This window comes from Mucilaginibacter sp. P2_A4 (assembly GCF_056405015.1).
The window spans coordinates 1-115,343 of sequence record NZ_JBFUCX010000009.1; the positions used below are offsets into that span (position 1 = coordinate 1).

84 protein-coding genes and 2 tRNA genes (1 of these 86 running past the window's edge) are annotated in these 115,343 nt (G+C 41.3%); 20 read left to right on the forward strand and 66 right to left on the reverse strand.

Annotation, left to right across the window (positions count from 1 at the left end; translation table 11 throughout):
- Positions 1–177 precede the first annotated feature (177 nt).
- The 19 genes from AC1DYB_RS16850 to AC1DYB_RS16940 form a co-directional block, all read right to left on the reverse strand.
- Positions 178–2,643, reverse strand: coding sequence for an ABC transporter permease (locus tag AC1DYB_RS16850; protein ID WP_477436639.1), 2,466 nt, complete (start codon positions 2,641–2,643; stop codon positions 178–180).
- Positions 2,644–2,719: 76 nt separating this feature from the next.
- Positions 2,720–5,188 carry an ABC transporter permease gene (locus AC1DYB_RS16855; RefSeq protein WP_477436641.1) on the reverse strand — a complete coding sequence of 823 codons (2,469 nt, stop codon included), beginning with the start codon at positions 5,186–5,188 and terminating at the stop codon, positions 2,720–2,722.
- A gap of 77 nt (positions 5,189–5,265) precedes the next feature.
- Positions 5,266–7,695, reverse strand: coding sequence for an ABC transporter permease (locus AC1DYB_RS16860; protein ID WP_477436643.1), 2,430 nt, complete (start codon positions 7,693–7,695; stop codon positions 5,266–5,268).
- Positions 7,696–7,803: 108 nt separating this feature from the next.
- Entirely contained in the window at positions 7,804–10,233 is a 2,430-nt protein-coding gene (locus tag AC1DYB_RS16865; protein ID WP_477436645.1) for an ABC transporter permease, read from the reverse strand.
- 280 nt (positions 10,234–10,513) lie between these two features.
- Positions 10,514–11,542 (reverse strand): DUF4097 family beta strand repeat-containing protein, encoded by a 1,029-nt coding sequence (locus tag AC1DYB_RS16870; RefSeq protein WP_477436647.1) that lies wholly within the window; start codon positions 11,540–11,542, stop codon positions 10,514–10,516.
- Positions 11,543–11,623: 81 nt separating this feature from the next.
- Positions 11,624–14,017 carry an ABC transporter permease gene (locus AC1DYB_RS16875; RefSeq protein ID WP_477436649.1) on the reverse strand — a complete coding sequence of 798 codons (2,394 nt, stop codon included), beginning with the start codon at positions 14,015–14,017 and terminating at the stop codon, positions 11,624–11,626.
- 124 nt (positions 14,018–14,141) lie between these two features.
- Positions 14,142–16,523: an ABC transporter permease gene (locus tag AC1DYB_RS16880; protein WP_477436651.1), complete on the reverse strand. Its 2,382-nt coding sequence runs from the start codon at positions 16,521–16,523 to the stop codon at positions 14,142–14,144.
- Positions 16,524–16,644: 121 nt separating this feature from the next.
- Positions 16,645–19,020 (reverse strand): ABC transporter permease, encoded by a 2,376-nt coding sequence (locus AC1DYB_RS16885; RefSeq protein ID WP_477436653.1) that lies wholly within the window; start codon positions 19,018–19,020, stop codon positions 16,645–16,647.
- A gap of 143 nt (positions 19,021–19,163) precedes the next feature.
- Positions 19,164–21,590, reverse strand: coding sequence for an ABC transporter permease (locus tag AC1DYB_RS16890; protein ID WP_477436655.1), 2,427 nt, complete (start codon positions 21,588–21,590; stop codon positions 19,164–19,166).
- A 110-nt stretch (positions 21,591–21,700) separates the two neighbouring features.
- Entirely contained in the window at positions 21,701–24,112 is a 2,412-nt protein-coding gene (locus tag AC1DYB_RS16895) for an ABC transporter permease (protein ID WP_477436657.1), read from the reverse strand.
- A gap of 129 nt (positions 24,113–24,241) precedes the next feature.
- Positions 24,242–26,632: an ABC transporter permease gene (locus AC1DYB_RS16900; protein WP_477436659.1), complete on the reverse strand. Its 2,391-nt coding sequence runs from the start codon at positions 26,630–26,632 to the stop codon at positions 24,242–24,244.
- Between the two features lie 407 nt (positions 26,633–27,039).
- On the reverse strand, positions 27,040–29,409 hold the full coding sequence (locus AC1DYB_RS16905; RefSeq protein WP_477436661.1) for an ABC transporter permease: 2,370 nt from the start codon (positions 29,407–29,409) through the stop codon (positions 27,040–27,042).
- Positions 29,410–29,468: 59 nt separating this feature from the next.
- On the reverse strand, positions 29,469–31,856 hold the full coding sequence (locus AC1DYB_RS16910; protein WP_477436663.1) for an ABC transporter permease: 2,388 nt from the start codon (positions 31,854–31,856) through the stop codon (positions 29,469–29,471).
- Between the two features lie 96 nt (positions 31,857–31,952).
- Entirely contained in the window at positions 31,953–34,382 is a 2,430-nt protein-coding gene (locus AC1DYB_RS16915; RefSeq protein ID WP_477436665.1) for an ABC transporter permease, read from the reverse strand.
- Positions 34,383–34,441: 59 nt separating this feature from the next.
- The gene (locus AC1DYB_RS16920; protein ID WP_477436667.1) at positions 34,442–36,826 is read right to left on the reverse strand and encodes an ABC transporter permease; all 2,385 of its coding nucleotides are present in this window, start codon (positions 36,824–36,826) and stop codon (positions 34,442–34,444) included.
- Positions 36,827–36,928: 102 nt separating this feature from the next.
- Positions 36,929–39,307: an ABC transporter permease gene (locus AC1DYB_RS16925; RefSeq protein WP_477436669.1), complete on the reverse strand. Its 2,379-nt coding sequence runs from the start codon at positions 39,305–39,307 to the stop codon at positions 36,929–36,931.
- Between the two features lie 141 nt (positions 39,308–39,448).
- A complete protein-coding gene (locus AC1DYB_RS16930; RefSeq protein WP_477436671.1) occupies positions 39,449–41,803 on the reverse strand; it encodes an ABC transporter permease in 2,355 nt (784 codons plus the stop codon).
- A 250-nt stretch (positions 41,804–42,053) separates the two neighbouring features.
- Positions 42,054–42,731 (reverse strand): ABC transporter ATP-binding protein, encoded by a 678-nt coding sequence (locus AC1DYB_RS16935; RefSeq protein WP_477436673.1) that lies wholly within the window; start codon positions 42,729–42,731, stop codon positions 42,054–42,056.
- A 143-nt stretch (positions 42,732–42,874) separates the two neighbouring features.
- Positions 42,875–44,128, reverse strand: a complete 1,254-nt coding sequence (locus AC1DYB_RS16940) for an efflux RND transporter periplasmic adaptor subunit (RefSeq protein WP_477400005.1) — start codon at positions 44,126–44,128, stop codon at positions 42,875–42,877.
- Positions 44,129–44,562: 434 nt separating this feature from the next.
- On the opposite strand from AC1DYB_RS16940, the gene AC1DYB_RS16945 reads away from it, so the two are divergent.
- The 5 genes from AC1DYB_RS16945 to AC1DYB_RS16965 all read left to right on the forward strand — a co-directional run bounded on the left by AC1DYB_RS16945 (position 44,563) and on the right by AC1DYB_RS16965 (position 50,514).
- Positions 44,563–45,921: a sigma-54-dependent transcriptional regulator gene (locus AC1DYB_RS16945; RefSeq protein WP_477436675.1), complete on the forward strand. Its 1,359-nt coding sequence runs from the start codon at positions 44,563–44,565 to the stop codon at positions 45,919–45,921.
- The gene (locus tag AC1DYB_RS16950) at positions 45,911–47,260 is read left to right on the forward strand and encodes a sensor histidine kinase (protein WP_477398826.1); all 1,350 of its coding nucleotides are present in this window, start codon (positions 45,911–45,913) and stop codon (positions 47,258–47,260) included. Before AC1DYB_RS16945 ends, AC1DYB_RS16950 begins: the two co-directional genes overlap by 11 nt.
- A gap of 60 nt (positions 47,261–47,320) precedes the next feature.
- On the forward strand, positions 47,321–47,848 hold the full coding sequence (locus tag AC1DYB_RS16955; RefSeq protein WP_477436677.1) for an NADPH-dependent FMN reductase: 528 nt from the start codon (positions 47,321–47,323) through the stop codon (positions 47,846–47,848).
- Positions 47,849–47,979: 131 nt separating this feature from the next.
- Positions 47,980–49,863 carry a molecular chaperone HtpG gene (gene htpG / locus AC1DYB_RS16960; protein ID WP_477436679.1) on the forward strand — a complete coding sequence of 628 codons (1,884 nt, stop codon included), beginning with the start codon at positions 47,980–47,982 and terminating at the stop codon, positions 49,861–49,863.
- 126 nt (positions 49,864–49,989) lie between these two features.
- Positions 49,990–50,514, forward strand: a complete 525-nt coding sequence (locus AC1DYB_RS16965; RefSeq protein WP_477436681.1) for a DUF4251 domain-containing protein — start codon at positions 49,990–49,992, stop codon at positions 50,512–50,514.
- 52 nt (positions 50,515–50,566) lie between these two features.
- On the opposite strand, the gene eutC is transcribed toward AC1DYB_RS16965, so the two are convergent.
- The 25 genes from eutC to AC1DYB_RS17090 all read right to left on the reverse strand — a co-directional run bounded on the left by eutC (position 50,567) and on the right by AC1DYB_RS17090 (position 77,483).
- Positions 50,567–51,319, reverse strand: a complete 753-nt coding sequence (gene eutC, locus AC1DYB_RS16970) for an ethanolamine ammonia-lyase subunit EutC (RefSeq protein ID WP_477436683.1) — start codon at positions 51,317–51,319, stop codon at positions 50,567–50,569.
- Between the two features lie 45 nt (positions 51,320–51,364).
- Positions 51,365–52,741 (reverse strand): ethanolamine ammonia-lyase subunit EutB, encoded by a 1,377-nt coding sequence (locus AC1DYB_RS16975; RefSeq protein ID WP_477436685.1) that lies wholly within the window; start codon positions 52,739–52,741, stop codon positions 51,365–51,367.
- Positions 52,742–52,785: 44 nt separating this feature from the next.
- Entirely contained in the window at positions 52,786–54,132 is a 1,347-nt protein-coding gene (gene eat, locus AC1DYB_RS16980) for an ethanolamine permease (protein ID WP_477436687.1), read from the reverse strand.
- A gap of 176 nt (positions 54,133–54,308) precedes the next feature.
- Entirely contained in the window at positions 54,309–55,241 is a 933-nt protein-coding gene (locus tag AC1DYB_RS16985) for a sugar phosphate isomerase/epimerase family protein (protein ID WP_477436690.1), read from the reverse strand.
- A 199-nt stretch (positions 55,242–55,440) separates the two neighbouring features.
- A complete protein-coding gene (locus AC1DYB_RS16990; RefSeq protein ID WP_477436692.1) occupies positions 55,441–58,062 on the reverse strand; it encodes an MGH1-like glycoside hydrolase domain-containing protein in 2,622 nt (873 codons plus the stop codon).
- A 197-nt stretch (positions 58,063–58,259) separates the two neighbouring features.
- Positions 58,260–59,699 (reverse strand): NADH-quinone oxidoreductase subunit N, encoded by a 1,440-nt coding sequence (locus AC1DYB_RS16995; protein ID WP_477436694.1) that lies wholly within the window; start codon positions 59,697–59,699, stop codon positions 58,260–58,262.
- Between the two features lie 10 nt (positions 59,700–59,709).
- Entirely contained in the window at positions 59,710–61,263 is a 1,554-nt protein-coding gene (nuoM, locus tag AC1DYB_RS17000) for an NADH-quinone oxidoreductase subunit M (protein ID WP_477436696.1), read from the reverse strand.
- Positions 61,260–63,149, reverse strand: a complete 1,890-nt coding sequence (gene nuoL / locus AC1DYB_RS17005) for an NADH-quinone oxidoreductase subunit L (protein WP_477436698.1) — start codon at positions 63,147–63,149, stop codon at positions 61,260–61,262. Before nuoL ends, nuoM begins: the two co-directional genes overlap by 4 nt.
- A gap of 51 nt (positions 63,150–63,200) precedes the next feature.
- Positions 63,201–63,512 (reverse strand): NADH-quinone oxidoreductase subunit NuoK, encoded by a 312-nt coding sequence (nuoK, locus tag AC1DYB_RS17010; protein ID WP_477436700.1) that lies wholly within the window; start codon positions 63,510–63,512, stop codon positions 63,201–63,203.
- Entirely contained in the window at positions 63,509–64,039 is a 531-nt protein-coding gene (nuoJ, locus tag AC1DYB_RS17015; RefSeq protein ID WP_477436702.1) for an NADH-quinone oxidoreductase subunit J, read from the reverse strand. The genes nuoK and nuoJ overlap by 4 nt, the downstream gene beginning before the upstream one ends.
- Positions 64,040–64,041: 2 nt before the next feature.
- Complete coding sequence (gene nuoI, locus AC1DYB_RS17020; protein WP_477436704.1) at positions 64,042–64,557, reverse strand: NADH-quinone oxidoreductase subunit NuoI; 516 nt, start codon at positions 64,555–64,557, stop codon at positions 64,042–64,044.
- A gap of 94 nt (positions 64,558–64,651) precedes the next feature.
- Positions 64,652–65,611, reverse strand: a complete 960-nt coding sequence (gene nuoH / locus AC1DYB_RS17025; protein ID WP_477436706.1) for an NADH-quinone oxidoreductase subunit NuoH — start codon at positions 65,609–65,611, stop codon at positions 64,652–64,654.
- A complete protein-coding gene (gene nuoG, locus AC1DYB_RS17030; RefSeq protein ID WP_477436708.1) occupies positions 65,608–68,316 on the reverse strand; it encodes an NADH-quinone oxidoreductase subunit NuoG in 2,709 nt (902 codons plus the stop codon). The genes nuoH and nuoG overlap by 4 nt, the downstream gene beginning before the upstream one ends.
- 6 nt (positions 68,317–68,322) lie before the next feature.
- Complete coding sequence (gene nuoF, locus AC1DYB_RS17035) at positions 68,323–69,591, reverse strand: NADH-quinone oxidoreductase subunit NuoF (RefSeq protein ID WP_477436710.1); 1,269 nt, start codon at positions 69,589–69,591, stop codon at positions 68,323–68,325.
- A 4-nt stretch (positions 69,592–69,595) separates the two neighbouring features.
- Complete coding sequence (nuoE, locus tag AC1DYB_RS17040) at positions 69,596–70,060, reverse strand: NADH-quinone oxidoreductase subunit NuoE (RefSeq protein WP_477436712.1); 465 nt, start codon at positions 70,058–70,060, stop codon at positions 69,596–69,598.
- Positions 70,061–70,134: 74 nt separating this feature from the next.
- The gene (nuoC, locus tag AC1DYB_RS17045) at positions 70,135–71,883 is read right to left on the reverse strand and encodes an NADH-quinone oxidoreductase subunit C/D (protein ID WP_477436714.1); all 1,749 of its coding nucleotides are present in this window, start codon (positions 71,881–71,883) and stop codon (positions 70,135–70,137) included.
- A 67-nt stretch (positions 71,884–71,950) separates the two neighbouring features.
- On the reverse strand, positions 71,951–72,589 hold the full coding sequence (gene nuoB, locus AC1DYB_RS17050; protein ID WP_477436716.1) for an NADH-quinone oxidoreductase subunit NuoB: 639 nt from the start codon (positions 72,587–72,589) through the stop codon (positions 71,951–71,953).
- The gene (locus AC1DYB_RS17055; protein ID WP_477397041.1) at positions 72,586–73,020 is read right to left on the reverse strand and encodes an NADH-quinone oxidoreductase subunit A; all 435 of its coding nucleotides are present in this window, start codon (positions 73,018–73,020) and stop codon (positions 72,586–72,588) included. The genes nuoB and AC1DYB_RS17055 overlap by 4 nt, the downstream gene beginning before the upstream one ends.
- Positions 73,021–73,085: 65 nt before the next feature.
- Complete coding sequence (locus tag AC1DYB_RS17060; RefSeq protein ID WP_477436718.1) at positions 73,086–73,517, reverse strand: CBS domain-containing protein; 432 nt, start codon at positions 73,515–73,517, stop codon at positions 73,086–73,088.
- Positions 73,518–73,808: 291 nt separating this feature from the next.
- Positions 73,809–74,648, reverse strand: coding sequence for an SDR family NAD(P)-dependent oxidoreductase (locus tag AC1DYB_RS17065; protein WP_477436720.1), 840 nt, complete (start codon positions 74,646–74,648; stop codon positions 73,809–73,811).
- 96 nt (positions 74,649–74,744) lie between these two features.
- Positions 74,745–75,494 carry an MBL fold metallo-hydrolase gene (locus AC1DYB_RS17070; protein ID WP_477436722.1) on the reverse strand — a complete coding sequence of 250 codons (750 nt, stop codon included), beginning with the start codon at positions 75,492–75,494 and terminating at the stop codon, positions 74,745–74,747.
- 29 nt (positions 75,495–75,523) lie between these two features.
- Positions 75,524–75,976: a nuclear transport factor 2 family protein gene (locus AC1DYB_RS17075; RefSeq protein ID WP_477436724.1), complete on the reverse strand. Its 453-nt coding sequence runs from the start codon at positions 75,974–75,976 to the stop codon at positions 75,524–75,526.
- Between the two features lies 1 nt (position 75,977).
- Positions 75,978–76,712, reverse strand: a complete 735-nt coding sequence (locus AC1DYB_RS17080; RefSeq protein ID WP_477436726.1) for an SDR family NAD(P)-dependent oxidoreductase — start codon at positions 76,710–76,712, stop codon at positions 75,978–75,980.
- Positions 76,713–76,716: 4 nt separating this feature from the next.
- A complete protein-coding gene (locus AC1DYB_RS17085; protein WP_477436728.1) occupies positions 76,717–76,935 on the reverse strand; it encodes a tautomerase family protein in 219 nt (72 codons plus the stop codon).
- A gap of 29 nt (positions 76,936–76,964) precedes the next feature.
- Positions 76,965–77,483, reverse strand: coding sequence for a YceI family protein (locus AC1DYB_RS17090; RefSeq protein WP_477436730.1), 519 nt, complete (start codon positions 77,481–77,483; stop codon positions 76,965–76,967).
- 340 nt (positions 77,484–77,823) lie between these two features.
- On the opposite strand from AC1DYB_RS17090, the gene AC1DYB_RS17095 reads away from it, so the two are divergent.
- Complete coding sequence (locus AC1DYB_RS17095) at positions 77,824–78,675, forward strand: NAD(P)-dependent oxidoreductase (protein ID WP_477436732.1); 852 nt, start codon at positions 77,824–77,826, stop codon at positions 78,673–78,675.
- A 181-nt stretch (positions 78,676–78,856) separates the two neighbouring features.
- On the opposite strand, the gene AC1DYB_RS17100 is transcribed toward AC1DYB_RS17095, so the two are convergent.
- Positions 78,857–79,306: a hypothetical protein gene (locus AC1DYB_RS17100; RefSeq protein WP_477392999.1), complete on the reverse strand. Its 450-nt coding sequence runs from the start codon at positions 79,304–79,306 to the stop codon at positions 78,857–78,859.
- Positions 79,307–79,767: 461 nt separating this feature from the next.
- Between AC1DYB_RS17100 and AC1DYB_RS17105 the strand changes: the two genes are divergently transcribed.
- The 5 genes from AC1DYB_RS17105 (at position 79,768) to AC1DYB_RS17125 (ending at position 83,020) form a co-directional block, all read left to right on the forward strand.
- Positions 79,768–80,157 (forward strand): hypothetical protein, encoded by a 390-nt coding sequence (locus AC1DYB_RS17105; protein WP_477436734.1) that lies wholly within the window; start codon positions 79,768–79,770, stop codon positions 80,155–80,157.
- 205 nt (positions 80,158–80,362) lie between these two features.
- Positions 80,363–80,761 (forward strand): TolB-like translocation protein, encoded by a 399-nt coding sequence (locus AC1DYB_RS17110; RefSeq protein ID WP_477436736.1) that lies wholly within the window; start codon positions 80,363–80,365, stop codon positions 80,759–80,761.
- Between the two features lie 385 nt (positions 80,762–81,146).
- Complete coding sequence (locus AC1DYB_RS17115) at positions 81,147–81,710, forward strand: hypothetical protein (RefSeq protein WP_477436738.1); 564 nt, start codon at positions 81,147–81,149, stop codon at positions 81,708–81,710.
- A gap of 154 nt (positions 81,711–81,864) precedes the next feature.
- A complete protein-coding gene (locus tag AC1DYB_RS17120; RefSeq protein ID WP_477436982.1) occupies positions 81,865–82,107 on the forward strand; it encodes a DUF7677 family protein in 243 nt (80 codons plus the stop codon).
- An 839-nt stretch (positions 82,108–82,946) separates the two neighbouring features.
- Positions 82,947–83,020: transfer RNA gene (locus AC1DYB_RS17125), tRNA-Pro, on the forward strand.
- 266 nt (positions 83,021–83,286) lie between these two features.
- Here AC1DYB_RS17125 and AC1DYB_RS17130 read toward each other — a convergent pair.
- Positions 83,287–84,159: an ice-binding family protein gene (locus AC1DYB_RS17130; protein WP_477436740.1), complete on the reverse strand. Its 873-nt coding sequence runs from the start codon at positions 84,157–84,159 to the stop codon at positions 83,287–83,289.
- A gap of 673 nt (positions 84,160–84,832) precedes the next feature.
- Between AC1DYB_RS17130 and AC1DYB_RS17135 the strand changes: the two genes are divergently transcribed.
- Positions 84,833–85,240, forward strand: a complete 408-nt coding sequence (locus AC1DYB_RS17135; RefSeq protein WP_477436742.1) for an acyl-CoA thioesterase — start codon at positions 84,833–84,835, stop codon at positions 85,238–85,240.
- Positions 85,241–85,340: 100 nt separating this feature from the next.
- On the opposite strand, the gene AC1DYB_RS17140 is transcribed toward AC1DYB_RS17135, so the two are convergent.
- The 3 genes from AC1DYB_RS17140 to AC1DYB_RS17150 form a co-directional block, all read right to left on the reverse strand.
- Positions 85,341–86,459: a hypothetical protein gene (locus AC1DYB_RS17140; protein ID WP_477436744.1), complete on the reverse strand. Its 1,119-nt coding sequence runs from the start codon at positions 86,457–86,459 to the stop codon at positions 85,341–85,343.
- Positions 86,459–87,094, reverse strand: a complete 636-nt coding sequence (locus AC1DYB_RS17145) for an ABC transporter ATP-binding protein (protein ID WP_477436746.1) — start codon at positions 87,092–87,094, stop codon at positions 86,459–86,461. The genes AC1DYB_RS17140 and AC1DYB_RS17145 overlap by 1 nt, the downstream gene beginning before the upstream one ends.
- A 115-nt stretch (positions 87,095–87,209) precedes the next feature.
- A complete protein-coding gene (locus AC1DYB_RS17150) occupies positions 87,210–88,187 on the reverse strand; it encodes a D-alanine--D-alanine ligase (protein WP_477436748.1) in 978 nt (325 codons plus the stop codon).
- Positions 88,188–88,416: 229 nt separating this feature from the next.
- Between AC1DYB_RS17150 and AC1DYB_RS17155 the strand changes: the two genes are divergently transcribed.
- The 7 genes from AC1DYB_RS17155 (at position 88,417) to AC1DYB_RS17185 (ending at position 93,452) form a co-directional block, all read left to right on the forward strand.
- Positions 88,417–89,208 carry a PASTA domain-containing protein gene (locus tag AC1DYB_RS17155; RefSeq protein WP_477393011.1) on the forward strand — a complete coding sequence of 264 codons (792 nt, stop codon included), beginning with the start codon at positions 88,417–88,419 and terminating at the stop codon, positions 89,206–89,208.
- A complete protein-coding gene (locus tag AC1DYB_RS17160; RefSeq protein WP_477436750.1) occupies positions 89,189–89,494 on the forward strand; it encodes a rhodanese-like domain-containing protein in 306 nt (101 codons plus the stop codon). Before AC1DYB_RS17155 ends, AC1DYB_RS17160 begins: the two co-directional genes overlap by 20 nt.
- A gap of 22 nt (positions 89,495–89,516) precedes the next feature.
- Entirely contained in the window at positions 89,517–90,569 is a 1,053-nt protein-coding gene (mltG, locus tag AC1DYB_RS17165) for an endolytic transglycosylase MltG (protein ID WP_477436752.1), read from the forward strand.
- Complete coding sequence (locus AC1DYB_RS17170; protein ID WP_477393017.1) at positions 90,569–90,976, forward strand: acyl-CoA thioesterase; 408 nt, start codon at positions 90,569–90,571, stop codon at positions 90,974–90,976. The genes mltG and AC1DYB_RS17170 overlap by 1 nt, the downstream gene beginning before the upstream one ends.
- Before the next feature lie 10 nt (positions 90,977–90,986).
- Positions 90,987–91,967: a YihY/virulence factor BrkB family protein gene (locus AC1DYB_RS17175; protein ID WP_477436754.1), complete on the forward strand. Its 981-nt coding sequence runs from the start codon at positions 90,987–90,989 to the stop codon at positions 91,965–91,967.
- A gap of 99 nt (positions 91,968–92,066) precedes the next feature.
- Positions 92,067–92,153: transfer RNA gene (locus AC1DYB_RS17180), tRNA-Ser, on the forward strand.
- Positions 92,154–93,071: 918 nt separating this feature from the next.
- Positions 93,072–93,452, forward strand: a complete 381-nt coding sequence (locus AC1DYB_RS17185) for a YybH family protein (RefSeq protein WP_477436983.1) — start codon at positions 93,072–93,074, stop codon at positions 93,450–93,452.
- Positions 93,453–93,486: 34 nt separating this feature from the next.
- On the opposite strand, the gene AC1DYB_RS17190 is transcribed toward AC1DYB_RS17185, so the two are convergent.
- From AC1DYB_RS17190 to AC1DYB_RS17200, 3 genes are all read right to left on the reverse strand, one after another.
- Positions 93,487–95,643, reverse strand: coding sequence for a xanthine dehydrogenase family protein molybdopterin-binding subunit (locus tag AC1DYB_RS17190; RefSeq protein ID WP_477436756.1), 2,157 nt, complete (start codon positions 95,641–95,643; stop codon positions 93,487–93,489).
- Positions 95,644–95,660: 17 nt separating this feature from the next.
- Complete coding sequence (locus AC1DYB_RS17195; protein WP_477436758.1) at positions 95,661–96,368, reverse strand: carboxymuconolactone decarboxylase family protein; 708 nt, start codon at positions 96,366–96,368, stop codon at positions 95,661–95,663.
- An 86-nt stretch (positions 96,369–96,454) separates the two neighbouring features.
- On the reverse strand, positions 96,455–97,198 hold the full coding sequence (locus AC1DYB_RS17200; RefSeq protein WP_477436760.1) for an SDR family oxidoreductase: 744 nt from the start codon (positions 97,196–97,198) through the stop codon (positions 96,455–96,457).
- 173 nt (positions 97,199–97,371) lie between these two features.
- Here AC1DYB_RS17200 and AC1DYB_RS17205 point away from each other — a divergent pair, with 173 nt between their 5' ends.
- Positions 97,372–98,268: a helix-turn-helix domain-containing protein gene (locus tag AC1DYB_RS17205; RefSeq protein ID WP_477436762.1), complete on the forward strand. Its 897-nt coding sequence runs from the start codon at positions 97,372–97,374 to the stop codon at positions 98,266–98,268.
- A gap of 267 nt (positions 98,269–98,535) precedes the next feature.
- Here the strand turns inward: AC1DYB_RS17205 and AC1DYB_RS17210 are convergent, their stop codons facing one another.
- From AC1DYB_RS17210 to AC1DYB_RS17275, 14 genes are all read right to left on the reverse strand, one after another.
- Positions 98,536–100,989: an outer membrane beta-barrel protein gene (locus tag AC1DYB_RS17210; protein ID WP_477436764.1), complete on the reverse strand. Its 2,454-nt coding sequence runs from the start codon at positions 100,987–100,989 to the stop codon at positions 98,536–98,538.
- Positions 100,990–101,025: 36 nt separating this feature from the next.
- A complete protein-coding gene (locus tag AC1DYB_RS17215) occupies positions 101,026–101,412 on the reverse strand; it encodes a hypothetical protein (protein WP_477436766.1) in 387 nt (128 codons plus the stop codon).
- A gap of 130 nt (positions 101,413–101,542) precedes the next feature.
- Positions 101,543–101,968 carry a hypothetical protein gene (locus tag AC1DYB_RS17220; RefSeq protein ID WP_477436768.1) on the reverse strand — a complete coding sequence of 142 codons (426 nt, stop codon included), beginning with the start codon at positions 101,966–101,968 and terminating at the stop codon, positions 101,543–101,545.
- 67 nt (positions 101,969–102,035) lie between these two features.
- Entirely contained in the window at positions 102,036–102,476 is a 441-nt protein-coding gene (locus AC1DYB_RS17225) for an anti-sigma factor (RefSeq protein ID WP_477436770.1), read from the reverse strand.
- Complete coding sequence (locus tag AC1DYB_RS17230) at positions 102,473–103,087, reverse strand: RNA polymerase sigma factor (protein WP_477436772.1); 615 nt, start codon at positions 103,085–103,087, stop codon at positions 102,473–102,475. Before AC1DYB_RS17230 ends, AC1DYB_RS17225 begins: the two co-directional genes overlap by 4 nt.
- Before the next feature lie 148 nt (positions 103,088–103,235).
- A complete protein-coding gene (locus AC1DYB_RS17235; protein ID WP_477436774.1) occupies positions 103,236–104,117 on the reverse strand; it encodes an AraC family transcriptional regulator in 882 nt (293 codons plus the stop codon).
- A 14-nt stretch (positions 104,118–104,131) separates the two neighbouring features.
- The gene (locus AC1DYB_RS17240; RefSeq protein ID WP_477436776.1) at positions 104,132–104,800 is read right to left on the reverse strand and encodes a carbonic anhydrase; all 669 of its coding nucleotides are present in this window, start codon (positions 104,798–104,800) and stop codon (positions 104,132–104,134) included.
- A gap of 85 nt (positions 104,801–104,885) precedes the next feature.
- Positions 104,886–105,326, reverse strand: a complete 441-nt coding sequence (gene cynS, locus AC1DYB_RS17245) for a cyanase (RefSeq protein WP_477436778.1) — start codon at positions 105,324–105,326, stop codon at positions 104,886–104,888.
- A 294-nt stretch (positions 105,327–105,620) separates the two neighbouring features.
- Positions 105,621–105,815 carry a helix-turn-helix domain-containing protein gene (locus tag AC1DYB_RS17250; protein WP_477436984.1) on the reverse strand — a complete coding sequence of 65 codons (195 nt, stop codon included), beginning with the start codon at positions 105,813–105,815 and terminating at the stop codon, positions 105,621–105,623.
- A gap of 112 nt (positions 105,816–105,927) precedes the next feature.
- Positions 105,928–107,304, reverse strand: coding sequence for an alpha-amylase family glycosyl hydrolase (locus AC1DYB_RS17255; protein WP_477436780.1), 1,377 nt, complete (start codon positions 107,302–107,304; stop codon positions 105,928–105,930).
- Positions 107,305–107,349: 45 nt separating this feature from the next.
- Positions 107,350–109,803, reverse strand: coding sequence for a glycoside hydrolase family 31 protein (locus AC1DYB_RS17260; RefSeq protein WP_477436782.1), 2,454 nt, complete (start codon positions 109,801–109,803; stop codon positions 107,350–107,352).
- A gap of 178 nt (positions 109,804–109,981) precedes the next feature.
- Positions 109,982–111,070, reverse strand: coding sequence for a SusE domain-containing protein (locus AC1DYB_RS17265; protein ID WP_477436784.1), 1,089 nt, complete (start codon positions 111,068–111,070; stop codon positions 109,982–109,984).
- Positions 111,071–111,080: 10 nt separating this feature from the next.
- Entirely contained in the window at positions 111,081–112,562 is a 1,482-nt protein-coding gene (locus tag AC1DYB_RS17270) for a RagB/SusD family nutrient uptake outer membrane protein (RefSeq protein ID WP_477436786.1), read from the reverse strand.
- A gap of 7 nt (positions 112,563–112,569) precedes the next feature.
- On the reverse strand, positions 112,570–115,343 hold the 3' portion of the coding sequence (locus AC1DYB_RS17275; protein WP_477436788.1) for a SusC/RagA family TonB-linked outer membrane protein. It continues 187 nt past the right edge of the window; only the last 2,774 of its 2,961 coding nucleotides appear in the window; its start codon lies off the right edge, out of view; it ends in the stop codon at positions 112,570–112,572.

Sequence of the window (115,343 nt, forward strand, 5' to 3'; positions counted from 1 at the left end):
GGCTAAAGGCTAAAGGCTAAAGGCTAAAGGCTAAAGGCTAAAGGCTAAAGGCTAAAGGCTAAAGGCTAAAGGCTAAAGGCTAAAGGCTAAAAAAATAGCGATGGTTTTCACCATCGCTATTTTTTTAGTTAATTTCCAGAAAAGCTTTCTGCTTTAAGCCTTACGCTTTCTGCTTTTTTACTCACTCCTCAAACTCTTCACTGGATTAGCCACTGCCGCCTTTACTGTTTGAAAGCTTAGCGTAAACAGGGCGGTTAACAGCATACCCGCTCCACTAACAGCAAATATCCACCAGCTTATTGTTGTACGGTCGGCAAAATTTTCCATCCATTTATTCATGGCATACCAGGCAGCAGGCGTTACTATTACAAAAGCCAGTACAATCAATAATACCAGCTCGGTTGAAAGCAGTCTTACTATTTGAGCCACAGATGCACCGAGTACCTTACGTACCCCTATTTCCTTAGTACGCAGGCTGGTGGTATACATGGCCAAACCCAATAGACCTAAACAACTGATAAAGATTGATAGACCGGTTGCCCAGGTAAGTAATGTGGAGGTATGCTGTTCCTGGTCATAAAATTTGGCGATATCGGCGTCAAAAAAGTGATAATCAAAATCTTCTTCAGGGTATAATTGTTTCCAGGCAGTTTCTATGCTGCTGATGGCTTTCTTCCATTCATTTCCCCCTGCGGTTTGCGGTTTTAGGCCTATGTGAAAAGTACGGTTTCCAAACCTGTTCCCCGGTATCAAAATGCTTAGGGGCTTAATTGGAGAATGTAACGATCTCTGGTAAAAATCTGCAGCAACTCCAACAATTTCAATTTTATGGTTGTCGTAGTCCAGCATCTTACCGACGGCATCGGCGGGATTTTTAAAGCCTAATACCTTTGCATATGTATTATTAATAATAAGGGCTTTTGCCGAATCAGCCTGCCTGATATTGCGGCCGGCCAGCAACCTGATATGATAAACCGATATATAATTTTCGTCGGCATATTTTTGCTGAACATCCGTTTTTATTTCTTTCCTGCCGTCTTTGTAGGTAATCTCGGTGCTATTGGTATTGCCAGACGATGGCGCGGGGCCGCCAATGCTTATCATATCTACCTGTGGAATGCTTGCCAGTTTGTTTTTAAACACTTGTTTCAGGCCGTCGTGTTTATTCTTAAACGGAATGGTAATATTCACGATAGCATCTTTTTTAAAGCCGAGGTCTTTATGCAAAGCATAGTAAATTTGTTTGCTTACCAGTATAGTAGCCATGATAAAAAACTGTGCTATTATGAACTGCATAACCGTTAACGATTTACGCAACACGGCATTACGGGTTTTACTTGACCCCGACTGAGCTTGGTTTTTTAGCACTAGCACAGGCTTATAAGCGGATAGCACCAACGCCGGATAAAATCCGGAAAGTAAGGTTACTATAAAAGTAAGTGCAACCAGGAACAAAATTAAGTTGCTTTGGCGTATATAATCAATCGTTACCTCCTTTGGAATAAAATCTTTGAATAATTTAAGTATCACCGGAGCAAGACACATGGCTATAATTATCGCGAAAACAGTTACCAGGAAAGTTTCGCTTAAAAACTGACTGATAAGCTGACTACGGGTACTGCCCATGGTTTTGCGGATACCTATTTCCTTTGCCCGCTGTGAGGCCTGGGCTGTAGTAAGGTTTATAAAGTTGATACAACCCAGTACAAGTAAAAATGAGGCGATAACCAGCAGGCCATATAACGTAGTCTTGTTGGCAATACGCCCGTTATCAAAATTACTGTAGTCTTTGTTAAAATGCAGGTCATTTAATGGCTGCAGATGAAACAGTTGTTTATTCCCGGCATTCTCTTTCTTTGGTGGATCATGTTTTTTGAGCAACACATTCAATTGCTTCTCTACATTGGCAGCATTCGCGTTATCGGCAAGTTTAATAAATAATGACGATGCCGAAGTTGTGCTGCCCCACTCGGTTAATTGCATATTCCCCTTCAGATCGGCATTGCTGAGCCCGGTGCTGTATGATATAAAATTGCGAAAGTAAAAATCTGTGTTTTGTACAGGTGTTTGCACAATGCCTGTAACAGTTGTTTTAATAGTATCAAAAATTACAGTTTTACCGAGCACCTGATTATAGGGTATATTCGGGAAATAAATTTTAGCCTGGTCTGAAGTAATGACCAATTTAAACGGCTCATTTAATGCGGTTGAAGGAGAACCAGCTAACCAGTGGTATTTAAACAAATTGAAATAGCGGCCATCTGCAAGCACAGCATCACTCTGGTTTTTAAATTTAACAGGCGCATGAGCCCCGGGTTTCGGTACAAACACATCTGTTTGGTATAAAGCAAAAAATGGCACTACATCTTTTACACCAGTAACCTCCGATTTGACAGCACCCGGAAGCGGGCCTGTTACTCCGCTGTTATAACCCACTTCGCCAGAGAATGAATATTCAGTAACTACCCTGTATATCCTATCGCCATCCTGGTGAAACTTATCAAATGTAAAATCAAAATTGACAATAACATAAATTACCAATGCGGCACTGATGCCAATGGATAAACCCACAATGTTAATCAGCGTAAATAGCTTATGCCTCCCGAAATTACGGAACGCGATTTTGAAGTAGTTTTTTATCATGACTGAAAATTAAATTCTAAACTCTAAATCCTAAATTTTAAAAATCCTAAAACCCTGTAAATAACCAATGAGTAAATCACTCGCTTCTCAAACTTTTCGTCGGATTAGCTATAGCTGCTTTAACCGTTTGGAAGCTTGATGTAATCAATGCCGTTAACAGCATTCCCCCTCCGCTCAGCACAAAAATCCACCAACTGATATTGGTATGGTCGGCAAAACTTTCCATCCATTTGTTCATGGCATACCAGGCCAATGGGGTAACCAGCACAAAGGCCAGTGCTATAAGCATTACTAACTCGGTTGATAGCAGGGTAACAATTTGCGAAACGGTGGCACCTAATACCTTACGTACACCTATCTCTTTAGTACGCTGATTGGTATTATGAATGGCTAAACCCAATAACCCAAGACAGCTGATAAATATAGATAATACTGTTGCCCAGCTTAATAAGGTAGAGGTGTGTTGCTCCTGATCATAAAACTTAGCTATGCTTTCATCAAAAAAGCGATACTCAAAATCGTCCTCGGGATAAATTTCCTTCCAGGATGCCTCCATTGCCGAAATAGCTTTTTTCCAGTCACCGCCACTGGCAGATTGTGGTTTTAGCGCGATATGAAATGTACCATTGTTGTAATGATTGTTCTCTGTTAAAATAGCTATAGGCTTAATGGGAGCATGTAAGGATTCTGCATGAAAATCGGCCACAACGCCTACAATCTGCATTTTTTTATCTCCATTAAAATTATCAATGTATTTACCTACTGCATTATGCGGATCTTTAAACCCGATGAGTTTAGCATAGGTATTGTTGATAACAAAGGCTTTTGAGGTATCGCCCGGCTGCAGGTTACGTCCTGCTAATAATTTGATTTTGTAAACGTGGATATAGTTCTGGTCGCCATATTTTTCATTCAGTTCCATTTTAATTTCTTTTTTACCATCCCGGTAAGTTACCTCTGTAGAGTTGCCGTTATCTGACGATGGCGCGTCTTTACCCATACTAACCAATTCTACTTGCGGCAGTGCGTTTAATTTATTCAAAAACACCTGGTTACGGCTGGTAGTACGGTTTTTCCACGGAGAGTTTATTACAATAATGGCATCTTTTTTAAGTCCGAGATCTTTATGCAGCACATAATAAATCTGTTTACTCACCAATACCGTTGCCATGATGAAAAACTGGGCAATAACAAACTGTGTAACTGTTAATGATTTACGGAGCCAGGCATTACGGGTTTTGCTGCTATTGCTCGCAGCCTGATTTTTAAGCACTAACACAGGTTTATACCCCGATAACAAAACAGCCGGGTAAAAGCCTGATAAAACGCTTACTACAATAGTTAACAGTGAAAGAAAAACGATCAAATCAGGTTGGCCCAAAATATCCAGCTTTATCCCCTGGGGAATAAAATCTTTAAAGAGTTTTAGTATCATCGGGGCCAGCATGGTTGAAATGATTACTGCAAACAAGGTGATAAAGAATGTTTCACCTAAAAATTGAACAATCAGTTGTATCCGGCTGCTTCCCATTGTTTTACGGATCCCTATCTCCTTTGCCCTTTGTGCCGCTTGTGCCGTAGTCAAATTAACAAAATTGATACAGCCCAATAGCATCAAAAACAGTGCTATAGCCAGTAAGCCGTATAAGGTTGTTTTATTGGCTGTACGCCCATTATAAAATGTTCCGTAAAGCTCATTAAAGTGTACATCGTTTAGCTGTTGCAAAGCAAAACTGCGGGTATTGCCCTTGTTTGAGGGTGTTGGCGGATTATGTTTTTTTAGTACCTCGTTTAGCTGCTTTTCAACATGCGCAACTGTTGTATTTGGAGATAGTTTGATAAAAAGCTGCGAGGCCGGAGTTGTACCACCCCAATGTTCGGGCCTTAATTCGTTTTTTAACGCGTTGTTATTTACCGCCGACGAATAAGATATAAAATCTGAAGAAGCAAAGTCGGTATTGCCCTTTAATGGTTCAACAATACCTGTAACTGTTGTACTTAATGTATCGTACATCACTACACGCCCCAACATCTGGTTATAAGATAATTTAGGAAAGTATTTTTTTGCCTTATCTGTAGTAAGCACTACCTGGTTGGGCCCATTAAATGCTGTATTGGCTTTCCCAGCAAGCCACGTATAGTTAAAAAGTTCAAAATAGCGTTCATCGGCCAATACAACGTTATTCTGGAGCTTGAATTTAACCGGAGTTCCTGATTTTGCAGCTATAAGCACATTAGGCTGATACAAGCTGAAAAATGGGGCAGCAATTGCAACGCCGTTTACTTCTGTCTTTACAGCCTCGGGCAAAGGCCCGCAAACACCGCGGTTATATGCTGGTTCGCCGGCATAGGTATAATTAGAAACTATCCGGTAAATCCGGTCGCCATCTTTAAAGGATTTATCAAAGGTGAAATCAAAATGAACAATTAGATAAATAACCAATGCCGAACTTATGCCAATGGATAAACCAATGATATTAACGAACGTGAAAAATTTGTGCCGCCAAAAGTTGCGTAAGGCTATTTTTAAATAATTCTTTATCATCGTTCTATCAAACTTTAAATCCTAATTTATAAATTCTAAATTTTAAAAAGACTATTACCTTAACACTTAAATTAGGGTTATTCACTTCTCAAACTCTTAACCGGATTTGTGGTTGCTGCCTTGATGGATTGAAAGCTGATGGTTACAAAGGCGATTATAACCGCTATGATACCCGCCATCACAAAAACCCACCATTGGATGCTGATGCGGAAGGCAAAATCAAGCAGCCATTTACTCATGGTATACCATGCTATTGGCAGGGCAATTACCGAGGCAATAAGCACCAGTTTTAAAAAATCTCTGGATAGTTCGGTTACAATTTGCGGTATGCTGGCACCTAATACTTTGCGTACGCCAATCTCTTTAACCCGTTGTGTAATGGTAAATGCCGATAGGCCGAATAATCCCAAACAAGCTATAAATATGGCAATGAACGCAAATATGGTAAACAGGGTGCCCTGCTGTTGTTCACTATCATACAACTTTTGAAATTTTTCATCCAGAAACGTGTATTCAAAAGGCGTTTCAGGCTGATATTTTTTCCAGGTCTCTTCCAATGTATTGATGGCTGACTGGACATGGGCGCCATCAATTTTTATAGATAGTTTGCTATAATTACTATTGGCGAACGATGGCATACGCATTAACAATGGGATGATATTCTGATGCAGAGATTCGAAATGAAAATCGTTCACTACGCCAATAACCTTTCCTTTTACACCGCCATAGCTTATTTCCTTACCAATGGCGCTTTCCGGAGTTTTCCAGCCAAGTACCTTTGAAGCAGACACATTTATTACATAATTATTGGTGTCGGTACCAAACTCTTTTGAAAAATTACGACCGGCAGCCATTTTCATGCCGTAGGTTGGGATAAAGCCATAATCTGTATTGATATACTTAACGTCGGCCTGGACAGCTTGTAATGTACCGCCTTGCATAACCGATATTCCCTGATCATCCAATAAGCGACCAGAAGGGATTCTTGAAGAGCGGCCGATGTCTTTTATCGCCCCTTCCTTCATTACCGCATTTTTAAAAACCTCAAACTGACTGGGGTTAAAATAATTGCCAATGCTAACAATATGATCCTTGTTAAATCCCAATGATTTTTGTTGCATGTACCTCAATTGCTGAAATACAATGGTTGTAGCAATAATTAAGATGATAGAAATAGAAAACTGCAAAACCACTAATACCTTGCGGAAAGATATATTACTTGACCCCACCTTTAACATACCCTTTAAAACTTTTACCGGCTTAAAGGATGACATAAAAATAGCGGGATAAATACCACTGATAATACCAATTACAAATGGCAACATAACAATGGATATGATAATTTGTGGCTGCAATAGACTATCAAAAGAGAGTTGAAGTCCTGAAAATTTATTAATAAGCGGCATGATGAGCCAGGTAATAACTAAAGCCAAAATCAGCGAGAAAACAGTAATAAGTACTGATTCACTTAAAAACTGCGTAATGATCTCTTTTTGCTGAGCCCCTATTACCTTACGGATCCCGATTTCTTTTGCCCTTAATGTGGAGCGGGCAGTTGACAGGTTCATATAGTTGATGCAGGCTATGAGCAGGATAAACAGCGCAATGGCCGAAAATATATAAACGCGTTTAATATCACCGTTCTGTTCCAGTTCATCATCAAGGTGCGAGTAAAGATGGATATCCAGCAGCTTTTGAAAATGTAGTTTACTAAATTTTGATTCCCTGTAATTTGCAGGCTGCCCCGGAAAGTGTACATACTTATCCAAAAATGCTGGGAACTCTGAAGCCACATGGTCTACATTATAACCTTTAGGAAACAGCAGGTAGGTAAAAAATGAATTATTGCCCCAGTTAGTTTCCAGTCCCTTTTGCCCATAAACCACACTATCTCTTAAAGTATTAAAAGATAGCAGCATCTGCGGGTGAAGCTGCGCATTCTCCGGAAATGATTCATATATGCCTGTAACCTTAAAATTATATTGATTATCTACCCTAAACTCCTTGTTCATCGGGTCTTCATTACCGAAGTATTTATGAGCCATCTCCCGGGTCATCATTACACTATATGGTTCCTTTAATGCGCTTTTAGGATCACCGGCAACTGTTTTCACGCTAAAAAAATCAAAGAAATTCTCATCAGCAAAATAAGAATCCTTTTCATTTATAAGTTTATCCTTATAACGTATGGTTACACCGCGGTTGGGCAATATGCGCGTAACCTTTTTAATATCCGAAAACTCGTTTTTAAGCAAAGGCCCAAACGGCGGCGCTACAGCCCCCAGGTGCAGATTATCAATTCCATCGGCCGTATTAAAGCTTCGCGTAACGCGGTAAATATCGTTGGCGTTATTGTTAAACTTATCATAGCTCAGCTCATTAATAATATACACCAGAATGAGCATACAGCAGGCTAACCCAACGGTCAATCCAAAAATGTTGATGAACGAAATAAATTTGTGCCGGGTGATGTTTCGCATGGCACTCCGTAAGTAATTCCTTATCATGATAATATCGTTAAATTCTAAATCCCAATTTTTAAACTCTAAGCCCTAAATCCCAAACTCTAAATTCTGATTGCTAAATCAAGTTCCCTTTTTAATGAACCAATGAACTTATTCGTTCCTCAAACTCTTCACCGGGTTTGCCAAAGCAGCCTTTACCGATTGGAAGCTGATAGTTATTGCCGCCACCAATACCGCTATAAAACCTGCCAATAAAAACACCCACCATTGTATACTAATACGATATGCAAAATCCTGCAGCCATTTATTCATAGCATACCAGGTGATAGGAAATGATATCAGCGATGCGATTACGATCAGCTTTAAAAACTCTTTAGAAAGCATGGTAGTAATACTTCCGGTTGATGCCCCTAAAACTTTGCGGATACCGATCTCTTTAACCCGTAGCCTAATCATAAATGCGGCCAGGCCAAACAATCCTAAACTGGCTATAATGAGCGCTATAAAAGCAAATACAGTGAAAATTTTACCGGTTTGCTGTTCAGCCGCGTAAAGTGATGCAAATTTCTCATCAAGGAAAGAATAGCTAAAAGGAAGATCGGGTTTAAAACCGTCCCATTGAGCCCTCATATCAGCAATCAAAGCCTTAATATCTTTTGTTTTTACTTTAACCATAACAGAGCTTATGGTATGGCCATTTAATAACATCAGCGGAGCAATTTTTTGCTTGGCAGATACATAGTGAAAATCTTTAACTACACCCACCACCGTATACTGAGCCCTTGCCGAGCGAACAATAATTTTACCTATCGGATCGCTTTTACCCCAGCCAAGATCACGTACCAGGGCCTCGTTAACTACAACAGCCATGGAGTCGCCGGGATATGAGGGATAGAAATTCCGGCCTTTTACAACTTTGATGCCCAGCGTAGGTATATAACTTTCATCAACATGAAAAATATCGGTGTGAATTTCGGCATGGCCGCCCTTGTCATTAAATTCCTTTGCATCTATCTGGGTGCCATCAATGCCGCCGCCTGTACCCGGAACGCTGCTGGATATGGTTGCATTGATCACCTGCGGATTACGAAGCAGCTCCTGCTTAAACGCGTTGATATTATTACGTAGCGAATAAGTTTCATTAATTACCAAAACCTGGTCTTTATCATACCCCAGTTTTTTATTTTGCATGTAATGCAATTGCTGGTAAACTACAAACGTGGCAATGATAATTGCGGTGGATACGGCGAACTGGAAGACAATAAGTCCGCTGCGCAAATAATTTTTGCTCACAGCTTTTGTATTACCCGTGCCTCCCTTTAACACACTAATGATCTGGAAACCCGACAAGACAAAGGCAGGATAAATCCCGGCAATTACGCCTACTACAAATGATAGTAAAAGTTCAATTACTATAGCTTTATAATTAAGGAAAAAGCTCATTTCTATTTGCTTGCCGGCCAAATCATTAAACAAGGGCAAAAGCAGGTAAACAATAGCTACAGCAAATATCATGGCCCACAAAGTGAGTAATACCGATTCGGTAAGGAACTGCGAAATAAGCCCGCTTTTTTCAGACCCTAATACCTTACGGATACCAACCTCTTTGCTCCTTTTTGCCGAGCTTGCGGTGGATAGATTAGTAAAATTGATACAGGCCAGCATGAGTATAAATATGGCTAATGCAGCAAAAATGTACACATAATGAATATCCCCGTTCGCTTCTAACTCGTATTTGGTGGCCGAGTGTAAGTGAATATCAGGTAAAGGCTGTAAATAAAACAGGAACGTATTTACCGATTTACTGGCTTCGGCTGTGCTTATATTCATATCATGGGCTATTTCGGGCACCACAAACTTTCTGACAAGGTCATTGGGAAAAGCTGCTTCGAGCTTTTTTGGATCGGCATTTTTATTTAAGCGGATATAGGTAAAAAATCCGATGTTGCTCCAGGTTTGGTTTCCCTCCCTTACATATTTATTCATGCTAAAAAATGCATCCCCATGAAAATGAGAGTTATCGGGTACCTTATCAATAAGCCCCGTAACTTTGTAAGGTTCTCTGTCAACAAGTAATGATTTACCTAACGCAGGTTGATTGCCAAAATATTTTTGTGCAAATGCTTTGGTAATTACTACACTATAAGGTTCTTTAAGGCATGATTTGATATCTCCACCAACCAACGGGATCGAAAACATCTGCAAAAAGTTAGGGTCAACCATTTGCAGGTGCTCTTCTTTAAATTTCTTTCCATCATATTCTATAAATGATGGCTTATGGCCGGTTAGCCTGGTTACTTCCTCCACCTGCGGATACTGATCTTTTATTCCTTTAGCTACCGCTACATCTACATTTGGATACTCGCTCGCTCCGGCGTTTTCAACCGTTTTAACGCCAACGCGATAAATCTGGTCGGCGCCCTGCGGATACCGGTCATAGCTTAGTTCACTGTAAACGTAAGCGGTGATCAGCATGCAGCAGGCCAATCCAACCGAAAGGCCAAATACATTGATAAAAGAAAATATTTTATTGCGCTTTAAACTGCGCCAGGCGGTTTTAATATAATTTTTAAGCATCATGATGTAATTACATATGATGCTGTTTAAAATACATACCAATTATTTAATAAATTGATTATCAATTAATTAAATAATTAAATAGTTTACAACTGTACGCAGGCGTAACAGTGGGTGTACGTTTACGATACAGTGTAAAAAAAAGCGAAAACTTAATACAGAAAGCTAACGTTGATTACAAGAACCAATACATTATTACATAATAGCATATTCACTAAACACAAAGGACCTATCGTGTTCAACAACAGGCCCCCTTTGCGTACCTAATTACTTTATATAGATCTTAGTTAAGATTAAGATTAATCCGATTGCCCCTGATTACCACAGATGAACCGCCACCGTTTAGTTTACCTTCAATTTTTTCCTTTTCTTTAGTTCCGCTAAAGTTGGAAGTAAAGTTTGCTTCTACTCTATCGGCACGCAAATCAAGGTCAAAACCTTGTTTTGATGGCAGTGACAAATCCACATGCCCGCTAACATCAACCTTAACATATTTACCGACACTGTTAAATTGAGCGTGAAAACTGCCGCCGCTTGTAGATGCGTCAAGTGCGCATGCCAGGTTGGTAAGATTGATGCTACCACCCGAGGTTCCTGTTTTAAATTCTCCGGCTATGTTATTTGCATTGATGCTGCCGCCGCTTGTATTTGCATCTATAGTGCCTTTTAAATCGGTAAGGCGCAATGAGCCGCCAGAAGTTTCCAGGTGAATTTTACCATTGCAATTGGTAGCCTCAATGCTGCCGCCGCTGGTTTCAAGGCTGATGTCGGATCCGGAGTTGCTTACATGGATGCTACCGCCAGATGTTTCACCTTTAATTTTAATAAGGCCGGTTAATTTGTCAAGATGTAAGCTGCCGCCACTGGTTTCAAATTTTTCATTACCCGATAAATTATCCATGTGGATGCTTCCACCGCTGGTATTCAGGTTTGTATTAACCTGTTTTGGTACAAATACTTTAAAGCCGATACTTAAAGAGTTTTTCCAGTTTGAGAAATTGTGCTTGTTTTTGGCAGTTGCATGAACTTCGCCACCGGTAACAGTAACACTCAGCTCATAGTTTTGCAGGCGTTTTTCTATTTCTTCTTTTGATATACTGCCAATTACATTGTTTCCCTGGATATAAACCTCCACACGAGGAGCTTCTCCGGCCGCACCGCTTACGCTTATGCTGCCTCCTGATGTATTAACAAATACGTCTTTTATAGCACTCCCTGATAAGGATTTTGTCATGTATGGCGTTTTGGAGTCCTGCGCGAAAACAACACAGCTTTGGCAGGCCACAAAAAATAACAGTAAGTGCTTTTTCATAATGTTTTAGTTTAGTTTGTTGATAAGACGACAGGTGTGGAACATACGTTGCACTGGTTTCAAAAAATAATTCAAAAAGCCTTACTCCGATCTTAAACTATTTACCGGGTTGGCCAGCGCGGCCTTTATAGCATGATAACTAATGGTTACAATTGCGGTAAACATTGCAATTACACCAGCCACGGTAAATACCCACCATGGTATAGCAATACGATAAGCAAAATTCTGCAGCCAGTTGTGCATGGCCCACCAGGCCACCGGCGAGGCTATAACTACAGATAACAACACCAGTTTCAGGAAATCCTTTGATAATAAGGCGCTGATGGTTGACAGGCTTGCACCCAATATTTTGCGGATCCCTATCTCTTTGGTGCGTTGTTCAATAGTAAATGCGGCCAAACCAAACAGACCCATTGTAGCCAGTACAACAGTTATATAAGTAAACAAGCTAAAAATAGATGATAGCCTGTCTTCTGCTTTATATTGCTGGTTAAATGCATCATCCATAAAAGTATAATTGAACGGGGTGTCCTGATCATACTTCTTGTAGATCCCCTGCATTTTTCCAAGCAGGGTTGGCAAATTAGTACGCGGTTTTATTTTGGCAAAAAGTGTACAGCCCTGCCTTTTCCATAACGAAATGGTATCGGACACAGTAAAAACAGCCAATGGCCTTATCTCGTCAGATAACGAAGTATAGTTAAAGTTTTTAAGCACCCCAACAATCTCCAATTTATTATTACCATCACTAATGAAGCTGCCTACCGGATTTGCGGGTAATTTTAATTTGGAGATGGCAAGTTCATTTATTACCACTTTTTTTAAGCTAACAAGATTGGTACCCGCTAACGGTGGATATTTCCACTCAAGGCCTAAGGTTGAGATAAATTTGCTATCCGCTATTACGTTTATCATACCCACATTTTCGTCCTTGTTTTTACCTTGGGCAAAAAACATATCATAACCTTTATAAATACCATGCTGGGAAGTGGCCACATTGCCCACTCCGGCAAGATCGCCGATATCTTTTTTAAACGCCTGGTATTTTGGGGCAAGATTTGTCCCTACAGGTATCATCACTATATTATCACGGTTAATTCCCGTATCTGCATGCCTGAAAAAGTATAGCTGCCTATCTATAATAATGCCGCAAATAATCAGCCCCACTGATATGGCAAATTGGAGTGTGGTAAAAACCTTGCGTACCATAGCACCGCCAGCCTGCTTGCTCATTTTACCTTTAAGGGTAACCACAGGCTTAAATGCCGAGAGCACCAATGACGGGTAACTCCCCGCTATTAAAACGGTGATCACGAGTAATGCAATCATTAGCCCCAAAACCATAGGACTGTATAAAAATGAATTATCTATCTTGAGTTGCAGCACATTTAAAAACCAGGGCTTACACAAATAGCACAGGCAGTAACCTAAAACAAACGAGATACCGGTAAACAAAGCCGACTCGACATAAAACTGCATGGCTATACTTTTCCGGCTCGCGCCAGATACTTTGCGTACACCAACCTCTTTAGCCCGCAGCGTTGCCCTCGCGGTAGAAAGGCTCATATAGTTGACCAATGCCAGCAATAAAATTAATACAGCTACAAGCGGGAATATTTTAAGGTATTTGGTGTTTGAGAAATCACCGAAGTTGCTTTTCAGATGAGTATCGGCAATGGGCGATAAAGAGTAATCAATCTCATCAAAACTCTTGTCTTTTTTCGCCATCGCCTGCAAATTGCGTTTTAAGGCCGCTGTATCGGCAGGATCTTTTAATAGTACGTTAAGACCGAAGGAACCAACGCCTATTTGCTGAGAACCTGTATAAAAAGATGCCTCTTTCATCGAGAGCAAACTTTGTGTGGAAGCTACAAAATTAAAGTCGATAGATGAGTTTGATGGAGCATTTTCGGCCACGCCGGTAATATGGTAGGTATAGGCGCTATCTGTTTTTATCACCAGCGTTTTTCCAACAGGGTTTGCATCGCCGAAATATTTTTTCGCCATCTCCCTGGAGATCACTACTGAAAATGGTGTTTTAAGTACATCAGCAGCCTGCCCTGTCAGCAGTTTAAATGAATAAAAAGTAAAGAACCCAGGATCGGCAAATATCAGCTTACTTTCGGCAAATTTATTTTCTGGTGACGAAGGATTATTAACCACCAATGGCCTGAAATAAGCCAGCGTACGCATGTAATCTTCAACAACAGGATTGTTTTGTTTAACTATGGGGCCAGCAGCATAGCTCATATAAGCCATATTCATGACGTTGCCGCTTACTTTTATTGAAGCATGTAAATCAAATATACGTTTGCCGTTTTTATGAAAATTATCATAACTCATTTCATGACTTACATACAGCATAATCATGATACAAACGGCAAGCCCAACAGCCAAACCAGTAATATTGATAAAGGAAAATCCTTTATTTCTGCTCAAACTCCTGAATGCTATTTTGATGTGGTTCTTTAACATATGTTAGTTTATTGGTTCACTGGTTCATTAGTTCATTGGTACCTGACGCGTTTGTAAACTGTAAACTGCCTTGTCGCATTAGCAAACAGCTTACTGCAAACCGCAAACTGCTTACTGCAACTATCTACTCTGCTTTCAAGCTTTTTACCGGATTGGCCATTGCGGCTTTAGTTGATTGTATGCTAACCGTAATAGCGGCTACCAATAATGCGGCAGCACCTGTTATGATAAATACCCACCATTGTATATCAATACGGTAAGCGAAATCCTGTAGCCATTTACTAGAGATGTACCAGGCAATAGGCGAAGCTATGATGGCAGCAATGATCACCAGCGCTAAAAAGTCTTTTGCTATCAACAGGATGATATTGGCAATACTGGCCCCCAATACTTTGCGGATGCCTATCTCTTTAGTACGTTGCACAACGGCGAAAGCGGTAATAGCAAATAAGCCCAGGCAAGCCAGCAAAATGGCTAATACAGAAAACATAGTGAATATGCCTGCCGTACGCTGCTCGGTACGGTAAAGGGCATCAAAATCATCATCCAGAAAACGGTAGTCAAACGGGCGGTGACTAACACGATCTTTCCAAACTTTGCCAATTTGAGCCAGGGTCGCAGATGTATTGTTACCATCTATTTTTACAAACATTTTGTGCAGCTGCTGATTATCCAGGAACAATATGAGTGGAGTGATCTGGTCATGGAATGATTTAAAGTTGAAATCTTTGATCACACCTTTTATTGTTCCGGTTATGCCCTTTGATATGGTTTTGCCAATAGCCTGTTCCGGTGTCCAGCCCAGGGCTTTAATTGCCGATTCGTTCAGCATAAAGGTATAATGGTAATTTTTGTTTTTGTTGGTTGTGTCCAGCAATTGCAGATCGGCGTGCGTGTAATCGCTGCCAGATACCAGTTTAAGCTGCATGGTTTTAATAATATCCTCATCAACCGGGATGGCATTAACCGAAATGCTTTTACCGTCGTTGGTAGTTATACCATCTCCCCAACCTACATTAATGGGTTCATCATTGGCTGCTGCTACCTGCTGTACTCCTGGTATTGCAGCCATGGCTTTTTTAAGTGCATCCAATTGCGGCAGTATTTTATCATCAATAGGCAGAACCACCATATTGCTTTTACTGTAGCCAATATCCTTATTGCGGATATAGGATAATTGCTGCAGTATCACGATGGTGGATATAATAAGAAAGATAGAGATCACAAACTGGAAAACGATTAGCGATTTACGCACATTTTGGCCAGACGTGAAAGAGAAACCAGATTTCAGGATCTTAACCAGCTTAGCACCTGATAACATCAGCGCCGGGTAAACGCCGGCTGCAAAACCTACAGTAATGCTTAAGGCAGCAAGCCCCATTAATATCGCGGGACTAACTAAGGTTGATACCCCGAGTTGCTTGCCAGAGATCTGGTTAAATAAAGGCAGCACCAACGCGGCAACAATAACGGCGAAAACAGAAGCGATTGCCGCTGTAAAAACCGATTCTGCAATAAACTGCCAGAATAACTCGCCATTGCCTGCCCCCATCACTTTACGCACCCCAATTTCGGCACCACGACCAGCCGACTGGGCAATGGCCAGGTTAACGTAGTTTACACATGCTATTGTTAATATTAAAAAGGCCACAGCCAGCAAAACATAAATGTAAGTGATGCTGCCATTGGGCTCAAACTCATCTGCAAGGCTTGATTTTAAATGAACATCTGTTAACGCTTGCAGGTTATACGTTAAGTAACGCCCGCCATCCATCTTAAGCTCTTTTTTGCTTACAATATTGAGCATATAAGCACTGAGTTGTTTTTGTAAGGGCGGAAGCTGCGTTTTAGCGTCCAATAACAGATAGGTCATGTTACTGGCAGACCACCATTGCTCGGGCCCGTTCATAGCAATATACAGGCTAAACGGCAATACAAAATCAAACTGGATCTGAGAATTTGTTGGCGCATTTTCGGCTATTGCCGATACCGTAAAACTGCGGGTACCAACCTTTAAAACTTTGCCCAAAGCATCCTGGTTGCCAAAGTATTTTTTAGCTGAGTTTTGGGTGATGACAATTTTATCGGGAGCGCTCAAAGCCGAAGCAACATCGCCCTCAACAAGTTTAAAAGAAAAAACTTTAAAGAAATTAGCATCAGCATATAAAATGCTTTTTTCATCAAATACCTGGTTATTATAGCCAATTACTTTGCCGGATTTAAAAGTACGCACATAATCCTTTACCCCCGGCAGTATGCGCTTAAACTGCGGCCCGGCCTTGGTACCGCTCACCGCAATGCGCTGCGGCCCATCGGCTAAGTTGTATTCCATGGTGGCCCGTACTATTTTATCGGCATTAGCATGAAACTTGTCATAACTCAATTCATGCTTTATGTAGATGCCAATGAGCAAACAGCTGGCAATACCAACCGTCAATCCCAGGATGTTAATAAAAGCATACAGCTTGTTCTTTTTTAAATTACGCCACGCTAACTTTGTATTCATATTTTTAAAATTCTAAATCCTAATTTTTAAACTCTAAACCCTAAAAAGAAAAAATCCTAAACACCAATTTCAAGTTTCGAACCCTTTACCAATGAACTAATGAACGAGTGAACCAATGAACCTATTCGCTCCTCAAACTCTTTACCGGATTCATTAGCGCAGCTTTTAGCGACTGGAAACTAATGGTAAACAGCGCGATAACAAAAGTTAATACTGCAGCCAGTGCAAATATCCACCAGTGTAACTGGGTTTTGTAGGCGAAACTTTGCAGCCATTTATCCATACAATAATAACCAATAGGCATGGCGATAACTGTTGCCAGCAGTACCGGTTTCAGCAGATCTTTTGATATCAGTATCAGTATATTTTGTACCGATGAGCCAAGTACTTTACGTACACCAATTTCTTTGGTGCGTTTGGCAGCGGTGAATGAAGCCAGCCCAAATAAACCCAGGCAAGCGATGAAGATGGCCAGTCCCGAGAATATGCTCAGCATGGTTTGCTGCCTGATATCGGTTTTATAGGTGGTATCAAATTTTTGATCCAAAAAACTGTACTCAAACGGGTAAACCGGAGCTACCTTCTTGTAAATATCTTTCACAGTTGCAAGAGCGGCAGGAATGTTACCTGCTTTCAGTTTAATCACCACTACCCTTCTGTCATCACTTGGCGAAATCACCAGGGCATCCATGTTTTCTTTCAGCGATAGGAAATTAAAATCCTCCACTACGCCTACTACGGTTCGTCTCTTATCATCGCGGCCTTTGTTTTTTATCCATTTACCAATAGCCTGCTCGGGAGTAAAGCCAAGATCTTTAGCAGCAGTGCGGTTGATGAGCACCGAATTGGTAGTATCCGTAGCAAACTGAGGTGAGAGATCTCTTCCTGCTATCATTTTTAATCCCAGCGTTTTTACATATTCAAAATCGGCAAATTCGGTACGCGACATAAATGTTGCCTGCTGACCTTCTGCATCAAACCCATGAACATCATAAAACCCACCCGGCTCGCCCGACATCAGGGATACTGATGATACAGCGCTCGAATTTTGTAATTCATCTTTAAACTGCCGGCGATGATCATAAATATCATTATTATCGATGCTTACCACAATAGTTTGTTCCTTATCATAACCCAGCGATTTGCTTTTGATGTAATGCATCTGGTTTACAATTACGATGGTACCGATAATAAGCATTACCGATATGCTGAATTGTAATACCACTAAGGATTGCCTGAAAATACTACCGCCTTTGCCCAATTTAAGCTTACCTTTTAAAGCCTGAATCGGCGAAAAAGCCGACATAAATATCGCAGGATAGCTACCGGCCAAAAAGCCGACAATTAATATTACCCCTAACAGGAACAGATAGATGGACGGGCTATTCCATGATACAGTAAGGTCATAACCCAACAGCTGGTTATATGCAGGCATCAGCATTAATAATAAACCGATAGAAAGCGCGCAGGAGATCAGTGCCAGCATGAGTGATTCGCCTATAAATTGCCAGATAAGATGATTCCGTAACGCGCCTAATACTTTGCGCATACCTACTTCTTTTGATCGTTCAACCGCCCGAATGGTAGCCAGGTTCATGAAGTTGATACAGGCAATCAGCATAATAAGCGCCGCTATAGAAATAAAGATAAACACTACTGTTTTATCGCCGTGTTTCACATTGTCAAATGCGGATGCACTTTCAAAATAAACCTCATTTAGCGGTGTTAGCTTAAGATCGAACTTAGCGCCAAATTTCTGCATATCCTTGCCCATGTATTTATCCATGAACTGTGCAAAACGATTTTCAAGAGCCTTTTGGCTGCTATGTTCATTTAGCAATACATATACAAACAGCCCGTTATTGATCCATACGTTAAAGTTTGGATTTTTGGTATAGTTAGCTATAGGCATCACCAGGTCAAAATCAAGGTGCGAATTTGAAGGCACATCTTTAGCTACCCCGGTAACTTTCAATTGCAGCTGCTTATCAAACTGTACAACTTTGCCCATGGCATTATCCACAGATCCAAAATATTTTTTGGCCGTTTTTTCAGTCAACACCACACTATTAGGATTATTTAATGCAGTGCCAGAATCACCCTTAAGAAGCGGAAAAGTAAAAAGTTTAAAAAAGCCTGCATCTACCGCATAAACTTTCTTTTCGTTAAATGCTTTATCACCAAATGAAACCAGGTTATTCTGAGGCGATACCCTTACGGCCATTTTTATATCCTGCGGATAATCATTAAGCAATGCCGGCGCATAGGGTCCTGACAGATACGGCACCCTTGGTTTCGCCGGATCAAATCCGCGCATCACCCGGTAAATATTTTTCCCCTGTTTATGAAACTTGTCTACACTAAACTCATTCATAATATACAGAAATATCATGAGGCATATAGTAATGCCCATGGTTAATCCCAATATGTGTATCAGCGAAAAAGCCTTCTGTTTATAAAGGTTTCGCCAGGCTATTTTGAAATAATTACGGATCATAATTTTAAAACTCTAAATCCTAATATTTAAATTCTAAACTCTAATTTTTAAAATTCTAAACCCTAAAATGAAAAACTCCTAAACTCCAATTTCAAGTTTCGAACTCTTCACCAATGAACCAATGAACGAGTGAACCAATTAACCTATTCGCTCCTCAAATTTTTAACAGGATTGCTGAGCGCCGCTTTTATAGATTGAAAACTGATGGTTGCAAATGCGATGAATATGGCCAGGAACGATGATACCGCAATTACCCACCATTGAATGTTTTGGCGATAGGCGAAACTTTGTAGCCACCAGTGCATGGCAAACCAGGCTATTGGTGTTGCAAAAACTATAGCTATCAGTACCAGTTTGATAAAATCTTTTGAAAGCATGCTGACGATAGTACTTACCTCGGCTCCCAATACCTTACGGATACTGATCTCTTTACCACGCTGCTCTGCAGCATAGGCAGCCAAACCAAACAAACCAAGGCAGGCTATAATAATGGCCAGCGAAGTAAACACAATAGATATGGTTCCCATACGCTGTTCTTCGCGATAAGTAGCGTCAAAATCCTCGTCCATAAACGAGTAGTTAAACTCCCTGTTTGGCGATATGGATTTCCACCTATCTTTAATAAGAGCCATCAGCGAGGCAATGTTGGCGGTATTTATTTTTAAGCTTAATGCCCCCGTATCCTCACCATACATTAATACCACCGGGGTGATGTTGGTTTTTAACGAATTGAAGTTAAAATCCTTTATCACCCCAACAATATGAAAACCCTTAAACGTTTTGGCCATATTATCCTGCGGCAGGTAAAGTGTTTTATTTATAGGATCAGGCACATCCATCAGTTTTGCGGCAGTTTCGTTAATGATCATGGCGGCGGTATCGGTGCCCATCTGTTTAGAAAAATTACGTCCTTTAGTAATTTTCAAACTCAGGGTATTAACATAATCTTCGTCAACAACCCAGGTTTGTGTAAGTATACCCCGCTTTTGATCCAGGTTACGATCAGGGAACATACTACTGCTGTTACGGTAATCCATAGTGGGTAAAAAACCGGTCATGGTTGCATTCATTACCCCGGGCAATCGCTTCACCTCATCTTTAAATGTTTTTGCCTGTTTACCAAGATCATATGTGCCGTGTATGATCAATACCTGGTTACGATTATAGCCGAGATCTTTATGCTGAATATATTTTAATTGGTTATAGATCACCAATGTACCAATGATCAGAAAAATGGAGATTGAAAACTGGACTACCACCAGGAAACTTCTTAACCAGCTACCTTTAAAGCCAGTGGAAAGCTTACCTTTTAATACTTCAATGGGTTGAAAAGCCGACAGGAAAAACGCGGGATAGAAACCTGCCAGGAAACCAATAACTAATACAACTACCAGCATACCGGGTATTAGCCAGGTTAATGAACCCATGTTGAGTGCCAGGGTTTTATCTGCCATCTGGTTAAACATCGGCAAAAATAAATAAGCTGTGATAACAGCCAGCACGGCCGCAATAAAAGTAACCATTACAGATTCGGACAGGAATTGCGCTATAAGGTATTTTCTTGGCGAGCCCAATACTTTACGCACCCCAACTTCGCGCGCCCTGTTTGATGAACGGGCGGTAGATAAATTCATGAAGTTTACGCAGGCTATCAGTAATATAAAAATGGCTACTGCGGTAAATATGTACACATATTGAATGTTCCCGTTATGCGCAAGCTCTGAAACRCTGTTTGATTTAAGGTGAATATCTTTTAAAGCAACCATATTGAGCTGGTATTTATTACCGGCCTTTTCAAAAGCATCAAAGGTAATATGCAATATGCTTTGCAATTGCGGCCCAGCATATTTACGCAACAACTGAGGTAATTTAGCCTGAAATTTCTTTGGATCGGTACCTGATTTAAGCAATATATAAGTATTAAAATTATTGCTGAACCAGGCATCTTCCTTGCTTTCGGCAAGGGTTGTCATGGATAAAAAGAAATTAAAATTAAAGTGTGATTGCTTAGGGATATCTTTAATAACGCCGGTTACCTTGTATAATATACTATCATTAAAAGTTAAGGTTTTGCCAACCGCCTGCAGTGGGTTATTAAAGTAGCGTTTGGCTGTAGTTTCGGTTATTACGGTAGTGTGGGGTTCAGTTAAAGCCTTTTGCGCATCACCGGCAATCATGGGTAAGGTAAATACATCAAAAAGCGAGGCATCGGCATACACCATCTGATTTTCTTTAATACTTTGATTTCCCTTTTTTACGTTGAACCCGCCCCTGTTAATCATCCTCACCGATTTTTCCACGTCAGGAAAATCAGCCACCAATGCCGCTGCAAGTGGTGCAGGCGAACTAGCGTAAGACTGATCGTTACCGCCAAATTTGATATCATTATTTAAGCGATAGATCCTATCGGCTTTTAAATTGAACCTGTCATAACTCAACTCATCAGCCACATAAAAAACAATAAGCAAACAGGTTGCCAGTCCAAGCGCCAGGCCCAGAACATTAATAGCCGTAAAGCCTAAGTTTTTCTTAAGCGTACGGAAGGCGGTTTTAATGTAATTTTTTATCATGACGAATAAATTCTAAATCCTAATTTCTAAACTCTAATTCTGAGGTTCCGAGCCTTACCTAATCACCAGGTAACTGTCTGCCTGCTGAAAACTGCACATTGCCCACACCTTTATTCGCTCCTCAAACTCTTTACCGGGTTGCCCAAAGCAGCTTTTATTGATTGAAAACTAATGGTTACAAAAGCTATCAATATGGCTGTTATACCGGCCACTGCTAATATCCACCATTGTATATCCATGCGGTAAGCAAAACCCTGCAGCCACCAATGCATGCTTATATAAGCCAATGGGGAGGCCAATACAATGGCTATAAATACCAGCTTTATAAAGTCTTTTGACAACATGCTAACGATTGTGGTTACACTTGCGCCCAAAACTTTTCTGATGCCGATTTCCTTATTCCGTTGCTCGGCTGCATAAGCTGCCAGGCCGAATAAACCAAGACAGGCAATTAGTATAGCCAAGGTGCTAAAGGAGATAAAGATCTCGCCTACACGTTGCTCCGAGCGGTAGGTGGCATCAAAATCCTGATCCATAAACGAGTAGGAAAATTGCTGATTGGGCGAAAGTTTCTTCCACCTGGTTTCTATCTGTGATATCAATGCAGCAATGCCCGACGCTTTTACACGTATGCTTATAGCCCCCCGGTCTTCGGCATAAGCTAAAACTACCGGGGTTATTTTTTCATGCAGTGATTTAAAGTGGAAATCTTTCATAATACCCACTATATGATATGGCTGAATGCCGTAACTATCGCGATACACGGTTTTGTCCAATGGGTGCTTCTCGCCATAGGCTTTTACAAACGCCTCATTTACAATAATAGCGGCAGTATCAGTAGCCATTTGTTTAGAGAAATTGCGACCGTCGGTCATTTTGATATCCATTGTTTTGATGTAATCCTCATCTACCGGCCAAAACTCCGTAAGTACATCTTTTTTAATATCGATAGTACGATCGGGAAATAAGCCAGTAACGTTACGATCTTCACCCGTTGGCATGTAAGATGACATGGTAGCGTTTACTACACCAGGTAACTGTTTCAATTCCTGTTTTAATATGGCGGCTTGCTTACCCAATACACCTGTATTCCTGATCACCAACACCTGGCTCCTATCAAACCCCAGGGCTTTATTGTGAATATATTTTAACTGGTTATAAATTACTAGTGTACCGATGATTAGAAAAATAGAGATAGAGAACTGGAAAACCACCAGGAAGCTCCGGAGGAAACCGCCCTTAAAACCACTGGCTATTTTACCTTTCAGCACATTAATTGGTTTAAATGCCGAAAGAAAAAATGCGGGATATGAGCCGGCCAAAAAACCAATAACCAAAACAACTACTATTAATGATGGTACCAGCCAAACCATTGATTGCTGTGTAAAGGCTAATTGTTTGCCGGCCATTTCATTAAACAATGGCATTAGTAAAATTGCAATGAATAATGCGATTAAAGTTGATACCAGCGTTACTAAAATTGACTCGGTTAAAAACTGGTATACCAGGTATTTACGCGCCGATCCTAATACCTTACGTACCCCAACCTCCTTAGCCCGGTTTGATGAACGGGCAGTTGATAGGTTCATGAAGTTTACGCAGGCTATCAGCAATATAAATATGGCAACTACCGAGAATATATACACGTACTGAATATTGCCGCCTTGCTCTAATTCATACTGGCTATTGGTTGATCGCCGCAAATGAATATCAAGCAAAGGCGTTAACAACACCTTTAAATAATTGCCACCTGTTACCCAGGCAGATGGATTGAAAGAGTTTTTAATATCCAGTTTGGTAATCTGGCTTTCCAGTTGTTTTACATCGGTCCCTGGCTTAAGCAGTACATAATTATGGATACCGCTGAAACCCCAGCCGTGCACATTGCTTTCGGGCAGTGATGAAAAAGATAAAAAGAAATCATATTTAAAATGCGACTGGGCAGGCACATCTTTTATTACCCCGGTTATTTTATAGATACTGGTATCGTTAATGGTTAGCGTTTGCCCAACAACATTTACTTTATTGAAATATTTTTTGGCCGCGCTTTGGGTTATTACAGCGGTATGTGGTTCTGTTAGCGCATTTGTAGGGCTGCCATCAATCATGGGCAAGGTAAATACATCAAAAATATTCGATTCGGAATATACAATGCTCCTCTCCTGGATATTCTCTGTTCCTTTTTTGATATAGAATTTTTGCGGCGACCAAAACAGTGATGTGGTGGGTATCAGCCTCGCTATCTTTTCAATCTGCGGAAAATTGTTTTTTAAAGCATCCATCAAAGGAGCTGCAGTGCCCGCCGATGAACCTTCGCGACCATTTAACCTAACATTCTCTGTTACACGATAAATCCTGTCTGCCTTGGTATTGTATTTGTCGTAGCTCAATTCATCCACTACATAAAACACAATAAGTAAGCACGTTGCAAGGCCTATGGATAGTCCCAGTACATTTATAGCCGTAAAGCCTTTGTTTTTCCAAAGGCTACGGTAAGCGGTTTTGATGTAATTTTTTATCATCGTATTGGTTCATTAGTTCAATGGTTCATTAGTTCATTGGTACAATGTTCGTTAATAGTCAAGTGGCGACCGGCATTATAAACCGTCATGCACCAATGAACTAATGAAGCATTGAACCAATGAACGTTCTTATTCGCTTTTAAGGCTCTTCGCCGGGTTTGCCGTTGCTGCTTTTACAGATTGTACACTTACAGTTACAAAAGCAATAGTAATGGCTATGATACCGGCTGTGGCAAATACCCACCATTGAATATCAATGCGATAAGCAAAGCTTTGCAGCCATTTACTCATGCCGTACCAGGCCAGTGGTGATGCAATTACCGTGGCTACGAGTACCAGCTTCATCAGGTCTTGTGATAACAGCGTTACAATATTGGTTATACTGGCGCCCAATACTTTACGGATGCCTATCTCCTTAACCCTTTGCTCGGCAGTAAAAGTTACCAGGCCGAAAAGCCCGAGGCATGCTATGCTGATGGCCAGTACGGTAAATATGAACAGGATATTACCCTGTTTTTGTTCAGTTTGGTATTGCCGGGCAAAGTTTTGGTCTAAAAAATGGAACTCCACTTTATTTTCGATGTCAAAGCGGCTATATACTTTACTAATGTAATCTAACGTCGCCGGGATATTATTTTTGCCAATGCGCACATACATATTGTCCTGGTCGTTTGCTTTAGCCGGCATTTCCATTACCATAGGCGATACTTTATGCTGAAGTGAGTAGGTATTAAAATCTTTTACAACGCCGATAATGGTTTGCGATATTACGTTTCCTTTTTCATCCACTCCGGTGCGCACTATTTTACCTACCGCATCTTTCCAGCCCATTTCATTTACAAGCGTTTGATTAACAATGATGGATTCCTTTTGATCGGTAACCATCGCCTTTGAAAAATTGCGGCCCTTAGCCATTTTTATTTGCAACGTTGGGATAAAATCTTCGTCGACTACCAGGTTTTCTACAATCTTTGATTCAGCATTTATTTTACCGTCGGCACCAAGGTTAAAATCGCCGCCACCGATATCATTATTGCCTATCGGATTACCTGCAATGCCCACATTTTCTACAGCAGGATTTTGCAAAAGCTGGCTTTTTATAGCTGCGATTTTAGTACGGGCAGATTTATCATGGATATGGAAAGTAAGTACCTGAGCCTTGTTAAAGCCAAGGTCTTTGTTCATTACAAAATGCAATTGCTGGTAAATGATACAGGAGCCCGCTATCATTACAATGGTGATAACAAATTGAAATACCACCAACGATTTCCTGAACAATACCGTAGATGCCTGGCTGCCTGTTTGCCCTTTCATGGCAGAAATAGTACGGAAACCCGACAGGAATAAAGCTGGGTACAAACCGCTCAGCATACCTGTTACAAATGAAAATACGGCAAAAGCAGTGATGGTTTTTGTGAGCCCGAATTGCGTTAATACCAATACTTTGCCCGATAGCTGGTTGAAATATGGCAATACAAATTGGATGAGCACACCCGCTAAAAGCGTGGCTATGGCGGTTAACAGAATAGATTCAGCAAAAAACATCAGCATTAACTGATTTTTGCTGGAGCCGATAACTTTGCGCACCCCTATCTCTTTTACCCTTACCGACGAACGCGCCGTAGTTAAGTTTACATAATTGATAACCGCAATGGCAAGAATGAGCAAAGCAACAATACCAAATACATATACATAAACAATGTTTCCGTTACTACCAATCTCGTAATCAAGGTTTGATTTAAGGTGGATGGAGGTAAGTGGCTGCAGTTCCATCCGGTATTTCATCGGGCCAAGGGCAGCTTTAAGGTATTTGTTTTGGAAAGCGTCTGAACCTGCCTCTATCTTTTTAAAATCACCATGATCCTTCAGCAAAAGGTAGGTATAGATCCCAGAGTTGCCCCATTTATCTGTATAACCCGATGGAAATGAGCGCAAAGCAGTAAATGTAAAATGCGAGTTTGCAGGTATATCGTCAATAACGCCGGTAACCGTGTTAGCTTGTTCATTAATCATTACCGTTTTGTTCACCGCATTATCGGCATCGCCCAAAAGCTTAATAGCAAGTGTTTTGGTTAAAACAACGGATTGAGGCTTGGCTAAAGCAGATGCAGGTTCGCCGGATAAAAAGTGATAGCTAAATACATTGAAGATGGCATTATCCGTAAAAAGTATGCCTCCCTCGTTTAATTGCTTCTCGCCGTATGTTATCTTACCACCGCCCTCTGCATCAACACGCGCAAATTCTTCCACTTCGGGGTAATCATTTTTTAAAGTGGGCCCGTAAGGCGCCGATGTAACCGCAAGGTTAAACTTACCGCCATTCCACTCGCCATGCTGGGCAACACGGAAAATCCGGTCGGCCTTTGTATTGTAACGATCATAACTCCATTCATCAGCCACGTAAAGACTTATTAGCCAAAAAGCGGCCACCCCAATGGCTAAACCACTTACATTGATGATCGAGAAAACTTTATGCTTGATAAGGTTTCGCCAGGCTACTTTAATATAATTCTTTAACATAAGGCTAATGTTTGATGGTTATGCCGTTAGAATACTAAAACCCGTACCAATTACATAAAAACCTAATTATCAATTAATTAAAAGTAAACAAAAAATAACAAACCGTACGATAGCGGACGGTCATTGTGCATAGGCGAACAGGATAAAACAGAATCAAGAGTTAAGAATCAAGAATTAAGATAAAAAGCGATACGGTCAATATCAAAAAGAAAGGTTGATATCTATGTAAACTAATTTTTTGGTTCGATCCTGATTCTTAACTCTCGTTTACCCTGGGAAACAGAATCAAGAGTTAAGAGTCAAGAATAAGACAAAAAAACAATACGGTTAAACGAAAGATTGATATCTATGTAAACTAATTTTTGGGGTTCGGTCTTGATTCTTGACTCTTAATTCTTGACTCTCGCTTATTCGTTTTTCAAATTATTAACCGGGTTGCTCAAAGCTGCTTTGATAGCCTGCCAGCTTACTGTTGCAAGGCATACAGCCACACTGACGGCTATGGTAGCAACAAACACCCACGCGCTGATAGTGGTGCGATAAGTGTAATGGGATAACCATTTGTCCATGTAATAGTAGCTGATGGCTGAGCCGATAACAAACGATATGATTACCAGTTGCAAAAACTCTTTTGACAGGTTGAACCACAAGCTGCTCACCGTTGCCCCTAATACTTTGCGGATACTGATCTCTTTTTTACGCTGTTCGGCGGCGAAGGAGGCTAAACCAAACAAGCCCAGGCATGATATGATGATGGCCAGCGCCGTAAACGCGCTCGACAGCGTACCCAGCAATTTCTCTGTCTGGAATTTGCCGCTGAAATTTTCGTCTACAAACTTGTACTCAAAAGGATATTCGGGGTTATATTTTTTGTAGATGGATTCGATAGTCGCCAGGCTTTTTGATACTGACGTTTTTGGGTTTAACCGCACACCGATGCTGCCTGTCCAGTTTTTGTCAAAGCCAATGATTACCGGCTTTACTGGCTCATATGGCGAACCCCATACAAAGTTTTTTACAACCCCTACAACAGTGCATTTTTTTTCCTGCCATTTCACTATCTGGCCTACAGGGTCTTTTAGCCTCATCATTTTTACCGCGGCTTCATTCAGCATAACAGATGCACTATCAGCAACGTGATCTATTGAAAAATCGCGGCCTGCCAAAAGCTGCAAACCATATGTAGGGATAAAATGATAGCTGGTAACCAACTGGTCAATAGGAATTTTATCTTCCCCCGCCAGCTGGCCGGGCCAAGTAACACCCCAGGTACTGCTGTTGGCGTTGGCAATGGTGCTTGAAGTAATGGCTGCATCGGTAATAGCTCCCGCGTTAATGGCATCCCTCCTGAAGTTTTCAAACTCCTTTTGGATACTGCCCTCGATAGAAAATTCCAGTAATCCATTTTGTGAATAGCCAACCGGTCGGTTTTTTATATAGCTGATCTGTTTATAAATCAGGATACTTGAAAGTATCAGGCATGTAGCAAACACAAACTGTACCACTACCAGCACTTGCCTGGAGTAAAATGTTGTTTTGCCGGCTTTGTTAAAGCCCTTTAAAACCTTTATGGGTTTAAATGACGACAGGAACAAGGCCGGGTAACTGCCGGCAAGAATCCCTGTAAGCAATGTTACGCCAATTGCAGCTACCCATGTTAAAGGGTTACTGAATGGTATGATGAGTTGCTTACCAATTACCTCTTGAAAACGATCCATCAAACACCACATTAACAAGGCGGCAAAAATAAAAGCGAGGAAAGATGTCAATATGGATTCGCCCATGAACTGTTGGATAATGGCAAACCTGCGGGCGCCTACCACCTTGCGAATCCCCACCTCGCGCGATCTTTTTTCAGAACGGGCAGTTGAAAGGTTCATAAAGTTGATACAGGCTATCAACAGTATCCCTATTGCCAGGAACAGGAACAACCGTACATATTCGATACTGCCACCACCTGTAACCTTACCATTTTTAAATTCACTGTACAGGTGCATCCTGTTAAAAGGATATAAAAATAGCTCATTCTCTTTATTAAAAGGATCATTATGCGCTATCAGTTTTTTAATTTTAGGGTTAAACTTAGCCACATCAACACCTGGTTTTAACATGACAAAGGTTTTGAACGAATAATTACCCCAACCCGAAGTTTTAACCCAGGGCATGGTTGATTCAAACAGTTTCCACGACATTAAAGCTTTAAACTTAAAACTGGAATTTTGGGGCAGGTCTTTAAAAACACCGCTTACTTTTACCAGGTTGCTGCCATTCAATTTTACCGTTTGCCCTATAGGGTCCTGGCTGCCAAACATTGCTTTAACAGCCGACTCTGACATAATCACCGAGCTCAGCTCTTTAAAAGCATCGGTTTTATTGCCTTTAACAAAATCAAGCTTAAAAATATCCAGGAACGAAGGATCGGCAGCCATCAATGAAAATTTGATCGGCTTGTTGTTGTAATTAAAAAGCTGATCATAAGCCCAGTTTGTTCGGGCGGTGTATGCTATATCAGGATATTCTTTTTGCAATACGCCGGCCACCTGCACAGGCGTGGCATCGCCGGTGAGGATCTCACCGTTTGACGGCTGATTACGCATCACTTTATAGATGCTGTCGCCATTCTGATAAAATTTATCAAAGGTAAACTCATTGTAAACATATAACAGCAGCATAAAACTAACCGCCATACCGGCCCCAAGGCCACCAATGTTAATAGCAGAATACAGCTTGTTTTTTATCAAACTCCGCCAGGCAATTTTTAAGTAATTCTTAAACATATCTTTAGTTCATTGATTTAACCTGTCATTTAGTCTTAGGCTTTTTGCCCCTACCTCCTCTATTCACTCCTCAAACTTTTTACCGGATTGGCTACAGCCGCTTTTATAGCCTGGAAGCTTACCGTTGTAAGCGCTATTACGAGGGCTATTATCCCTGCCAGTCCAAACTCCCACCAGGTAATATTGGTTCGGTAGGCAAAGTCACGCAGCCATTTATCCATGCCATACCATGCAAGCGGAAAAGCTATTACTGCCGATATACCTACCAGTATCATAAACTCCTGCGATAGCATATTTACAATCCCTCCTACCGATGCACCCAACACTTTGCGGATGCCAATTTCGCGTGTACGCTGTATGGTGCTGTATGATGCAAGGCCCAATAACCCCAAACAGGAAATAAATATGGCCAATATTGCAAAATATAGAAACAGGCTGCCAAACGTATTATCAGACGCGTAAAGTTTATTAAAGGTTGCATCCACAAAAACATAATTGAAAGGCCGCTCGGGCGCCAGTACTTTCCATTTATCCTCGATGGCTTTAATGGTAGCTGTTACGTCTTTTACGCCTATTTTTACTGTAAAAACATTTAGTCCACGCTTGCCAATGCGCATATTTAATGGTTTTACAGTCGTCTGTAATCCCTGGAAATGAAAATCCTTAACTACACCAATAATTTTACCCTTGCGCCCCCATTGCTCGTAATTATGACCAACAGCATCGCCCGGATTAGTAAAACCCAGCATTTTTGAAGCGGCTTCATTAATAATGATAGCCTTAGTGGTATCAGTACCAAAAGCCTCAGAAAACACCCGCCCAGCCAATACCTTCATCCCAAACTGATGAATAAAGCTGTAATCCACATCATACATATTCATATTCATCTCCTGCATGGCGCCAGATTTGTTTTCTATTTTTGAATAGGCGACGCCATTACCAAAACCCGGGATACTACCCGATGCGGTGACCGATGATACATTAGGAATTTTTGCCAATTCATTTTTTATGACCTGGTAACGGCTTTGGATGGCACTATCACCCGCAAAATCAATGGTAAGCATCTGATCTTTTTTAAAGCCAAGGTCCTGGTTACGCATATAGCTCAACTGGTTATAAACTACCAGCGTACCAATTATGAGTACAATGGATATAGTGAACTGCGTAATCACCAAACCCTTACGCAAAATAATCCCTTTGCTGGTAGTACTAAACCTGCCCTTTAAAATAGTGATGGGTTTAAAGCCCGATAACACCAATGCAGGATAAAGCCCCGCAGTAAGCCCAATTACGCAGGATATGATAAAAAGCTGCAACAGGTATCCATGTCTGAATATGCTCTCGCTTACTTCCTTGCCCGCTAACTGGTTAAACAAGGGTAACAACAGGAAACTGAACAGCGCCGAGAATAGGAAAGATATTAAACAAATAATAACTGATTCGCTTAAAAACTGGATGGTCAGCTGCTTTCTTATGGCTCCTATAACCTTGCGGATGCCTACTTCTTTAGCCCTTTCGGTGGCACGTGCTGTAGTAAGATTGATAAAATTAATGCAGGCAATAAGCAATATAAATACGGCGATAACTGAAAATATATAAACATTGCTCAAACTGCCACTTTCTGAACCGCCCCCTCTTTTTGAAACCATGTAAACATCTCTTAATGGTTCTAAAAAATAGGCGTAATCCATCCCTTGCCTGCGATCGGCATCACTGATGTGTTTTTTGGCAAAGGCAGGTAAACGCGATTGCAGCTTAGCCGGATCGTATCCCTTTTTAAGAAGCAGGTAGGTAAAGTTGTTGTAGTTACCCCATTGGTTTAAGTAACCCTTATACAATTTTTCGAGGGTAGATACAGATACCAGCATATCAAACTTGATGTGCGAATTATGCGGCACGTCCTCCATAACACCGGTAACCGAAGCCGGGTATTTACCATCCAACAATAATGATTTACCAATAGCATCAACACTGCCAAAGTATTTTTTAGCCAATGTTTCTGTCATTAGCACACTGTAAGGAGCCTCCAGTGCTTTAGCCACATCTCCTTTGATCAGTTTAAATGAAAATACCTTAAATAGCGAAGGCTCGGCAAACTGTACATTATTTTCCTGGAATTTGGCATCGCGGTACTGCACCAGGTAGTTGCCGCCAAACAAGCGGGTAAACTCCTCTACCTCGGGATAATCTGCCTTTATAGCAGGGCCCACAGGTGCAGTTGTTGATGACCAATGCAATGTTTCGGTAGGCGATTTGATATCCGAAGCTATACGATAAACGTTGTCATAGTTTTCATTAAAATGATCATAACTAAGCTCAAACTTTACATACATGAAAATAAGAAAACCGGCAGTCATCCCCACAGCAAGCCCTATAATGTTGATCATCGAAAACTCTTTGTGACGCCAAAGATTCCGGAAAGCTATTTTGATGTAATTTCGTATCATAACGTTAGTTAATTAGTAGAATGTTCACTTATTCCCGATGTATTCTTTCACTGGTCAAATTGTTTATTGGCACTCTTAGTTTTCCCTTTCGCTTACCTATTCATTTTTCAAACTATCTACAGGATTAGCAATCGCTGCTTTGATAGATTGAAAACTCACGGTTATTATAGCAATTAATAATGCCGCCACGCCGGCAACAACCAACATCCACCATTGAATGCTGATGCGGTAGGCAAAATCCTGCAGCCATTTATTCATTAAATACCAGGCCATTGGCGAGGCAATTAAAATAGAGATACCTACCAGTTTCACAAAATCTACCGAAAGCATACCGGCTATTGCTGTAACGCTTGCGCCTAAAACTTTGCGGATACCAATCTCTTTGGTGCGTTGTTCTGCGGCGTAGGCAGCCAACCCAAACAGACCTAAGCAGGCAATTACAATAGCGAGTGTAGTGAAGATGATAAATAGCTGCCCGGTACGCTGTTCCGTACGATAGGTAGCATCAAAATCCTGATCCATAAAGGAATAGTTAACCTGTACGTTTGGATTCAGCTCTTTCCATACGGAAGTGATCTGGGCTAACAATGATGTAAGGTTATCGGTATTTACACGGATGCTAAGGCCGCCGTTATCATCGGCAAGGGTTAATATTACCGGGGTAATGTTTTCGTGAAGCGAGTTAAAATTAAAATCTTTTACTACACCCAATATCCGGTATTGTTTCATGTGCGCCATATCGTGCTGGCTTCCCATTGATCGGTAAATGATGCTATTTACCGGATCTTTAAAGCCCAGGAATTTGGCAGCTGCCTGGTTAATAACAACCCCGGCTGAATCGGTAGGCATATCTTTTGAAAAATTACGACCGGCGGCCATTTTCATATCTAGCGTAGGCACGTAATCCTCGTCGACCTGCCAGCTTTGCGGAAACATAGATGTTTTTTCATTTAAAGTAGCATCTCTGTAATAAATAGATGTGCTTTTAAAACCCGATGTTGGCAAAAAACCAGTCATTGTTGCATTAATTACGCCGGGGATTTCTTTTACTTTTTGTTTAAATAACTTAGCCTGGTTATTGAGCTCGAAAACGTTTTTAATCACAAGCACCTGGTTGCGGTTGTAGCCCAGGTTTTTGGTTTGGATATAGTTAAGTTGGTTATAAATAACCAGGGTGCCGATGATGAGTAATATCGAGATCGAAAATTGAAAAACTACAAAAAAACTGCGGAGTCGGCCACCTTTAAAACCGGTTGCCAGTTTACCTTTCAATACATCCACAGGCTGAAACGCCGACAGGTAAAATGCAGGGTACGAACCTGAAAGTATGCCGACAAATAAAGCTACAAACAATAACGACGGTACTATCCAACTTAATGAAGCCGCATTGATAGCAAGCGCCTTTCCCGATAACTGGTTAAACAGGGGCAATAAAAACAAGGCTACAACAAAGGCCAGCACCGTTGCAATAACAGTTACCAAAACCGACTCGGTTAAAAACTGGGCAATTAAATGCTTACGTGCCGAGCCTAAAACTTTGCGTACCCCTACTTCGCGCGCACGGTTTGACGAACGGGCGGTTGATAGGTTCATAAAGTTTACACATGCAATGAGCAAGATAAATACAGCTATCAGTAAAAATATGTAGATATATTGCTTTGTACCGTTTGAACCCAACTCGCCGGAAATGCTTGATTTGAGGTGAATATCTGTAAGCGGAATTAAATTCAACCTGAAAAAACTGCCCCGTTTTTCAAACTCGGCGATGCTCATTTTCAATTCAGATTTCATTTGCGGGCCGCTGAATTTCTCTAACAACGCCGGGAAACTGGCTTCCAGTTGCTTGGCGTACGATTTATCCTTTAACAACACATAGGTATTATAATCACTGCGCAGCCATTCGGTTGAACGGCTATCAGGAAAGGATGACATCGATATAAAAAAATCGAAATTAAAGTGCGATTGCTGCGGAACATCTTTAATTACCCCCGTTACTTTACAAAGCGTATTATCATTAAACAGCAGGGTTTTGCCAACAACATTAGTGCTGTTGAAATATTTTTTTGATGTGGTTTCGGTAATTACCACGCTGTTTGGCTCAACAAGCGCCGAAGCCGGATTACCATTGATCATAGGCAGGGTAAACACATCAAATAAAGACGGATCAGCAAAGGCTATCCTGTTTTCGGAGATATTTAATATGCCCTTTTTAACATGTGATGTGCCAGCATTTTTAATACGTGTAGCATTTTCTACATAAGGGTATTCTGCAGTAAGTGTTTTAGCAAGGGGAGCCATACAAACCGCGTATTTTACGCTGTTATCCCCCAGCTTTAAGTCTTCATTAACCCTGTAAATCCGGCCGGCCTTATCATTATACCTGTCGTAGCTTAATTCATCAGCTACATACAAAACAATAAGCAGGCACGTAGCAAGGCCCAATGCAAGGCCTAAAATGTTTATAGTTGTAAAACCTTTGTTTTTACGAAGGCTACGGATAGCTGTTTTTATGTAATTCCTAATCATGACGAACTTCTTTTAACCTCCCAAAAGGAAGGAATTTGATTTTAATATTTTATCTATTCCTACTCGCTCCTTAAACTTTCGACAGGATTTGCAAGCGCGGCTTTAATCGCCTGAAAGCTTACCGTAGCAAATGCAATCACAAGTGCAGTTACTCCTGCCAATGCAAAAACCCACCAGCCTATAGCTATGCGATATGCAAAATCCTGCAGCCATTTGTTCATTGTAAACCATGCCAAGGGGAATGCTATTAGCGATGATATGATCACCAACTGTACAAACTCAATAGACAACATATTTACGATGCCGGTTACAGAGGCACCGAATACTTTGCGAATGCCAATCTCGCGGGTTCGTTGAATGGTGTTGTATGACGCTAAACCAAATAATCCCATACATGAAATACATATGGCCAGCACAGCAAAATACATAAACAGATTACCGAAATTAACCTGCGCTGCGTATTGCTTGTTAAATGTATCATCAACAAACGCGTAGTTAAAAGGCCGTTCAGGCACCAGGATTTTCCATCTCCTTTGGATATCAGCTATAGTTGCAGGAATATCTTTGGACTCTATTTTAAGGGTAAGCATGCGATTAAACTCCGGATCCATACTAATGCTTAAAGGCTTTACCGCTTCCTGTAACGATTCAAAATGAAAGTCCTTTAACACACCTATAATTTTACGTGTTCGCCCCCACTGCGAAAATCTACGACCTAAAGCTTTAGCTGGAGTGTCGTAGCCGAGCTTTTTGGCCGTTGTTTCATTAATTACTATAGCCTGAGTGATATCGGTACTAAAGTCTTTTGAAAATATACGCCCCGCAGCAAGCTTCATTTCAAACTGCGGAATAAAATCATAATCCACATAGTATGCGTCAATAAGTATCTGCTGCATAACGCCTGCATTATTTTCTATTTCTGAGTCGCTATTTCCATTGCCAAAACCCGGTAAACTTCTGGATGCAGTGGCAGATATTACATTAGGGATTTTTTTTAGTTCGTTTTTTATTAATTCCACGCGGTGTTGCACAGTCGTATCGGCATAAAAATCAATAGCAAGCATCTGGTTTTTTTGAAAACCAAGCGGCTGGCTACGCATATAATTTAACTGGTAGTAAACTACTATGGTACCTATAATAAGCACTATTGATATCGTAAACTGAGCGACCACCAGTCCTTTACGCAGTAAAATACCCTTACTTGATTTACTGAATGTCCCCTTTAGTGTAGTTATAGGTTTAAAACCAGAAAGCACCAATGCCGGGTACAAACCCGCAATAATACCAATACCACAAGCTGTCATAAAAAGCTGAAACAGGTAGCCATGCGAAAAAATACTGGCGCTGATCACTTTACCTGATAACTGGTTGAACAGTGGCAATACCGAATAGCTAAACAGAACAGAAAGTAAAAAGGCGATTAAACTTATAATAACAGACTCGCTTAAAAACTGGATAATCAATTGCGCCCTTGCTGCACCGATTACCTTGCGGATACCAACCTCTTTTGCCCTCTCTGTAGCCCTTGCTGTTGTTAAATTGATAAAGTTGATACATGCAATAAGCAAGATAAACACCGCGATAATTGAAAAGATGCGGATGTTATGCAGGTTGCCGAACTCAGGCCCTCCCCATTTATTGTTCATATAAATATCTTTCAAAGGAACAATATGAAACCCATATCCTACACCTCCATTTTTATCTGCCTGGGTATAATGCCTGCTAGCAAAAACAGGTAGTTGACTTTCTAATTTATGATAATTGTAGCCTTTGGGTAAAACAATATAAGTTAGAGCACCGACCCTGGTCCAGTTACTCAAAATGTCGGGATTAATCAATTCGAACGTGGCATATGAAATCGCCATATCGAATTTAAAGTGCGAGTTTTGCGGTACATCTTTTATTACCGCAGTAACTGCCGCTAGATATTTGTCATTCAGCAATAGCGATTTACCAATGGGACTCTTATTGCCGAAATATTTCTTAGCCATTGATTCTGTCATCACGACTTTAAAAGGTGCTTTAAAATCTTGTTTAACATCCCCTTTTAACTTTGGCAAGGTAAAGACGTTAAACAAAGATGGATCAGCAAAAATCACGTTATCCTCCTGAAACTTTAATTCCCCAAACTGTACTAAAAATCTTGCGCTGGAGATTCGCGCGTTAGATTTCACTTCGGGAAATTCACGCTGCAAAGCCGGACCCAATTGGATAAATGAATTTGAGATGGGAAACGTAGTACTGGGCAATTTTATATCAGTACCTATACGATAGATCTGATCATATTTTTCGTTAAAACTATCATAACTCAGCTCGAACTTTATATTTATATAGATCAGGAAACAGGCTGTCATGCCTATTGCCAGGCCGATAATATTTATTATCGAGAACCCTTTGTGTCTCCAAAGACTTCTGCACGCAATTTTAATGTAGTTCTTGATCATATATCTCTCTTAACCTCCCCAAAGAGAAGGAATTTTGATTTTATTACTTTAATAGTACCTCTTCATTATAACCTATTTTTTGGAGGGAGTTGAATAATACTATTACTCGCTCCTTAAACTTTCAACAGGATTTGCAAGCGCGGCTTTAACCGCCTGAAAGCTCACCGTAGCAAAGGCTATAACAAGTGCAATTACTCCTGCCAACGCAAAAACCCACCAGCCTATAGCTATCCGGTATGCAAAATCCTGCAGCCATTTGTTCATAGTGAACCATGCCAACGGGAATGCTATCAGCGATGATATGATTACCAACTGTAAAAACTCAATAGACAACATATTTACTATGCCGGTTACAGAAGCGCCAAATACTTTTCGAATGCCAATCTCGCGGGTCCGCTGAATAGTGCTGTACGATGCCAAACCAAATAACCCCATACATGAAATGCATATAGCAAGCACAGCAGAGTAAACGAACAAATTACCAAAATTTACCTGTGCCGCATATTGTTCATTAAATGTTTCGTCAACAAACGCATAATTAAAAACTCGCTCTGGCGCCAGGGTTTTCCATTTATTTTGGATAGCAGCTATAGTTACGGGAATATTGTTTGGTTTAATTTTAAGGCTAAACATACTGGTAAGCTCCGGATTAATGCGCATACATAAAGGTTGTATGGTTTCCTGTAGCGATTGAAAATGGAAGTCTTTTAACACGCCAATGATTTTACCTGTTCGTTCATCCTGTGAAAAATTTCGGCCAATAGCTTCGGCGGGGGTGCGGTAGCCAAGATTTTTAGCGGCTGTTTCATTGATCACTATGGCCTGGGTGTTATCAGTACCAAAAGATTTTGAAAATATGCGCCCAGCTGCCAGTTTCATTTCAAACTGGGGAATGAAATCATAATCCACTTCGTATAAATTAATAACTATCTGCTGCATAACGCCCGCCTTGTTCTCAATCTTACAGTCACGATTGCCACTACCAAAGCCCGGGCCCCCCCTGCCTGCAGTAGCAGATACTACATTAGGGATCTTTTTTAATTCGCGTTTTATTAATTCCGCGCGTTTTCGTATTGCGTTGTCGTTATGAAAATCAATAACGAGCATCTGGTTTTTCTGAAAACCAAGCGCCTGGCTACGCATATAATTTAACTGGTAGTAAACTACTATAGTACCTATAATAAGCACTATCGATATGGTGAACTGAGCTATCACCAATCCTTTACGCAGTAAAATGCCCTTACTTGATTTACTGAATGTCCCTTTAAGAGTAGTTATAGGTTTAAAACCCGAAAGCACAACTGCCGGGTACAAACCGGCAATAATACCAATACCACAGGCTGTCATAAAAAGCTGGAACACGTAGCCATGCGAAAAAATACTGATGGCGATAACTTTGCCCGATAACTGGTTGTACAGCGGCAACAATGAATGGCTAAACAGAACCGAAAATAAAAAGGCGATCAAACATATAATAACCGACTCACTTAAAAACTGGATGATCAACTGCCTGCGTGCTGCACCGATCACCTTGCGAATGCCTACCTCTTTGGCTCTTTCTGTAGCTCTTGCCGTTGTTAAATTGATAAAGTTAATACAGGCTATCAGCAGGATAAATAAGGCGATAATTGAAAAGATGCGAATATTATGCAAGTCACCTGCCCCTCCTCTTTCTGCATCCATATAAACGTCCTTTAAAGGCTGTAGGAGAAAACTAAAGGCCGTACCATCCTTTTTATCAGCCAAGGTATAGTGTTTGCTTGCAAAGGCCGGTAGCAAGCTTTGTAATTTGTGATAGTTATACCCCTTTGGCAGTACGATATAAGTAAGGCAACCCATATCCGCCCAAATATCTTCGCTATTGGGATATAACTCTTCTCGTGTGGCAAAAGAAATCGCCATATCAAACCTAACATCTGAATTTAACGGCATATCTTTTACAACTGCGCTAACCAACGCCGGATATTCATTATTAAGTAATAAAGATTTACCAATAGGATTGGCATTGCCAAAATATTTTTTAGCAATAGTTTCTGTCATTACTATTGTAAATGGAGCTCCAAAGCTCCTTTTCACATCTCCTTTTACAACCGGTAAAGTGAATACAGTAAACAGTGACGGATCTGCAAAGATCCCGTTATCTTCCTGGAACTTAAATTCACCATACTGCACCAAAAACCTTCCATTGCCGATCCTCGTATTAGCTTTTACTTCCGGAAAATCATGCTCCATCGACGGCCCCATTTGCAAAAATGAGGACGGCGTTTTAATCGTCAGATCAGGATGGGTTATATCGGTTGAGACACGATAGATCTGATCAAATTTTTCATTAAAACTATCGTAACTCAGCTCGAACTTTATATTTATATAGATCAGGAAACAGGCTGTCATACCTATTGCCAGCCCGATAATATTTATTATCGAGAACCCTTTGTGCCTCCAAAGACTTCTGCACGCAATTTTAATGTAGTTCTTGATCATCTTTTTAGTTCATTAGTTCGTTAGTTCACTGGTTCATTGGTCTTTTATAGCCTTATAGTTTATTGGACGTACAATTTGTATATCAACTATACAGGTTTGCCGATTTCTACCAACGAACCAGTGAGCTAATGAACCAATAAATTATTCCGTCCTTAAACTCTTCACCGGGTTAGCCAATGCTGCTTTTAGCGTATTCAGGCTTACTACTGCGAGAGTTAACAGGAGTATGAGCGCGCCCACAACTCCAAACAGCCAAATACTGATACTGATGTGATAGGTGTATTTTTGAAGCCAATTATTCATTAGCCACCAGGTTAGAGGCACGGCAATTAAGAAAGCAATTGTTACCAACTTTAGGAACTCTGTAGATATCAATATTAAAAGTTGCTGAACAGATGCCCCCAATACCTTACGCACCCCTATTTCTCTAAAACGTTTTTCGATAGTAAATGAAGCCAGGCCGGCTAAGCCAATACAGCAGATAAATATGGCCAAACCCGCAAAAATGTTGGTGATACGGCTTATCAGTTCTTCAGTAATAAATTTCTTGCCAAATTCCTGGTCAACAAACTGGTATTCAAATATATTTTCGGGGTTATATTTTTTAAAGATAACCTGCAATGCCTGGATAGCCTTTTGCGGCTGCACGCCATCTTTGAGGCGTACACTTACCCTGCTTGAGCCGGTTGGATTATAATAGACCATTAAAGGCTCAACAGGCTTGTAAGGTGATTCCATGATGATGTTCTCAATAACTCCTACCACGGTATATTTTCTGGGACCGTAGCGCATTTGAAGCCCAATAGGATTTTTTATATTCATGGCGTCAATCGCCGCCTTGTTGAGCAGCATTACGCCCGAATCGCCAGGTAAGGGGTTAAAATCTCGCCCCATTAAAATTTTGGTGCCCATTGTTTTGGTAAAATCAACATCGGTACTTAAGCCCGAAAAAATTATGCTGCCTGCAGGTTTGCCATCATAATCCGGTGAGGCTGATTTCCACCAGACCTCAGTTATTGGCGCCGAAGTTCTGGTAACCGAACTTATTAGTCCCGAATTAAATAAATCCTGCTTAATGGCTTTATAATTTTTATCAATGGCTTCTGACGAGGGCACCATAACCAGGTTATTAGGATCGTACCCAATTCGCCGGTTTTTAATATGTTGTATTTGCTGGTATACAATAATGGTAGCCGAGATAAGCAGTATAGACATTACAAACTGGCCAATTACCAATATCCGCCTTGGCAATACCGCGCTTTTGCCCGCTGCGAAAGTTCCTTTCAGCACTTTAACAGGACTAAATGACGATAGGTATAAGGCAGGATAGCTGCCCGCAACTATACCTGTAAACAGAATAATAACAGCCGCCCCTGTTAAAAAGAAAGGCGTAAAAATAGCCAGTTGTAAATTTTTGCTTACCAGCGAATTAAAGAATGGCATGAGCAGGTATACCGCGCATACTGAAAGTACAAATGCGATAAGGGCGAGTATGATGGATTCAAAAAAGAATTGGGTAATCAGTTGCTTTTTATCAGAGCCTAATGTTTTGCGGATACCTACTTCTTTGGCGCGTTTCTCTGAACGTGCTGTAGAAAGGTTCATGAAATTAACACAGGCGATAAGCAAAATTATAATAGCAATGATGGTGAACAGCTTTACATATTCTATCATCCCGCCAATATTTTTACCATCTTTAAACTCACCATACAGGTGCCATTTGTTCATTGGAAAAGTAAAATAAGTACTTAGCTCGTCGTGGCTATCATGTTGATGTTTAGTGAGGTTAACAAACTTATTTAAAGCATCAACATTAGCATTCGGAATAGTTTGGATAAAAATAAAGTTTGATGAATTTGACCATTCAGCCATTCGTCTTTTGCTTTCATCAGATGTGTATTCAAAGGGTACAATAAAGTCAAATTTGAAGGTAGAATTGCCGGGAGGATCGGCAATAATGGCGCTTACTTTGAAGTTGAGCTGATTATCAATTTTGATCACCTTATCAATAGGGTTATCATTTCCAAAAAATGATTTTGCTGCCGATTCTGTCAGAACGATAGATTTAGGATCGTTAATTGAAGTTTCGGGATTTCCCTTTATAAACTTCCAGGAAAACATCTTAAAAAACTGATCGCTTACCTGGTATCCCTTTTTAATTAATTTATTGTTGCTATACTGGGTTAGGTGGGTTTCCTGGTGAGATGTAAGTACACTATATTTTATTTGCGGGTTACTATTTTCAAGTGCCTTTGCAAATGGGAACGCCATATTCTCATCTGTAAATATGCTGTTCTTAAAATCGCGGTTGGCTATTACCTTGTAAATATTATCATGACTGGCATGGAATTTATCGAAGGCTACTTCGTCCTGTACCCATAAAAAGATGAAGATTGTGCAGGTGATACCAATAGTTAATCCCAGGATGTTTGTTATAGAAAAACCTTTGTTCCTGATAAGGTTTCTCCAGGCTGTTTTTACATAGTTTTTTATCATGGCATTGGTTTATTTATTGGTTCAATGTTCAATCAGGTCATCAGTACATTTGGTAGTATTAACATTATTATATTAAATAATTGGCAGGGATATTTTCTTAAATAACTCCCCTATTTATTCTTCGTTTATCGTTGGTTCCTGGTATAAAAAATCGGCATTAAACAAGCTTACCCCTCCTAAAAAGGAGGGGCGAGCGAGGCACATTAACTTATATAAACTATCTTCTTTTTTTGGAGGCGATGATACGTTATTAAACCATTATGTTTTCCACAACGGCTTGTCCGTCAAGCAGCCTGATGATGCGATGACTATAGCGGGCATCATGTTCAGAGTGCGTAACCATGATAATGGTCGTACCCTGTTCGTTCAGGTCTGTTAACAGTTCCATAACATCATTACCATTGGTACTATCCAGGTTACCGGTAGGCTCATCCGCAAGGATCAGTTTTGGTTTGTTAACCACGGCGCGGGCAATGGCCACACGCTGTTGCTGACCACCGGATAATTGTTGCGGATAGTGGTTACGGCGATGCATTATCTGCATTTTATCTAACACCTCTTCTACCCTTTTTACACGTTCAGCGGCAGGAACACCGGTGTAGATCAACGGTAATTCAACGTTTTCAAATACCGTTAGCTCATCAATCAGGTTAAAGCTCTGGAAAACAAACCCAATGTTATGCTTGCGCAAATCGGCACGTTTACGCTCGGTAAAATGAGCAACTTCAATGTCGTTAAAAACATAGCTGCCTTCATCTGGATCATCAAGCATACCCAAAATATTGAGCAGTGTTGATTTACCACAACCAGACGGCCCCATGATGGCCACAAATTCGCCGGTCGCGATTTCAATTGATAGCTTATTTAAAGCTATGGTCTCTACCTCTTCTGTGCGGTAAAATTTTTCGAGATTAGTAATTTTAATCATTTGCCCCTCCTAAATCATCCGTCTTGAGTAAGATGATTTGTTTTTTGTTTTGGTTTATACTCTGTTTATAAAATTAATTATTCTTTCTTGTTATCCTTCCCTTTTATTCCTCTCCGCCATAAGGCAGAGAGGCAGGGAGGGGATTATTTTTTCAATACCAGTTCCTGGATATCACCGTAGGTTTCATAGCTTGAGGTAATTACCTTATCGCCTGGATTTAAACCATCGGTTACTACATAATAATCCGGGCTTTGGCGACCAAGCTGTATGTTAACCTTGTAGGCCCGTTTGCCATCCTCGCTCACTTTAAATATCCAGTTACCACCGGTTTGCTGGTAAAAACCGCCCTTAGGTACCAACACAGCTGTAGTTTCGTCGCTCAGAGCTAACCTAACCTGCAGGGTTTGCCCTTTACGGATGCCTTTAGGCACAGCGCCTACAAATTGCATATCAACCTGAAAACGACCTGCAGTAATAATGGTGAATACCTTTTTAATAACCATGTTGTAGGTTTTATCAGCAAACTGAAAATCACCCTTTAAACCAGTGAATACACGTGATAAATAATGCTCATCTATATCTACCCTAACCTTAAATCCCGATTGTACGTCAATTTGCCCCAATTGTACACCTTTGCTTTTACTCTGACCAACTTCGGCATCAAGGTTTGTAAGCTGGCCATCAACATTCGCCCTTAAAGTAAGGCCTTCAACTTTTTTACGCATCAATTCAAGTGCGCTCTTCATCTGCGCATATTGTTCTCTTGATTGTGCATCCTGCTGTTTCACCAAAGCGGTATCCTGCGATAATATCTGGGTTGCCAGTTTTTTGCGGTTTACCTGGTATTTGTAAGCGTTAACTGCCTGCTGGTATTCCTGTAAGCCAATGGCTTTTTGATCATATAATTTTTTATCCAGGTCATATATGCGTTTCGCTTCTATATAAGCATTGTCTACATCGGCCATCGTGTTTAGCTTACCAATTGTACTTTGGGTTGCATTGTTATGCGAAATTTGCATTTGTGTTTGCTGACCATAAACAGCAGTTTCCTGGTTAGCCAGTGTAAGTTCCAGATCGGTGTTTGATAACCTTAAAATAGGATCGCCTTTTTTAAGACTTGCTCCATCTTCAACATACTTGGCCTCAACCACACCACCTTCTGATGCATCAAGGAAAATAGTGGTCAATGGCATTACTGTACCGTTAACCGGGATAAACTCCTGGAAAGGGCCTTTAGTTATAGTACTGATGGTTATGCGTTCGGTATCAACATCCAATTTGCTTTTACCCGATGTAAAATAAATACTGCCTCCAACTAATAAAATAATGCCTGTAATGCCAGCTATAGTTAATATTCGTTTGCTGTTCCAGGTCTTTTTCTCAATTTTTCTGTCCACTGTAGTTTATGATATTTTGAATAATGGTTACAAAAAGATATGCCACAAATTAAAATACTGTATTACAGTAACTTAAATACAGATTAAGTATTTAAGGCGTACGCTTCTGTTACAGCAAGTGTCCGGTTATGATACAGTAAAATAGTGTGCGGTGGCCTCATAACATGTATATTAGTTATAACTAAAATTACTGCTTTTTATGACTGATGCCTGTTTAATTGTTGTATTTATATAATACTGTGAATTTTAAGTATTCAATTATTAATTTGCAGAAAGTTTTCTTTAGTTGAAGATTAATAGATGATGGTTCGTGGCAAAAGAATTGTAGCTGTAGATAATTAGTAACAATTGTTGAATACCGTGCGTCTGCTATAAATCATCATCAAAGAACTATCGGCTATGATCAATGAACCTTTAACTATGAACTATACCAAATGATACTTAAAAAAGCTACTATTCTTATTGTTGATGATGACCCGGATGTACTTACGGCTGTAAAGCTATTGCTCAAAACACAGGCTAATGAAGTAATTACGGAGAAAAATCCGGAAAATCTGAACTGGCTGCTGCAACGTAATGAGGTAGACCTGGTTTTACTGGATATGAACTTTAACAGTGCCATAAATACCGGCAACGAAGGTTTGTACTGGCTACGAAAAGTGAAAGACTGGAAGCCAAATGTTTGCGTGATCATGATAACCGCCTATGGCGATATTGACCTCGCCGTACGCTCGTTAAAAGAAGGCGCGGACGATTTTGTGGTAAAACCATGGCATAATGAGAAACTAATAGCCACCATTAAAGAGCTTTTAGATAAAAAAGAAGGCGGGGTAAAAACCGTTAAAACCGCTGCAAAAAGCACTGCGGGAGATACATCCATATTGGGCGAATCTGACGTGATGCAGGATATATTTTATAAAGTAAATAAAATTGCCCCTACCGACGCCAATATTTTACTATTGGGAGAAAATGGAACCGGTAAAGATTTGATGGCCAAGGCTATTCATGAGCGTTCCCTGCGGGCCGATAAACCATTTGTAAAAGTGGATGTAGGCGCATTAACCGATACTCTTTTTGAGAGTGAGCTGTTCGGGCATAAAAAAGGAGCATTTACCGATGCCCGCGAAGATCGTACCGGTCGTTTTGAGGATGCGCAAGGAGGCACATTATTTTTGGATGAGATAGGAAACATCAGCCTGCAACAGCAAGCAAAACTGCTAACCATACTGCAAAACAGGCAGGTAACCCGGTTAGGCACCAATAAGGCTATTGATATTGATATCAGGCTAATTTGCGCTACCAATGTGCCCATGCATGAGCTGGCCAATGAAAACCGTTTTCGTAAGGATTTAATATACCGGATCAATACCGTTGAGATTAATATGCCGCCCCTGCGCCGCCGTAGTGAGGATATTGTGATACTGGCCAGGCACTTTGCCAAATTATATGCCACCAAGTATTTAAAACCTGCTGTGGAGTTTGATGCACCGGCCTTGCTAAAGCTCAAATCATATAATTACCCTGGTAACGTACGCGAGCTGCAATACACCATTGAGCGTGCTGTTATTATGGCCGATGATCAGGTGCTACGACCAGATGACCTGATATTTTCCATATTGGAAACATCAACAGATAATTCCATTAATGACGATAATATTCAGTTAAGCACCCTGGAGAAAAATGCTATTTTAAAGGTGATAGAAAAACACAATGGCAATATTACCCGTGCTGCCAAAGAACTTGGACTAACGCGTACCGCCTTATACCGCAGATTAAGCAAATATGATATTTAACCGTTACGAATGGCGGCTTTTGCTGCGTGTATTTTTAATGTTCTTAGCCCTGTCGGCCGCAGCTTTTGTAACTGTTAAGGGATTGTACCTGTACCTGGTTATCTGTATCCCATTGGTAACTTACGCCGTTATTGAAATGATCCGGTTCCAGAAAAAAGCCCAGGACGAGGTTAACCAGTTTGTTGAATCAATACACTACCGCGATTTCTCGCGCCATTTTGACGTGCGTAAGGCCCCGAACGAGTTAAAACCTTTACGTAAAGGTTTTAATGATATCAACACCACCTTTAAGCTCATCAGCCGTGAGCGTGAAACCCAATACCATTACCTGCAAAAAATATTGGAACTGGTTGATACCGGCATACTATCGTATGAAGAAGAAACAGGCAATATTAGCTGGATAAATGAAGCCTTTAAAAAACTGCTTGGTATCCCCTATTTAAAAACGGTACAATCACTTGAAAAACGAGAGCCGGCGATGTACCATGAACTGCTTAAATTAAAACCGGGCGAAAGCAATATCATTGCCATTTCGCGCAATCAGCAACTGGTTAAGATTTTGATAACAGCCAGCCTGATGCGTAGCGATGAGAAACTTTACAAATTAATAGCGTTCCAGAATGTGAGCGAAGCGCTGGATGAAACGGAATCAAAAGCATGGTCGAAATTGCTAAATGTAATGACCCATGAGATCATGAACTCGGTAGCTCCTATTTCCTCACTGGCAGATACCTTGAAGAACCGCCTTCAAAGTCCGGAGATAGCCAATAGCATAGAAAGCAGCGAACTGGAGGATCTGGAATTGGGTATAGATACCATTAAACGCCGCAGCGAAGGCTTGCTAAAGTTTACAGAAAGCTATAGAAGCCTCAACAAGATCACCAAACTGGATAGAGACAAAGTATTGGTGCGTAATCTGTTCGAGAATCTGAACAGCCTGATGCGGCCTACCCTGGAAAAGAAAAACATTGAACTGGAAATCATCATGCGCGATCCTACACTTGCTGTAGAAGCAGATATTAACCTGCTTGAACAAGTTATGATCAACCTGTTGGTAAATGCTATTGAAGCCGTGAAAGACCGCGAGGAGCCACGGATCACCCTATCTGCCGAAGTACAAAACAACAGCAAAACGTTGATTAAAATTACAGATAATGGCCTCGGCATGCCCCCGGAATTATTAGACAAGATATTTATCCCATTCTTTAGCACCAAAAAAACGGGAAGCGGTATAGGCCTAAGCTTGTGTAAACAAATTATGCTGTTGCATAAGGGAAATATACAGGTACAATCAACTGAGGGCAAGGGATCGTCATTCATCTTGCAGTTTGTACCATAGAGCCCCCTATCCCCCTGAAGGGGGAACTTTTGATTTGCATTTTTTACAACGATTACAAAAATGATCCAGCATAAAATTTTAGCGATTTCGGGTAGTTTAAGGAGTGGCTCAACTAATCACAATATTTTAAAATATTTAGGCGAGTTGCTGCCTCGGGATATCAGCTATTCTATTTACGATGAGTTGGCGTTGATCCCTCCTTTTGACCCGGGATTGGATAATGACGCCCCACCTGCCTCTGTGATAGTATTACGGCAACATTTAGGCAATGCTGATGGAATCGTCATTTGCACTCCTGAATATGCTTTCGGCGTACCTGGTCAGCTTAAAAATATGCTGGATTGGATGGTATCAAGCGGCTCATTAGTCGATAAGCCGGTGGCATTGATAACTGCATCATTGGGAGGTGAACATGCCCATGCATCATTACTGCTTACTTTAGGCGCATTGTCGGCTAAGATTATTGATGACGCTACTTTGGTAATTTCCTTTATCCGGTCTAAAATGGATAACAATGGTAATTTGATTAACGAAGAGGCCGTGAAAAATTTAAATAAGGTTTTAAAAGCGCTTTTGAGTTCTTTTTAAACTTCATCCATCTTCATTCTAAAAGCGAGCATAGAAATCTTTCCTGCCAATTTGACAACATTGCCCGCTTTGGAACATGCATTGATGGTTGCAGGTAGAAATTAATATTAATCCATTCATATATCAATATTATGCAAGAAAAAGGCAGCATTTCAATCCACACCGAAAACATTTTTCCGATAATTAAGAAATTTCTTTACTCAGATAATGAGATATTTTTGCGAGAGCTGGTATCAAACGCTGTAGATGCTACCCAAAAAATTAAACGCCTGGCCTCTTTAGGCCAATACAATGGCGAACTTGGCGATCTGCGCGTTGAAGTTGCATTTGACGAGGTTAAGAAAACCATCACCATATCCGACAATGGTTTGGGTATGACCGCCGAAGAAATTAAAAAATACATCAACCAGATAGCATTCTCGGGCGCTACTGAGTTTATGGAGAAATTTAAAGAAGCTAAAGATGCCAATGAGATCATAGGTAGATTTGGTTTAGGCTTTTATTCTGCCTTTATGGTTGCTGATAAGGTTGAAATTCAAACCCTATCATACCAGGAAGGCGCTGAGCCAGCTTACTGGGTTTGTGATGGCAGTACCGAATTTGAAATTGGCGAAGGTGTATTAGCCGAACGCGGTACAGAGATCACCCTATACATCAACAGCGAATCTGAAGAGTTCCTGAGCAAATACAAACTACAGGAAATCCTTGATAAATACTGTAAATTTTTACCTGTTCCAATTAAATTCGGCACCAAAACCGAATCTGTTGAGGATGGCGTTGATGAAGAAGGAAAACCAAAATACATGGATATTGAGGTTGATAACATCATAAACGATACCAACCCAATTTGGACTAAAGCCCCTTCAGAGTTAAAAGATGAGGATTACCTTAACTTTTACAAACAACTTTATCCATTCAGCGAAGATCCTTTATTCTGGATCCATTTAAATGTGGATTATCCGTTTAACCTTACAGGCGTATTGTACTTCCCTAAGCTGAAGAACGACTTCGAGATATCAAAAAACAAAATCAAATTATTCTCCCGCCAGGTATTTATTACCGATGAGGTAAAAGATATTGTTCCTGAGTTTTTAATGCTATTACATGGTGTAATTGATTCACCAGATATTCCGTTGAACGTTTCAAGAAGCTTTTTACAGGCCGACAGTAACGTTAAGAAAATTAACAGTTACATCACCAAAAAAGTAGCTGATAAATTGTCAGATCTGTTTAAAGCCGACCGCAAAGCTTATGAAGAAAAATGGACCGATATTGGCCTGTTTGTAAAATACGGCATGGTAAGCGAAGACAAATTCTATGATAAAGCAAAAGACTTTGTTTTGGTGACCAATACCCAAAAAGAGAACTTCACTTTACCTGAATATAAAGAGAAAGTTGAAGCTATTCAAACAGATAAAGATGGTCAGTTGGTTTACATTTACACCAATGATCCTGCAAAACAAGATTCGTTTATACAATCGGCCAATAAAAAAGGTTATGATGTGTTGGTGATGAACTCGCCAATTGATAATCATTTCATTAGTCAGCTGGAGCAAAAGTTGGAGAAGACATCGATGAAACGCGTTGATGCTGATGTTGCCGATAAGCTGATTAAAAAAGATGAAGCGCCAGAGTCTGTTTTAACCGATGAGCAGTCAACTAAGGTAAAAGATATCTTTAATAAATCAATTAACAAACCAGCATATAACGTTCAATTAGAGAGCCTTAACCCTGATGAGTTACCTGTTACTGTAACCATGGACGAATTTATGCGTCGTATGAAAGACATGGCAGCTATGGGTGGTGGTATGGGCTTTTATGGCAACATGCCTGATAATTACAAGGTAATTGTAAACAGCAACCATAAACTGATCAGCCGCATATTGCAGGAACAGAACGAAGAAGTGCAAGCCCAATTGTCAAAACAAGCGTTTGATCTTGCATTGCTTTCGCAAGGACTATTAACAGGCGCCGAACTGACCGAGTTTGTGAATCGCAGCGTTAACCTGATATAATTTTAAAAGCTCAAATAATTCAAAGCCATCCGCAAAAACGGATGGCTTTTTTGTTAAAAGAATATTTAAATTTGATATGAATTAAACTTAAGTAAACCTTTACCGTCAAACCTTAAATCATTTATTATGAAAGCGCTACATAAAATATTAATACTATTTACCTTCGTTTTTATTGGCGGCCAAATGGCTAATGCTCAAAACACGCATAAGGATAAAAAGGCGGCCCATATAGCCGAAATAAAAGCCCTTGTTGAATCTCAAAACTTCTTATTTAATGCTAACTATGCAATCCCTTCAAGAGGTGGCAGCAGATCTTTAACATCAGAGTACGATTTTACTGTTGCAAAGGATACCATAATATCCTATCTGCCTTATTTTGGCCGGGCATATACCGCGCCCCCATACGGATCAAGCGAGGGTGGGATCAAATTCACCAATACACATTTTACTTACGTTGTAAAACCTGGTAAAAAAAGCGGCTGGGCAATAACTATTAAACCAACCAATAAAAATATTAGTGATTTTAGGGATATCCAATCAATGTACCTCAATATAAGCGAAGATGGTTATGCCTCACTACAGGTGATTAGCAGCAACCGCGATCCTATTTCATTTAACGGCACCATTGAAAAAAGACCGGTGAAAAAATGAGCTGAAGGTATAAAGCAGAGAGCTTCGCAATTTATTAAAGCGCTTTCTGCTTTTAGCCAATCAATCCGGCATTATCTTTTAAATTCACACCAGATAGCTTCAGTTTAAATGCTTCGCTGATAAGGTAAAAAATCTTCCTGGCAGCTTTTTTATAGGTCAAACCCTTTGGGCGGATGTTTGATACGCAATTCCTCGTTTCATCGGTAAGACCAGGTTTGGGTTTATAAGTAAGATATGCTCCCACACTGTCTGCCGAACTAAGCCCCGGACGTTCGCCTATCAGCACAAGGGATAATTGAGCTTTAAGTTTATAGCCAATATCATCACCTATAGCTACCCTTCCCTGTTCTACCAGGCTAATTGGGGCTAACTTAAATTCGCTTTGGGATAGCAAGGGTATAAGCTCCTTTAGTAAACCAATAGTATTCTCATTTACAGCTGTTGCCGAAAGGCCATCAACTATGATGATAGCCACATCGGTATGGACAAAATAATCATCCAATTGATCTGACGAAACCTCGTTAAGCTTTCGGCCAAAATCAGGTCGTTGTAAATACTGTTGACGGTTGTGCACCTGGCTATGCAGGCAGATTACAGGTACCTCAAAAGGTTTAAGTGACTCTATTAATTGACTGATATCCAATTCGGAATAGACAGCATCACGCGCATGAGCATGAGCCAGTTTAAAATCTAAAGACTGTTTTAGCGGAATACTTGTACCTACCCGCCCAATAGCGATGCGTGCAGATGTAAATTCCTGCAACGCTTTTAATGGCTCTATCTCTTGTGGGAGGTTTCTTTTCATTTTAAAATTCAAAATTGGCAATCACCATTGGCCTTTACCCTTGCATCAAACCATGGCGCCAAGTAAGCCATGTGATGAATTTACCGGTAGCATATTACCCTTATCATCAACAATACCCTGCTTAATTAACCACAGTTCAAACTCAGGAGCCGGTTTAAGTCCGAGTACTTTACGCAGGTATAATGCATCATGAAAAGATGTTGATTGATAGTTAAGCATAATATCATCGGCACCGGGTATACCCATTATAAAATTACAACCTGCTACGCCCAATAGGGTAAGCAGGTTATCCATATCATCCTGGTCGGCTTCGGCATGGTTAGTATAACAAACGTCGCATCCCATGGGTAGCCCTAATAATTTTCCGCAAAAATGGTCTTCTAAGGCCGCACGGATAATTTGCTTGCCATCATATAAATATTCGGGGCCTATAAAACCCACCACCGTATTCACCAATAAAGGTTTAAATTTCCGGGCAACAGCATAAGCCCGAACCTCGCAGGTTTGTTGATCTACGCCGAAATTTGCATTAGCTGATAACGCACTACCCTGCCCTGTTTCAAAGTACATTACATTATCGCCAATAGTTCCACGATGGAGAGATAGCGTAGCCTGATACGCTTCTCCAATTAAATTCAGGTTGATACCAAAACTTGAATTGGCCTTTTCTGTGCCTGCTATTGATTGAAAGCAGAGGTCAACAGGAGCTCCTTCATTTATCAACTGCAAAGTTGTAGTAATATGCCCCAATACGCATGTTTGTGTCGGAATCTCGAACTGGTGCCTGATATTATCCATCAACTTCAACAAATTGCTTACCGCCGCCGGACTATCAGTGGCCGGGTTAATACCAATTGTGGCATCACCGCTTCCATAAAGCAAGCCATCAATAATACTGGCTGCAACACCTTTAGGATCATCAGTTGGATGATTGGGTTGCAAGCGTGTACTGAAACGCCCATTTAACCCAATCGTGTTCCGAAAGCTGGTAACTACTTCGCACTTTTTTGCTATCGCGATCAAGTCCTGGTTACGCATCAGTTTGGATACGGCCGCCACCATTTCAGGCGTAAGGCCTGTTGAGATATTGGTCAGTGTTACTGTATCAGTTTCATCGCTAAGAAGCCAGTCACGAAGTTCACCAACTGTTAAATGCCCTATTTGATCAAATGCAATAACATCATGGTCATCGATAATTAAACGCGTGATCTCATCCTGCTCATAAGGAACAACCGCTTCATTCAAAAACGTTTTTAAAGGCACATCTGCCAACGTGATCTGGGCTGCGACTCTTTCCTCATAACTTCCGGCGCACACGCCTGCAAGCTCATCTCCCGAACGATAAGGTGACGCTTTGCCCAACAAAGTTTTCAAATCTGGAAACTTATAAACTTTGTTACGTATGGTATGGCGATAAGACATTAAATTGGTTATTAATTCAATTGTTGATTGATCTATACATGGTACTATCCGGCTTCAGTAAACACTGGAGCGGTCATCATTTCGTCTGTAAGCGCAACTTTATGTTTACCCATCAGCACAAAAACCAAAATTACCAAGGCTAAGCCGGCAAAGAATATGAGGCTCATCTCTCCATTAAAATACATGGTAGCTATCAAGCATATGACACAAATAACAAGTGCAATAGCCGGAAAAATGGGATAGTAAGGTGCGGCAAAAGGTCTATCCAGGTTGGGTTCTTTTTTTCGTAATATAAACAGGCTGATCATGCTCATCATGTACATTACCACGGCGCCGAGTACGGATAACATAATAATTTGATCAGTTTTAAATTTGTAAATAAAAATTGAGCTTACTATTCCACCAACAATAAGCGCCCAATGCGGTGTTTTAAAACGATGGTTAATACTTGCTAATCCGCGGGGTAAATAACCACTTCTCGCCATGGCAAATATTTGCCTTGATGAGGCCAAAATGATACCATGCAGCGACGCTATCAGACCAAACAAACCAATGCTTGCAAATATTTTTGTTAGCCCGTTTCCTTTACCCAGTACAATTCCTATAGCTTCAGGCAGTGGATAATCAAGGCTTTTTAGCTTGTGCCAGTCGGTTACTCCGCCTGTAAGGATCATCACCCCCAACGCCAAAAACACCAGAGTAGCAATGGCCGAAATATACCCTCTCGGAATATTCTTTTTAGGATCTTTAACCTCTTCGGCTACCATAGCTACACCTTCAATGGCCAAATAAAACCAAACCGCGAAGGGCAAAGCTGCAAATACTCCGCTCCACCCAAAAGGCATAGGATCGGTTAAGTAGGTAGTCATTTTAAAATGAGGAGAAACAACACCCATGTAAAGCAGCAGTTCTGCAACCGCTAACAAGGTAATGAAAATGGAAAAAGTGGCTGATTCCTTTACGCCGTATGCATTAAGAATAATGAAAGCAACATTAAAAAGCATGGCGGTATGCAAAACTGGGATATCATTATTCAGAAAATGAAGATATGTGCCAAGGGCCACAGCAATTGCCGGTGTGGCCACTAAAAAATCTACAAGGGTTGCGTAGCCTGCAATTAATCCACCAAACGGCCCCATGGCTCTATAGGCATAAGCAAAAGCCCCGCCCGCATGAGGAATTGAAGTAGTAAGTTCTGTATAGCTGAAAATGAAGGTGATATACATTACCGTAATCACCAAAGTGGCTATCAAAAGCCCAACAGTACCCGATACGGCCCAGCCGAGGTTCCAGCCGAAATATTCCCCCGAGATCACTAACCCCACAGCAATTGCCCAAAGGTGAACGGGCTTTAAAACTCTTTTTAATTGCTCTGCCGGGGTTGCTGCCATATGCTTTATAATGTTTTATTTGCCGCCTTAAGATACTTAAAGACCGGCTTAAATCAAAATGAGCACATGTTATGGAATTGTTAAGTAGTTAAACGTGTTCTAAATCGCCACTTTTGGGGCGATTTAGAACACGTTTCTTTAAATTTTTACTCCTTACACAAGGTTTGAATGAGCACTTACACTTTCAAATTACTTTTCAAAAACCCAATGCTACTGGTAATACTTGCAAGCGGATCTTTTGGCCCATCATGCTCTACAAAAAAGTGTTGCATTCCTGCAGATTTTGCCGCTGCAAAAATTGGTTTAAAATCTATAGTACCACTGCCAACAGGCAATATCGTTGTACGGCTGGCGTCCAGGTCTTTCACGTGCCATAGCGGGAAACGGCCGGGATGCTGTTTAAACATTTCGACGGGATCTTTACCCGCTTTTACTGCCCAGGCAAGATCGAGTTCCATTTTTACATTTTGGGAGTCGGTTTCACTAAGAAGCATATCATAAGGCACTTTACCATCAACAGGATGAAATTCCATATCATGGTTATGGTATGCAAATTGAATCCCTACCTTTTTAGCAGCCTCCCCTGTTTTGTTAAGCACCTCTATAGTTGATTTTACTTCTTCTATTGTTGCCGTTGGGGAATTAGCGCATACCAGGTATTTTATCCCGCCGGCAGCTGCATCGTCAACAAGTTCCTGCATATTATCGCGCAGGTTTTTCATTGGTGGGATCACCATTGGTTTGCCATCGGCGCCATTAGGTAGTTTTGTCCCCGGAGGAAGTTTAAACGGAGCACCTAAAACATGGTGCGAGGTCCAGTTCATACCAAGGTCATTCACCATGCCTTTAAACTCTGTAGGTGTCATACCATAGTATCCCCCTTTTTTGCTAAAGGCCGATTCCATGTCTTTATACCCCAGAGATGCTATTTTAGAAAGTGTGCCTTTTACATCTTCGTCTATAACACCGAAAAACGTATATAGCTGCAAGCCTACCGCATGCGGAGCTGCCATATTACTTAATAAAGATGCTGCTTTTCCTGATAAGGCAAGGCCGCCAAGCACCAATGCACCTGTGCTTTGGATAAATTTTCTCCTGTTGTAATTCATGCTTATAATTTAGTTTTATTGTGGTACAGTAAATCTAAATAATAATAATCAGCAAATTAAAACTTATTGTGTCTTTTTTACACATTAAATTTACAGGAGAGTTTTTCAAGTATAAGTCCTTATACCCGACCAGTTTCAGGATCGTAAGGGACGGGCTACTTCTGTGCTGTGCGTTTGCGGACGGCTGTGCCGAAAGTAATCAGCATAACGGTTCATTTTTCTTACTCCTGCGTAAACAAATTGCAATTAGGCCAGTCCAGCCGGTTTGGTGAGATGCACCGGCGCCACGCCCGTTGTCACCATCAAAAAATTCATAAAAAAGTAAGTGATCTTTAAAGTGGGGATCGGTTTGCATTTTTTGATTGGTACCAAAAAGTGGTCGGTTTCCTTTTTCGTCCCGTAAAAACAATTTGGATACCCGCAGATACAGTTCATTAGCTACTTCAGAAAGGTTCATGAAGTTACCAGATCCTGTTGGGCACTCCACTTTGAAATCATCACCATAATATTGGTGAAAGCGGTGTAAACTATCAATAATTAAATAGTTTATGGGCATCCAGATGGGCCCGCGCCAGTTACTGTTGCCGCCAAAAAGACCACTATCACTTTCGGCAGGAGTATAACCAATACCAAAATCAACACCATTCACAGCAATTTTAAATGGATTATCCTGATGATATTTAGATAGCGAGCGAATACCATACTCACTTAAAAACTCCTTCTCATCCAGCATATATTTCAGCAAAGATTTCATGCGGTATCCACGCAACAAGCTTATAAGATGCTTTCCGTCGCAATTTTTTTCATTCCAGCGCGAAACCAGCGATGCAAGGTCCGGTCGTTTTTCGGCAAACCATTTAAGGCGCTCTTTAAATATAGGACTATCAGTTATATCGGCTTCTTCCAAAACCTCTGTTGCAAACAGCGGGATAAGCCCTACAATACTTCTGACCCTCATTTTGATCGATCCATCGTTAGGAAACCGGATCTGATCGTAAAAGAAACCATCCTGCTCATCCCAAAGGCCTTCATTGTTTTCACCGAGGTTTGACATCGCACCCACGATATAGATAAAATGTTCAAAAAACTTAGAGGCGATATCCTCATATGCTTTATCAGTTGCGGCAAGTTCGGTAGCAATCCGCAATAAATTAAGCGAGTACATAGCCATCCAGCTGGTACCATCCGCCTGCTCCAGGTGTTGGCCAGATGGAAGTTGAGTATTCCTGTCGAACACGCCAATGTTGTCCATACCAAGAAAACCACCTTCAAAAATATTATTACCCTGGGCATCCTTACGGTTTACCCACCAGGTAAAATTGAGCATCAGTTTATGGAATATCCTTTCCAGGAAATAGGTATCACCTTTACCATTGTTGGCCAATTTATCAGTTTTATACACGTGCCAGGTTACCATGGCGTGTACCGGTGGGTTCACATCTCCATAATCCCATTCATAAGCCGGTAATTGTCCGTTTGGGTGCATATACCAATCCCGGGTAAGTAAAACCAGTTGATTTTTAGCAAAAGCCATATCAATCGCAGCCAAAGGCAGGCAATGAAATGCAAGATCCCATGCCGCAAACCAAGGGTACTCCCATTTATCAGGCATGGATATCACATCTTTAGTATTAAGGTGCCTCCATTTATGGTTACGTGCATCTTCTCTATTGGCGGGCGGTTCTGGCTGCGAAGGATCGCCGTTTAGCCATTGGCGAACATCAGTGTAGTAGAATTGCTTATTCCACAGCATGCCGGCAAATGCCTGTCGTTGAATGAGGCACCTATCAACATCATTCTTGTTACTGTGAATGTCATTATAGAACTGATCGGCTTCAGTTAGGCGGGTATTAAAAACCTCATCAAAATCCTCAAAGCTATAATTGGCATCCGGCGAAAGTCTTAACCTGATGGTTACACTTTGTTTTGCGGCGATATCAATATCATAATTCACAGCCGCTTTTGTACCCGTATTTTTAAGATTAATGGTATCGGCCTTATGTACAATATGATCGTTAATGCCATCTTTATGGTATTGAAGTCCGCTATCAAAATTGTACAGGCGTTTCATGTTGGTTTCATTATCGCAGAACAAAACCTGGGGGTTGCCTTCCGTGTGGAGCCAAAGCTGACCAAGATCTTTATGAAACACCTCAGTTGTACCGTTGCCAGATGCTGTGATATGCGGTTTATAATCATCATAGCCCCAACTCCAGGTGTTACGGAACCATAAGGTAGGCATTACATTAAGCGCTGCACTGGCATCGCCCCGGTTATGCACCGTGATCTTAATCAGGATGTCGTCCTGCTCGTTTTTGGCATATTCGGTAAAAACGTCAAAGTATTCATCTTTATCGAAAATTCCGGTATCAATCAATTCAAATTCAGGATCGTTGCGGGTACGGCGTTTATTTTCGTTAACAAGTTCGGCATAAGGAAATTCAGTTTGCGGGTACTTGTAAAGCGTTTTCATGTACGAATGCGTAGGTGTACTATCCAGGTAATAATACAGCTCCTTTACATCTTCACCATGATTTCCCTCGGGGTTACTTAAACCAAAGTAGCGTTCTTTAATGATCGGATCTTTTTTATTCCACAACGCGACGGCAAAACACAAATTTTGCTGCCTATCGCATATACCTGCAATCCCCTCCTCGCCCCAGCGGTAGGCTTTGCTGCGTGCCATATCATGGGTTATATAATTCCAGGCATCACCGCTGGCGCTGTAATCCTCACGTACTGTTCCCCATTGGCGATCACTTACGTAAGGTCCCCATCTTTTCCAGCCTGTATCCTTTAGCCTTGATTGTTCTGCGTTCATTAATGCAAAATAGGTTTAATTATAGAAATTAACAGAATTGCAGAGCATGTTTTACATGAGGGTGAGAAAAACCAAAAATTAGCCTGTAAGCAAAAGTTTTATTGTATTGCTATACAGAGCGTGACATAACAATTAGAAAATAAGCGAAAACCAAGTGCTGTATAAATCATCATGAATTGCGAGTTTCTCACTTCATTCTATTTGAGTTTAAGATACTCCATAAAACCCATCATTCCTGCCGGATAAACCCCAAACCAAATAATTAACAGGCTTAGAACCGATAGAGCTATAATACTTACCATATAAAATACCGGATTTGCTTTTTCTTCTTGAGGTGCAATACTTTTTTGGCCAGCGAACATCGTGGAGATAATCCGGAGATAATAGTACAAGCCAATTACGCTACTCATAACCAGGACAAATGCGGTCACCCAAAATCCCGCCTGAAGCCCAGCTGCCAGTATATAAAATTTACCAACAAAGCCAACTGTGAGCGGTATCCCGGCTAAGGACAGTAAAGCCGAACTAAATATGCAGGCCAAAACAGGGTGTTGCCAAAATAATGCTCTGTAGCTTTCAATATCTTCCGCATCCTTTTCTTTATTGGATAAAACGGTCACAATGCCAAAAGCGGTTAACGTGGTAATAAAATAAGCCATCAGATAAAAACTAACGGCTTTTATACTCATTGTACTGCCAGGGATAAAAGCGACTAACAAGTAACCAAGGTGAGCAATAGACGAATAAGCCAGAATACGTTTCACGTTTTTTTGTTGTACTGCAAGCAGGTTACCCATAATCATTGATGCAATGGCAATACAGATCAGAATAAGCATCACAACCTTAAACCTAAAGCCATCAATCATTATAAAAAAACGGAGCAGCACCGCAAAAACTCCCCCTTTGGAGGCTGTAGCAATAAAGGCGGTTACCGGTGCAGGGGCTCCCTCGTATACATCGGCAGTCCACATATGAAACGGGACTACTGCCAGTTTAAAGCCTATTCCTACTAACATCATTCCCAAACCTGTAAGAAATAGAGGGGATAGTGATTGAACAGAGGTTAGGTGGCTACCAATTATTGAAAAGTCCATGCTTCCGGTTTCCAGGTAAATTAATGCCATCCCGAAAAGAAGAAAGGCCGAAGAAAATGCCGCCAGAACAAGGTATTTAATTCCCGCTTCTATATTATGATGCCTAACCCGCAAATAGGCAATCAGGGCGTATAAACCAACAGTTAGGATTTCGAGCCCGAGGAACAACGAAATAAAATGCTTACTAACTGCCAGCACACAGGCTCCCAGGGTACACAGAAAAAGCAGCACGTAATATTCCTTGGGGCTTTCCTCTTTTTCTTCAAAATAGATATAAGAAAGGATATTGACCACCAAACTTGAAAAAATGATGAGGCCCATAATAAACACCGAAAATCCATCTATAACCAGCAATGGTTCGATGCGGTAAGGAAGCGATTGTTGAATATAAAAAAGTGAAGAAAAGGTGACAGCAAACAAAAGCAAACTACTTAGCTGAATTACGCGGTGACTCAATTTTACTGCAATCAGCAGCATGATCAACACGGAAGAACCGGCAAGTAATAATAATGGCGTAAGAGCAAAGAAATCGTTACCTGACATAGTGTTCTTCTTATTTTTTGACCAGATATTTATTTGTGTTTGACGGTATTTCCTGATGACTTTCTTTTTGCACGCTTTTATTCTCCGTTAGGAAAATATGCTCCAACTTGTTAATCACCGGTTTAACTGTATTGATGACCGGCTGCGGATACAAGCCCAGCCAAATTATTGATAGTGTGAGCACTGCCATAACCACTATTTCTCTAAATGAAAAATCGCGAACCAGATCCGGTCTTTCTGATGGCCCTAAAAAAACTTTCTGAACAATACGCAAGGAATAAATGGCAGAAAAAACAAGCCCAATGGTAGCGATGACAGTAAGCAATACATTGGCTTTAAAGGCGCCCAATAGTATCAGGAACTCAGCAATAAAATTCCCCAATCCGGGTAAGCCTAATGACGCCATGGCAAACAGCATTCCTATAGCCCCCATTTGTGGCATTTGGGTCCATAGTCCTCCCATTTGGTTAATATCACGGGTATGAAGGCGTTCTTTCAGCATCCCTGCCATAATGAACAAGGCCCCTGTACTTATTGCATGTGTAACCAATTGCATTACTACGCCCTGGAGTGCCAGCTCATTAAAAGCGAAAATACCAAGTATCACAAAGCCCATGTGGCTCACACTTGTATAAGCCACCAGTCGTTTCAAATCTGTTTGTGAGTAAGCCAGGATGGCCCCGTAAATAATCCCGATTACACCAAAGAGCATCGCCCATGGTGCCAATTCCCTTGCAGCTTCAGGGAATAAAGGAAGAACAAACCTTAATATGCCATAAGCCCCTGTTTTTAATAACAACCCTGCCAGTATCAAACTTCCCGCAGTAGGCGCTTCGCCATGCGCATCGGGCAACCAGGTATGAAAGGGAACTATAGGTAATTTCACCACAAAGGCAATCATAAAACCCAGCATCAACCAAAAAGCAATACCCGGTGAAATGATGGTTCCCAGTAATTCAAAGTAGTTGAAGGTGTAAACACCTGTATTACTACCATGGATAAAATATAAGCCAATGATGGCCAACAGCATCAGCAGGCCACTGGCTTGGGTAAAAATAAAAAACTTGTACGCAGCATATTCCCGGTTTTCACTTCCCCATATCCCAATCAGGAAATACATCGGGATAAGCATCACCTCCCAAAAAAAGTAAAACAGAAACAAATCCATTGCCATGAATACTCCTGAAATTCCGGCCAGTATCCAAAGCAAATTGAAATAATAAAAACCGAGGCGTTCTTTTATATCGTTCCAGGAACACAGCACCGCTAAAATTCCAAGGAAAAAAGTCAGCACCAATAGCAACAAGCTTAACCCATCAATAGCCAGGTGAAAGCTTATCCCAAATGACGGTATCCAGATATGCCGGTAGTCTATCAACCATGTATTGGAAAGCTGCACATTAACGGTGCGGTATTGATCGATCCAAAAAGTTACCAAAGCAATAAAACCAACTGATAGTGTACAAAGCGCAATCCAGCGGGGTAGGTTTTTATTCCATTGCCCCAACAGGAGCGCCAGTAACCCGCCTCCCATTAATAAACCGATGACATCAATAAGTATCATAACATTATTTGTATACTTAATATGATTATTGCACCTATCACCAATCCCATAATATACCACCTTAATGACCCCGATTGGGTAAATGACAAGGATCGATAGAGGCGGATAGTGACAAATGTTATACCCTGATAAAGCTTATCAACCACATCATTTTTATTGATATGAGCTATAAAAACAATAGGCCTTACAATTAATACATCGTATAATTTATCAAAACCCCAGCCCGAAAACCAAAAGAAATAAAGGTTCACAGCAAAACCTGATTGCTTTAATTTTTCAATACGTTGTGGTTGTTTATAATAAAACACATAAGCCAGATAAATCCCGCCGAAAGTAGCCAGGAGTGCCAGGATCTGAAATTGCAGTTCAGTATTCATCCCGGCTTTTAAAATCGTTTCGGGCAATACCTGGTGAAGCGTACCCGAAAAAAGTCTAAGATGACCAAAATTATGAGGCAGTTCTATAAAGCCTGCAAAAAGAGAAAAAAATGCCAGGATAATTAATGGAACGGTCATTAACTTGCCGGGATGATGGCCGATCTCGGTCTTAGCTTCGCCCCAGAAAACAAGAATTACCATCCGGGTTGTATATACTGCTGTAACGAAAGCCCCCAGCAAGGCAATAAACCATAGCGTAGGGTTCCCTCCTTCGCTGGCCCACGCATACCATAGTATTTGATCTTTGCTATAAAATCCGGCGCTAATTAATGGAAGCGCTGCTAACGAGGCCGAACCAATCAGAAAGGTCCAGAAGATGACCGGCAGCTTATTTTTAAGTCCGCCCATTTTAAACATATTGTGCTCGTGATGCAAGGCTTCTATCACAGCGCCTGCTGCCAGGAATAAAAGCGCCTTAAAAAAGGCATGAATCATGAAATGGAAAATAGCCGCTGTCCAGGCACCTACACCCAACGCCAGGAACATATACCCGATTTGACTGATGGTAGAATAAGCCAATACCCGTTTTATATCATATTGCGTGAGGGCACTGAAACCAGCTATGAATAAGGTTGCCGCTCCAATCACAGCAACTGTCATTTGTGCAATTGGCGATAATTGAAAAATAACATGCATCCGGGCGATGAGATAAACACCCGCGGTTACCATAGTAGCTGCATGGATTAGCGCACTTACGGGCGATGGCCCCGCCATAGCATCGGGCAGCCAGGTTTGCAATGGTAACTGAGCAGACTTCCCCACCCCTCCGGCAAGTAGCAATAGGGCTGTAACAGTAGCTATTGACGCCCCCTGTTGCCATAAAACCGGGGCCTTAGCCAAAACATCTGGAATAGCCAGCGTGCCAAACTGGTAAAAAATTACAAAAAGCCCGATAGCCATGGCCGTATCACCAATCCTGGTGATAATAAAAGCTTTGCGGGCAGCATATCCGTTGACTGCACTTTCATACCAAAAACCAATCAATAAGTAGCTGCATAAACCCACGCCTTCCCAACCCAAATACAACAGCAATAAATTATCCGCCAAAACTAACAGGAGCATAGAGAATACAAACAAGTTCATGCAGGCAAAAAAGCGTGAATAATCTTTATCATCCGCCATAAAACCTGCCGAATAAATATGTATCAGAGCACCGATAAACGTGATTACAAAAACAAAAACGAGTGATAGCGCATCCAGGAAAAGCGTTATTTTAGGACTAAAACCACCTACCTGCATCCATGTCCAGAGGGTTTGGGAGTAGTTACCTGTAGCAGGGGGATGAGACAGAAAACTGATACCAATTACAAGCACGATGACAGCTGAAAGGCTTACGCTTCCTGCACCAATTATTGCAACCCAAACACGGGGTATACGTTTACCTGCCAATGCCAGTATCAAAAAACCGGCAAAAGGCAAAACTGGTACAAGCCATAACAGGTTATTCATATTGCTTTTATTTATACGTGTTTTTTGCTTTAACCCTATTCCAACTTTAAATTACCCTTTCATTTCTTTCAACTTGTCAATATCTAATGATTTATGCTGATGATAAATTTGTAGAATAAGCGCCAATCCAATGGATACCTCTGCTGCTGCCATAGCCAGGATAAAGATGAACATCACCTGCCCATCTGGTTGTGCCCAGCGTGAGCCTGCCGCCACAAAGGCCAAACCTGAAGCATTTAGCATTACCTCTACAGATAACAGCATAAAAATGATGTTCTTCCTGATGATGACACCGGCAATGCCCAGCACGAAAAGCAAGCCTGCCAGTAACATAACTACCTCTATAGATATGGATAATTTCATGATGGCTCCTCTCCTTTTAAAAACCTGTGCAAAATCATTTTTTTATGCTGCCCTATATGTGCCGCGCCTACTACACCCGCCATTAACAACATAGCCGCCAGTTCTACACAGATAAGGTATGGCCCAAACAATGAAACAGCAACGCCCTTGGGATCAATAATTTGCAGGTTGTATGATCCGGTATGAGCTGTAATGATCAGGTAAACCAATTCCACAAAAAGAATAGCCGACAAAATTGCCGGACCAATCCAAACCTTTGGTTTAAGCCATTCTTTCTCTTGTTTCGCAGTGTCCTGGCCCAGGTTTAAAAGCATGATCACAAAAATAAAGAGCACCATGATTGCACCGGCATAGATGATAATTTCAAGCAATGCTGCAAATGGCGCACCCAACAAAAAAAAGATTACAGAAATGGATAACAAGGAAATAATGAGGTACAGCAGCGCATGCACCGGGTTATGCCTGGAGATGACCATGACTGTGGAAATCACGGTTACAAAGGCGGTTATGTAAAAAACGATATCCATTTTTAAGGTAATAAACTGTGTATATCAACTGGTGGTTCCTCGTTGTCGCCTTCACCTTTTCCTTTTATACCTGCAGCCAATCCTGCAACTTTGTAATAATTATAGCCGGGATATTTCCCCTGGCTATCTATCAATAAATCTTCTTTCTCATAAACCAGGTTCTGCCGGTTATATTCAGCCATCTCAAAGTCGGGAATTAACTGAATAGCATATGTAGGGCAAGCTTCTTCACAATAGCCGCAAAAAACACATCTGGAGAAATTGATACGAAAAAACTCGGGATATCTTCTGCCATTCTCATCTTCGGTAGCCTGCAATGAGATGCAATCCACCGGGCAGGCAGCGGCACATAAATAACACCCCACACAACGCTCGCCCATATCGGGGTCGCGAGTCAATACAATTCGTCCACGCCAGCGTGGATGCAGCACTACCTTTTCTTCAGGATACTGGATGGTTTCCCTTTTTCTGAACGTATGCAGAAAAGTGAGTCCAATTGTTCTTAATATACTGATCATCGTTTCTCTTCTTTTACATTATCACTGATAAAAGGGTGAATTTTAAATCGTCGCGTCCCGCCCTTAGTTAATCGCTATACCTGTTATGACATCATTACTTTTTCATCATTAATACAATCCCTCCCGTTATTAATAAGTTTAGTAAAGCCAGGGGTAATAATATTTTCCACCCGTATTCCATCAGCTGGTCATACCTGGGCCTGGGGAGCGAGGCCCTCAGTAAGATGAAAAACACGATAAAAACAAAAGTTTTAAGTGTAAACCAAACTAAAGGAGGCAAGAATGCCGGCCCTAACCAACCACCAAAAAACAGGGTAACTACCATAGCCGAAATGAGGGTGATACCCAGGTATTCGCCAATAAAAAACATCCCGAATTTCATCCCCGAGTATTCCGAATGAAAACCAGCCACAAGCTCGCTTTCTGCTTCCGGGATATCAAACGGCAGCCGATGAGTTTCGGCAATACCTGCTATCATGAAAATAACGAAAGCTACCGGCTGAGTAATAATATACCAGCAACCTTTTTGAGCAAGTACAATATCTGTAAGCCTGAATGAGCCTGAAAACATCACTACCCCCATCAGCGAGAGTCCCATAAATACTTCATAACTGATCATTTGCGAGGCCCCACGTAGTGCGCCGAGCAGCGAATATTTATTGTTTGATGCCCAGCCGCCCAACACTATGCTGTAAACACCGAGGGATGACATTGCCAGGAAAAACAGCAGGCCAATATTCAGGTCGGCGATGAGAAGGCCCGGTGCATAAGGAATGATCACGAAACTCATGAGTACCGTAGCGCCAATAATAGTTGGAGCAATCACAAAAATTGTTTTATCAGCAAATGGAGGAATCCAGTCTTCCTTGAAAAACAGTTTAATGGTATCGGCAACTACAATGAGCAAACCAAACGGGCCAGCACGATTTGGGCCATATCTATCCTGCCAAAGTGCCAGCATTCTCCGTTCCAGCCAAATCAGCCAGGCAGCAATTGTAGTTAATGTAAATAATACAATTACAATCATCAGGATATATTGAAGTATTGTGCTCATATCGCTGCTTTTGTTAAGATTCCTGTTGCCGGCCAGGCAATTCCGCCCAGTCCGGGAATATTGAAAGGTATACCTGCAAGGCCTTCCGGTAGTTCTTCTTTTATTTTTGCAGGCAACTGATAAAGTCGATCTGTGATCTGCACCCGCATGATGTCGTTTTCGCTGATATTTAAATTTGCCGCATCATGTTTATTAATGGCGATATAAGGCTGAGGAGATCGCTCTGCAATACCGGGTGTATAGATACTGAGCTCTTCGGAGCCAAATATGTGCTGCAGTGGCACAAGTAGCCATTCGCCGGTACGTGGTTTAAAAGCCGGCGGTATATTATTCAGAAACTCATTTTCGGCAACGCCAATTTCCTGGAACAACCTTTTGCCCGGATCGCCGCCCTGCAAAGGTCCTCCAACTTCTGTTTGATATTTGTTAATGGATTGTACCGAGTTCCAGCCTGGTGCCCAGTAAAATGGAACTAAAGGAGCCGGCGGCATTCCTTTAAAACCCTCCATCGTAAATGATAAAGCCGAATCGGGATCTTCGGGTGGTTTCGGTTCACTTACATTAATGTTGGCCAGCATAGCCGTGCGGCCGCTATAGCGATGCGGCTCGCGGGGAATTTTCTGGCCGGCAATGCGGAAGTCAGCGGGTGGCGCTACTGTTTCTGCTCCTTTAAATTGGGGCATTAATCCCACCATTTCGGCCATCAAATCACCGGGAGCGACCAGATCTTCCGGACTTACTCCATTTTTAAATTGTCTTAATTCATCAAGCCATCGCCAACTTTCTCGGAGGTTTTCATTCTTCGGCATAAATACCTGGAAGAAACACTGAGCCCTGCCTTCGTTGTTCACTATCGTCCCATCGGCTTCAGCAAAGGTGCCAACCGGTATTAATACATTGGCCCGATTAGTAGTATCATTATGCAAATGATCAAGTACTATAACTTGTTTGCAATCGTCAAAAAAGCTATCAATATCCTTTTTAGCTCCTCTGCGATACAGATCATTTTCTATAATAATTACGGTATCAGCTTCACCCTTTTTCAAAACATCTGCAGCCTGCTTTAACGATGGCGCCTGCATCATCGCCAATCCCATCGAGTTACATTCAGGAACCACAAAGCACAGGCTGGCTTTTTTATCTTTAGCACCCAAGGCAAATGCAATGTTTGAAGCCGCTTTAAGAATAGCTTCATTGCCCAGGCTTGTTCCGCAAATGATCAGTGGTCTTTCAGCTTTTTTCAGGACATCTGCAATGCGATGGGCAAGTTTTAATGTATCATCACCTATTCCCCTGGGCGCAGGGGCTCCATTGTTCAGGGAATTTGCAATGGTAAAGCCTAACCGTGCAATATCATCGGGCGATATATGCAGGCTATCTGAGGCAATTTCGTCCAGCTTGGTTTGAGTGGGATAAGCTACAAAGAGTTCTCCTTTTTCCTGTTGGGCAAACTCACGTAATGCGGCATCATGCCAGGAGGGAATATTTATTCGCTGTGCATTTTCAAAAGGCTTTTTACTTATAGCCTGCCGTACCGTAAGCGCCAATAGTGGTGCAGCATTAGTTATGTCTTCTCCCAGTATCAAAACAGCATCGGCCGCTTCAGTTTCTTTTAAAGTGGGTGTATGGATGTGCCCCGAATTTACAGTATGGAGTATAGTGCGCATCAGCTGGGCTTCGGTTTCTGAAATGCCCTGGTAAAAATTATCTTTTCCTACCAGTTGCATCAAGGCAAAGTTCGATTCCAATGATGCCCGCGGAGAGGCAATACCAATCACCTTATTGTTTAATAAAACAGTTTTGAGGTGGTTATATAAATCTTGTTTGCCTACCGCATCCGGAACTTTGCCCCGTATTAAAGGTTGCTGGATACGGTTAATACTGTTTACAAATTCATAACCAAATCGCCCCCTATCGCAAATGAAATAACCGTTTACCTCGCCATTAAACCGGCTGGTGATCTGCCTGAGTTCCCCATAGCGCTCCCCAGCAATAATATTACAACCCAGGCTGCAATGCTGGCAAATAGAGGGCGCCATGGTCATGTCCCATTTTCGGGTATAATGTTCTTTAAGGGTTTTATCGGTAAAAACTCCGGTAGGGCAAACTTCTGTCAGGTTGCCGCTAAACTCGTTTTCCAGTATGCCATCCTTCGCCCTGCCAAAATAAACATGATCATGAGCTGCAAATACATCAAGATCTTTCCCGCCTGCATAGTCTTTATAAAACCGAACGCAACGGTAACACTGTATGCAGCGGTTCATTTCATGATTGATAAACGGACCCAGGTACTGATTTTTATGAGTACGCTTTTTGTATTGGAACCTACGGTAGGTGTGACCTGTCATCACGGTCATGTCCTGTAAATGGCATGAACCGCCCTCATCACAAACCGCGCAATCATGCGGATGATTAGTCATGAGCCATTCTATAACCTGCGAGCGAAAATCTTTGGCAGTGGGATCGTTAACAGATAGATACATGTTGTCTTTCACCACTTCCATGCATGACATTACTAAACGGCCATTGGTATCCTGCTCGTCTTTAAAGAGTTTAATGGCACATTGGCGGCAGGCGCCTACGGAACCCATGGCGGGATGCCAGCAAAAATAAGGCAAGTTAAAACCCAGCGTAAGGCAGGTTTCGAGCAAATTTTTGCCGGGCTTTACTTCGTAAGCTTTACCATCAATATAAATTGCTGCCATTGTATTTTACCTCCACGGACATCTTTTTTCGTTTATATGCTTTTCAAAATCTTCTTTAAAATATTTCAGGCCGCTTTGCAGCGGCTCCATTGCACCTGGCGCCAGGGCACAAAATGTGTTACCGGGGCCTAAATGTTTAGTATGCATTTTTAATAATTCCAAATCTTCTGGTCGTCCTTCTCCATTTTCAATAGAAAGCAAAATCTTTTCTGTCCAGGGCAAACCCTCCCTGCAGGGTGTGCACCAGCCGCAGGATTCCTGCGCAAAAAAGTGCTCCAGGTTGTGTACAAACCCAACCGGACAAGTTTGGTCATCCAGTATGATCATTGTGCCTGTGCCTAAACGGCTGCCGGCCGCAGCGACCGATTTGTAATCCATTTTAATATCAAGGTGCTCTGTTACCAGGAAATCGGTAGAAGCGCCCCCGGGGAGGGCACCTTTGAATTTGAAGCCATTTTTCATTCCGCCGGCGTGCTCTTCAATCAGCTGCCGCATGGTAGTTCCCATTGGCAATTCCCATAAGCCGGGCTTATTCACTTTGCCACTAACACCATATAATTTAGTCCCCGCATCAGCACCGGGACTCAGGCCTCTAAACCAATCAGACCCATTATTAACGATATGCGGAATATTGCAAAGGGTTTCTACATTATTAACAATGGTTGGCTTACCAAATAAACCACTTACCTGGGGAAAAGGAGGCTTGGTGCGGGGAGTAGCCCTTTTCCCTTCCAGCGCATTTAACAAAGCGGTTTCTTCCCCACACATGTATCTGCCGATGCCTGTATGCAAGTGCATTTCGAGGTTAAAACCAGAGCCTAAAATATTTTTTCCGAGGTAACCGGCCGCATAAGCTTCATCGATAGCATGCCTGATGAGCCGGGCGGCTTTTTTATAGGCCCAGCGCAAAAAAACGTAGGATATATTGGCTTGTATAGCATAAGCCGATACAATCATACCTTCAAGTAATTGATGTGGATTACCTTCAAGCAACAGGCGGTCTTTAAAAGTTCCAGGCTCCATCTCATCGGCATTGGCAACCAGGTACTTGGTTTGCGCGTTATCATCCATCGGCACAAAACTCCATTTAATTCCCGTATTGAAACCAGCGCCGCCACGGCCTTTAAGGTCTGAGTCCTGCACCATTTTTGTAATTTCCCGTGGAGACATCGTGATAGCCCTGTGCACAGCATGATACCCGCCCACACGCACATAATCTTTAAGATTAAGCGAAAGGCGATTCATGTCAATATGTTGCGTCAGCGGCGTTTCCATGTTATTATTTATACTCTTTTAATATATCATCCAGTTTATCGTTGGTTAAATCCCTGTACAAATCATCATTAATCATTAATGCAGGGGCATGATCACAAGTGCCCAGGCAGGGGTTAGGCAAAAGGGTGAACCTGGCATCGGGCGTAGTTTCTCCGAACTTGATATGCAACCGGGATTGCAGATGCTCATATATCTTTTCATAACCCATTACATAACAAGTAATACTATCGCATAGTAAAATAATATTTCGACCTACAGGCTTACGGAAAATGAGATTATAAAATGTTGCCACACTCTCCAGTTCCTCGGCAGACATACCCATGTGGGTTGCAATAGCCCGAAGACTTTCATCTGAGATCCACCCACGATGATTCTGCACAATTTTCAACGCCTCTATACAGGCAGCTTTCCTGACCGGAACAAGCGCGATCTCATGGTCTATTTTCAATATTTCTTCCGCTGATAGCATAATCGTTTTGTTTTAGCCAACCAGGAATTTGTATCGTATTCTTTTTTATCCTTAACTTCCATTTACTGAGAGTTTTACCTATCTATATCGGCCAGTACATAATCCATGGCGCCCAAAATGGATAATAAATCGGCAACCGTGTATCCCCTGCTGATATATGGCAACATCTGCATATGCGGGAATGAAGGCGTTCGGATCCTCACTCTATAGGGCGAGGTATTGCCATCACTGGTCAGGTAATAGCTATTGGCTCCTTTGGTAGCCTCAATACAACTCATAGCTTCGCCGGCGGGGATTACCGGCCCCCAGCTCACATTCAGGAAATGGGTAATGAGGGTTTCAATATCCTGCATCGTATTCTTTTTAAGAGGTGGCGTAGTTAAAGGATGATCGGCCTTATAATTTCCCTCGGGCATATTTTTTAGGCATTGATCAATAATGCGCAGGCTTTGCCACATCTCTTCAACACGTACCTTTGCTCTATCGTAACAATCGCCATTTTGTGCTGTTGGAATATCAAATTCAAAATTTTCATAGCCAGAATACGGCTGTTTTTTTCTGAAATCCCATTCAAGCCCGCAAGCCCGTAAACCAGGACCGGTTACCCCCCACTCTATTGCTTCTTCTACTGTATAAATGCCTATACCCACTGTTCGGCCTTTGAAAATGCTGTTACGCATCACCATCTGGTGATATTCTTTCAGTTGTTTTGGAAAATAAGCTACAAACTCGCTCACCAATTTATCCCAGCCCTTGGGTAAATCCTGGGAAACTCCTCCAATTCTAAACCAGTTTGGATGCATCCTGGCTCCGCAGATAGCTTCCACAATATCAAATATCTTCTCCCTATCTGTAAACATGTAAAATACAGGCGAAAGCTGCCCCAAATCCTGCGCAAATGTACCGTACCATACCAGGTGACTTGCTATGCGGAAAAACTCACATAGCATGATGCGCATTACCTTTACCCTTTCGGGAACGATGATACCGGCCAGTTTTTCAACAGCCAGTAAATAGGCCAGATTGTTCATTACCCCACCCAGGTAATCCACTCTATCAGTGTAAGGGATATAGGTATGCCATGACTGGCGCTCGCCCATTTTTTCTGCTCCGCGATGATGAAAACCAATATCCGGAACGGCGTCAACGATATCTTCACCGTCCAGCTGGAGGATAATACGTAAAACGCCATGTGTACCGGGGTGCTGAGGACCAAGATTAAGGAACATAAAATCGGCATCTTCGCTTGCTCTTTTTAAGTCCCAGTCTTCGGGGCGGAATTGCAGGGCGTTTTGCTCCCTGTCTTGTTTTTCATCCCAAAGTTTAAATGGCCCCATTTCGGTGGCCCTTGCAGGATGTTCCTTTCTCAACGGGTGGCCTTCCCAGGTCAACGGCATCAGTATGCGGGTTAAATGAGGATGGCCTTCGAAATTTATGCCGAACATATCATAAACTTCCCGCTCATACCAGTTGGCATTTTTCCATAAAGAACTGATAGATGGTATTGACGGATGATCGCCATGTAAGGCTACTTTGAGGCGGATAAAAATATTTCGTTCAAATGAAAGCAGGTGATAAACAATGGTAAAATCAGATAGCGGCGATCCATTCTTTTTAGCATAGCTTCGCTCATCAATAGCACAGAGGTCATACAGTAATTCAAAAGGATGGTGGATGGTGTGCTTAAGATAGCTAAGTACCCTTGTTATGTTTTCTTTTGCGACCCATAAAGTAGTAATCTCATCAACTGTAAGTTGATGAGTAAAAACAGACCCTCCAAATTCAGAGGTCAATTCATCTGTCAAGCCTGAATAGTTATCCATGCTCTTTATACTTTATTTAGGTTTATATTAAATACTAATGCATGCTAGTGCATTTCTTAAATCCAATTTAAATCCCATCAGGCGAACGGAAATCGATCATCTTTTTACGTTCTTCCCTTTTTTCTTCCTTCATTGATACTTGTTCGGGTTTTATAACCCCCTGGGGTCCAATGGCCCAACTTAAAGGTCTTTGTTCTTTCCCTACCGAAGCAGCCAGGAGCATCAACCCCTGCATAAAAGCATCAGGCCGGGGCGGGCATCCGGGAACATATACATCTACCGGTAAAAACTTATCTACCCCCTGTACAACGCTGTAAATATCATACATGCCGCCGGAGTTGGCGCAGGAGCCCATCGAGATCACCCATTTAGGTTCCATCATTTGCTCGTGCAAACGTTTAATGATTGGAGCCATTTTTACAAAAACGGTTCCGGCTATAACCATTACATCAGCTTCACGGGGAGTTCCCCGTATTACTTCTGCTCCAAAACGTGCAACATCATATTTGCTGGTTAAACTGGTTGCCATTTCCACAAAACAGCACGAAAGGCCAAAATGAAAGGGCCACATGGAATTTTTTCGACCCCAGGCGAGCAAATCCTGAACTGTAGTAAGCATAACGCTTTGCCCAACAGACTCTTCAAAAGAACCTGTTCCTTTTAGCGTGCTAGCCGGTTCAGCCGGGTTACTAAGCCACCATTTCATATTGTAGGTTTCTTTAGGTTTAGTTTTTGATAAGCTTTTAGAATTTTCTTCCCATCAGGTCCAAAATCCAATGCTCCAATGCTCCATTCATATATAAGTACAGCAAACAAAAGCCCAATAAAAATACAAATGCTTATATAGCCCGGCCATCCTAATTCATTAAATGCCAGGGCCCATAAAACAATAAATACTACTTCGATATCAAAAATGACAAATATCATGGCCACAAGGTAGAATTGCGCCGAAAACCGCAGTCTTGCCGACCCGGTTTCTATGATGCCCGATTCATAAGGCTGACCGGTGGCCCGATCAGTATGACGTTGTCCCAAAAAATAGGAAAGGGAAATAATAAGGATCATTAACAACAAAACAAAAGCACCGTAAACTATAAATGGCCAAAATGGTACACTGGGTGGGCTTGATACATTCATAAATACTATATTATAAAAGAATGTCTATAAACTGCTTTTGTACTTGAATGGGTATTTCCCAAATTTTAGCAGCCTTTAATGTAATGCTCCATATTTTCGATAATGAATTTTTGTTCTTCGATGATGTATTTTACTACGTCGCCAATAGAAATAATACCCTTTAATTTGCCATCGTCTATTACGGGCAAATGCCGTATAAATTTATCGGTCATTAACCTCATGCATTCTTCTATGGTGTTAGAAGAGGAAACGGTTACCGGATCTTCCGTCATGATTTCACCAACCAGGATTTCTTTGGAAGCTCTTCCTTTCAGGATCACCTTACGTGCGTAATCCCTTTCGGTGAAAATACCACGGAATTGCTCTTGGTCCATTACTAAAATAGCGCCAATGTTTTTTTCATACATTAACTCCAGCGCTTCAAAAACAGTAATATCCGGACTTACAAAAATTGGAGATTGACTTTTGGTACATAAGATATTTCTAACGCATCCCATTATGAGCTCCTTTCTGGTTACAGGTTGGGGAAATAATTTGGTAACAAATTGGTTATAATAAAGTTACTTAATTGTTTCAGAAAAAAAAGCAATATTTAAAAATAAATAACAATATTGCTTTTTATTTTCAACTGCAAAATTCAGGCTAAAAGCGGTGTGAAAATCCCTAAGCCATTTAGCCTCTTATTTTTAGATTATCGACTTATTTGACGCTCTTTTTCTATGAGTTGATCGATTTTCTGCTGAATGAATTTGGTGTATAATATTCCTTTTTAAAATCAGTATCAGTCCTTATTTAAAATCGGCCCCTTTGGTTGTTGATTTCCATTGTTCCAATTCTGCAGACATAGCTGCCAGTTTTTCCGAAGCCCTGTTATAAGCATCATTCCCAAGAAACAGGTGCATTGGCGGTTCAGAACTTCCAGCCAATTCCATGAATATTTCCGCTGCGCGGTCCGGGTTACCTGCTTGCTGCCCGTTCATGGAAAGGTAACGGTCCTGCGTGTTCCTGACAGCTTCATAACCTTCAATTTTGGTAGTGGTGAACGCAAGTGAATCTTTAGTTAAAAATCCTGTACGGAAACCTGATGGCTCTACTATAGTAACTTTAATTCCAAATTCTTTAACATCCAATGCAATGACTTCAGAAAAGGCGGCCACCGCAGCTTTGGTAGCCGAGTAAACAGACCAACCAGGAGCACCAACAAAACCTGCCACCGAACCGATATTTATAATATAACCCGACCGCTGACTGCGCATTACCGGCAAAACACTCTTTACCACATTTATTGTAGCAAGTACATTAATATTAAAAATGTTCCTGACATCCTCTTCGGCTATTTCTTCTAATGTTCCGGCCATTCCGTAGCCAGCGTTGTTAACCACCACGTCAATCCGGCCAAATGCTGCCAGTGTTTGCTGTATGGATTCATCAATGCAATCCACGTTATTCAAATCGACGGCCAGCGGAAGAAAACGATCCTTGTCTATCAATCCAACCTCCTGGCTCAATGCATGTGCATCACGGGAAGTTGCGGCAACCCGATAGCCGTTATCAAGCAGTTTTTTTACTAGGGTCAATCCCAATCCCTGAGAAGTCCCGGTTACATACCATACTTTTGAAGTATTCATCACGTTACATTTTAATGTTTCTATTCGAGTTATTTTAAGGCATGATCTATTCCGTCCGGGTATTTCACAGCTTAAAATTTTTTATCGGATAAAGGTTTACAGTTCAGTTTTTATACCTGTTTTAAGAATCTTTAAGCGGTCGGCAATTCCAAGAACCTGGAAGGATTGCCGCAACGTTTCTCCGGTTTCTGTATAATGCGACCAGCCTTCAAAATGTACCGGAATAATGGTTGCCGGGGCAAAAGCAAAAGCGGTATCGATAGCATCATTCGCTCCCATAGTTACATTAAATGGTCCCCGTGGCTTAGCGGCACCCGCAAAAATGAATACATATTTAGGCTTGAACCGTTCAGCTACTTCTTTTATCCCCTCATAAAAAACAGTGTCACCGGTAATGTAGATCTGCATTTCATTAGTCGATATAATAAAGCCCGTTACATCACCCGTAAGATGCTCACTTCCAGCCGGGCCATGGCGGGCAGGTGTTGATGTAATTGTGACCTCATCATTTAAAACAATGCTTTCCCATGGTGATAAACCTACAGCGTTCCCCTGCAATCTCTCCGCTCCTATCCTTGTGGTTACCGTTTTAGGAACTGACTTTAAAAATTCCCTGCCGGCATGATCCAGGTTATCGCCATGCTGGTCATGGCTTAACAACACGACATCTATTTTACCGATATCAGTGAGAGCCGGCCCTTCGGTTTTCCAGTAGGCAGGTTTGTCATTAATCATAAACGATTCACCCGCCGGGTCAAGCGTCGGATCTGTCATCAGCCTTAACCCACCAATCTCCAGAATGATGTTGGGGCCTCCGAGATAAATAACGTTGATTGCATTTTTCATGATTGTAAGCTTTTCGAGGTCAAAGTATACTACTCGGCAACATCAGTGATCATTTTGTTGACAATCATCCACTGGTTATCGATTTTATGAAACGACAGGAACTCATCATAATTAAAGTCGTACATTTTCACATGTACTTTGGCAACGGCTATCGAGTTTACCACATCAACAGAGATAATTGTTCCTTTAAAAGGCTTACCAGAATCTTTGGGGCTTTGACGGTTCTTTACTCCATCAAGGTACTGATCGAGGGTTTTAGCATAAGGCTGTCCCTTCACATCCCCGAACAATAAGGTACCGGGGTTTAAAATATTTCCCAGGGTGTTTATATCGCCTTCATAGATACCTTTGAAGTAATAATTTTCGAGTGCCTGAGTGATTGCTAATGAATCTTGCTGAGTATTTTCCATTTTGTTTGAATTTTGTGCTTTTAATACCATTAATGTACAGGACAAAAAAGCGGTCAGTAAAAGCGTTTTCATATTAATTCAGATTGTGCCCCGCTCCCAAACCTCCATCAACGTTGATGATCGCTCCGCTAACAAAGTTGCTCTTGGCAACGGTATAAACCATTTGCGCGATATCTTCTACTTCGCCCACGCGGTTCAACAAATGTAAGCCTGCACTTTGATCAACACTATCGCCGTGCATTGGGGTGCGAATGGTGCCTGGCGCAATAGTATTCACCCTGATGTTATCTTTACCAAATTCGGCTGCCAGCTGTATGGTAAGCGCATGTATTGCTGCCTTTGATGCCATTTGTGCCGTAATGGGGACTCCCGCTATGCCGTGGTTTACCAACGGAGCACCAATATTGATCACTACACCATTATGCTGCTTAAGCATTTGAGGAATAACAGCCTGCGTGGTAAAGAAAGTACCCTTCAGGTTTGTATCCAAAAACCGGTCAAGGTAAGCTTCATCTACCTCAAGGAATGGTTTGGTTTCAAAAATACCGGCGTTATTCACCAGTACATCGGCTGAGCCAAATTTTGCAATGGCTGTAGCTACCAGGTTTTCACCGGTCCTTTTATCACTTACATCGCCGGCTACCATGGCCAAATTTGCACCTGCGCCCAGTTCCTGGTAAACCTGCTCCAGTTTTTCAGCAGTTGATGAATTGATCACCACATTATCGCCGTTTTCTAAAAAGTGACGGGCTATTTCTTTACCGATGCCTGATGAGGCACCGGTAACAATTATTGTTTGTGTTTTCATTATATTATTTTCTATCGGCAGTAATGCCTTTTTCTCTCAATACAGATACCTGTTCTCCGGCGTAACCCCAGTCGTCCAGATCAATTTCCTGGATTACCACGTGAGTCAGATGAGGGTCTTTATTCAATACGTCAGTCATCAGACTGGTTACACCTTTAATCAGGGCTTGCTTTTGTTCTCTTGTAACGCCTTCGCGGGTTACTTCAATTTTAACGTATGGCATGGTTTTAATTTTTATGCTAAAGCGGCCTATCAGGCTGCTTTAGCGGTTACACTTACATTGAGTTCAAAATCATTATAGATCAGCGTATCGCCCAAATCTTTAAAGAAATTACCTGAACGGAATTTCATTTCATATTTTGTGCGATCAATTACCAGTTTACCACTTGCGGTTAAATCATCACCGTTTGTATTGATCACCACATCAAAACCAACGGGATGCGTAATGCCTTTGATGGTCAGATCACCTTCAACATGATTTCCTGACACTGAGGTAATTGCCAAAATTGCTTCCGGGTATTTTTCAATAGAGAAGAAATCATCAGAGGCGAGGTGACCGAAGAATTGTGCGTTGGTTGCAGGGTCGGTTACATCCAGTATTTTAATGGAAGTGGTATCGATAACGAATTTACCGCCGGTAAGTTTACCGTCATTCAGAATCAATTCACCTTCTTTAACAGCAATGGTACCATTGTGTGCGCCGGTTACCTTTTTGCCTACCCAGTCAATATTGCTTTGGGTTTTTACGATTTCAAATTTTTGAGTTTCCATTTTCTTTGTGTTATTAATTACACCACAAAGTACGGCAGGATATTCCAGGTGGCTACGTGACCTATATCACATTTGAAGAGCGGCAAAATGTATGTGATGTAGATCACATAGCAGGCATAGTATGTAGCTGGCTACGCGTTATATCTTGAAATAACCTAATTATTATGATGCAATTTAGTTATATATTATAAAGTTTATATAATGAATTGTAATCAGAAATATACCGGGTAGGCATAACAAACTGTATGATGAGTAAGATTGATTGCCGTATTGCTATTGGTGCAGAACGTTTCCAATTAGCATTTAAGTCCCTACCTTTATTCTATCTAAAAACAAGCATATGAAAGCATTTCTTGGAATGGGTCTTTTAGGCTCAAATTTTGTAAAAGCAATGATCAAAAAAGGCGACGAGGTTCAGGTTTGGAACCGGACGAAGGAGAAAGCAAAGGCATTGGAAGCTGATGGAGCCAAAGCATTTGACAACGTTGCCGAGGCCGTAAAAGGCGTAGCCACTATTCATCTTACTTTAAAGGATGACAACACGGTAGATGAAGTATTATCCTTAGCCAGCGAGGGGTTTGAACCAGGCGTTATTATTATAGATCATACAACCACCTCAGCAAAGGGTGCCGTAGACAGAACAGCTGCCTGGAAAGCCAAAGGATTTACTTATCTACATGCTCCCGTATTTATGGGTCCACAAAATGCATTGGAAAGTACAGGTAACATGCTTGTTTCCGGAGATCAGGAAGTTATCCGCAAAGTAGAACCAGAACTATCCAAAATGACCGGTAAGCTGATCAATTTCGGAACAACGGAAGGCAAAGCGGCGGGTATGAAACTAACGGGAAACCTGTTCCTGCTGACCATGACCGCCGGTATCGCTGATACGCTGACATTTGCCAAAGCACTGGGCATCCCGGCCGGAGATGTATCTGCCTTATTTGACTCCTGGAACCCCGCAGCGGCAATGCCCTCAAGACTTAAAAGAATAACAACCGGAAATTTCACTCAACCCTCGTGGGAACTGAATATGGCGAGAAAAGACGCTGGCCTAATGCTGGCCGCAGCCGCAGAGCAAAATGCAAAACTAAGTCTGATACCAGCAATAGCCGACCTCATGGATCAATGGATTGATAAGGGACACGGTAATGATGATTGGAGTGTAATTGCTAAAGATGCAGTTTCCTAATTCCTTTGCAACAGTTTACAACAAAGCCGCTTCAAAATCAATTGAGGCGGCTTTGTTCATCATTGACAAATTAACACTTACGTTCATATAGGAAGCATCATTTTCAAAATGTGCATTATAAAAATCAAACTTCTTTTCGGGAAAATCGTGCGCTATCCGTGGGCGGCTCGCAGTATTTAGGTTATTTGAATAGCAACTCCTGGGTTAATTTACCACCCTGCGTTACCCTAAGATCATTTCTCAACATAGCTTTAGCATGTAAGCCGTCATCGTCGGCATTAAGAACTTTTCTGCTCAGCGCCTCCATTTTTTCTCTAAAACCATCAAGCATTGCATAATTTTTAAGCTCATACAGCAACATCAGGTCCCAGTCATTTTCTGAAGAAGGCAGTGCAGAAAAAACTTTGTAATCCAGGATAAGTCCGGCTTCCTTTGCTGCCCGCATTTGTTTTACCCATCCCTCACTGAGGTTTTTCAAATAAAGATTGTTCATGCCTGGTTTGGTATGTACAAATTGTACTTGCCAAAGCGGACCGTCTGTATAAGGCTTGTCAGTCTGGGCAAAAGAAACACCTGTGCTTACCAACAGTAAAACGATACTGATGATAAAATTTAAGATAGTTTTTTTCATGGTTTTACAATTTAGATTTAATGGCCTTTTATTGATCTAACCTACTGATTTAAAACAAAATAAAAAAGAAATAAGATATGATCCTCGTCACGATTTAGAGTAGAAAATTTCTTTGCAGCCGCGTTTCGTGCTATCCCTACAAAGATACTCTCCGCTATTCGCAGGCGGCTCGCCGAACTGAATTAGTTAATTAAATACCCTTCTTTAGAGTATTTGCAAATATCATTATCAGATTTACTGCTAATATTGTAGCCAAAGTTCTATTTTGAGCTACCAAATACAAAAGACGGTACCTGCTTTGTATCTTTGAATTCGTTGACCTAATCACTATGCATCATTTCCATACCGTATATAGTACTTTAGATAATCCACCCAGCACATGGTCTTTGACTATCGGTTACATATTTCTACTGCTATTTGTCTGTTTTTGTATTGCAATGTATTTTGGAATAGGGCGAAAGTTGAAGATTACACTTAACGGTGGAATTAAGGTTAATCCTTTCCTAGCTGTAATACCACCAGTTGTAATCTTTTCTGTTATCTTCTTGAACATAGAGAAACTTGATATCAACGTTTATAAGCACGATAAAGCTTTACTAAACAGCAATAGTAAGGAACTTAAGATTCTGGAAGGAACTGTTGAAAATTACTATCCTGAGCCTAAGGAGGGACATGGCGAAGAATTTACAGTACAAGATACTTTATTTCATTACTCCCATTTTGAAGAAGGAAGGTCAGGCTATCATCAGACGTTTTTGTATGGTGGAGTTATACGACAAAACCTATATGTTAGGATTACCTATTATTATGATGGCGATCGCAACGCTATCTTAAAGCTCGAAACCGAGTAGTAATCTTAAGGATAAGACTACTGCATGATTTAAAGGATACTGAAATCAAACCTAAGTTTGATAAACCTTTTGAACCTGGTGGGGCATCACAGCCAATAAGTGGTGTACAGGGTAGTTTATTTTAAACCTATTTAGGTTTTGATTGCTTTTTTATTATTTAATACATATAATGTACTCTATATATAATCATAAACACTTATCACGAATGAAAAAAATTCTACTCAGCACCATTGTGCTTACTGCCTTTTCACTTTCTATTATCTTGTTTCAATTTAGTTGCAAAAAAGACGCAGTTGCAGATACTACAACCACAGGAGTCAACCAACAGAACAAGTTGGTGTTTATTAAAGTTGATCTCGCTACTGGACGACGGTCTATTTGGGTCTCGAATTACGATGGTAGTAATCCTCAGAATTTAAATGTTGTTTTGCCAGGCGCCGCTGCCATTGACCATAACCTTACTGTTTCCCCAGATCACAAAGTACTATTTTTCAGTGTCTATTACCCTACACCCTCGATAGAAGATGATATTTACAGCTGTTCAATGGATGGCACTAACCTTAAAAAAGTAATCTCTGGAAGTTACGCAGCGGTTCCTTATTAACGTCATAGAATCTTCGTTTATCAACACAGCAGTGCTGAAAATACAACGCTTGGCTGAATTAGCCAGGCGTTTGCTTTGTTAATACTAAGTTCAGCTAACTCATTAAAAGGTCACCAAGATAAGTCTATGCCAAATAACTATAAAAGCAATTGCTGCAGTTACCTTTTAAAGAAGAAGGCAGCACCCTATTTATACTAGAATTACACTCAATTGATAAATCAACTCCCTCGTAATTAGTTCAGTTACCTTTTAAGGAGTCAGTGTAACTGCTAATACAACCTCTATTTCAACTCCAATTCAGGAATTAACAGCCCCTTATAAGGAGTAAAATCTTGATATATTTGAATTAGTATATCATCAAGCTAAAGCACACATTCTTTTACAAATGCTATCCTACACCGTACAACGATACCGAATTGATATATCTGATGCTACGAGCAACTATGAGGATAACCTAAATGACCTAGAGCATTTGTACCTAAGTCCAAAGAATATTGAACCGACATCTGTACAATCAGTTCGTTTGTATGAAAAAGAAGAACTCTTAAAGCAAGTCTTTTTAGGAGCAAAAGGTGGAAGAACAGCAGTGTGGAAAGATACCGCGTTGGTTAATGGTGACCAATTAGTTTCATGTTGTTCAGATAGTGTCTTTTGCTTATCGATTCCAGGATTAGAATTATTGTGGAAGTGCCAAGCAGACCCAGCAACTTGTTTTGCTATTCACGGGTATCAACAAGATTACATCGTACACGGAGAACTCGAAATTACAAGATTGGACAGCAAGGGTAACATAGTATGGCAATACGGCGGTGCAGATATATTCGTAACTTTGACGGGTGAAAGCAGCATCATATTAAATGAAGATCACATTGCAGCTACCGACTTTGAATATAGTAAGTACAAGATTGATTATGACGGCCATACCCTTTCTTATGAGAAGCTTAAATAGTTGCTAATTCAGGAATTATCTTACTGCTATAAAACTTTAAACCCTGATATATTTGACCCAACAATTGGATAATGAGCAAAAGAAATCATTTGAGCGACGACTTCGTAAGGAGTTTAAGGCACTTTGTGTTTTATTATTTTAATGGAACCTTAAACTGGGTGACCGAGGAAAAAACATACTTAAAGATATTGACTACAGAAGTATTCTTATTAACGAAGCAAGCCTGGTTGAGCAAGCCTTTGCAATCTACGGTAATATAATAGAGTTAGATGATCAGGGGAAGGTGCTCAATGACGCTTATGCAACAACAAGGGCTGTTAAATGGATTAGATTTGTCTGTGACACTGGATATGTGGTGGAGCCACCTTTTGAAGGATGGGAAGTTGAGTTGCATTAGAGCAAGGGCAGATTTTGATTGAGTAGTGAAAAGGAACTACTATAAAGTTATGCTACTAGGCGATGCAGGACTTCAAGTATAAGAGTTCGTTTAATAACACTTCCGACTATGTTTATTAAAAGGTCACTTAGGTTAATAACTTCCAAAGTTATTTAGTAACGCATTGAAAGGCTAACTTTTTAAGGAATAAGGTTGAAAGCTACCTTACCTCTATTTCAAAACACATTAATCCAACATCTACCCTACCCCTATAAAGCATAAATTCTATGTTTCTGTGGATTGATAACTGACTATACATATGGCTAATCCAAGGTATTATTATCCCCTATAAACAGTAAAGATTCCAGTTCTCTGAATTGTGTTTACCAATTTGCGCATCGCAATTCGAAAGTTTGGTAACCCCTATAATGATTGAAGTGAAGTGACTTTTGGATTAGTCTATTGAGACTACTATACTTTCATTCATTTAAGAGGTTACAAGGACGGTGAGAGTGAGGGATGAATTATTGAACAAAGTTAGGGCTGGTGCTTCTGAAGCGTGCAAAAGATTGCCGAGTATAAACGCTCAATGCCATCACACATGCTATTTATATCGTTTCCTTTTGCACTTGATCGCACCAAACCTGTAGGGGCATCATAATTCATTCAATCACTTAATCAAAATCATTATGGAACCCTTTACAATTTCAGACGCATGATTATATTTGCATCGATGTGTGCTACTTTGTGTACTACCACATCAAATAGATCATTAACAACTTAAAGTTTAACCAGGCAATTAATTTGCAATACCTGCTTAGTTTACTGGAAACGATGTTTTTGAGATAGAAATAACAGTTCGGGATGTAGCGTAGCCCGGTATCGCGCCAGCATGGGGTGCTGGAGGTCGTGGGTTCGAATCCCGCCATCCCGACTTGAAAAAGGCTTTATGGATTAAACTCATTAAGCCTTTTTTATAAGGCCCACATTTTTAGTTCGTTCTCTTAAGATTGTAATTATCAAGGTAAAAAAGCCGCAAGCCTAGTTTATACCTGGCGGCTAAAATAAAAACAGGCTGTATCATATTCATGACCAGCCTGTTTTTAATAATAGCTATATCCTTGACCAATGTACTATTTGTAAAACATTAAAGGTCTGCGATTTAGAATAATGCAACAATTTGTAAATTCAAATTATTCATTAAGGTTTAACCGTATTTGCAATCAGGGTTACCGCTGTTTGTGCAAATAGTTTACCTGTAACTTTAGCCCCTGTGTTTAAAGAAATTAGTGTTTTGCTAATGATAATTCCTTTAAAATTTGCGTATGTTCCAAGGGTAGCTTGTCCAGAAACTACCCAAAAAATATTCTTAGCCTGGGCGCCGCCTTTCAAAGTAATGATTGCGCTATTTCTTACAACCAGGTTTTGTGCAATTTGAAAAACCCATACATCGTTTGGCCCACCACTTAAAGTAACACCGGCATTTGTTACTAAAACTCCGGTACTCCATTTATATAAACCCGCAGGTAAAGTTCTGCCACTGATATCACCTGCATACTTATTAACCAAAGGTGAAGGAGTGGTAATTCCATTTGCAGTGGTAAATGCCGTTTTCATGTCGCTTACTGCGGTGGTCATTTTAGATGGAGTAGGAACTGCATAATTGGGTCCGTAAACTTTTCCGATTACAATAGGAGTATGTGAGGATTGATTATTGGTATCCATTATTAATCCAAATCCTGTTATTGCGGTAGAGGCAATAGGACTTGATCCTATATCGCCGGTAATTGAGGTAACGCCAGTAGTACTGATACCTGTTTCTGTTAAAATTGTAAAATTGTTTGCTGTTCTGAGGTTTATTGGTAAAAGCCCTGCAGTACCTGTAACTACTGCTAAATTTGTGGATAATGAAGATTCAGGCGGTGCAGTTGGCGCCACATCGGCACTCTCCTTTTTACATCCTGCTGTAAATACAATTAGCACTAACATTAAAAACCAAACCATGTTGAGCTGTTTAAAATAGCTACTACATTTTTGGGTACTGTTTACGGCGAAATTGTTTTTTCTACTCATGATTTGTTATTTAATACTGGTTTTGATATTATAAAATGTTAAAGATTAAATTTTATAATAAGGATTTCATTTACAACAGAATAGCAAAGCAAGTGCCCGCAATTTTTGGGGTGTTAATTACCGCCAAAAAAAGCAAACTACTTTTTTCTTGATTTTTTTAATCATAACATCCATCAAATGATCTAATTATGAAATTTTTTTAAATAAAAGTTAACCAGTTTAAATAATGAAAATTGGTAGAAATAAAAACTAATAAATTCTATATTTAATTTCATCAATAGTTGTTCTCGTTTATTTTATTTCAAAATACATAATCATTATTTCTTTTAGGTTAAATAACAACAGATAAAACCCAACTTGAATCTAATGACGTCTGTTTGTAAAATATTAAATTTGTTATGATAGATAATGAGGAGGGGGATTTAGCTTTTAAATTGATTATGATCGATATTCACTAAATACTGTAGGTATTGAACTAAAATTGCATTAAATTCAATACGCTATTTAAAATAAGACATTTATGTGTCTTTTTTATATGTTGTTTGATTAAAGTAAAACATAAAGACAGTTTTAAATTAGTTTGATATAATAAATGCATACATTTTTGAATTTCCGCATGATGTTGTAGTTTTAATGCGTTCAGAAGTTTTTACTTTTGAATTTAAACTTACCTATGTATTCTACTTTCGAAACCGAATTCCGCGTACGTCCCGACGATATAGACATGTTTCAGCATGTGCACAACAGCAAATATTTTGATTATGTGCTGGCTGCGCGTTATGACCAGATGGAACGCTGTTATGGCATGGCCATGGAAAAATTTATGGAACGTGGTTTTGGTTGGGTGGTACGCATAGCCCATGTTGATTACAAGCGCGCCCTCACCATGGGCGATTATTTCATTGTAAAAACCGGAATTGAAAGTATAGATGAAAAAGGTTGCCGCGTAAAGTTTAGCATAACCAACAAAGCCACCGGAAAAATATCCTGCGATGGTTATTTTGATTACGTGATGATAGATATGGCTACCGGCCGGGGTACTAAGATCCCGGAGGATGTGATTAAACAGTATACGGTTTAGTTGGCTTTTTATCTGAACCCTGGAATTCCTTGAACTTGTTACATTGCACTAATTTTAAAATTCTGACAATTCATTAATTCAGTTCACGTCCTTATAAACGTTACAACTCAATATCTTTATTCACCATTCCCTGGTAGCTGTAGTAATTAAAATAGAAAAACAAATACCCTACTCCAAGGTTCAGTGGTATCAGTACCCAAAGCAGGTGAAACATGATAATCCAAAACAGCACAATAAATAATCCTAATATCCATTGGAGGTATTTATCCATGTTAAGGCCAAACCAGTATAACATGCTGTGAAATAGCAACGCCGTACTTAAACCGGCGAGTAATAACTCCACCGCCATTAAGGGGCTAAACCGGCTAAACAACCATACAGATTCTGGTAGCAGTAAAAACAAATAAACACCTGCAAAATTCAGGAACAATTGCCAGCGACTATAGGGCAGATTACGTGAAAAGCACAGTCGGGTTTCTTCAAAACGGCGCGTTTCAAATATCAGTACCACATGTGCAGTTATTACAGCGAGTACTGCTATACCCGCTACCCTTATATCACTTTTCACATCGGCAAACAAATAAAACACACCGGTAATAATAAGCCACGATAAAGCCTTAGTCACAAAATACTGAATTTTAAGACTATCAAATACATGATAGATATACAAGCTGAAATATGGCTTACGCCAGCTTCTGCTTAGCTTCAATAGCAGCGATTGGCTACTTCCATCAATCAGGCTATTTACCTGCCTGGTATACAACCGGGCACTACAATAAATCATCCCCGCTATAAACAATAATATACCTAAAGGCATTATATAATGATGATGTGCAACTCCTACCCCCACGGTCAACAGTGCATAAATGATTATTGGAAGTAAAATATAGGCTTGCATGTAAAACCAGCTTTTCAGTTGCTCATTGCTGTTTAAAGCATTGCTGCTATAAAACAGGAACTGTTTTTCAGGCTTGAGTAATTGCACAGAAACGTAATGCCAGCTTTTAAATATATAAATAAGCCACCCACCAAAAACCAGCATCAGCATAACCGGGCTACTGCACATGGCAATCATTAACGATTCATGGTAACTCAGGAGCATGTTGCCAGGCACGCATCCCACCATAATAAAAAAAACAAATAGCAATAAAGGCGCATGCGCCTGGTAAAAACCATTGGCAAATACCTTTAACAATACGTTAGTTAATGGCGGCTTCATTAAGTAATAAATTTTAGGGTTTGTTCCTCAACCAACAGCTCACGTGCTATAGGCAGGGCATCAAGCTCTAATATTTGGTGCGATGATAGCAGAAAACTGGTGCCCTGTTCATGATAACGCTCAGCTATCCACCTATTCAGAATCTTTAATGATGCAGTATCAATGGTAATAAGCGGTTCATCCAGCAAAATCAATTTGGGATTCCCCATAAAAGCCAGCACCAGTGAAAGTTTTTTGAGCATCCCACTGGAGTAGGTACCCACAGGTTGGCCAATATAAGCCTGCATTTGTATGGTTTCTATATAGTGCTGCTCCTGCCCTTTCGGTGCGTCTTTGGCCTGGGCAAACAGTGCTATCATTTCGGTGCCCGTTAAAAACTCCGGGAACACGGGTTCGGCCTCAGCAAAATTTACCAGCTTGCGGTACGCTACCGGGTGCTTTTTTATACTGATACTGTTATCAAGCAAAATATCCCCCTCAAAAGATAAGATACCAGCAATGGATTTTAGTAAGGTGCTTTTACCCGATCCGTTAACACCCTTTATCCAATAGATACCCGGATTAATGGAAAGTTCATCAATTTTCAGAGCGGGAAAACCGCCGTATAGCTTTTTGAATTTTTGGAATTGAAGCATTGATGGTTGGATAAAGAAGTGACCGGCATTGTTACACCTAAAATAAAAAAGACGCACATGATGCGTCTCTAAATTTTTAATAATTATTTGAAAATTGGACAGCCCAATTCCCCAATTATAAAGCTCCCTCAATTAAATCCCCGTAAAACTCACCTAAGTGCATTCTTGCAGCCCTTACCTGCTGCGGAATAAGGCTATTTGCAGATTGACCCGGCGTGGTGTTGATCTCGATAAAGTAAAACTCGTTAGTACCTTCCAATAAAATAAAATCAACCCTTACCATACCCCTGCAATTAAGGCGAATGTATACTTCGGTCACTATTTCGGCTATCAGCTCGTTTTGTTCAGCCGGTAAATCGGCAGGAGTTATTTCCTTGGTAACGCCGGAGGTATATTTTGCCTCGTAATCAAAAAAATCTTTAGTTGTGAGAATCTCGGTAGCCGGCAGAACGGTTATTTTACCATTCAGCCTGGCAATGCCAATACTAAACTCACGGCCTTTAATAAATTCCTCCACCAGGATCTGGTGATCTTCGTGAAAAGCTTTTTTCAATGCATCCGGTAAACCAGCTACATTATAAACCTTGCTCATACCAACACTGCTGCCACCATTATTGGGCTTAATAAATAAAGGAAATTTCAACGTAGCCGCAATAATAGCAACGTCATGCATATCCTTATCAAACAACCGCATAGAATGGGCAGTATGTAAGCCATGGATGCCATTCACAATGGTTTTAGTATATGCCTTATTCATGGTAATCGCCGATGTAGTGGCGTCACAGGTATTATATGGTATACCCAGCATATCTAAATAGCCCTGTATCTTGCCGTCCTCTCCGGGGGTGCCATGAATAGTGATGAAAGCAAAATCGAACTTAACTTTTTCGCCGTTTATGGTAAGACTGAAATCGTTTTTATCAACATCAACAGTTCCATCTGTAAGGTCATGAAACCATCTGTCGCGGTTTACATATATGGTATAAACTTTATATTTTTCAGCATCCAGATTACCAGCTATATTTTTAGCGCTGTTAACAGATACTTCGTACTCGCCGGTAAAACCGCCGGCTAAAAGGGCTATATTCTTCATATTTGGAATTTCGGATGTTCAGATTCGGATTTATCTTTGATTTTCAATTTGTCCCACACCGGGATTCTATTTTTCGATTTCCGAAAATAGAATAATAGAATTGAATATGCTAAACTGAAATTACAAATTCATAATTTCAAAATCCTTAAATCCGAATCTGAACATCCCAAATCCAAAATAATCCTTATGTTTGATACTTATTTGACTGTAATTATCCTTACATATACTGATGAGCAAATTTGGGGCTTACTTAAAAACAAAATCATTCCGTTATAACCTTATAGGCGCTATTATTACCGTAATAGTGATTGTTTTAATAGCATTTTACAGCTTAGGATATTACACCAACCATGGATCTGGCATACCGGTACCAAAGTTGAAAGGTGAAAAGATAGATAGAGCTATGGCCTTATTAAAAGAACAAGGATTCGGCTATAAGATAGATTCTGTTTACGTAGCGGATGCAGACCCTGGCACCATAGTGGAACAGGATCCCGATGCAGGAACAAACGTTAAAGAAGGGCGCGTAATATACCTTACTATGGTTACGTTACAGGCACCTCCTGTTGCACTGCCAGATCTGGAACAAAGTACTTATCGTGAAGCCACTGCTACTCTATCAAACTATGGTTTAAAAATTGGTGATACTACCTACCGTTCAGATATTGCGCGCGACCGGATTCTGGAAGTTCGTTATGGAGGTGCAATTATTAAAGCGGGTTTCAAACTACCTAAGGGCTCAAAGGTTGATCTTGTTTTGGGAGATGGAGAGGGCGCCAGCGAAGTGGAGATCCCTGAATTAATAAACCTTGATCTGGATGCGGCACGTTTTGCAATTAAAGGAGCTGGTTTATCTATAGGTACAATTACCTACCAGGGAACCATAACAGATTCGACCAATGTTGTAGTTTCTGCACAATATCCTATGAAAACCGATTCGTTAAGTAAAACCAGTATAGGTACACGTATTAATATTACGGTTACACAAGGTGCAAAAGCAGATGCAGCCCCAACAAATTAATGCAACAGAACTGCTCGCCCGTATAAATAACGGGGAGGGTTTAAATTTAATAGATGTTCGCGAAGCTATTGAATACCATACCTTTAATATAGGGGGCGCTAATATCCCGCTTTCTGTTCTTGCTGATACCATAAATAACTGGGCTTACAACAAAACAGATGAGTTGATCGTTATGTGCAAAGTTGGTTTGCGAAGCGAAACCGCGCAAACAATTCTACTGCAAAATGGGTATCAAAACGTTAAAAACTTAAGCGGCGGATTGATTGCCATTCAAAAATTAAAATAATTACTATTCATAACAATTTATCATGACTGAACAGAAGTCAAAATCAGGATTATTAAAAAAGTTCACTATAGCACTGGTACTGGTTATCATTGTATTGCTGGCATTTACAGGTGTAAATTATTATTTTAAATACTTTGGTCCCAATGTTACCGGTAAGCAGCAGTATTTGTACATACGTACAGGCGCAACTTATACCGATGTTTTAAAAACTATAAAAGAGCAGGATATGGTTAAAGATACAGCCACATTTAACTGGGCTGCTACAAACATGAACTATATTCATCGCGTTAAGTCGGGTAAATATCGCCTTCACGAGGGAATGAGCAATCGTAAACTCATTAACATGCTGGCATCCGGCACACAGGAAGCAATTCAGCTGGAGTTTCATGGGCTAAGGATGAAGGAACAGTTTGCGGGTTTTGTATCTAAAAAAATAGAAGCAGATTCTACAGCAATCATCAACCTGCTTGATTCTGCGGGTTATGTAGCTAAATATGGTTTTACTACCGATAACGTGTACACCATGTTTATGCCCAACTCCTACCAGCTATATTGGAATACATCGCCCGATAAATTCTTTAAAAAGATGTATGCCAACTACGAAAAATTCTGGACACCTGAGCGTAAACAGAAAGCCGCGGCACTTAATCTTTCCCAACAGGAAGTTTCTGTTTTAGCCTCAATTGTTGATGCCGAAGCTTTACATGATAATGAAATGCCAGCTGTTGCCGGCTTATACCTAAACCGCCTTAAAAAAGGAATGAAACTGGAAGCCGACCCTACCGTGATCTTCGCCCTTAATGATTTTACCATAAAGAGGGTGCTTAACAGATACCTTTCTTATAATTCGCCATATAATACTTACCTGCATACTGGATTGCCTCCTGGCCCAATTATGATGCCTTCTGTCAATGCAGTCAATGCCGTTCTCGATTATCAAAAAAGCGATTATATTTATATGTGTGCCAAAGCCGATTTTTCTGGATATCATGCTTTTGCAACCAATATGGCCGATCATTTGGTGAATGCTCATAAATTTCAGGAAGCACTTAACCAGCGCAACATTAAAAGGTAATGTTTGAGAATACCACCAAAATAAGGGTACGTTACGGCGAAACCGATCAAATGGGCTATATGTACTACGGTAATTATGCCGAATTTTATGAGGTTGGCCGGGTGGAAATGTTGCGCAGCCTGGGCTTAACCTATAGCGGTATGGAGCAATCCGGCATTATGATGCCGGTATTGGAGTTAAAGTGTAAGTATTTAAAACCTGCCTTATATGATGAGGAGATCAGCGTAAAAGTGATCATGGATAAAATGCCTGGAATCCGCATCCATTTCAGGTATGAGTTAAGTAATAATAAAGGTGAACTTATCAATACAGGCGAAACGTTATTGGTATTTATCAATATGAAAACCAATCGCCCCTGCTTGCCCCCACAGGATTTTATAGATAGATTATTGCCTTTTTTTGAGTAAATTTGGTTAGATGAGATGGCTACACCGTTTTTTACTGCGCTTTAAGTTTTATCAGTACATTGTAGAGTGGACCAAATTTATCGTAATTCCAGGTTTCCGCCCACTGCCATTATATACGGTTATTGATTTTTTTATTACGGAGATTTCTAAAAGCTCCCTGATAAATCGCGCATATTCCCTTGCTTATAGTTTTATGATGGCCATTTTTCCGGCAACTATATTTTTGTGCACTTTAATACCCTATATCCCCATAAATCATTTCCAGGGAAACTTACTCAGCATATTGGCATCAATAATGCCTACAGAGGCATATCTGGCCTTTAGGGGCACTATTATAGATATCATTAAGAACCAAAATGGCAAATTGCTTTCTTTTGGTTTTTTGCTGACTATTTATTTTGCTACAAATGGAGTTATCAATTTGATGAAAGCATTTAATAAATCGTCGCTGATTGTGGATAAACGCAGTTGGCTAAAAAGACGTGTAGTTGCCCTTGGCATTACAATAGCCATCTGCATGGCCTTTTTAACCGCCATAGCAATTATGATAGCCGGACAGGCAATTATCAGCTGGATACGATCGCATGTGGATACAGAGAGCCATTTCTGGATCTATCCAATCATGTTGTTCCGCTGGGTCATGATTATCATTATTTATTTTGTAACCATCGCTTGTCTTTACCGTTATGCCCCTGCTCATAAGAAGCGGTGGAAGTTTTTAAATCCCGGATCAGTTTTAGCAACCGGTTTGGCCGTTTTAACTTCATTGGGGTTTTCATATTACATCAACAACTTTTCATCTTACAATAAAGTGTACGGATCATTGGGCACAGTGATAGTTGCAATGCTGTGGATGTATATAAATTCGTTGATTTTGCTCATCGGATTCGAACTAAACGCATCCGTTGACCTCTCAAAACGGAGTTTAAGGGTAATAAAACCGCGATATAACAGCTTTAGACAGAAAAAGGCCGATTCTTTGAAAAATTAAGGCATTGACATTCAAAAACTTAAAGCCATATATTAAGAAAATGAAAAAAAAACGTTATCTCAGCTTGTCAATTCGCTTCGGATTTGTACTTTTGTGCCCGGAGAGCTGGCAGAGTGGTCGATTGCGGCAGTCTTGAAAACTGTTGAACTGTGAAAGGTTCCTGGGGTTCGAATCCCTAGCTCTCCGCTGATATCAATATCAATATCAATATCAATATCAATATCAAAACATCTAAAAGGCCTCAAATCTTTGATTTGAGGCCTTTTTCGTTTCAACTACTTTACCAAAACATTCATATAATCGCATAATCCTATTGAGTTATTCGGAATAAGTGCCGCAGGCTGAGCCGGCGGGGAGGAACGGAGCACCGGCTCAGCCTGCCGTAGTCTTTTGGTTGCTTAGCGAAGTCCTTGTGCCGCGGGCAAGACCTTAGCTGCCTTTTTATCCGTTTCTGGCGAAAACAGCAGCAGGCCGTAATTTATCCACTGTTATTGACGTTCTGAAGCAAATGCAGGAATGCATGCGGGCGCAGCTTCACCCGGCGCGGCGTGGTGAAGTAAGACGAAAAGATGCTTTTGGTTCCCGGCGAAGCCGAGTAATGCGCTGGTTTTGAGCGCGCGAAAATCCGGCGCCCACGAATCTTTCGCTGAACATTAGTCACCGCAGCGGCATCCCCGGTACTGGATACAGCGAAGCGCACAGGGCAGAGCCAACGGAAAAAAAACTGCTTTAAAGCGGGAGCAGAAAATCGAAAAGGATAGCAGTGACGATTACCGTAAAGAGCCTGCGCCTTGCGTAATCCTGACTCTTACCAATAAAAACATTACTATTTACATAAACACTTGGTTATTAGCCGTAAACTATTAATTTTGTTATTATGATGTTATTAACTTGTTTCTCAAAAGATTAAGATAGCATCAATGTTTTGTAACATCTAACATCGCACTGAGGTATGACGGAAATGATTGTACAATCTCAAGGCGCTTATAAAAATCGACTTATCACATAAAAAGCAAAAGATGTCTTACATTTTTCATCATTCTTATCGGCATATCAACAAGTACATTTGCCCAGCAGATTGATACGTTAAAAGAAAACAGTGCTATTCGACGGTTAGTAAAGAGCTACGAAGAAGCGTGGAATCGGCACGATCCGGTTGGTTTGGCAGCTAACTACCGCAATGACGCCACTTGGGTTAACTGGTTTGGGGCGTACTACAAGGGCAGGCAGGATATTGAAGATCATTACCGAAGTACCCATAACACTTACTTCAAACCCAGCCACTACTTTACCCGTGCTATCGAAGACATACAATACCTTTCACTAGATATCGCAGTGGCCCATGTACGTACAGGTTTAACCGACGATGCGCGTTACCCGGGGGAAACTTTTGAGTTCAGGCGAATGATTGTTTTGACAAAAAAAGATGGATTGTGGTTAATACAGGCAGGTCAGAACGCAAAGTTAGAAAAGGGCGTTAAATAATTCAAAATCTACCTTCGTTAATTTCTTCCATCAATCAGCCAATCTTCAAATCAAAAGGCATTTTTCGCAGACGCTTACCCGTTGCCGCAAAAATGGCATTAGCTAATGCAGGCGCAAAGGGAGGAATTCCCGGTTCTCCAACACCCTTTATCCTGCCGCCATCGGCCAGTATATGCACCTCTACAGGTGGAGCTTCATTTATACGCGGCACCGGATTATCGTAAAAATTACTTTGCTCTACAACGCCATTCTTAAAAGTTATGCCGGGTTTAGTGGCAGCAGAAAGTGCCATTATCACAGCACCCTCCACCTGGTTTTTTACGTTGTCGGGGTTTACCACAATACCCAGATCAATTAGGGCGATAACCCTGTCAATTTTAATTGATTTGCTTACAGCGTTGTAGGTCACTTCTACCACATATCCCAGTTGGCAGCCAAAAAATTTCCACTGGGCTACTCCCCTGCCTTTATCCACCGGTAACGGCTTATCCCAGTTTGATAGTTCCTTTAATTTTTGTAACAGCTTATAAGTATCCGAGGAGGGCGCAACCATACTTAAACGAAATTCCATGGGGTCTTTTCCGGCCTTATAGGCCATTTCATCTACAAAGGACTCATGGGGAAAGCAAATCGTTGAACTGACCACTGACCGAAATGCTGCTCCGGGAATATGGGAGTCTGTTTTAACATAAGATGTTTTGAGGTTAGGTATCTCGTAGTCCTGGGCGCCTATACCCTCCACCATGCTCCCATCGAGCCTGGTCTTATTAAAAGTTTTGAATAGGGACTCGTGAAAATTAGGCCCGATCACTTTGTGCCGGAAAGCCAGCAATTTGCCATCTTCACCAAGAGTTCCACTCATTTTGGAAAAGGTCATCATTCGCCATGCACCTTGCTTTGTACAATCTTCCCGCGACCATAACGTTTTAACGGGCCGATCGATCAATTTGGCTACGTTTACGGCTTCTACAATATAATCGTAGTACAGGCGCCTACCGTAACCACCACCAATAAACATATTGTGGTACTTTACATTATCTGGCTTAAAACCGGTAAGTGCAGGTACATCATTGTCGCCAGAGCCTGTTATTAGATTAGGAACCTGGTTGGATGACCATATCTCTACTTTATCTCCGGTGACCTGTGCCACGCAAACCATGGGTTCAAGCGTATGGTGGGCTATTACAGGTGTTTCATAATTCGCATCAATCGTATTTTGCGCGGAGGTTTTAACGGCGTCTATTGCCCCGATATTCTTATCTATCATACCTTCTTCATCGGCGTGTTTCCATAAATATTGATCATAGTCGGCCGAGTTATAAGTTTCAAAACCTTTGGTATCCCATTCAATCTTTAGTTTTTTACGTGCCTGCATCGCCGTCCAGTATGAATTAGCGATAACTGCCACACCAATAAAACTATAGATGCCAACAATTCGCTCTACTTTATCTACTTTGATAACGCCTGACATTTTTAGCGCCTCGCTTGCATCGAAGCTCTTTAATGTTCCGCCGATAACGGGGCATCGCTCCACAGTTGCATAAACCATATCCGGTACCTGAACATCTATACCGAATATCGCAGAGCCATTTGTTTTCATAGGTACATCCGGGCGATGAGCTTGTTTCCCTATAATTTTAAAATCTTTAGGGTCTTTAAGTTTAGGATCTTTAGGCAGTTCTATCTTTGAAGCTTCTTCAAGCAAATCACCATAGGCCGTTGATCTTTGCGTAAGCCGGTGAAATATCTTGCCATTCTCAGCATAACAGTCAGCTTCATTTACTTGCCATTTGGTACTCGCTGCAGTAATAAAAACCGCTTTGGCTGCAGCGCCTACTTTTCTCATTTCGTAGTAGCTGCCACGAACAGAAGTGCTGCCCCCGGCGCGCTGGCCATTCCCAAATTCCTTTTCCCCACCGGTATTTTTTATAATGACCTGATCAAGCGAAACTTCAAATTCTTCAGCGATCAACGCGGGTATGGATTGAAAAGTACCCTGCCCCATTTCGGGCTTAGTGTTAAATAGGGTAATCTGCCCATTAGGTTCGATGAGTATAAAAGGCGTAAAGTTTTTGGCTACAGCTATTGCCGAAACCTTAGTTGTTTCACCTTTTGCCGTAAGGCCAAGCCATAAAGCCACCCCAAAGGTACTTGTGCTCTTTATAAAATGACGTCTTGATATTTCGTTCATCGTTTTATCATTTAGGTTTATTGCCTCCTTGTGGTCACACTTGTCAATACTGCCCTACCGGCATCTGCTTCCGTTTTGCCTATTTTAATTTCCTGTATAGCCAGCATTTCTTTAAGCTGCGGTTCAGTTAAGCCGGTGTGTATGGCGATTGACAAATGCCCGGATAACTGGGAATCGACCCCACCAAGGCTAACCAGCGCAGAAACCGTAGTTAATTCACGTTCCTGATCGGTAAGTACGCCACGTCCAAAAACATCTGCAAAAAGGTGCTCTTTTAGTAAAGTATCAATAGCCGGTAAAAAACCTGCATAACCTCTTTTGGGCTCGATTTCGGGACGTCCGGTGAGCCGTTCTAATATTTTTTTACCAGATGCATATCTGTCGGCAGCGGGTGGCGCAATAAGAGGGGCAGTTCCTTCAGGGTCATTGACGCCTTTCGCTTTCCTTTCGTTCAATACCGCAATAAATGTGTTGATGCCGTTAAGACTGCGCGGGAAACCGCAATAGGCATACAGGTGTATCATTATCTCTTTGATCTCATTCACCGTCATCCCGGCATCCAGTCCATCATTCATGGCATTCTTCAGGCCAGTAAGGTTACCCTTTGCTGTAAGTGCTGAGATAGCAACGATACTTTTCTGTTTGTTATTCAATATTATATTTGTTTGTGCTTTCACCTTATTCAAGCTTATCAATATTAAAAGGAGCAAGATTTTTTTTTTCATAAGTCTGATTTGTTTTATTGATTAGGTTGATGCTATCGTTTAGGGGCGTAAGCTCTCGTGTGAAAATGGCATCCGTTTCGTTCCCCTTAACCTGCTTGGCTGGTTGGTCGGAACAGAATCTCGTTGATATCCACTTCTTCAGGCTGGCTCATAGCAAATACAACACATCTTGCAAATGAATCCGCAGGAATGGCGAAAGCATCATAGAACTGTTTAATGCCTGCTGCTACATCAGGCTCGGTTACACTGGCAGACAACTCCGTTGCAACAGCACCTGGTGAAATGATTGTTGTACGGATATTGTAAGGTTTAACTTCCTGACGCAAGCCTTCGGAAATAACACGAACCGCTGTTTTTGTTGCCGAATAAACAGCACCACCCGGATTTACCTTGTGCCCCGCTACAGATGAAACGTTAATGATCTGTCCTGATTTTTGCGCTTTCATGTAGGGCAACGCAGCAGCAATACCATACAATACGCCTTTTAAATTCACATCGATCATCTGATCCCAGTCATCAATCTTCAATCGTTCCAGTGGAGAATGGGGCATCAGGCCAGCATTATTGATGATCACATCAATGCGTCCGTATTTTTCCACTGTGGTATCAACGAGTTTCTTGACCTGTGCTGCATCTTTAACATCAGTTGCTAAGGCCATAGCCCGGCCGCCCTTATTATTAATTTCATTTGCTAAGGCATCAATGCGGTCGGCCCGGCGTGCACCAAGTACTACGGTCGCGCCTTCGGCAGATAACATTTTGGCAGTAGCTTCACCTAAGCCACTACTTGCACCTGTGATAACAACTACTTTTCCTTCTATATTTTTCATTTAAATAAATTTAACCTTTCTATGTTTTTAACTGATACAAAGTTCCTGATGATTTTTTCCTCATTTGGTATACAGATTACTGAAAAGACTACCAAATTCACCGATTTATAAGATTACAATAGGTAATACTCTAATGATCAGGTAAATTTGATTCATTGTTTTAAAGTTTTTATATGGATGATATGCTGAAATTTGATACTGTTGCTGAGTATAATGCTTTCAACAATCAGGAAACGCTGAACCCGCTTGTTAGTGTAGTCGATCTTTCAAAGGCAGCCCCCAGAGCATCCCGCAGGTTGTGCTATGGTTTTTATACAGTTTTTTTGAAGCAGATCCGGTGCGGTGATCTAAGATACGGACTTAAAAATTATGACTACCAGGAAGGTACGCTTATCTTTTTGGCGCCGGGCCAGGCTATAGGAGAAAACAACCCCGAGATGTTTTATCAGCCGCAGGGGCTTGCCTTGGTATTTCATCCTGATCTGATCCTCGGAACTTCCCTTGGGCGCCACATGAGTGATTATTCCTTTTTCTCATATGATGTGCATGAAGCGCTCCATATATCAGAACAGGAACGACAGATTGTTTTAGATTGCTTCTCAAAAATTTCATTTGAGTTAAAGCATGGCTATGACAAACATACCAAGAAACTGATTGCATCGAACATTGAACTATTTCTTGATTATTGTATTCGTTTTTATGACCGCCAGTTCCTCACCCGCGACATCGTGCACAGAGGAATTATTGAACGTTTTGAAAGCTTACTGAACGAGTATTTTCAATCGGGCAAGGCACAAGACATGGGCCTTCCGAATGTAGCCTATTGCGCAGAAAAATTGGGTTTATCTGCAAACTACTTTGGCGACCTTATTAAAAAAGAAACCGGAAAAACCGCATTGGAATTTATTCAATTAAAGATCATGGACCTGGCCAAGAATAAGATTTTTGATCCCAACAAAACCATCAATGAAATTGCTTTTGAACTGGGATTTAAATACCCTCAGCATTTCAGTCGTTTATTTAAACAACGCGTGGGCTATACACCAAATGAATACCGAACTTTGAATTGATTGCGGTTCATAGCAATCAATTCACTCTTTAACACAAAAGTGCTAAATAATATATTCAACCTGGCGGGGATATTCCAATCATAGGGCCTTTGGGAGTGATGGCTAAAGATCACAGTGAGGCAGAACAAAAACTGCTGCAACTGGCCAAAAAACAAGGTGTCATTTTGCCTGCCGCCGCCGTAAGCAATGGGTAGTACCCTACCTTGCCTCTTATTTTTCCTTTTAAATCAACACTTTTCGGCTTTTTTATTCGCATTACTGCTTGCACTAATTCTTCACCCTCCCCTGCTCGGCATCGGCGCCGGTTTGCTCTTTTTTACGCTGCCCGGCTACAGCTTTGCCAAAACGGAAACTGAGGGTTAATAAGGCCGACCGGGTATCGCCGTGGTTGGTGTAGGTGGCATCTGTTAGGTACAGGTTGTTGATGGCTCCCCGGTTTATGTTAGTATACAAAATATCATTCACACTAAATTTAAGGGTTACCTTAGGCGATAAGTTCTTAGATACCGCTGCATTTAACGCGCCCTTGCCGCCTGTAACAAACTGGGCATTGGTAATGCTGCTTTGGTAATTACCATCCAGCTGCAGGTTAAAGCCATTTTGTAGTTTAAACTGTAAAATACCCTGGCAGTATACAAATGTGCCTTTGGTATCCAGCACGCCGGTGTAAAAATTACTGCGCGAGTGGATACGGGTTACTTCGGCATTTATTTGTACGCTCAACCATTTTGCCGGCTCAAAGTCTCCATCTACAGAAAAACTGCTAACCGTTTTGTGGCCTATATTACCGGGGCGGCTGTAATAAATGCCATTTACTATCTGGATAGTTTCATCGGCATCATTCTTTGTGTCACTATAGCTGAGGGTACCGGTAATATGGTTTTTAAAAATATAAGCTAACTCAATTTTATTGGCGAACGATGGCTGTAGATATGGGTTACCCACGTAATAGGTAAACTTATCAAACGGGGTAACAAAAGGATTCAGGTCCTGGTAATACGGCCTGTCAATGCGGCGGCCGTAATTTAGTTGTACCTGGTTATCGCCCAGGCTATCCAGCTTGTATTGTATAAACATTGTGGGGAACAGATTGGTATAGGTCCGGTTAAAGGACGAGTCGGGCTTCATAACGTTGCCCAGCTGATGCCCGTTTGAGCTTGTATTTTCCAGCCTTAAACCAGCCTGGATACTCAGTCTTTTAAAATCCTTGTTCAGGTTAAGGTAAGCGGCGTTAATATGTTCCTTGTAATTAAAATGGTTGGTTTTATCATAATCGGGCGTGGCATTGCCATTTGTGGTATTAAAATAATTGGCTATGTTATCAGTTTGGGTATAGCTGGCTTTTAAGCCGGCTTCCATTTTCATGCCATTACCCAGGGGATGGCCGTAGTCTGCCTTGGCCGATACAATTTTAATATTTGATGGCAGGCTACCGTTTAAGCTACTTTGGCTTATCAATGCACCACTGGGCAAAAAGGTTTCATTATCAAAATCCTGTTTGTTGGTGGTGGCATAGTTAAGATAATCCAGATTGGCGGTAATATCCGGACCGTCTTTTTTAAACTCATGCCTGTAATTCAGGTTTAGGGCGGTATTTTTAAAGCTTCCTTTTTCGATATTTTTTGAAACAACGCTTGAATCAAGCTGACCAGCTGCATTTAACAGGTTGCCCGTGCCTGTGCTTGGCAAATAAGGATAACGGGCCAAGCCGGTCATCGCTATGCCATAGGTTGTATTTGGTGTTGCGTAATAATCGGCGCCAATGGTAAGCTTGCCACCATGCCCCTGCCGGCGGTTATAGGTATCCTGGTTGAAAATACCTGTAGTTTCGCCGCTGGTATTTTTATATCGCCTAAAGATGGCTACATCGGCATAGCTGTTACGCACGGTGTAAGCCAGGTTACCAAACAGGTTCAGTTTATTTTTGCGGTAATTGAAGTTAAGGCTGTTGTTGGTGCGGGTGTAGCGGGTTTGGCCAACACTTAGGCTTAGCCCCAGGTTGAAGCCTTTAAGCGCTGTTTTTTTTGTTTTTATATTGATAACTCCCGCATTGCCCGCCGCGTCATATTTCGCCGGCGGGTTGGTCATGATTTCTATTTGCTGCAGGCTTGATGATGGCAGGGCACGTAAATAATCGGCGAGAGCGGCGCCCGATAAATAAGTGGGCTTATCATCCATAAAGATAACTACTCCCTGCTGCCCTTTAAGGCTGATAGTCCCGTTTTGATCAACCAGCACCCCCGGCGATTTTTCCAATACATCAAGCGCCGTTGTGCCAGCGTTACTGATAAGCGCATCAACATTCAAAACTGTGCGGTCTATCTTATGCTCAATATATAGTTTTTGGCTTGTGATGCTTACTTCTTTCAGCGCCACCTGGCCGGTTTGCAATACGATATCTTTTAATACAACAGGCGGTTGTTCCTGATTGATGGTTATGATGTCGCTTTTATATTTATTATATCCCATAGCGGTTACCACCACCCGGTAAGCTCCGCCCTTAACGCCGTCAAAAACAAAATGTCCACCGGCATCAATCAGCTCATATTTTAGTGTGACCGAATCCCTGGCATCGCTTAAAATTACAGTAGCGCCACCGGCGGGCTTTTGGTCAGTATCCAATACCCTACCTGTTATTTTACCTGTTGCTGTTTGGGCATTTACAAAAATCGGGGCAATAGTTATCCATATGGTTAAAATAACCATGATCAGTTTTTTCATTTCGATAAGATTAAAGGGGTTGTTACGGGTTCAAACCTACTCCGGCTTAATTACAGTTTTACTTAACTGCTGACAAAGGTTTTTGAGGCGCGATAAGGATGCTGCAGAATTGGTGTTTTTATCAACTTTAACCAGCAGCCATCCGGCAGAGGCTTTGATATAAAAGTTACTGCTATCGGCCAGGTTGATTTGCGTATTCACATCATCGGAGTTTTTGAATACGATTACCGGCTTTAAATTCTCATTAAAATAAGCCTCCACCTTTTTAGCCTGGCCGCGATTGTAGGAAGCCTCCAGTTTAAATAGTTCAGGGGTTTCGGTTATTTTAACATCGGTACGGCCGCCGTTATCGGCAATAGTAAATGCCAGGCATATAGTAAGGGATATAATACCGGCTATAAGTAAAAAATAAAACGATTTCATGGTTGATAATTTTTGAGGGTTGATTAATTAAAGGGCATAGCTTTCCCTGTGCCCAAGGTGCAGACGTTTAAATTTTGCAGCTGTTTTGACTCTTGATTCTTAACTCTTGACTCTATTTGCCTCTCGCAGTTTACAGCCTTTTTAACAGGAAGTAATATCCCAGAAAACCCAGCGCGATGCTAAATATCATCACGGTGGCGGCATACAGTCCCGATGGCATATAAAAGCTTACCACTGTGAGACCGATAGCGATGGCGGTTAATATGGCAAACCATTTAAGCGAGTTCTCTTTGCCTTTTTGGTTCACAGGTAGTAATTGGGCAATTACACCTTCGGCAACGCCTTTTTCAACAATGGTGCGTTTTAACCTGTCGTCTAAAAATAGTTTGATGAGTGTGAGTACGAATGAGGAGGCCAGGAAAACGAGGATAATGATGACTATGCTGTGCATCATCTCAAAAAAAGCCTGCTCGTTTGTAAAGGGATCAAATACGGTTTGGGCATTGGCAGTAATACCTGCTAACATTAGGGATATGATGGTGGCTAATTTTTTCATGTTGCTGTTTTTATCGTTGTAATACCGGATGAGACCGGAAGCCTGTGTTTATGTTGCAGTTAATTAATCAATTAAAATCCAGTTTTTTCATTTGGTCGTGGTGTTCTTTAATTATTGTATTGAGCACGCCCCCAAATACAGCTATTGCGCTTGATGTTAAAATGGCAACAAACAACGCTGGCAGGCTTTTAAATAACAGTACCAGGTAGCTGCCGAATACCAATGATACTGTAGCTAAAAATATCATGGTTAACGCAACACCTAAAACAGTGATCCAGGGAAACTCCGCTTTTGGGGCGGGCAGTTGCCCAAGCACCAGTTCGGCAAGGTTAAAATCAAAAGCCGGCTTTTGCATGGCGCTCATTTGTTGGGTAAGCAGGCGGTAATTGGCCAGCTTAGCGCTGCAAGCGGCACAGCCTTGTGCATGGGCGGCAATGTCTTCGCTTGCGAGTGCGCCCTCCAGGGCGTATTGCTGTAAATCATTGTCTGAAGGATGATAACTACTCATAAATCTTCGCGTTTATAGTTGGTTAGCAGATTTTGTTTTAAAGCCTGACGGGCCCTGAAAAGGTAATTTTTAACAGTGCCTTCGGGTAGGTTGCTGATTTCGCAAATTTCAGCATAGCTCATCTCTTCCTGGTGATAAAGGGATAACAACGTTTTGTATACCGGTGATAGCTTATCCATTTCGGCATTTAAAATAATAGATAATTCCTTTGCTGAAAATAACCGCTCTACCTCATTATCATCATGGCCGACATTTTTTTGCTGCAGCCGCTCAAGCATTTGCTGTTGCCCGTCATCCTCATTATCCTGCACATCTATCAGCATTACCTTCTTTTTCTCCAGGTAATGCAGGCAGGTATTGTAAGTGATCTGCCCTATCCAGGTTGATAATTTGGATTTGAATTTAAAGCCCGGCAAATTTTTATAAACTTTCAGGTAAACATCCTGAGCAAGGTCTTTTCTATCGGCCGGTACCGGTATCATTTTAAATATCAGTTGAGCCACCAGCCCCTCGGTGTTTTTAATAATATTACCAAAAGCATACCTGTCGCCGCCCAAAGCGCGGGAAACCAGTTGTTGATCTGTATGCTGATATTCGTTTTGGTGGCTCACTTACTGATTAGACCGGGCTATTGCATAAAGGTTGCAATAATTTTTCAGTATCAAGTCGCCGGTCATGCGTTCGTTAATGCACTTTTAACTTTGAATTGTTTTTTGTTCATTTAACAGGGATATTTGAATAGGCAGCGCTTTTCGCTATTTATTCGGTATTCGTATGAATGTGCTTTCTGAATCCATCAGGCGACAGCCCAGCTTGTTTCTTAAAGAATTTGCAAAAATAGGAGTTGTCTTCAAAATTTAACGCGTACGCGATTTCCGTAACCGTCAAATTGAAATTAATCAGCATCCGTTTAGCTTCGAGGGCAATCCTGTTTCGGATTAAATCTCCCGCAGACTTTCCCAGTACTTCATTACAAAGCGCATTTAAATGATTAGGAGTAATGAATAAAAGCTCGGCATACTGCTTTGGCAAGCGCAGGTTCAGGTAATTTTTTTCAATCAACTTTTCAAAATTCCGCAACAACGTCATGTTATAAGAATCTGCCGGGTGTACCTCATTTCTAACATTCATATTTCCAATCTGTAAAAAAAGTTGCAGAATCCAAACCCTGATCGAATCCGTTTTAAAACGGTGTTGTTTTTCCATCTCTATAACCGCATTTTCTAAGATTTCGGTAATTGATGTTCTTTGTTCTTCCAAAATGTCAATCACTGAATCACCTGCAATACCATTAAGGAAATAGAATTGATCCAGGTAGTCGGATTTTAGTAAGAAGGATTGAAAAAACTGAACAGAGAAATTAATCACATAGCCATCCATATTACCCTCAAAGTCCCAGCCGTGCACCTGACCGGGGGCCATAAAATAGGCCCTGTATGGTATTATCTTAAAGTTTTGAAAGTCAATTGAAAAGCTACCGCCACCATGCGTAAATAATATCAGGTGATAAAAATCGTGACGATGCGGAAAATGAAGGTATTTGAGGTTTTTTAAATAGACAGCAAAACGACTGACAATAACGTCCTGCTGCCTATCTAAAGAAAACTCGCAGATATCATATACTTTAAACTCACTTTTCATCCTTAAATATAATGTTAGTGGCTCACTGTTTCTTCATTCAATTCATAAACATATCCTAAACTATGCGCGTCGTTATGCGATACGTTCAAATCTTTTACAAGACCAGTTTTCAAATCTATCACCCATCCATGCACTTCCAGATCCGTTCGCTCTTTCCATGCATTTTGTACAACTGTCGTTCTGCATAAATTATAAACCTGTTCTTCAACGTTTAGTTCTACAAGTCGGTTTACTTTGTCTGTCTGGTTCTCGATGGCATCCAATTCATGGCTGTGTATGCGGTAAACATCTTTAATATGCCTTAGCCAATTGTCTATCAGGCCAAACTGTTTTTTACTTAACGCAGCTGTAACACCACCGCACCCGTAGTGGCCGGCAACAATCACATGCTTAACTTTTAAAGTGTTTACCGCGTAATCCAGAACACTTAACATGTTCATATCCGAATGTACGATTACATTTGCAATATTACGATGTACAAATACTTCGCCTGCCCGCGTACCTGTAACTTCGTTTGCCGGAACGCGGCTGTCTGCACACCCAATCCATAATATCTCGGGACTTTGGCCGGCGGCCAGTTTGTTGAAAAAGTCAGGTTCTTCCTGTATGCGTCTAGTTGCCCAATCGCTATTGGCTTTGAGCAAAGCGTTGTAACTATCTGTTTGTGCTAATTTTAATTCCATGATCTCTCAATTTTATTTTATTGGTTTTTCCTTTTGTTAAGGAGCATAAAGCACTTTGATTCTTCTTTATGCTCCTGATACCTGCTTAGAATTTATTAAATGGTAAAAACTTGCCATCTAAAATTAGCTTCACGCGGGCACCGTTAGGTGATTCAACCTTTTCGATGTCTATCTTAAAATCAATACCGCTCATCGCGCCGTCTCCGAATAGCTCATTAATGGCCGCTTTAATATCCGGGCCATAATTCTGCATCATTTCAACTAATCTGTACAAAGTTGGATCAGTAGGTGTAGCTTGTAATGCACTTCTTAGCGGGATTTCCTGTAACGATGCCACAAGTTCTGGTGTCAGCGATAATATCTCTCCGATTTTTCCGGCGGCTTCCTGATCCAAAGTGGCCTGACCATGCAGGGCGTGTATCGTAAAAATTAAACTACTGCCGGTAGCGTCTGCTAAATCCTGAAATTTTATTTTTTTGTTTTTGATGCTTTGAATAATTAATTCAGCTGCTGTTTTTTTGTCCATCTTCTAATTTTTTTATTAATCAAAAGTACTGACTGTCAGATTATTGACACGGTGATAATTAGTGAGATTGCGGTACATTTTACTGATTCATTTACTTTCCATCACTACAGCCTGTTAAGTTACAGGACTTGCTATCATACAGGAATCGCAGGATTTTTACTTCCCGTAATGGATCGGGTTTGGAGACAAGGGGTAGTATAAATAAACTGAGAGATCTGAAAATACCTTGATTTGGATTATGGCCCGGGATAATGAGTTATCCTTCTTTTTTGTATTCCGAAATATTTTGGCCTGTTATATTTTAAAGAACCGGCTAAAGTGTGCCGCATCCTCAAAACCCAGCTCGTAGGCAATTTCTTTAGCCGACTTGCCTATATAAAAACCAAATCTTTTTGCTTCGTCAATTATACGGTCATGAATAATTTGTAATGGCAGTTTATGATGATAGCGTGCAAACAAATTTGATAATCTCTTGGGTGATCTACTCAGTTCGTTGCCATCGCCCTATAATAAAAAAGGTAATCACTGCATCGCGCTGTGATTACCAAATCCAAAAAGCGGAGACCAAGCCGCCTTTATATAAAAAGTAAACAAGAAAAACTTATCTTTTCAACACCATGTATTGGTACGGTTGCAGGGTAACCCGGGTATTGAAGGTGGTGTTAATTTTAGTTAAGCCGTTAGTCCAGGTGGTGCCTTGCAACGCGGCCGGAACGGTATAATTGATACTGCTATTTTTCGTATTTACCAGTATCAACACATCATCGGCACCTGTTTTTTTCTCAAAGGCGGCAATGTCATTGTCGTTGTAAGCAGTTAACGCGCCGGTTTTAACGGCCTCGTGAGCCTGGCGAAAGGCGATGATCTTTTTATATTCAGCTACCATATCAGGGTTGGCACTATAATCAACTGGTACATTGTTAAAAAAATTAATCGCGTTTGGATATCCTACTTCCTGGCTGCTGTATACCAGCGGTACACCACCCATATAAGCCGCTAAAACAAACGCTGCCAATGCACCCTGCTTGCCTTTATATTCGGTTATGGTGCTGCCGTCAGAAGATGCATTGTCATGGTTGGTAATATACCTTAGCTTAATGCCTGGTGATGGTAGCGAAGCAATTTCTGCCGTATTGGTACTAAATAAAGCCGAAGGAGTTTGAGTTCCGGCAAATACGTTTTTAAGGGTACTATAATAACTAAACGCATAGCTAAGCTGGAAACCGGCTGTTATTTCCGGTCCTTTTGTGCCTTCGGCCAAATAGATCAGCTTATGGGTTTTTATAGTATTTAAGGTATCCAATGCCTGCGCCCAGAAATCGTTAGGCACGTTATCGGCAAAATCGCAGCGGTAACCGTCAATATTGGCATTAAAGATCCAGTATTTCATGGCCTTGATCATGGCCGCGCGCATATTGGCATTGTTGTAGTTTAATGCGGCAACATCGCTGTAATTAGTTCCCGGCGGAATAATGATGTTCCCTCCGGCATCCTGTTGGTACCATGATTTATTTTGAATCCAGGCATTATCCCACGAAGTGTGGTTGGCCACCCAATCCAATATCACCGCCATGCCTAAAGTATGTGCTTTGGCAACATAGGCCCGCAGGTCATCCAGGGTGCCAAAATCGGCATTTACAGCCATATAATCTTTTACCGCGTAGGGCGATCCCGAAGCCTTTAATACACCAACCGGATAGGTTGGCATTAACCAAACTACATTGATGCCAAGCGCTTTGATAGAATCAAGGCGGGCCATCGCGCTGTTAAGCCCTATGGGCGAATAGGTTTTTAAATTCACCTCGTACATCACAATATCCTTGCTGGCAGGAACGCCGCTAAACGGGGTACCGTATTGTGCAGGGTCGCCGCTTACCGGTGGAGGGTTGGTTGTGCCTGTATCTGATGGTGCAGGTGTTTTTTTGCCGCAGCCCAGTAATGAGCCTACAAGCATCATAAGTAGTATTAAACTATTCATTTGGGATTTTTTGTTACACAAATTCATACACACGTTTCCTTTTTATTAATAATTTATTTGAATGTTAGTTGATGCATTGCTGATGGTTATGGTTTTAACCGGGCTATTGTCTGGCGCGTTAACGCTTCCTTGCGGGTCGGTATTGGCGGCTGCACCCAAAAAGGCTACATTGCCATCCTGTAATTTTAAATCGGTGTTGCCGACTTTAACTGATGTTGACTGCTCAAAGCCATGAAGCACCAGCCTGATGTATTTAAAATTGGTTTTAAAACTACCTTCGGCCTTGTCAAAAGTGATGGCTTTTTTATCTGGATCGAAGCTGATGGTACGTTTGTAAAAGTCACCTTTTTGATAACTAAAGCTTTTGCCATCATCTTCGTAATAAACAAAATGGTTTGCCTTGCTGCCTTTGTAAACATGCACGGCAAGGGTATCTGTAGGCAATTCAGCCGTTGACTGGGTTAATGACTGCATGGGTATAATGCTGCCACCCTTAACATAAACCGGCAGCTTGCTCACCGTTAACGGAACAGTTACTTCCTGCCCGCCCTTTTGCTCTGCCCCGGTGTATAAATCATACCAGTTACCTGCGGGGAAATAAACTTTTCCAAATGAGGCAGTACTTTCAAACGGTGCAACCATAAATCCGTTGCCAAACTCATACTGGTTCTGGTAGGCAGCATCCAATACTTTAGGATCAAAAGTATAGTTGATAGCCAATGAACGCATTACCGGCATCCCGTTTTGGGTTGATTCATAAAATGACGAATATAAATACGGCATAAGTTGGTAACGCAAACTGATATAATTACGGGCTATATCCAGTACGTCCTCGCCAAAAGCCCAGGGTTCGGCAGCACGGCTATTAAGCGCGGTATGATTACGGTAATAAGGGATAAAGGCACCCAGTTCAATCCAACGGGTATACAGCGAAGTGGTTGGGTTACCGGTAAAGCCACCAATGTCCATCCCCGTAAAAGATACCCCACTTAAGCCCAAGCTATTCATTAACCTGATACCTAACAGCATGTGATCTTCTTCGGCACGGTTATCGCCCGTCCAAATGGCCGAGTAGCGTTGCAAACCTGCGTAACCGGAGCGACTCAGGATAAAGGGGCGTTCTTTAAAATGTTCCAAAGCACCTTCATAGCTCGCTCGAATCATCTCCAGGCCATACACATTATGCGCTTCCAGGTGGGTGGTTTGCCTGCCATCAAAATCAAATAAAACATTATCGGGCATTTTTTGACCCCAGGTGGATATCTCATTCATGTCGTTCCATATCCCACTCACACCGGATTTAGCAAAGAAGTCGACCTGGTTGCGCCACCATCCACGGCCCTTTTCGCTGGTAAAATCGGTAAAATTACACCAGCCCGGCCATACCTGCCCGGTATAAGGTGTACCATCGGGATATTTGATGTATACATCCTGTTTTAAACCACTTTCATAGGCAGGAGCGCCTTTTTCAACCTTAATGCCTGGGTCAACAATAACGGTTAGCTTAAAATTAAGCTTGTTTAAATCGCTGCTCATCTTTACCGGGTCGGGAAAGCGACTCTTGTTCCAGGTAAATAGCTGGTACCTATCCATGTAATGAATATCTAAGGTAATACCATCGGCAGGGATGCGTTTCTCGCGCAGCGTTTGCGCTATACGCATTACCTCGGCGGTGGGGTAATAACTGTAGCGGTTTTGCTGATAACCTAACGACCATTTTGGTGGCAAAGGCATGCGCCCGGTTAACCAGGTATAAGAAGCAATGATATCTGCCATTTTTTTATGGTAGATAAAATAATAGTTCATTTGCCCGCCATGCGCGCCAAATGATGAAAAACGGTTGTTGCTGGCACCAAAGTTAAAATCGCTTTGATAACTGTTATCCATGAAAATACCATAGTTTAAACCGTGGTGAATACCCGCGTAAAACGGAATGGTGGAGTAAAGTGGGTCGGCATCCGTTCTGTAACCATACACGTCCGAGTTCCAGTTGGTATAGGCATTGCCCTTACGGTCAAGGTTACCGGTTTTTTCGCCAAGACCTACAAAGTGCTCATCATCCTGCATTTTTTTGTAGGTTGTTACCGATTGATTAACCCATGAAGTGGTCAAGCCCTGCTCGTCCTGGTTGATCACTTTGCCATCGATTGTGTAAAAGGCGATGCTGAAAGGCTTTTTTTGAATTACAGTTTTAAGCGAATCGGTAGTGATATTTATTTCGCCTTCTGTTTGGGTTATCTGCGCATTTACGGGCATCATTTTACCAACAACAGCGTAAGAAAAATCACCGCCAAGCGGGCTTTTATCTAATTGTACGCGAACAATGGATGGGCTGTAAACTGTTATTTTACCATAAGCGTTGGTAGTTTTAAAAGTAACATCCTGTTTTCCAATAGTAGCAGTTTCAAAATTACCGGGCATTACCACAGGCGATTGTGCCTTAACACGCGGCAAGTTTAAAACACATGCAAGCAAAAATGTGATCTTAATGAATTTCATGAATTAATCTGGGTAATGAGTTTGTTATTGCTGTAAAATAATTGCAGGTAAAAAACAGGAGTGCCAACCATGTATGGCACCCTGTAATCAACTAAGCACCTATGTAATTCTCAATAACATAGTCAAATTATTAAAAATAGATATTCATAAGGCGGCGCTTTCGTGCCGCCTTATTTAATTAGTTTTTCTTTAACTTAAAATTGTAGTTGTTAGGATCATGCAGATCTAACGTAATGGTGTAATTACCATTTGACGGCACTGTTAAGTTATTTAATGATCCATTGTAGGGTAACGCAGGATTATCAGCATATTGAAGTTTGCCATCTGCGGTTACACCAAAATCAATTGCCCACTGGTTATTAGCCCTGAATTTGAATGAACCACTGGCAAGCATATCTGCTGTTACTGTCCAAACTTTTTTGGTGGCATCGTAGGTCATTTGGGTATCCTTATCCCAGCTGCCTGGTGTAGCATCGCCAATAATGCCCCAGGTAACCAGGGTATATGACCACTTTAGGGCAGATGGGTTGGCAACCAGTTCATAAACACCCGGGCCTGGCAATACCAAATCGCCCTTGGTTCCGTCGGTGCTTAGTAAACCTGTACCGCCATCGCCATAGTTAATGTGGTCCCAGTCTGGTGCGCTGGTAAACTTAAAGTGATAGCTGCCACCGGCGGGTTCATAAATGTAACCTTCATAAATGTTGGCTACCGATGCCGCAACCGTGCCCGCTGTACCCGGCGACCAGCCCTGATAATCGCCAGGCAGGTATAATACCGGGTAATTATTGCTTGGCGGCAGGATTATTTTGTAAGGACTTACGGTAAGCGTTATAGCTTTGGTGTAAGCGTTCCGGTCCTGGTAAGCCTGTATCCTGAAAACCATTTTACCTACTTCATTTGGGGTAACACCCAGGGCAAGCGCCAATGTGTTTAACTCGCTGCCTTTATAGGTTTTGGTTAATACATCATTACCAATTAATACCGATGTGGCATTTTGCCAGGCGTTAGCACCCACGGTGTCGGTTGGCAAATCAGCCTGCAGTGTATAGGTTACGTGCGATTTGTAAGGATACACCACCGCCGGCCAGGTAAATGTGATCACCGATTGATCATCTGTAGCCGGTGTAAGCGTAGCCGTTGTGGTTGACGCGGTTACAGTACCCGTAAAAGCAACAGGCTTTAGCGTGGTAAGCTCGGCCTGCTTATGGCAGGCAACGGCCATAAAGGCCATTGCTACTAATGTTAAATTGATTATTTTTTTCATAACTCAATAATTAATAACCTGTGTTTTGTTTCAAACTGGTGTTTGCGTTAAGCGCGGCGGTTGGAATAGGGAATAATTTCCTATAGGCAGGTGTTGTTTGTACAAAACCATGTGCCAGCAAAAACTTATCAAACCTGATCATATCCTGCCTGCGGTGGCCTTCCATATTCAATTCAAATCCTCTTTCATCGTAAATATTATCGAGAGTGAGCGAGCCAATATCGCTAAGGCCGGCTCTTTCCCTAACCTGGTTAAGGAAGGGGGCTGCTGCTGCTGCGTTTCCTAACCGAAGGTTACACTCGGCTTGCATCAGCAATACATCCGCATACCTGTACACTGGAAAATCATTTGATTCGCCGCTACCGTCTGATGGTTTTACCGGGAAGAATTTAACATCCCTGATACCTTCATTAGGCCCTGCGCCCGGATCAATTAATGATGATACCTCTTTGGTATAAGTAGTACCGCCGGCCTGTGCGCCAACCAGGAATTGTTTCTTCCTTATATCGGCATTATCAAACTTATCGTAATACTCTGACGGGATGATGGTACCATTCCAGCCGGCAAAACCAATCAGCGCTGTACCATTCGGACTATTTAAACTCCTGATGGCGTAGATATTACCGCTGATCACATTTTGCGTAATAAACAAAGCGAAAATGGTTTCATCGTTAGGGCATACATCGCCAAAAAGGTCATAGTAAGTATTGCCCAGCGCGCTGCCTGTACTTGCGCTTGCCGGGTGTAAGGTAAAACCGCCGGATGCTACTTTATTACAAGCTGCAAGCGCATCTGCCCAATGGGCGGTACCGGTATACACTTCGGCATTTAAGTAAACTTTGGCCAATACCATGTATCCGGCCCATTTATTAAACCGGCCGTAGTAAGCGCCACCTCTTGTTTCAGATAAAAGGTCTACATTGGCTTTAAGCTCACTTACTATAAAGTTGTAAATGGTGGCTCTTTTTTCCTGCGGAATCTTGGAGATATCGGTGTTGTTATCTGTGTAAAAAGGCACATCACCAAAATCATCTATCAGCAGATAATAAAGCCAGGCGCGGGTAACTTTAGCCTCAGCTATTTTTGCTGGATCTGCTTTGGCCGCGGTAAGCTCGGATATTGCTAAGTTGGCGGTGTAAATGGTGGAGTAAGCCCAGTTCCAGGTATTGTTAATGATACCAAGACTTGGCAATGCGGTGCGGGTATATAACTGTGCAAAATCAAGCTGCCAGTCGCCTGTATTACGGTGAGGTATTACCTGCTCATCAGATGAGAAGCAGTTAAGATCATACCAGCAGTTATCCCTGCCGGCATAGTTAGAACCCCATGAGCCGGTAACTTTTGCATATACGCTTGCCAACGCCACATCTGCACCAGCCGGTGTTGAGTAAAATTGGTTAGCAGCATATTTGTCATATACGTTTTCATTAACCTTGGTGCAGCTTTGAGCAGCAAGGCCAATAATAAAAATACTGAATAATATTTTTTTCATGATCTGATTATTTTAAAACAACGTTTAAGCCTATTGAAAAGGTCCTGGTACGGGGGTAAGTTCCGTAGTCGGCACCTGATGAGCTTCCGCCGCTTGTATCCAACTCCGGGTCAATACCTTTGTATTTGGTAATGATGGCCAGATTTTGGCCGGTTAAGGATAAACGCAGCGCGCTGATGTATTTAACTTTGGTGAGGTTAAACCTGTATCCTAAAGAGAGGTTTTCCCATCTTAAGTATGATCCGCTCTCCAACCAAAGGTCAGATCCGTATTGGGATGATTGGATGCCCAGTGGCACGGCGCTTGAAAGCACATTTGATTTCCCCAGGTTTTCTAATAAACTTAGCTCCTGGCGCAGGCCATTGTAAATTTTATTACCGCCAGATCCGCGCCAAACCATCGATGCATCAAAGTTTTTGTAGGTAAAGCTTGGGGTAAAGGCATAAGTGTATTTTGGTAATGCCTGGCCTTCTTCAATCCTGTCTTTACTTTGCGATCCCTGGTCAATAGTGCCGTTTTTATCCTGGTCAACAACGGTTTCGGCACTGTTCGCATCTTTGCCCAGGTGTTTTAAAATAAGGAAGGTACCTACCGGTTTGCCTACAACAAGGTACGCGTTACCGCCGCCGCCCCATCCAACATAATTGGTTGGTATATCATAGCCTTCAATTTTGCCGCCAAGTTTGGTAACCTTGCTTTGCATTAGTGAGCCATTAGCTGCAAGTGTTAAAGTGGTGTTTTGATTTTTAATAACCATGTAGCTTAAAGAAAGCTCCAGACCGCGCGAGCGTAAAGTACCCACGTTGGCCAGTATATTGGTGGTTAAAAACGGCCCCTCAAGTGGAACGGTGTAGTTAAACAGCAGGTTTTCTGTATTGGCGTTGTACACATCAACAGTACCGTTAAAACGGGTGTCATGTGATGAAAAATCTAAACCAATATCTGTTTGCTTGCGTGTTTCCCACCTTAAGTTTGGATTTGAATTTTGGGTAGCCGCGTAATTTGGTATGGTTGAACCTCCAAAGAATACAGAGCCAGCCTGGCCAACCAAAGCGATAGAGTTTTGAGGCCCTATTCCCTGCTGGTTACCGGTAACACCGTAGCCTACACGTAATTTTAAGCTACTTAAAACGTTTTGATCCTTCATGAAACCTTCCTGGTCAATTCGCCATGCTATTGCTGCAGATGGGAAATTTGCCCATTTGTTGTTAGCCCCAAATACAGTTGAACCATCGCGCCTGAAACTGGCGGTTAACAGGTATTTATTATCGTAGGAGTAGTGGATCTGGCCGATGTAGGATACCAGCCTCCTGTCGTTTTTATAGGATGAAATATCGCCCTGCAAAACTTTTGAAATATCACCCAGTTGTAAAGCATTGTAGCTGGCCAGGTCATTGATAAAGCCCCTGCCCTGCGCAAAGCTGCCATTATAGGTTTGTGCCTGCCACTCATAAATAGCCAACGCGTCGAAATGACTTAAACCAAATTCATGTTTGTAGCTTAAGCTGATATCCATGAGTTTCTCATCAACGTGACTATTGCTGATATTGCCGATACCTTTGTTATCAATTGCCGTTGCAATTGTTGATGCCGCCGGCGCGTAATAGCCGGTGTTGGTATCAGATTTACGCCAGCTGCCAAACCATCCCGCCGATAAACCTTTGTAAATATCCAGGTCGGCCCTTAAGCTGCCAAACAGGTTATTAGTGTTCACATTGTTTTTAACAGTTTGTGAAACGGCATAAGGATTAATGTATTGAAATACGTTGGGGTCGGCATAGTATGATCCATTGGTATTAAATACCGGGTCCGTTGGCCTTGATACATAGGTATTGCTGATGAGGTTTGAATTGAATGCCGCACGACCAATACCTATTGGACTATAAACAGCGTCATTAATGCCGCTGTTTACATTCATGGTAAGGGTAAGCTTATCATCCAAAGCCTTTTGGGTTGCCGTTATCCTGCCTATATATTTTTTATAGTTTGAGTTGATAACAATACCTGTTTGGTTAATAGCACTTACCGAGGCACGGTAACTAAAACCATTGGCGCCACCGCCAAAAGCCAGGGAATGGTTTTGTGTAACCCCGTTCCTGGTAAGTAAGTTAAACCAATCGGTGTTTGAGCCATGATTGGCCGATACGTCAACACCCTGCTTTTCGGCTTGTGCAGTCCACTCGGCGGCATTTAATTCAGAGAGTTTTTTGGCGATCACATCCAGCGAGGTGTTATCCGTGTACTCTACACTACTTTTGCCTGAGCTGCCTTTTTTGGTGGTAATAACTATTACACCGGGCGCACCACGTGACCCGTAAATGGCTGTTGCCGATGCATCTTTCAATATATCCACTGCAGCAATTTCACTTGGCGGCACCTGGTTTAGCAGGTCCATATTGCCCTGTATACCATCAACTACCACCAGTGGGTCGTTACCGCCCTGTAATGACGTTATGCCACGGATACGCACGGTTGGTGCAACACCAGGCTCGCTGCCTATCTGCGTAACGCTTACACCTGCAGCTTTTCCCGTAAGTTGCTGTAAAGGATTGGTTACAGATCCCGGATTAAGATCTTTACTGCCGATGTTTGATACAGAACCTGTAAGATCGGATTTCCTGACCGTTCCGTAGCCCACTACAACCACCTCTGTTAATGATTTCGAATTAGGAATTAACTTAATAACAGGGTTTTCATTGGCCTTCATCACGCGTTCCAGCAGGTCGTATCCCACAAATGAGATCTGAACGGTTACTGTGACCTGGCTGCCCGACATGGTAA

Coding starts and splice junctions, on each gene's coding strand:
- AC1DYB_RS17100 (WP_477392999.1), bottom strand. CDS start 79,306: ATGAAAAAAACTATCTTAAATTTTATCATCAGTATCGTTTTACTGTTG.
- htpG (WP_477436679.1), top strand. CDS start 47,980: ATGCAAGAAAAAGGCAGCATTTCAATCCACACCGAAAACATTTTTCCG.
- AC1DYB_RS17225 (WP_477436770.1), bottom strand. CDS start 102,476: ATGAGTAGTTATCATCCTTCAGACAATGATTTACAGCAATACGCCCTG.
- eat (WP_477436687.1), bottom strand. CDS start 54,132: ATGGCAGCAACCCCGGCAGAGCAATTAAAAAGAGTTTTAAAGCCCGTT.
- AC1DYB_RS17080 (WP_477436726.1), bottom strand. CDS start 76,712: ATGAAAACACAAACAATAATTGTTACCGGTGCCTCATCAGGCATCGGT.
- nuoM (WP_477436696.1), bottom strand. CDS start 61,263: ATGATACTTATTGATGTCATCGGTTTATTAATGGGAGGCGGGTTACTG.
- AC1DYB_RS17195 (WP_477436758.1), bottom strand. CDS start 96,368: ATGAAAAAAAAAATCTTGCTCCTTTTAATATTGATAAGCTTGAATAAG.
- AC1DYB_RS16900 (WP_477436659.1), bottom strand. CDS start 26,632: ATGTTAAAGAATTATATTAAAGTAGCCTGGCGAAACCTTATCAAGCAT.
- AC1DYB_RS16975 (WP_477436685.1), bottom strand. CDS start 52,741: ATGTCTTATCGCCATACCATACGTAACAAAGTTTATAAGTTTCCAGAT.
- AC1DYB_RS17110 (WP_477436736.1), top strand. CDS start 80,363: ATGAAAAAAATTCTACTCAGCACCATTGTGCTTACTGCCTTTTCACTT.
- AC1DYB_RS16860 (WP_477436643.1), bottom strand. CDS start 7,695: ATGATAAGGAATTACTTACGGAGTGCCATGCGAAACATCACCCGGCAC.
- AC1DYB_RS16905 (WP_477436661.1), bottom strand. CDS start 29,409: ATGTTTAAGAATTACTTAAAAATTGCCTGGCGGAGTTTGATAAAAAAC.
- AC1DYB_RS16865 (WP_477436645.1), bottom strand. CDS start 10,233: ATGATGCTTAAAAATTATATTAAAACCGCCTGGCGCAGTTTAAAGCGC.
- nuoI (WP_477436704.1), bottom strand. CDS start 64,557: ATGATCAGTATATTAAGAACAATTGGACTCACTTTTCTGCATACGTTC.
- AC1DYB_RS16930 (WP_477436671.1), bottom strand. CDS start 41,803: ATGATAAAAAACTATGTAAAAACAGCCTGGAGAAACCTTATCAGGAAC.
- AC1DYB_RS16995 (WP_477436694.1), bottom strand. CDS start 59,699: ATGTCAGGTAACGATTTCTTTGCTCTTACGCCATTATTATTACTTGCC.
- AC1DYB_RS16870 (WP_477436647.1), bottom strand. CDS start 11,542: ATGAAAAAGCACTTACTGTTATTTTTTGTGGCCTGCCAAAGCTGTGTT.
- AC1DYB_RS17240 (WP_477436776.1), bottom strand. CDS start 104,800: ATGGAATTAAAATTAGCACAAACAGATAGTTACAACGCTTTGCTCAAA.
- AC1DYB_RS17160 (WP_477436750.1), top strand. CDS start 89,189: ATGCAGCCCCAACAAATTAATGCAACAGAACTGCTCGCCCGTATAAAT.
- AC1DYB_RS17085 (WP_477436728.1), bottom strand. CDS start 76,935: ATGCCATACGTTAAAATTGAAGTAACCCGCGAAGGCGTTACAAGAGAA.
- AC1DYB_RS16950 (WP_477398826.1), top strand. CDS start 45,911: ATGATATTTAACCGTTACGAATGGCGGCTTTTGCTGCGTGTATTTTTA.
- AC1DYB_RS16920 (WP_477436667.1), bottom strand. CDS start 36,826: ATGATCAAGAACTACATTAAAATTGCGTGCAGAAGTCTTTGGAGACAC.
- AC1DYB_RS17235 (WP_477436774.1), bottom strand. CDS start 104,117: ATGAAAAGTGAGTTTAAAGTATATGATATCTGCGAGTTTTCTTTAGAT.
- AC1DYB_RS17190 (WP_477436756.1), bottom strand. CDS start 95,643: ATGAACGAAATATCAAGACGTCATTTTATAAAGAGCACAAGTACCTTT.
- AC1DYB_RS16880 (WP_477436651.1), bottom strand. CDS start 16,523: ATGAATACAAAGTTAGCGTGGCGTAATTTAAAAAAGAACAAGCTGTAT.
- AC1DYB_RS17170 (WP_477393017.1), top strand. CDS start 90,569: ATGTTTGAGAATACCACCAAAATAAGGGTACGTTACGGCGAAACCGAT.
- AC1DYB_RS17215 (WP_477436766.1), bottom strand. CDS start 101,412: ATGAAATCGTTTTATTTTTTACTTATAGCCGGTATTATATCCCTTACT.
- AC1DYB_RS17200 (WP_477436760.1), bottom strand. CDS start 97,198: ATGAAAAATATAGAAGGAAAAGTAGTTGTTATCACAGGTGCAAGTAGT.
- AC1DYB_RS17140 (WP_477436744.1), bottom strand. CDS start 86,459: ATGAAGCCGCCATTAACTAACGTATTGTTAAAGGTATTTGCCAATGGT.
- AC1DYB_RS17210 (WP_477436764.1), bottom strand. CDS start 100,989: ATGAAAAAACTGATCATGGTTATTTTAACCATATGGATAACTATTGCC.
- AC1DYB_RS17090 (WP_477436730.1), bottom strand. CDS start 77,483: ATGGAAACTCAAAAATTTGAAATCGTAAAAACCCAAAGCAATATTGAC.
- AC1DYB_RS16885 (WP_477436653.1), bottom strand. CDS start 19,020: ATGATCCGTAATTATTTCAAAATAGCCTGGCGAAACCTTTATAAACAG.
- nuoL (WP_477436698.1), bottom strand. CDS start 63,149: ATGAATAACCTGTTATGGCTTGTACCAGTTTTGCCTTTTGCCGGTTTT.
- AC1DYB_RS17155 (WP_477393011.1), top strand. CDS start 88,417: ATGAGCAAATTTGGGGCTTACTTAAAAACAAAATCATTCCGTTATAAC.
- nuoJ (WP_477436702.1), bottom strand. CDS start 64,039: ATGGATATCGTTTTTTACATAACCGCCTTTGTAACCGTGATTTCCACA.
- AC1DYB_RS16925 (WP_477436669.1), bottom strand. CDS start 39,307: ATGATCAAGAACTACATTAAAATTGCGTGCAGAAGTCTTTGGAGGCAC.
- AC1DYB_RS17255 (WP_477436780.1), bottom strand. CDS start 107,304: ATGAATAGTTTAATACTACTTATGATGCTTGTAGGCTCATTACTGGGC.
- AC1DYB_RS17135 (WP_477436742.1), top strand. CDS start 84,833: ATGTATTCTACTTTCGAAACCGAATTCCGCGTACGTCCCGACGATATA.
- AC1DYB_RS16915 (WP_477436665.1), bottom strand. CDS start 34,382: ATGATTAGGAATTACATAAAAACAGCTATCCGTAGCCTTCGTAAAAAC.
- AC1DYB_RS16850 (WP_477436639.1), bottom strand. CDS start 2,643: ATGATAAAAAACTACTTCAAAATCGCGTTCCGTAATTTCGGGAGGCAT.
- AC1DYB_RS17060 (WP_477436718.1), bottom strand. CDS start 73,517: ATGGGATGCGTTAGAAATATCTTATGTACCAAAAGTCAATCTCCAATT.
- AC1DYB_RS17220 (WP_477436768.1), bottom strand. CDS start 101,968: ATGAAAAAATTAGCCACCATCATATCCCTAATGTTAGCAGGTATTACT.
- AC1DYB_RS17260 (WP_477436782.1), bottom strand. CDS start 109,803: ATGAAATTCATTAAGATCACATTTTTGCTTGCATGTGTTTTAAACTTG.
- mltG (WP_477436752.1), top strand. CDS start 89,517: ATGACTGAACAGAAGTCAAAATCAGGATTATTAAAAAAGTTCACTATA.
- AC1DYB_RS16875 (WP_477436649.1), bottom strand. CDS start 14,017: ATGTTAAAGAACCACATCAAAATAGCATTCAGGAGTTTGAGCAGAAAT.
- AC1DYB_RS16945 (WP_477436675.1), top strand. CDS start 44,563: ATGATACTTAAAAAAGCTACTATTCTTATTGTTGATGATGACCCGGAT.
- nuoH (WP_477436706.1), bottom strand. CDS start 65,611: ATGAGCACAATACTTCAATATATCCTGATGATTGTAATTGTATTATTT.
- AC1DYB_RS17270 (WP_477436786.1), bottom strand. CDS start 112,562: ATGAAAAAAATATTATTCAGTATTTTTATTATTGGCCTTGCTGCTCAA.
- nuoC (WP_477436714.1), bottom strand. CDS start 71,883: ATGGATAACTATTCAGGCTTGACAGATGAATTGACCTCTGAATTTGGA.
- AC1DYB_RS17150 (WP_477436748.1), bottom strand. CDS start 88,187: ATGAAGAATATAGCCCTTTTAGCCGGCGGTTTTACCGGCGAGTACGAA.
- nuoG (WP_477436708.1), bottom strand. CDS start 68,316: ATGGCAGCAATTTATATTGATGGTAAAGCTTACGAAGTAAAGCCCGGC.
- AC1DYB_RS16990 (WP_477436692.1), bottom strand. CDS start 58,062: ATGAACGCAGAACAATCAAGGCTAAAGGATACAGGCTGGAAAAGATGG.
- AC1DYB_RS17095 (WP_477436732.1), top strand. CDS start 77,824: ATGAAAGCATTTCTTGGAATGGGTCTTTTAGGCTCAAATTTTGTAAAA.
- AC1DYB_RS16910 (WP_477436663.1), bottom strand. CDS start 31,856: ATGATACGAAATTACATCAAAATAGCTTTCCGGAATCTTTGGCGTCAC.
- nuoF (WP_477436710.1), bottom strand. CDS start 69,591: ATGGAAACGCCGCTGACGCAACATATTGACATGAATCGCCTTTCGCTT.
- nuoB (WP_477436716.1), bottom strand. CDS start 72,589: ATGAAATGGTGGCTTAGTAACCCGGCTGAACCGGCTAGCACGCTAAAA.
- AC1DYB_RS17265 (WP_477436784.1), bottom strand. CDS start 111,070: ATGAAAAAAATAATCAATTTAACATTAGTAGCAATGGCCTTTATGGCC.
- AC1DYB_RS17145 (WP_477436746.1), bottom strand. CDS start 87,094: ATGCTTCAATTCCAAAAATTCAAAAAGCTATACGGCGGTTTTCCCGCT.
- nuoE (WP_477436712.1), bottom strand. CDS start 70,060: ATGCTATCAGCGGAAGAAATATTGAAAATAGACCATGAGATCGCGCTT.
- AC1DYB_RS16965 (WP_477436681.1), top strand. CDS start 49,990: ATGAAAGCGCTACATAAAATATTAATACTATTTACCTTCGTTTTTATT.
- AC1DYB_RS17205 (WP_477436762.1), top strand. CDS start 97,372: ATGGATGATATGCTGAAATTTGATACTGTTGCTGAGTATAATGCTTTC.
- AC1DYB_RS16955 (WP_477436677.1), top strand. CDS start 47,321: ATGATCCAGCATAAAATTTTAGCGATTTCGGGTAGTTTAAGGAGTGGC.
- eutC (WP_477436683.1), bottom strand. CDS start 51,319: ATGAAAAGAAACCTCCCACAAGAGATAGAGCCATTAAAAGCGTTGCAG.
- AC1DYB_RS16895 (WP_477436657.1), bottom strand. CDS start 24,112: ATGATAAAAAATTACATCAAAACCGCTTACCGTAGCCTTTGGAAAAAC.
- AC1DYB_RS17065 (WP_477436720.1), bottom strand. CDS start 74,648: ATGAATACTTCAAAAGTATGGTATGTAACCGGGACTTCTCAGGGATTG.
- AC1DYB_RS17055 (WP_477397041.1), bottom strand. CDS start 73,020: ATGAATGTATCAAGCCCACCCAGTGTACCATTTTGGCCATTTATAGTT.
- AC1DYB_RS17115 (WP_477436738.1), top strand. CDS start 81,147: ATGCTATCCTACACCGTACAACGATACCGAATTGATATATCTGATGCT.
- AC1DYB_RS16935 (WP_477436673.1), bottom strand. CDS start 42,731: ATGATTAAAATTACTAATCTCGAAAAATTTTACCGCACAGAAGAGGTA.
- AC1DYB_RS16855 (WP_477436641.1), bottom strand. CDS start 5,188: ATGATAAAGAATTATTTAAAAATAGCCTTACGCAACTTTTGGCGGCAC.
- nuoK (WP_477436700.1), bottom strand. CDS start 63,512: ATGAAATTATCCATATCTATAGAGGTAGTTATGTTACTGGCAGGCTTG.
- AC1DYB_RS17175 (WP_477436754.1), top strand. CDS start 90,987: ATGAGATGGCTACACCGTTTTTTACTGCGCTTTAAGTTTTATCAGTAC.
- cynS (WP_477436778.1), bottom strand. CDS start 105,326: ATGGACAAAAAAACAGCAGCTGAATTAATTATTCAAAGCATCAAAAAC.
- AC1DYB_RS16985 (WP_477436690.1), bottom strand. CDS start 55,241: ATGAATTACAACAGGAGAAAATTTATCCAAAGCACAGGTGCATTGGTG.
- AC1DYB_RS17070 (WP_477436722.1), bottom strand. CDS start 75,494: ATGAAAAATGCAATCAACGTTATTTATCTCGGAGGCCCCAACATCATT.
- AC1DYB_RS17130 (WP_477436740.1), bottom strand. CDS start 84,159: ATGAGTAGAAAAAACAATTTCGCCGTAAACAGTACCCAAAAATGTAGT.
- AC1DYB_RS17075 (WP_477436724.1), bottom strand. CDS start 75,976: ATGAAAACGCTTTTACTGACCGCTTTTTTGTCCTGTACATTAATGGTA.